Below are 115,343 nucleotides of genomic sequence, written 5' to 3' on the forward strand. Positions count from 1 at the left end.
CCTCCAGGCAGCCGCGCGCGCCGCACCGGCAGCGGCGTCCGCCGACGTGCACCTTGGTGTGGCCCCACTCGCCCGCACTGCTGGTGGCGCCCCGGAAGCGGGCGCCGTCGGCGATCACGCAGGCGCCGACGCCGGAGCCGAACAGGGCGACCACCGCGTGCCGGGCGCCGCGCCCCGCGCCGAACCACATCTCCGCCTGGCCGAGGGTCTTGGCGCCGTTGTCGACGAACAGCGGCAGGTCGGTGCCGGCCCGCAGCATCCGGCCGAGCGGGACCGCGTCCCAGCCGACGGTCTGGCCGTGCACCACGGCGCCCGCCCCACCGCCGAGGTCCGGCCCGATGCCCCGCCCGACGGCCCCTCCCCCGACGACCCCCTGCTCGACGATGCCGGGCACGCCGACGCCCACGCCGAGCACCGTGCCCGGGTCGGTCCCGGTGCGCTCCAGCACCTCGGCCAGCCCGGCCAGGATCAGCTCCGCGACATGGCCCGCGTCGTGGCCCCGGTCGTCCAGCGGCCGGTCGCTGGCGGCCAGTTCGGTCCTGGCCAGGTCGAACAGCGCGACCCTGACCTGGGTCTCGCCGACGTCCACCCCGACCAGGTGGGCCCGGCCGGCGGCGACCCGGAGCAGGATCCGGGGCCGCCCGCCGTCCGACTCCACCGAGCCGCACTCCTCGATCAGGCCGTCGGCGAGCAGCTCGCCGGTCACATTGCTGATCGATCCGCCGCTCAGCCCGGTGATCGAACCGAGCTCCTGGCGGCTGAGCGGCCCGTCGAAGTACAGCCGCCGCAGCAGCGTGGACCGACTGCCTCTGCGCAGGTCACGCACCGTCTTCTTGCCTCGCGCGGTCATGGGATCTCCCTCCTGCCCCGAATCTATCGCTGTCCGAACCCTTGACGGAAGCTTTTCTCACACGTTAAATCACGCCTCGAATTAAGTATCGCAGCATCGGACTTCACCCGAAGAGGGGATCCCTCCATGCCCATCGTCCGCACCGCCGCCGCCGGCGTGCTGGCCACCGCGCTCGTTCTCACCGCCACCGCCTGCGGCGGGGGCTCCGCCTCCGGAGGCGGGGGCGACAGCAGCCCCGGCACCCTCACCTACTGGGCCTCCAACCAGGGCACCAGCCTGGAGAACGACCGCCAGGTGCTGGAACCCGAGCTGCGGAAGTTCGAGCAGCAGACCGGCATCAAGGTGAAGCTGGAGGTCGTCCCCTGGTCGGACCTGCTGAACCGGATCCTCGCCGCCGCCGGCTCCGGCCAGGGGCCCGACGTGCTCAACATCGGCAACACCTGGTCCGCCTCGCTCCAGGCCACCGGCGCCCTGCGGCCCTTCGACGCCGCCACCCTCGCGAAGACCGGCGGCAAGGAGCGCTTCCTGCCCGCCGCCCTCGCCTCGGCCGGCGCCGCCGGCCAGGACCCGGCCGCCGTCCCGCTCTACTCGATGGCCTACGGCCTGTACTGGAACAAGAAGCTCTTCGCCGAGGCCGGGATCGACCGCGCGCCGGCCACCTGGGAGGAGCTGGTCGCCGACGGCAAGAAGCTCACCACCGGCGGCCGCTACGGCCTCGCCGTCGAGGGCGGCAACATCAGCGAGAACGTCCACCACGCCTTCACCCTCGCCAAGCAGCACGGCGCCGACTTCTTCGACCCGTCCGGACGCCCCGCCTTCGACAGCCCGGGCGCCGTCGCCGCGGTCAAGCAGTACGTCGACCTGCTCGGCACCGACCGGATCGCCGCCGCGGGCAACGCCGAGTACGCCAACAACCAGTCCGTCACCGACTTCGCCACCGGCAAGGCCGCCATGCTGCTGTGGCAGGCCGCCGGGGCCAACCTCAAGTCCCACGGCATGGCCGCCGAGGACTACGGCGTCGCCCCCGTCCCGATCCCCGCCGGCGCCACCGGCGAACGCGCCACCACCTCGATGGTCGCCGGGATCAACCTCGCCGTCTTCCGCGCCACCAAGAACACCGAAGGGGCGCTGAAGTTCGTGTCGTTCATGACCGGCACCGAGGAGCAGACCGTGCTCAACAAGGCCTACGGCACCATCCCCCCGGTCGTCGAGGCCCAGCGCGACACCGCCTTCGCCACCCCCGAACTCGGCACCCTGGCCGCCGTCCTGGGCCAGAGCGCCCGCCCACTGCCGCAGGTGCCCGCCGAGAGCCAGTTCGAGACCCTGGTCGGCACCGCCGTGAAGAACCTGCTCGCCTCGGCCGCCGCCGGCAAGGCCGTCACCGAGGACGGCGTCCGCTCCGAACTCACCCGGGCCCAGCAGCAGATGCCGGCCAACTGACGTGATCCGAGGCCGAATCGACCGACTGCGCCGACGCGCAGGAACCACCGCCCTCCCCTATCTGCTGCTGCTCCCCGCCCTGCTGCTCGAACTCGCCGTCCACCTGGTGCCGATGGTGCTCGGCACCGTGATGAGCTTCAAGCGGCTCACCCAGTTCTTCATCCGCGACTGGACCGCCGCCCCCTGGGCCGGACTCGCCAACTTCCGCACCGCGGTGGACTTCGACGCCCCCGTCGGCCGCGCCCTGCTGCACTCCTTCTGGGTCACCTGCGCCTTCACCGTGCTGGCCGTCGGCCTCTCCTGGCTGATCGGCACCACCGCCGCCGTGCTGATGCAGGACACCTTCCGCGGCCGCGGCCTGCTGCGCGCCGTGTTCCTGCTGCCCTACGCGCTGCCGGTCTACGCGGCGGTCATCACCTGGTCGTTCATGTTCCAGCGGGACACCGGCCTGATCAACCACGTCCTGCACGACCAGCTCCACCTGGTCGACGACAAGCCGTTCTGGCTGCTCGGCGACAACAGCTTCGTCGCCCTGGTCACCGTCTCGGTGTGGCGCAGCTGGCCGTTCGCCTTCCTGACCCTCACCGCCGGGCTCCAGAACATCCCGCGCGACCTCTACGAGGCGGCCGCGCTGGACGGCGCCGGCGTGTGGCAGCAGATCCGCCGGATCACCCTGCCCTCGCTGCGGCCGGTCAACCAGGTACTGGTGCTGGTGCTCTTCCTCTGGACCTTCAACGACTTCAACACCCCCTACCTGCTGTTCGGCCGGTCGGCGCCCGCCGCGGCCGACCTGATCTCCGTGCACATCTACCAGTCCTCCTTCGTCACCTGGAACTTCGGCGCCGGCTCGGCGATGTCCGTGCTGCTGCTGCTGTTCCTGCTGGTGGTGACGGGCGGCTACCTGCTGCTCACCTCGCGCCGGAAGGACGCCACCGCGTGATCGACCCGCCCGCCTCGTTCCGGTGGCTGCGCCGCGTGCTGCTCGCCGCGCTCACCGTCTTCACGCTCGTCCCGGTCCTGGTGATGCTCGGCAGCTCGCTGAAGCCGCTCCAGGACGTCCAGGGACCGTTCCGCTGGATCCCCAGCACCGTCACCCTGCGCCCCTACGCGGACATCTGGCGCACCGTGCCGCTCGGCCGCTACCTGGTCAACTCCCTGATCGTGGCCGGTGGTTCGACGATCTGCTCGGTCCTGGTCGCGATCGTCGCGGCGTACGCGGTGAGCCGCTACCGTTTCCGTGGCCGGCGCTTCTTCACGGTGACGGTGCTGTCCACCCAGATGTTCCCCGGAATCCTGTTCCTGCTCCCGCTCTTCCTGCTCCTCGTCAACGTCGGCAACGCCACCGGGGTCGCCCTGTACGGCAGCCGCGGCGGTCTGATCCTCACCTACCTGACCTTCTCGCTGCCGTTCTCGATCTGGATGCTGGTCGGCTACTTCGACTCGATCCCGCGCGACCTGGACGAGGCCGCGCTGGTCGACGGCTGCGGGCCGGTCCGGGCCCTGGTGCGGATCATCGTCCCGGCGGCGGTGCCCGGCATCGTCGCGGTCGCGGTGTACGCCTTCATGACGGCCTGGGGCGAGGTGCTGTTCGCCTCGGTGCTCACCAACGAGGAGACCCGCACCCTGGCCGTCGGCCTCCAGGGCTACGCCACGCTCAACGACGTCTACTGGAACCAGGTGATGGCCGCCTCGCTGGTGGTCAGCGTCCCGGTGGTGGCCGGCTTCCTGCTGCTCCAGCGCTACCTGGTCGCCGGACTCACCGCCGGGGCCGTCAAATGACCGGCGCCCCGCACCCCGACGCCCGCCGCCACCTCCTCCACCACCACCCCGAGAGGCCCGCCATGACCGACCCCGGCACCCGCCTGGACGCCCTGCCCGACGACTTCCTCTGGGGAGCCGCCACCGCCGCCTACCAGATCGAGGGCGCGGCCGGCGCCGACGGACGCGCCCCGTCGATCTGGGACACCTTCGCGCACACCCCCGGCCGGGTGGCCGGCGGCGACACCGGCGACACCGCCTGCGACCACTACCACCGCTGGCCCGAGGACGTCGCGCTGATGAGCCGGCTCGGCCTCGGCGCCTACCGGTTCTCGATCGCCTGGCCGCGCGTGGTGCCGCTCGCCGACGACCGGGTCAACCAGGCCGGCCTGGACTTCTACGACCGGCTGGTGGACGGCCTGCTGGCGGCCGGGATCCGCCCGTTCCCGACCCTCTACCACTGGGACCTCCCGCAGGCCCAGCAGGACCGCGGCGGCTGGCCCGTACGGGACACCGCCGAGCGCTTCGCCGAGTACGCCGCCGCGGTCGCCGCCCGGCTCGGCGACCGGGTCACCGACTGGGCGACGCTCAACGAGCCGCTCTGCTCGGCCTGGATCGGCCACCTGGACGGCGCGATGGCCCCTGGACTGACCGACCTCACCGCCGCCGTCCGCGCCTCCTACCACCTGCACCTCGCCCACGGCCTGGCCGTCCAGGTGCTGCGCGAGAACGTCCGGGACGCCCGGATCGGCATCGTCAACAACCTCAGCCCGATCGAGCCGGCCACCGACTCGCCGGCCGACCTCGCCGCCGCCGTCCGCGCCGACGGCCACGTCAACCGCTGGTGGCTCGACCCGATCCACGGCCGGGGCTACCCCGAGGACATGCGGCGGGTCTACGGCGTCGACCTGCCGGAGCGGGCCGGGGACCTCGACCTGATCGCCGCGCCGCTGGACTGGCTGGGCCTCAACTACTACTTCCGCCAGATCGTCGCCGACGACCCCGCCGGACCGGCCCCGTACGCCCGCCAGCTGCCCGGCCCCAACCGGGAACACACCGCGATGCCCTGGGAGGTGCACGCGCCCGGCCTGGAGCAGCTGCTGCTCCGGCTCACCGAGGAGTACGACGCCGAACGGATCTACGTCACCGAGAACGGCTCGGCGTACACCGACTCGGTGGGCGCCGACGGCAGCGTCCACGACCCGGAGCGGACCGCCTTCCTGGCCGACCACCTCGCCGCCTGCGCCCGCGCCGTCGACCGGGGCGCGCCGCTGGCGGGGTACTTCGCCTGGTCGCTGCTCGACAACTTCGAGTGGGCGTACGGGTACGCGAAGCGCTTCGGGCTCGTCCACGTCGACTACCCGACCCAGCGCCGCACCATCAAGTCCAGCGGCCACCACTACGCGCGGCTGATCGCGGCGCACCGGGGGCGGTAGGGGCCCCGGGGCTCCCGGGGCGGGCGGGGCGCACGGGGGTGCCGGGAAGCTGCCGGTCGATCTGCCGCCACCCGCCGTTCCGACGGCCATAACCTGGGCGCCCGGCGCACGGGAACGAACTGATGCGCCGTCAGAACGATGGCCCCACCGGGCCGCCCCGCACGTCCGGAAGGATCCCGAACCCCGCCATGACCAGTCTCCGCACCAGAGCCGCGGCCCTCGCGGCCGTCGCCGCGATCGGCTTCGCCACCTTCGCCTCCGGCACGGCCACCGCCGCCCCGGCCCCGGCCGCCCCCTCGACGGCCGGGGCCCCCGCCCTCGCGACGGCCGCGCTCACCCCGCCCACCCGCATCCCCGGCAACACCTCGATCGGCCGCAACCAGGCCTGGTACTCGCCGAACGGCAAGGTCATGCTCGCCATGCAGGGCGACGGCAACGTCGTGCTGTACCGCGACGGCAAGGCGATCTGGGTCGCCCAGGGCGCCATGCCCCGCGGCGAGTTCCTGGTGATCCAGGGCGACGGCAACCTCGTCGTGTACGCCGCCGACAACACCCCGCTGTGGAACAGCCAGACCGGCGGCAAGTGGGGCGCCGAGCTGACCATCTACAACGAGGGCGCGATCGCGGTCGAGCTGAACGGCAAGGTCCTGTGGACCTCCGCGCCGCCCCAGCTGCCGCCGTGCCCGCCGTGGGGACCGCCCTACCCCGGCCAGATCATCCCGCCGTGGTGCCCGGTCTGGCCCTTCCCCTCCTGACCGTCCCCGGCCGTCCGTCTCCCGCCCGCGTCGTGCGGACGGGAGACGGACGGCCGCGGCGCCCGGCTCACTCCACCGGCTCCAGCACCTGCCCGGCCTCCTCCTCGGCCCCGACCCGCCGGAACGCCGCCGCGGCCGCCTCCCGCGTCTGTGCGACCTCCCCCGGGTCACGTCCCAGCGCGGCCAGGCAGGCCGCCAGCTCCTTGAGCGCCTCGCCCTCCCGGTACGGGTCCGCCATCCCCCGGAACACCTCCACCGCCCGCTCGACGGCGGTCGTCCCGGCCGCCGGGTCGCCCTGGGCCCGTAGCGCCGACCCGAGGTTCATCAGGGCGATCGCCGCGCGGTGCCGGTCGCCGATCTCCTCGTGCAGGGCGAGGGACCTCCGCTGCGCCTCCACCGCCTCGTCGAAACGGCCCGCCTCCCGCAGGATTCCGCCCAGGCTGTTCCAGGCGACGCCCTCGTCACGCCGGGCACCGGTCTCCTGGAAGATCGTCACCGCGACTCGTTCCATCTCCTCCGCCTCGTCGAGCCGGCCTGCCTTGTGGAGCGTCTGGCCCAGATTGTTCCTGACCATGCCCTCACGGTGCCGGTCTCCGATCTCCGGGACGATCGCCAGGGCGGCCCGCTGTTCCTGCTCCGCCTCCTCGAACCGCCGCAGTCGGTGCAGGACGGCGCCGAGGTTGTGGCGTGCCGTGAGCTCGCGGTACCGGTCGCCGATCTCCCGGACGATCGCCAGGGCGGCCCGCTGTTCCACCTCCGCCTCGTCGAACCGCCGCAGCTCCAGCAGGGCCTGCCCGTGGTTGCTCCTGGCCATCGCTTCGTTGCGCGGATCGTCGTCGTCCTCGCAGAGGCCCACGGCGGCCCGGTGCAGTTCCTCCGCCTCCTCGAACCGCCGCTGTTCGTGCAGGACGACACCGAGATTGCTCCCCGCCGTGGCCTCGCCGCACCGGTCGCCGAGGTCCCGGAGCATCTCCAGCGCGGTCCGCTGCGCCTCCTCCGCCTCCTCGTACCGCCCCAGCTCACCGAGCACCCGGCCGAGATTGCTCCAGGCGGTGCCCTCACGCTGTTTGTCGCCGACCTCCCGCAGAACGGTCAGCGCCGTGCGCGCGGCCTCCTCCGCCTCGACGAAACGCCGTTGCAGGACGAGGGTGCCGCCCAGGTTGCTCCGGGCCGTGCCCTCGTAGAACCGGTCACCGAGCCCCTCGAAGATCTCCAGGCAGGCCCGCTGCGCCTGTTCCGCCTCCTCCAGTCGCCACCGGTCCTGAAGGAATTGGCCGAGGTTGTTCCAGGCGGTGCCTTCGCGCGGGCCGTCGCCGATCTCCTGGGCGATCCTCAGCGCGGTCCGCTCCGCCTCCTCCGCCTCGGGGAAGCGCCGCTGGTCGTGCAGGACAACCCCGAGGTTGGTCCAGACGGTGGCCCCCTGACGGGAGTTGCCCGGTGGAGGCATCACGGCGAGGGCTGTTCGCAGTGCCTCCTCCGCCTCCCCGAGTCGCCGCACCTTCTGCAGGCTCTGGCCCAGGTTGTTCCAGACCGTGGACTCGGCGCTCGGGTTCCCGACCTCCCGGAGCAGGTCGAGCGCCGTCCGCAGTGCCTCCTCGCCCTCCTCGAACCGCCGCTGCTCACCGAGCGCCTGGCCGAGTACGGCCCAGGCGGCGGCCCGCGCCTCCCGGTCGTCGGAGTCCAGCAGGTCCAGCGCGGTCCGCTGCGCCTCCTCCGCCTCCTCGAAGCGCCGCAGCTCGACCAGGACGCGGGCCAGCCCGGTCCCGGCCGCAGCCTCGTTGCGGCGGTCCCCCTGGGCGCGGGCGCTCTCCAGGCCGGCCGAGGCGACCGCCAGCCAGTCCGTCAGGTGCCGGCGCAGATTGAAGTACTCGCCCAGGGTCGCGGCCAGCAGCTGGGCGAGGTCGTACTGCTTGCCGCCGTGGGCCAGCTGGACGGCGCTGACGAGGTTCATCCGCTCGGTGTCCAGCCACTCCAGTGCCTGCGCGCGGCTTCCGAACAGCCCCTCGCCCGAGGGCTCCTCCGGGACCAGGAACTCGGCCGCGGCCTCGGCGTGGTCGGCGTAGTACCGGAGCAGGCGGGCGATCGCCATCCCGCCGTGGAGCCGGTGGAACCGGCGGGCACCGAGCTGCTCGACGGCGTAGAGGCGGACGAGGTCGTGCATGTGCCAGCGGTCCGTGGCGGGATCCTGCCTGATCAGGCTGGCCCTGGCCAGCGCGAGCAGCCGAGCGCGGACGTCCCTCGGTCTCCCGGTCCCGGAGAGCGCCATGGCGACGGCCGTGGACATGTCCGGGCCCGGGTTGAGCGTCAGCAGCCGGAACAGCTCGGCCTGCGGCGGTGTCAGGCGCCGGCACGAGGCCTCCAGAACGGTCCGCACCGCGCGGCGGCCGTCGTCCAGGGCGTCCAACCGGCTCTCCTCGGCCTCCAGTCCGGCCACCAGGCCGGCGACTTTGAGGGCCCGGTCGGTCGCCAGCTGCGCGGCGGCCAGCCGCAGTGCCAACGGCAGGTACCCGCACAGCTCCGCGACCCGCGCGACCCCCTCGGGATCGGCGGCGATCCGGCCGTCGTCGGGAAGCACGGCCCGGACCGCGCCGCCGAGGAGCTCCTCGGCGGCGGCGGGGGTGAGGACGTCGAGGTCGAACAGCCGGGCGCCGAGCGCCGAGAGGTCGTCGCGGCTGGTGATCAGCAGCCGGTTCGGCCCCGCGCCGGGCACCAGATGCTCGACCTGTTCGGCCGAGGCGGCGTTGTCCGCGACGACCAGCACCCGCTCGCCCGCCCGGGTGCGGGCGGCCAGTTGCGCCCGGTAGAGGCCGGCCCGGTCGTGCTGCTCCGGCGGAATCTGCGCCGATTCCGTTCCCAGCGCGTGCAGCATGGCGACCAGCGCCTGGCTCGGATCGAGGGGCTTGTCGTCGTAGCCGCGCAGGTCGAGGAAGAGCACACCGGTGAACAGACCCCGGTCGAGGGCCGCGTGGGCGACGGCCAGGGCGAGCGTGGTCTTCCCGACCCCGCCCATCCCCTGCACCGAGGCCACCTCCGCCGTCGTCCCCGCCCGGGCGGTGCGCGCCGCCGGGTCGAGGAAGGCGATCAGTTCCTCGAAGTCCCTTTCCCGGCCGGTGAGATCGGCGGCGTCCAGGGGAGGCGGCGGCGGGAGCTCGGGCAGCCCGGCCCGCCCCGACCCGGCACCCTCGGGGGGCACGACGGTCTGCCGTTCGATGTAGGTGTGGTTGACCGTGACACTGGAATTGCTGCCGACGGCGTTGTACTTGAGGTCCCGTCCGGCTGCCACCGAGTCGTCGCCGACCTCCACCCGTACCGGGCCGCTCTCCGCCGCCGGGGGCGGAGACTGGTGCGGCAGGACGGGCCCGCCGTCCTCGCCGACGTCCGGAGCGGCGACGGCGCGCCGACCCGACGTGCCCGCCGAACGCTGCTTGGATCTGCCGGAGTTGCGTCGACGCCCCGACTTGCGGGTCACCCGACCTCGCTCTCGTCGCCGATCGCGTTGCCGATCATGTCCCTGCCCGCCGTCACCGACCCCTTGCCACCGCCCACGACCTGGGTCCCGCCAGCCGGCGCACCGGGCTGCGGCACACCGGGCTGCGGCCCGGGAGCCGGAACGACCGGGGCAGCGCTGACCTGGCTGCGCGCGCCGATCGCGTTGCCGATCATGTCCCGACCCGCCGTCACCGACCCCTTGCCACCCCCTACGACCTGGGTCCCGCCCGCCGGCACGCCGGGCTGCGGCACACCGGGCTGCGGCCCGGGGGCCGGAACGACCGGGGCACCGGTGGCCCGGCTGCCCTCGCCGATCGCGTTGCCGATCATGTCCCGGCCCGCCGTCACCGACCCCTTCCGGCCGCCACGCACCTTCGTCCGCGCGCCCGGGGAGGAGGAGCCCTGCAGCTGCCACAGGGCCAGGACGAGACCGATCAGCGCGACCACCGCCCCGACCACGCTGGCCACCCGGTCCGCCGTGTCCAGATCCACCAGCACGGCGACCAGGACCAGACCGGCAACACCTGCCGCGCACAGCCCCACCAGGCCGCGCAGCGCCCACACCCGCCCCGAAGCACCCATCCCGCAACTCCCTTGCCCGTACGCGGCGACCGCACCGTCACCGAACGCCGCCAGGATGCCACCCGACCACTGAGTTTGCATCAGTTTCCGTGCAGGGAGGACGAGGTACCGACCACTCGGTCAGGAGTACCGAAGCGCGGCGCCCCCGGCGCCCCCCGGCGCCGGGGTCGGTCAGCCGAGCTTCTTCGCACCCTGGACGGCCTTGGCCAGGTCCTCCAGCAGCGGGGCCGCGCCCAGCCAGGAGAACCTCGGCACCGCGTCCCACGGGGTGACCTGGCCGGCCTTGACCGCGGGCAGCGCGGACCAGGCGGGCTTGGCCGCGAGGTCGGCGGGCTGGAGGGCGGTGCTGCGGTTGTCGAGCAGGATCAGGTCGGCCCGGTACTTGCCGGCGTTCTCCCAGCTCAGACTCTCGAAGTAGCCCTGCGGGTCGAGCGCGTCCGGGACGACGAAGTCGACGCCCAGCTCGCGGAAGTACATCAGGTCGGTGCTGACCGCCGGGTTGGTGACGTAGAAGAGGTCGGCACTGCCGGAGGCGGCCATCACCTTGAGCCCGCCGGCGGCCTTCGCGGCCTGCCGCAGGGTCTCCGCGGCCGCCTCGAAACGGGCCTTGGCCTCGGCGACCCGCCGGGCGTTCAGGTCCGCGCCGAGCGACTCGGCCAGTGCGGCGTAGCGCTTGATCGGCTCGGGCAGCGGGACCCGGGCGGTGGTGACGGCGACGCCGGGGGCGAGGGCGAGGATCTTGTCCTTGCTCTCGTCCGGCACGTACCAGAGGGCGTCCGGGTCGTACATGTGGGTGACCAGGAGGTCGGGGCGCAGCGCCGCGTACTTCTCGATGCCGAACTCGCCCCAGGCGTTGCCGACGATGGTGACCTTGTCGATGTCGAGGTCGCCGGCGGCCGGGTCGGCCTTGCCGTCGGCGCGCCTGGTCTCGCCGAAGACACCGACGATCCGGTCGGCGAGTCCGAAGTCGTGCAGGGCGGCGGCGGTGCCGGTGAAGGCGACGATCCGGTGCGGGGTGCTCTTCGCGGTGACGGCCCGGCCCCGGTCGTCGGTGAAGGACCAGGCCCTGCCGTCGGCGCCCCCGCCGTCCGGGCCCTTCGTGCCGCTCCCGCCCCCGCTGCCGCAGGCGGCCAGTGCGGCGCCGAGGCCGACGGCGCCGGCGGCGGTGAGGAGGGTTCGGCGGGTGGGTCGCCCGGGGGTCGGGAAGCCGGGGTTGGGCATGGGGGTGCCTTTGTTCGGTGGTGGGAGTGGTGAGGGTTCCGGGGTGGGTCGCACCCCGGGTCGAGACTTAGGTTAGCCTAACCATAGTCACCGACCGTCGACCTTCCGTCGGCTCCCCGTCCCCCCACCGTTCCCACCCCGGTCCCCGGAGCACCCCACCATGCACGACGTCACCGCCCGCCCGGGACCGCCCGCTCCGGCCGTGCCCGCCGGCCGCCGCCGCAACCGGACCCGCGCCCTCGGGCTGCTGGCCGCGCTCGCACTGCTCACCGCCGCCGCGGTGCTCAGCATCGCCGTCGGCGCCAAGGCCCTCTCCCCCGCCGAGGTGTGGCACGGCCTCACCGACCCCGCCTCCCCGGCCTACCCGGTCGTCAACCGGATGCGGGTCCCGCGCACCCTCCTCGGACTGCTCGCCGGCACCGCCCTCGGCCTGGCCGGCGCCGTCATGCAGGCCGTCACCCGCAACCCGCTCGCCGACCCCGGCCTGCTCGGCATCAACGCGGGCGCCTCCGCCGCCATCGCCACCGCGATCGCCTTCCTCGGCGTCGGCGGCTTCACCGGCTACGTGTGGTTCGGCCTGGTCGGCGCCGGCGTCGTCTCCGCCCTCGTCTACGCGGTCGGCGGCGGACGCCGGGCCACCCCCGCCCGGCTCGCCCTGGCCGGCTCCGCCCTGAACGCCGCCCTCTACTCCTACGTCGGCGCCGTGATGCTGCTCGACTCCGCCTCACTGGACCGGATGCGGTTCTGGACCATCGGCTCGCTGGCCGCCGCCGCACCCGGCACCGTCGCCGCCGTCGCGCCGTTCGTCCTGGTCGGCGCGGTACTCGCGTTCGTCCTCGCCCGTCCGCTGAACGCGCTCGCCCTGGGCGAGGACTCCGCCAGGGCCCTCGGCGCCCGGCCCGCCCGGGTCCGGGCCGGCGCCGTGCTCACCGTCACCCTGCTCTGCGGCGCCGCCACCGCCGCCTGCGGACCGATCGTGTTCGTCGGCCTGACCGTGCCCCACCTGGTCCGCGCCCTCACCGGCCCCGACCTGCGGTGGATGCTGCCGTACTGCGCCGTGCTCGCGCCGCTGCTGCTGCTCGGCTCCGACGTGCTCGGCCGGATCCTCGGCCGCCCCGGCGAACTCCAGGTCGGCCTGGTGACCTCCGTGCTCGGCGGCCTCTTCTTCCTCCTCCTCGTCCGTCGCGCGAAGGCGGCCCGCACATGACCGACCTCACCCGCACCCGCACCCTGCGCACCCCCGGCGGACTCTCCGTCCGCTACCGCCCCCGCACCGTCCTCGCCGTCACCGCCTGCCTGTCCACCGCGATCGCCGTCGCCGTGGCCACCCTCGGCAGCGGCGACTACCCGCTCACCCCGGGCGAGGTGCTGAGCGCCCTCACCGGCGGCGGCGACCCCGCGGCCGACTTCGTCGTCAACGAACTGCGGCTCCCCCGGGTGGTCACCGCCCTGCTCACCGGCGCCGCCCTCGCCCTCTCCGGCGCCGTCCTCCAGGCCCTGGTCCGCAACCCGCTCGGCAGCCCCGACATCCTCGGCCTCACCCAGGGCGCCACCACCGGCGCGCTGCTGGTCGTCGCCACCGGCGGCAGCAGCCTCGCGCTGGCCGGCGGGGCCGTCGCCGGCGGCACCGCCGCGGGCGCGCTGATCCGCGCCCTCGCCCGGCGCGGCGGCACCGGCGGGCACCGGCTGGTCCTGGTCGGCATCGGCGTCGCCGCCGTGCTCGGCGGCGTCAACGGCTACCTGCTCACCCGGATCCAGCTGATGGAGGCCGCCCGCGCCCTGCTCTGGCTCACCGGCAGCCTCGACGGACGCGGCTGGGACGACGCCCTCCCCCTGCTCGCCGTGCTCGCCGTGCTGCTCCCGGTGGTCCTGCTCGCCTGCGGCCCCGGCCTGCGGATGCTGGAACTCGGCGACGACACCGCCCTCGCCCTCGGCGTGCCGGTCGAACGGATCCGGCCCGCCCTGCTGGCCTGCGCCGTCCTGCTCGCCTCGGTCGCGGCGGCCGCCGCCGGACCGGTCTCCTTCGTCGCCCTCACCGCCCCCCAACTGGCCCGGCGCCTCACCCGTGCCCCCGGCCCCAACCTGTTCGCCTCCACCGCGATGGGTGCGGCCCTGCTCGTCGCCGCCGACCTCGCCGCCCAACACGCCTTCGGCCAGCGGCAGTTGCCCGTCGGCGTGGTCACCGGCGTCCTCGGCGGCGGCTACCTGGTCTGGCTGCTGGCCGCCGAACGCCGGGCCGGCCGGCTGTGACCGCCACCGCGTCCGCCCACCCCTCCTCGCCCTCGCCCTCGCCCTCGCCCTCGCCCGAACGGGACCCCGCCATGCCCCTCGTCGCCGCCACCCCGCGCCTCACCGCCCGCGACCTCACCCTCTCCTACGACCGGCGGACCGTCGCCGAGGGCCTGGACGTCGAGATCCCCGACGGCTCCTTCACCGTGGTCATCGGCCCCAACGCCTGCGGCAAGTCCACCCTGCTGCGCGCCCTCGCCCGCGTCCTGCGCCCCACCCGCGGCACCGTCCTCCTCGACGGCGCCGACCTCGCCCGCCTCCCCGCCCGCCGGGTCGCCCGCACCCTCGGCCTGCTCCCCCAGTCCTCGGTGGCCCCCGACGGCATCACCGTCGCCGACCTCGTCGCCCGCGGCCGCCACCCCCACCAGGGCCTGCTGCGCCAGTGGTCCCGCGAGGACGAACGGATCACCGAGGAGTCGATGGCCGCCACCGGCGTCGCCGAACTCGCCGACCGCCCCGTCGACGAGCTCTCCGGCGGCCAGCGCCAGCGCGTCTGGATCGCCATGGCGCTCGCCCAGCAGACCCCGCTGCTGCTCCTCGACGAGCCCACCACCTACCTCGACATCAGCCACCAGATCGAGGTCCTGGACCTCTGCGACCGCCTCCACCGCACCCAGGGCCGCACCCTGGTCGCCGTCCTCCACGACCTCAACCAGGCGGCCCGCTACGCCACCCACCTGATCGTCATGCGCGAGGGCCGGGTGGTCGCCGCCGGCGACCCGGGCGAGATCCTCACCGCGGAGCTGGTGGAGGAGGTCTACCGCCTGCCGTGCCGGATCATCCCCGACCCGGAGACGGGAACACCGCTGGTCGTCCCGGCGGCCCCGAAGCGGAACTGACCGACCCCGACCGATCGTTTCGGACCGACCTTCGAAGGCGCCGGAGGCAGAGCAGGACAGCATCCGATCCGAACCGTCCGTCGGAACGGACCTCGAACTGCCCGCTCACGGTGGGCCGGTGTCGTCGTGCCCGTGTCTCCCAGCGGCCGGTTGTCCCGTGTGTTCCGCTGTCTCACTGGGCTCGGAGGAGGGCCGCGGCCGCGGTGGTGGGGTAGTGGCGGACGCGGTTGCCGTCACGTCGGCTGGTGACGAGTCCTGTCTCTCGGAGCACGGTGGCGTGTTCGGAGGCGGTGGCGAGGGCGACGTCGGTGCGGTGTGCGAGGTCGCTGGTGGTGAGTCCCGGAGCGGCGGCGATGGTCCGCAGGAGGGCGGCTCGGGTACCGCCGAGGAGCCGGCCGAGAGCTTCCCCGTTGCGGGTCCGCAGGTCGGGACCGCCTGCGGTGAGCGGGTGGGCGCTCTGGGGGTCGAAGGGCAGCGGGTACGCCAGGACGGTCGGGCTGCCGGTGTCGTCGCCGAGGCGCACCCGGGGCAGGGGGCCGCAGAACAGCATCGGGGCCAGGCGCAGGCCTCGTCCGGCCAGGTCGACGTCCGCGTCCGTCGGGGATCGCACGGTCAGGACGGGTGGTTGCCAGGCGACGGCGGGATGTACCTGGCGGAGCAGGGCGTCGACGCCGTGGTGGGTCAGGACAGTGCGCTTGTGGCCGATGTCGGCGTCCAGCGCGGCCTGGATGCGGAGCTCGTGCGGGGTGACGGCGATCCGGTTCCAGGCGGTCAGCGCGTCGGCGACGGCGGTCATGGTGTCGCTGTCGCCGTCCGCGAGGCCGCGCACCCAGCTGGGCAGGCGGGTGGTGGTGCCGAGGCGGACGAGGTCGGTGCGGAGCCGGCGCCTGGAGGTGGCGCGGACGGCCTCCACCGCGGCGGCGGCGTCGCCCGGGTCGCCCCGGAGGACCGGGGTGAGGAAGTCCGGGATCCAGCCGTGGGCCGGTACGAGGTCGCGGAGCGGGCGGACGGCGGCCGGTATCCGGCCTCGCAGGCCTTCCCGCCACGGTGCGAAGCGTACGTGCTGGTCGGTGCGGGAGAGCGCCTGCAGGGCCAGCACCGCCTCGCTCAACGGTGGTGGCGAGTCATTGAGCGTGATCTTGGACAGGTCCTCGAAAGTGAGGTGAAGCCTCAGCACCGCATCGCCCCCGTGTCGTGCCCATCGGCGTCCCTGATGCTACCGGCCGGTTTCGGGCCGCGCCGAAACTCCGTGCGACCCCGTGGGAGCGCTGCCAGGCTCGGTCCCACCGGTTCCGGTACCGGACCACCGACCGTCCACTCCTGTCAACGGAGACCTCATGCGCCCTCGTTCACGCACCGCGGTCACCGCGGTCACCGCGGTCCCGGCGGGCCCGGGTCACGGGACCGCGCGCGGATGAAGGACTTGAGTCGTTGGCGACAGGAACACCGTGCCAAGGAGCGCTCCCGGGAGCCGGGGCGCCGGAGAACTACGGAGGGAACAAGCATGGGCAACGACAGGAAGATCAGGTTCGGCCTCGCTGCCGCGTTCGGCACGGCCGCCGTCCTCGCCCTGGGCGCCAACCCGGCCTTCGCGCAGGAAGGCAACTTCACGGTGGGCAGCGGTTCCTGCGTGGCCCTCGAAGAGATCCAGCTCCAGTCGACCAGCACCGGGTGGCACGACTACATGGAGGCCAACCCGATCCAGGCCTCGGCGACCGACCCCTACTGGTGTCGCTTCAGCCTGATCGACAACGGCCAGGAGGTCTGGCACTCGACCGGTGCCGGCTCCGGCTGGTGGTACGACGGACCTGGGCACAGCATGCAGGTGTGCGTCGAACGCTGGTACAACGGCACCCGTCAGACCCACTCCTGCGGTCCGCTCAACTGAGTTCGCACGCCCGACCGTCGGGGCCCCATACCCGCCGGTCGGGCCGGGCGTCCCGTTGGTCGGACGCCCAACTGCCGGCGCACTCCATTGGGCATGCGACCAACCGGTCGGACACCCCGGTTGGTCGCATGCCCAACACTCCGGACACCCCGTTGGTCAAGCACCCAACCCGCCATCGGGCCCGCCCGGCACACCGGTCGGGCCCGATGGACCGTCAGTCGTTCTGTCCCGAGGGGGCGTTCGCGGCCCCTTCGGCCGGAGCGCCCGCCGGAGCGTTGGCAGGAGCCGTGGCCGGAGCGTTGGTCGGCGGGTGGGCCGGGGCCGAGGTCCGGCCACCACGGGTGCCGTTGGTCGGGGAACCGGTCGGCGAACCCGTGGGGCTGCCACTGGCGCTGCCGCTGTCCTTCGGGTCCTTCCGGGGGGCCGGGTCGGGGATGTCGGCCATCGGCATGGTCTGCTTGGGCGTCCCGCGCAGGGCCTCGTTCATCGCGTCCCGCCAGATCGGCCCGGGGCCGTCGGCGCCGAAGACCTCCTTGCGGTACTTGCCGTTGATGCTGATGTTGCGCATCTCCACACCGCCGTTGGGGCCGCCGATCCAGACCGAGGTGGCGAGCTGCGGGGTGTAGCCGCTGAACCAGGCGGCCCGCTTCTTGTCGGAGGTGCCGGTCTTGCCGGCGATCTGCCGGTCCCCCTCCAGACCGAGGTCGCGGCCGGTGCCGGTCTCGGTGACGCCGTTGAGAACGGCGTTCAGCACCTTGGCGGTCTCCGGGGAGAAGGCCTTCTCGCAGTGGGCGGGCGGCACCGGCACGTCCTTGCCGTCGACGGTGGTGATCGAGGTGACGGCGAGCGGGGCGCAGTAGGTGCCGTTGGCGGCGAAGGTCGCGTAGACGCCGGCCATGCTCAGCGGGCTCACCTCCTCGACGCCCAGGGCCATCGCGGGGACCTCCTCCAGCGGCTTGCCGCTGGCCTTGGTGGCGATGCCGAGCTTGTTGGCCATCTGCTTGATCGCGCAGAGGCCGATCTCCTGCTCCATCTGCACGAAGTAGGTGTTGACCGAGAGGGCCATCGCCTCCTTCAGCTGGTACGGCCCCTGCTCGTTCGCCGACTCGTTGGGCACCACCGCCTTGGGCTTGGAGTTGTTCTTCCAGGTGCCCTCGCAGGTCTTCACCGTCGGGTACTCGAGCTTGTTCGGCGAGGGGTACTCCTGGGTGGACGTCAGGCCCGCCTCCAGGGCCGCGGCCACCACGACCGGCTTGAAGGTGGAACCGGGCTGGAAGCCGTTGCCGCCGCCCATCGCCGCGTCGACGTTGAAGTTGACGACGGTCTGGTTCTTGGCCGAGGAGAGGCCGTACGGGCGGGTCTGGGCCATCGCCAGGATCTTGCCGGTGCCCGGCTCGACCATGGTGGCGGCGGCCGACACCGGGTCGGTGACCCGGACATTGGAGCTGACCGCGTTCTGGGCGGCCGCCTGCTTGTCCGGGTCGAGGGTGGTGCGGATGTTCAGACCGCCCTGGTCCCAGAGCTTCTTGCGGTCGGCGGCGGTGGCACCGAAGGCCGGGTCCTGCTTGACCACGTGCCGGACGTAGTCGCAGAAGAAGCCCATGCCCGCCTTGGCGGTGATGCAGCCGTTCTGCGGGTCCTTGTAGTTCAGGCCCAGCGGGGCGGCCTTGGCCTCCTTGGCCTGGTCGGCCGTGATGTGGCCGTTCTCCAGCATCTTGTCGAGCACCGTGTTGCGCCGGTTGAGCGAGGCCTGCGGGTGCGCCTTGGGGTCGTACTGGGACGGGTTCTGCACCAGGCCCGCCAGGGTCGCGGCCTCGGCGACGGTGAGGTCCTTGTTGCTCTTCCCGAAGTACCGCTGGGAGGCGGCCTCGACACCGTAGGCGCCGTTCCCGTAATAGGTGATGTTGAGGTAGTTGGTGAGGATCTGGTCCTTGGTCAGGTCCTCCTCCAACTTGATGGCGATCTTCAGCTCCTGGATCTTGCGGCCCAGGGTCTTGCGCTGCGCCTCCCGGACCGCCACCGGGTCGTCGCCGGCCTTCTCGACGTTCACGTTCTTCACGTACTGCTGGGTCAGCGTGGACGCGCCCTGCGCGGTGGTGCCGCTCTCCGCGTTCTTGCTGATCGCCCGGAGCACGCCCTTCGGGTCGACGGCGCCGTGCTCGTAGAAGCGGGCGTCCTCGATGTCGACCTGCGCCTGCCGCATCAGCGGGGACATCTGCTCGGCGGTGAGCACGGTGCGGTCGCGCTCGTAGACCTTGGCGATCAGCCCGCCCTTGGCGTCGAAGATCTGGGTCGCCTGGGTGAGCGGCGGCGTCCTGAAGTCGTCCGGGATGTCGTCGAACCCCTCCGCCGTGTTCTTGGCGGACAGCCCGAGCGCGCCGACGGCGGGCAGGGCCATGCCCGCCAGCAGCGCGCCGGACACCACACTGACGCCCAGGAAGGTCGCGCTGTGGCGGACCAGCCGCAGCGGCGAGTTCCGGGCCGGCTGCGGCGTCTCGTCCTCGGGCGAGCTCCAGATCGGGGGAGTGTTCGATTCCATGCCGGAATGCTAATCCTCGTCCGTGAGCGCTCGAACCGGTTTTCCCCCGGGATTGTCACAGCCGGGCAACAAATCCCCGAGAAGGATCCCGACGGAACAATCGGTGCACGAACTCTATTGCCGCGCCGGAACTTTCGCACCGGTACTGCCCGGGGCCGCGGGCAGGGCCCGGCACTGTATTGACGCCCCGGACGGGCGAAAAGGTTGCACACGCCCGCCGCCCGAACGGGCAGTCGGCCTGCCCGGGCGGGCGGCGGACGGGTGGCGGGCGTGGGTCCGGCCCGCTCAGTGGCGGTGGTGGTTGTCGGGCTGGGCCGGGTCGCCGGGGTGTTCCAGGCCGGGGACGAGGGTGAGGCGGGTGGCGCGGGCGTGGTCGAGCCAGCGGACGAAGGCGGCCCGGCGGGCGGCGGCGCGCACGACGGCCGACGGGTCGGTTTCCGGAACGGTGGCGAGGTCGGCGACGAGGCGGGTCGCGGTCCGGCCGGCGGCGGTGACCCACTCACCGGGGGCCGCGGCGCGCAGGGCGGCGGAGAGGGCGAGCGGGAGGGTGTCCGGGGCGGCGTCGAACACGGAGCCGTCCGGGAGGGCGAGCCGCCATTCGGCGACCGGCGGGCGCTCGGTGAGGGCGCGGTAGTGGGCGACCTCTGCGGCCGAGGGCTCGACGTCGGCGGTGACCTCGGCACAGACGGCCCGCACCGCCGCGTTGCCCTCGTACGCGGCGGCGGTGATCGAACCGAGTTCGACGGCGGCCTGCTGGTCGAGCCGGGCGGGCGCGGCGTCCGGGCGGACGGCCAGGCCGCGTTCGGCGGCGACCGCCTCGCAGAGCGCCTCGGTCAGCAGCACCTGGGCGACCCAGCAGGCGAGTTGCCGGTCCTCGCCGCTGCCCGGCACGGGCAGCGCGGCGGCGCGGGGCCCGGTGCGCAGGGCGGCGAGGCGGCGGTCGAGGCCGGTGCGGGGCAGCGGCCGGCCGTCGAGCAGGCCGAGGACCGGGGCTTCGGCGGGGGTGGTCGGGGCTTCGGCGGAGGCGGTCACGGTGCGACCACCACGGCGACGATGGGGGCGTACTGGCAGCGGCCGAACCACATCACCTTGGCCAGGGCCCAGTACGCGCCCGGGTCCGTCGCGGCCGGCGCGGCGAGTGCGAACTCCTCCACCGATTCGGCGCCCGCGGCGAGGGTGAAGCCCCGGACGGGGGCGGCGAGGGCCTCCCAGCTGCCCCAGGGCGAGACGAGTTGCAGTTCGCCGCGGATCTCGCCCCGGGTGCGGTTGGTCAGCCGCAGCGCCAGGACGCCCCGCTCCCCCGGGACGAGCCGGACGGTGTCGGCGAGCACGGCGACGCCGAGGCCGGTGTCGCGGCCCTCGGCCGCCGTGGTGCCCTGGGCCGCGGTCCAGTCCTCGGGCGCCCCGCCGGGGACGGGCAGGACGTCCGGCAGCTCGCCGACCGCCACCGTGACCACGTCCTCGATCTCCTGCCCGTCGTGGGCCACCCGGACGGCGGCGAAGTACAGGCCGGGTCCGGCGTCGGCGGGCGGGGTGAGGGTGACCGGGAAGCGGAGGTGGCCGCCGGGGACCAGCCGATAGGGGCGGGCGGTGGGCCCGGCCGTCCAGCCCTCGGGCGGGTGGACGGTGGCGGTGCCCTCCACGGCGGCGTCCTGGAGCTGGGAGGAGAGCGCGACCGACAGGGTGACGGGCTCCCCGGCGGTCCGCAGCAGGCCGGGCGAGGCGCCGACGGACACCGGCAGGTAGCCGAGCGGCGCCGGGCCCCGGTTGTGCAGCCAGTAGCGGGCGTGCACGGGCTGGGCGGGTTCGGCGGTCGCGCCGAGCACAGGTCCGGCCGGGTCGGCGACCACCCCGGGACGGGCCAGCAGGGTGGCGAACGCCGAGCCGGGGAGCGCGAGTTCGCCGTCGACCGGGCCGGTGGGCCGCTCCAGCAGGTCGGCGTGGCACAGGTCGACCAGGCCCAGCGCGCCGCCGAGGGCGACAGTACTGCCGAGCCCGGTCGACTCGACCAGGCGGACGGTGAGCAGTTGGGCGCTCGCGTCGGCGGCGGAGCCGTGGGCGATCGGGTTCCCGGCCGGTTTGAGGGCGCCGAGCAGCACCCGGCGGGCGGGTTCGACCCGCAGCCAGGAGAGCGTGGCGGGCAGCGGTCCCGACTGCCCGGCGGGCACCGCCCTCGCATACAGCGGGTGGTTGAACTCCTGGCCCTGGGAGGGGAGTTCCTGGTCCCGCCAGTCCCCGGGACCGCCGACCAGGGCGTAGTGGAAGTCGTGCGTCCAGTGCTGGAGCTGGAAGGACGCGCCGTCGGGCAGGGTGCGCCGGGGCGGGTCGATCCAGACGCCGGAGGGCCAGCCGGTGCAGGAGCGCAGCAGCGAGAGGTGGAGCGCGCCGGTGGTGTCGACGGCGAAGCCGGGCAGACCGTACGTCAGCAACGCCACGGTGTAATCGGTGAGTTGTTCGGCGGCGGGCGGGGCCGCCGGGCAGGGGGCGGTGATCCGGGCGTCCGCGAGGTCGGCGGCGAGCGCGGCCGGGTCGGTGACGACCAGCGCGGGCAGGGAGCGCAGGTCGCGCAGGTCGGCGCCGGGCCGCCAGACCTCGGTCAGCGGGGCGGCGGCGGGCACCCAGACGGCGCCGCGGGCCTTGAGCACGGCCGCGTACTCCTCGCCCGCGCTCTCCAGCAACTCCCGGGTAGCGGCGTTGGTCTCCGGTCCGCCGAGGAGGATCCGCAGGTCCGGCAGGTTGGAGTCGACGTCCAGCCAGCCGTAGCGGGCCCAGTCGGCGCCGGAGGTGGTGGCGGTGACGCCGACCCGGGCGAGCGCGACGACGAGCTCCCGGGCGTCGGCGGCGGCGTCCAGCTCGGGGACGACCACCTCCGCGACGCCGAAGGCCCGTTCACCGAGCGGTGCGCCGGTGGCCGGGTCGGTGAGCACGGCCCGCGCGGTGGAGCCGAGGCCGAACCAGGTGTTGGCGGGGTTGTCGAGTGTCCACGGCGCGTCGGCCGAGTCGACGTCCGGCATCGCGAAGCCCCGGCCGACGACGGCGCCCGCCACCTCGCTGACCGGCAGCGCGCCGGGCAGGTCGACGGGGAACCGCAGCCGCAGCAGCCGGTCGGCGCCCGCGTGGTCGACCACCCTGGTCCGGCAGTCGACCCGGTCGAGGCCGCGCCACAGGGTGACCGTCTGCTCGAACCGCAGGCCGTCCACCGTCCCGGTGACCACCAGCCGTTCGCCGAGTGGGCCGGTCTCCCGGCGGACCTCGGCCGGCAGTTCGGCGGATCCGGTCACCGGGCCCTTGGGGATCAGGTGCCAGGGGCCCTCGCCGAAGTCGGGGTGCTGGGGGTACTCCTCGTACACCCGCAGCTCGTTGCCGACCAGTCCCGGCCGGATCAACTCCCGTGCGTGGAGCAGGTCGTGGACGGAGCTCAGACAGCCGCCGCGGGCCGGGTCGGCGGTCGCCCGGTAGCGGGCGTTGGTGATGGTGAGGCCCTCGGCCGGGTGCCAGGGCGTCGGGTCCGGAACTCCGGGCAGCAGCCGCCAGGTCCGCCAGCCGAGCGCCGGCACGTCCTCGGCCAGGAAGCGCAGGGTGCCCCGGTCGAGCGCGCAGGGCACCGGCGCGCCGGTGTCGTCCAGCACCCGCACCCCGCCGGCCGCCGCCCCGGGAGGCAACGGGGGCAGCGGGACGGCCACCAGGTCGGTGCGGTCGAAGGAGAGCGTGTTGGTGACGACCACGCAGCCCCCCTCGCCCACCGGAGTGCCGATCCGGGCCGTCAGCGCGTCCAGGGCCCGGTCACGGACGTCGGACGCCAGGTCGTACGCCTCCCGCCAGCCGCCGAGCAGGTCCAGGTACACCTGGTCGGACTCGGAGCCGGTGATCGCGTCGTGGTGGGCGCCGTAGGCGAGGTGGCGCCACGCCTTGTCGAGCGCGGCCGCCGGGTAGCGGCCCAGGCCCTGCGCCTCGGCGAGCACCGCGAGCTTCTCGGCGTCGACGGCCGCGGTCTCCGCCGCCCGCTGGGCCTGCTTGGTGTCGATGTAGGAGACGTCCTTGCCGGTGTAGACGGGGTTCATGTCCCGGGTCTGCGGGCTCGGCCGGCGGCCGGTGGCGGCGAGTTCGGCGCGCACCGCGTCCAGGAAGTCGCGGGGGGTGGCGCAGACGAACCTCGGCCACAGGTACTTGGCGGCCCAGGAGCGGTGGATCGCGGTGACCCACTTGTTGGGCGGGGTGTAGTCGGTGCCGACCGGCAGCAGCAGGTTCCTGGTCGCGCCGACCGGCTTGAGCTTGCGGTAGAGCTCGTACACGGCCCGTTCGGCGGTGGCGAGATCGGCCGAGGAGTCCATCCACCAGCCGGCCGAGTAGTGGTGCGGCATGTAGTGGGTGAGCACGCCCTCGCCGCTCGGGGCGATCCATTCGAACTCGCTGGGGAACTGCATCACCCGGGCGTCGTCCTTGGCCTCCCGGAAGTTCTTCTGGATCGGTCCCCACTGGTGGAACGGGCCGCGCGCCCAGGCGCTGCCGGTGAGTCCGGCGGCGGCGAGGTGGCCGGGGAACTGCGGGTCGTGCCCGAACACGTCGAGCTGCCAGGCGGTCTGCGGGTCGCCGCCGAGGACGTCCCGCTGGTAGCCGATGCCGTAGGCGATGTTGCGGATCGTGGTCTCGGCGCCGGTGAGATTGGTGTTGGGCTCGTTGTAGGTGCCGCCGACGAGTTCCACCTGCCCCCGGTCGAGCAGCAGCCGCAGCGTCTCCCGGCGCTCCGGGTGCTGGTCGAAGTACGGCTTCAGGTAGTCGACTTCGGCGAGCACGAACTTGTACACCGGGTCGCGCAGCGCCAGGTCGAGATGGGCGTCGACGAGCGCGAAGCCGTTGCGCTCCCACAGCGGCCGGGTGGTGGCGTCGGCGGAGAGCAGCTCCCAGGGGGAGGTGTAGGCGGCCTGGGTGTTCCACCACACCGGGTCGTAGTGGAAGTGCGAGACGAGGAACATCGTCCAGCCGGGTTCGGCGACCTCGACGACGCCCCCGGCGCGGGCCCCGCCGGCCTCGACGGTGACCGGCAGCCGGTCACCGGGGGCGGCGCCGGTGATCTCCAGGGGGACTTCGACCTGCCCCGTGCCGGCCGCCCCGCCGCGCACGCCCGGGCCGGTGACGGTGATCCGGGTGGCGGGCGGGCCGTCGAGGGTGACCCGCAGCAGTTGCCGCGGGGCGTGCTCGGGGCCGGTGAACAGGTCCGTGCTCTCGACGGCGGTGAGGGTGACCGGCACGGGGAGGGTCCTTTCGGGAAGGAGCGGTCCGGGGAGCGCGACGGGGTGTCGGGTCCCCAGGGAGGTGTCAGGCACCCCAGGGGCGGGTCAGGCGCCCCAGGCCTCGAACTCGTAGATCCGGGCGGCCGGATCGGTGCCCTGGGTCGGTTTGGTCACCACCAGCCGGACGTACCGGGCCGTGGTGGTCACGGGGTGGGTGGTGGTGCCGGCGGTGTTGCCGGTGACGGTGGCCACGGTGGTCCACGGGTCGGTGGCGGCGGAGCGGACCTGCACCGAGAAGTCCCGGGTGTTGAACGAGGCGCTCTCCCCGCCCGCCTGGGCGTGCTTGACCACGAACTTCGTCAGCGGCTTCGCCGAACCGAGGTCCACCTCCAGCCACTTGCTGCTGGTGAGGGTGCACCACTTGTCGCCGTTCCCGCCGTTGACGGTGCCGTTGACGGCCTTGGCCGGGCCCTCGTCGGTGTTGCACTGACCGGAGGCGGTGGCCGGACGGCCCAGCGCCAGGTTGGTGCCGGTGGGCGGGGTGCCGGTCCAGGGGACGGTGGTGGTGGCGACGGTCGAGCGGCCGTACTCGGTGGAGACGGCCTCGACCTCGACGGTGGTGCTCGCCTCCGTCCCGGCGCGGTCCAGCCGGTTGACGAAGTACGCGTCGGACGGGGTGGCGCCCAGGTAGCTCCGGGTGCCGTCGGCGTTGCGCCGGTACAGCTCGTAGTGGTGCACGTTCCCGCCGGCGGACGGCGTCCAGGCGAGCCGCAGCGACTGGCTGCTCCCGGCCACCACGTCGGCCGCGCCGAGCACGGTCAGCCCGGACGGCGCCGCCGGGGCGTCCACCGCGCCGTCGTACACCGCGAGTTGGCCGATCCGCAGATCGTAGGCGGAGCCGGTGCCGGTGGTCCGCAGACCGATCTGGGCGATGGTGCGGCCGGCGTAGGCGGACAGGTCGAGGGTCCTGCGCTCCCAGCCGGTGCCGGTGGTGGCGCCGAGGTCGAGAGTGGTGAAGCTCGTCGGCGCGTCGGTGAAGGAGACCGCGGCGGCGAGCCGGGTGGCACCGGCGGCGGGGGTCTTCAGCACCACCGACAGCTTGGTGTCGGCCGCGACCGGCAGCCTGCTCTGGTACAGCCGCACGGTGTTGACGGCGCTCGGCGTCCCGGTGAGGCGCAGCGAGGAGCCGCCCTCGTAGGCGTCGGTGAAGTCGACGGACGGGGTCACCTTGCTGCCGGTGGACTCCACCAGCCAGTGGTAGGTGGGCGGGACGTCCTGGAGCGAGAGGTTGTTCCAGCCGCCGGTGGCGACCCTGGCGCCGGCCGCGTTGTAGAAGTCGCCCTCGCCGGAGGAGAAGTTGGTGACGAAGGGCTTGGCGGTGACCGGGGTGGACTCGGCGACGTAGCTCGCCAGGCCCTTCCAGGAGGAGGAGGTGGAGGTGTTGGAGGGGTCGTTGTTGGCGCCGACCCAGTACCGGGCGTCCTTGGCCAGGTAGTCGGCCCGGTCGGTCGCGGACTTCCAGGTCCACTCGGGGCGGTAGAGGCCGAGCGAGGTGGTGTGCGGCTTGCCGGCGGGGAAGAGCGTGTTCCAGTCGACGCCGGTGTTGTAGCCGTTGGACTCGGTGTCGATGCCGGAGTAGAGCTCGTACTCGCCCCGGCCGAGGCCCCGGGCCAGGGTGCGGGAGGAGTCCAGGCCGCCGGACGACCAGTTGAAGTTGAGGAACATCGAGTCGGAGGTGCGCCTGGCGCCGTCCTGGAGGAAGCTGTCGTTGGCGCCGGTCAGGGCGTTCTGCCAACTGACCGACCCGGACTCGGTCATGGCGTCGTACCACATGAACTCGGTCGCGCTCTGCGCCTTGGTGTACTGCATCAGGTCGCGGACCTGGCCGGCGAGGGCCGAATCGCCGCCGCCGGTCTCCTGGTTGATGAACCAGCCGTCGAAGCCGTAGTACTGGGCGGCCTGGACGAGCTTGTCGGCGACCGGGTAGCGGCTGCCGGACTTCTGCACGAAGTCGCGCACCCACTGGAGTTGGCCGCCGTACGCGGCGGGCGGGAAGAACACCGTGCCGTAGACCTTGACGCCGTTGCGGTGGGCGGCGTCGATCACGGTCGGGTTGGGGGCGAGGATGAGGCCCTCGCCGGCGGAGCCGCCCCAGAACACCAGCTTGTCGACGTACTGCCAGTAGCCGAAGGCGTAGTAGTTGGGGTCGGTGGAGCCCTGGGAGGGGTTGTTGGAGGTGGGGCCGAAGGAGACCAGCGAGGCGATCTTCCCCTCGTCCGCACGGGCGTTGGGGTTGGCCTTGAGCGCCGGGTCGGCGGTGCGGGGCTGGAGCGGGACGCGGGCGCGGTTGAACCGGGCGTCCGGGTCGGTCGCCGGGTCCCAGCCGAGGATGGTGTTCGGGTACCAGTAGGAGGCGTAGGGCTGGGTGCCGGTGGCCGCGTTCGCCGCGGCGGGGGCGGCCGGGGACGGGGCGGCGGGGGTGGGTGCGGCGGCGGCGACCGCGGGGGTGAGGCCCAGGACGGCCGCACCGAGGGCGGCGCCGAGCAGGCGGGGGATCCGTCGTCGTGACATGCGCTGGCTCCGTTCGCGCGGAAGGCGGAGGAGGGTGGGAGCGGGCCTCGCCCGGGGCGGGCACGGCCCGGCGGTGCATGTGCGGGTACGGCAGGTGCGGGTGCGAGGTGTGCGGGTACGGCGGGTGCTGGGTGCGGCGGGTGCGACGTGCGGGACGGAGCCGGGTGCGCGGTGCCGGTGCTGCGGGCTCCGGGCGGGGTGCGGCGCGCGGGCGCGGTGGAACCGGTGCGGGCCCGGGTGCGAACGGGCCGGCCGGACGGCCGCGGGCGCCTCGCCGGACTCCGGCCCCGCGGTGGTGCGCCGAGCGGGACCCGCTCGGCGCCAGCGAGGCTAAACCGGTTCAGAGGCGCTGTCAACGGTGCCGGTGGAGTTCACGCCCAGCGGTGAACCGCCGGCCGGCGGCGAGGTGGACTCGCGCACGGTCAGCCGCGGCGTCGGCATCTGCAGGTCACGGCCGGGCCCGGCGTCGTCGATCACCGCCAGCAGGCTGCGCGCCACCTGCTCGCCGAGCGCGAAGGTGTCCCGGCTCAGCGCGGTGAGCGGCGGGTGCACGATCCGGGCGAGCACCGAGTCGTCGAAGGAGACGATGGACAGCTCCCCCGGCACCGCGACGCCCATCTCGCCCGCCACGCCGAGGCCGGCCACCGCCATCACGTCGCTGTCGTAGACGATCGCGGTGGGCCGCCGGGGCCGGGAGAGCAGGGTGCGGGTGGCGGCGGCGCCCTCGGCGTCGCTGAAGTCGGTCGGCACCGAGAGCGCCTCCTCCAGGCCGAGCCGGCGGGAGGCGTCGCGCAGCGCGCGGATCCGCCGCTGGGTGTGCTGGAAGTGCGGCAGCCCGGCCAGGTGGGCGATCCGCCGGTGTCCGATGGCGGCCAGGTAGTCGACGATGGAGAGCATCGCCTCGCGGTCGTCGGCCCAGATCCGCAGCGGCCCGGCGCCCTTGCCCGGTCCGCCGAGCACGACGGCGGGCAGGCCGAGCGCGTCCAGGACGGCGAGCCTGGGGTCGCGCAGCTGGAGGTCGACCACGACGAAGCCGTCGACCCGGTGCTCGGAGGCCCAGCGGCGGTAGACCTCGATCTCGGCCGCGGTGTCCTCGACCACCATCAGCTGCAGGGCGACGGAGTGCGCGGACAGCACCGCCTGGAGGCCGGACAGCAGTTGGCTGAAGAACGGCTCGACGCCGATGGTCCTGGCCGGGCGGGCGATCACCAGTCCGACCGCGTCCGCCCTGGCCCCGCCGAGGGCGCGGGCGGCGCTGTGCGGCCGCCAGTTCATCTCCTCGGCGACCTGGAGGATCCGGGCCCTGGTCGCCTCGCTCACCCCCGGGCGGCCGTTGAGCGCGAAGGACACCGCGCCCTTGGAGACTCCCGCCCGACGGGCGATGTCGGCGATGGTCGGTCTGCCCACGGGTTCCGACTCCTCTCTTGACAGCCAAGTTTAGGCCGGAGCATAGTCCCTGCAACAGCTAGACCGGTTTAGTAAGACAGGTTCCGAAACCACGCGCAATCCCCGATGCATCCCCCTCCCCCACCCACCACGGGAGAACCCTCATGCGTAGAATCCGGGCGGCGGTCACGACGGCGGTCCTCACCGCGACCCTGGCCACAGGCTGCGGACTCGGCTCCGACGGCAGCTCCGGCAGCGGCGACAGTGCGGCGAGCGCCGCCGCCACCGGCGAGGTCAAGGGCAAGGTCTCGCTCCAGACCTGGGCGCTCAAGCCGAAGTTCACCGCCTATGTGCAGGGCGTGATCGACGGTTTCAAGCAGAAGTACCCGGGCGTCGAGGTCGACTGGCTGGACCAGCCCGGCGACGGCTACTCCGACAAGGTCCTCAGCCAGGCCGCCGCCGGCACCCTGCCCGACGTGGTCAACCTGCCACCGGACTTCGCCCTCCCGCTGGCGAAGCAGGGCCTGCTGCTGGACGTCGCCAAGGCCGATCCGAAGCTCGCCGAGGAGTACGTGGCCGGCGGCCTCGACGCCTACCGGTACGCGGGCCTGGGCGGCACCTTCGGCTACCCCTGGTACCTCAACACCGACGTCAACTACTGGAACGCCGAACTGCTCACCAAGTACGGCCTGGACCCGAAGAAGCTCCCCACCACCCTGGACGAACTCATCGCCCAGGCCAGGACCTTCAAGGAGAAGGCCGGCGGATCGGTCTACCTGATGAGCCGCAAGCCCGGCCTCGGCGACCTGGTCGACGCGGGCGTCAAGGTGATGGCGGAGGACGGCAGGTCGTTCACCTTCAACACCCCCGAGGCCGCCGCCGTACTGGACAAGTACCGCGCCGCGTTCAAGGAGGGGCTGCTGCCGAACGACGTCCTCACCGACACCTACGCCGGCAACTCCAAGCTCTTCACCGCCGGCACCGCCGCCTGGACCACCGCCGGGGCCAACTTCGTCACCACCGTCGCCACCGACAACCCCACCCTCGCCCCGAAGATCGTGTCCTCCCCGTCGATGGGCACCCCGCCGCTCTACGTCCAGGGCGTGTCCGTGCCGAAGGGCACCAAGAACCCGGCCGCCGCGGTGGCCCTGGCCCGCTGGGTCACCAGCCCGGAGAACCAGGCCGCCTTCTCCAAGCTGACCAGCATCTTCCCCTCCACCAAGGCCTCCGCGAACGACCCGCTGTTCAGCACGTCCGACGGCAGCAACGCCGGCGACGCCAAGGTCGTCGCCTTCACCTCGCTGGCGAAGGCGAAGATGCTCCAGCCGGTCCAGGTGGACGACGCGATGAGCACCATCGTCAAGCAGCAGTTCACCCTCGCGATCAGCGGCGACACCAGCTCCAAGCAGGCCCTGGACACCGCCGTCGAGCGGTGCAACCAGCTCCTCAAGGGCTGACCGCCCGCGCGCCGGTGGGCGGCGGCCCCGCCCCCGGGGAGCCGCCGCCCACCGGGAACGACCCGCGACCCCCGCCCCAGGAAGGCACGGCATGACCCACCGGCGCTGGTTCACCCCCTGGCTGCTCGCCGGGCCCGCACTGATCTGGCTGGCCGTCTTCAACCTCTGGCCCGCCGCCAACACGGTGATCCTGTCGTTCACCAACGCCAAGCCGCTGGGCGGCGGGCGGTTCACCGGCCTCGACAACTACCAACGCGCCCTCAGCGACGACCAGTTGGCCGACGCCCTGCTCAACTCCGTGATCTACCTGCTGATCTGCCTGCCGCTGCTGACCGTGCTGCCGCTGCTGCTGGCCCTGCTGGTCCAGCGCCGGCTGCCCGGCATCACCTTCTTCCGCACCGCCTTCTACACCCCCGTCGTCGCCTCCGCCGTCGTGGTCGCCCTGATCTGGGGCTGGGCCCTGAACGACCGGGGGCTGATCAACGGCGTGCTGCGGCAGACCGGCCTCGCCGACTCACCGGTCCCCTTCCTCACCGACCGCTGGCTGCTGCTGCTCAGCGCGATCGCCCTGACCACCTGGAAGGGCCTCGGCTACTACATGGTCATCTACCTGTCGGCGCTGGCCAACGTCGGCCGGGAGCTGCACGAGGCCGCCGCGGTCGACGGCGCGGGCGCGCTGCGCCGCTTCCTGCACGTCACCCTGCCGGGGGTGCGGCCCACCATGGTGCTGGTCTCGGTGCTGATCTCGGTCTCCTCGCTGCGGGTGTTCTCCGAGCTGTACGTGCTCTCCAACGGCACCGGCGGCCCCGGCGGCCGGGACATGTCGGTGGTGATGCTGATCCAGATGTACAGCCGGGGCTTCAACGGCCACCTCGGTTACGCCTCGGCGCTCAGCCTGCTGCTGTTCCTCATCACCCTCGGCCCGATGCTGCTGCTGACGCGCCTCAACCGGAAGGCGGCCTGACCCGTGAGGCGCTCCCGCAGCTCCGACTCCCCGCGTTCCCGCGGCTCCGACACCTCGCGCTCCCGCAGCTTCAACACCCCCTCCCCCGCCGAGACCGCGCTGCGCTACCTGCTGCTCCTGTTCGTCCTGCTGCTGGTCGTCGGGCCGTTCCTGTGGCAGCTCTCCACCTCCCTCAAGGGCCCGACCGAGGACGTCTGGTCCGCCACCCCGCACTTCCTCCCGGACCACCCCACCGTCGACAACTACCTCAAGGTCGCCGACACCATCCCGGTCTGGACGTACGCCGCCAACTCGCTGGTCGTCGCCGGCATCGCGATCTTCGGCAACGTGGTCGGCTGCACCCTGGCCGGCTACGCGCTCGCCAAGCTGCGCTTCCGGGGCGTCCGCCTGGTGTTCGGCCTGCTGCTGGCCACCCTGGTGCTGCCCGGCGAGGCCACCGTCGTCTCCCAGTACGTCACCGTGCGCAGCCTCGGCCTGGCCGACACCCTGACCGGGGTGGCCCTGCCCGGCGCGCTCTCCATGCTCAACGTGCTGCTGATGCGCACCGCCTTCGCCGCCGTCCCGCCCGAGCTGGAGCAGGCGGCACTGGTGGACGGTGCCAACGTCCGCCAGCGGCTCTGGCACATCGGGCTGCCGAACGTGCGCGGCATGCTCAGCGTGATCGTGATCTTCACCTTCATCGGCGCCTGGGACGACTTCCTCTGGCCGCTGATCGTGCTCAACGACCCGCAGAAGTACACCCTCACGGTGGGCCTCCAGTACCTCAACGGCACCTTCAGCGCCAACCCCCGGCTGATCGCGGCCGGCACCATGATCGCCTTCCTGCCGATCGTGGTGGTGTTCGCGGTGTGCCAGCGCTTCTTCTTCAAGGGAGTGGAGGAGGGTGCCGTGAAGGGCTGACCCCCGCACCGGACGACCGCACCGGACGACCGCACCCGGACGACCGCACCCGGACCGCACCGGACGCACCGCCGTTCCTCCTCCCAGGGAGCCACCGACCATGACCACCGCTCCGCGGACCACCGCCCCGCGCTTCGGCGTCAACTACACGCCCACCGCCGGCTGGTTCCACCACTGGCTCGACTTCGACCTCGACGCCGTCCGCGCCGACCTCGACTCGATCGCCGCGCTCGGCCTGGACCACGTCCGGGTGTTCCCGCTCTGGCCGCTGTTCCAGCCCAATCGCACCCTGATCCGCCCGCGCGCCGTCGAGCAGCTGGTGGCCCTGGTGGACGCGGCCGGGGAGCGCGGGCTCGACGTCGCCGTGGACGGCCTCCAGGGCCATCTGTCCAGCTTCGACTTCGAACCGGCCTGGATCCGCACCTGGCACCGCCGGAACATGTTCACCGACCCGGACGTGGTCGACGGCCAGGCCGCCTATCTGCGCACCCTCGCCGCCGCGCTCGCCGAACGGCCCAACTTCCTCGGCATGACGGTCGGCAACGAGGTCAACCAGTTCTCCGGCGAGCCGCACCCCGACCCGCACCGGGCCACCCCCGAGCAGGCCGGGGCCTGGCTGCGCCGGATGGTCGACGCCTGCGAGCGCGGCGCCCCCGGCCGACTGCACCTGCACGCCTCCTACGACGCCGCCTGGTACCTGGACGGGCACCCGTTCACGCCCTGGCACTCGGCCCGGATCGGCGCGGCCACCGCCGTGCACTCCTGGGTGTTCAACGGCACCGCGCAGCGCTACGGCGCCCGCTCCACCGCGAGCGACCAGCACGCCGCCTACCTGGTGGAGCTGTCCAAGGCCTGGGCCGGGGACCCGCACCGCCCGGTCTGGCTCCAGGAGGTCGGCGCCCCGGCCCCGCACATCACCGCCGCGGACGCCGCCCGGTTCACCGGCGCGACCGTCGCCGCGGTGCTGGACTGCCCCGACCTGTGGGGCGTCACCTGGTGGTGCTCGCACGACGTGGACCGCTCGCTGGCGGACTTCCCGGAGCTGGAGTACAGCCTCGGCCTGCTGACCAACGACCGGCGGGTCAAGCCGGCCGGGGAGCGGCTGGCGGAGGCGGTCGCCGCCGCGCGCGCCGACTGGCGGGCGCCCGCGCCGCGCCGCACCGCCGTGGTGGTCGCCGCCGGGGACGAGGTGACCGCGCCGGGCCGCTCGGTCTGCGGTCCCGGCGGCGCCGTGTTCGAGACCTTCATGCGGCTGGCCGCGGACGGCGCCCGGCCGACCGCGGTGCTGGCCGAGCGCGCCGGGGACGCCGCCCACCTCGCCGCCCGGGGCATCACCGAACTCGTCCACCCGGACGAACTCCGCCGACCCTCCCTCCCCCTCGCCCAGTCGCCCAACGGAGTCCGCTGACATGCACGATGACCGCAGCCTCGTCGAAGCCCGCCTCAAGCGCGTCCTGGAGGAGCGCATCCGCCCGGCGGTGTACCCCGAGTCCGTCCCGCTGACCGTCTCGGTCTGGACCGCGCCCGGCGAGCCCGTCCCGGTCGCCGAGGGCCTGGCCGCGCCGCGCTCGCCGATCGCGGTCGGGGACGCCTGGGGCGCGCCGTGGAGCACCAGTTGGCTCACCGTGGCCGGGACGGTGCCCGCGGCCTGGGCCGGGCGGACCGTCGAGGCGCTGATCGACCTCGGCTTCGACGCCAACATGCCCGGCTTCCAGTGCGAGGGCCTGGTGTACCGCCCCGACGGGACCCCGGTGAAGGGCCTCAACCCGCAGAACCAGTGGGTGCGGATCGCCGCCCCGGCGGCCGGCGGCGAGCCGGTGCTGCTGCACGTCGAGGCCGCCGCCAACCCGGTGATCCTGGACTACCACCCCTTCCTGCCGACCGAGTTGGGCGACAAGGAGACCGCCGGGGACGAGCCCCAGTACCGGCTGGCGCGGATGGACCTCGCGGTCTTCGACGAGACGGTCTGGCAGCTGGTGCTGGACCTGGAGGTGCTCGGCGAGCTGATGGCCGAGCTGCCGGCCGACGGCGCCCGCCGCTGGGAACTGCTGCGCGCGGTCGAGCGGGCCCTCGACGCGATCGACCTCCAGGACGTCAACGGCACGGCGGCGGCGGCCCGTTCCCGCCTGGTCGAGGTACTGGCCGCGCCCGCCGCGCCGTCCGCGCACCGGATCGGCGCGATCGGCCACGCCCACATCGACTCGGCCTGGCTGTGGCCGCTGCGGGAGACCGTCCGCAAGGTCGCCCGGACCGCCGCCAACATGACCGCGCTGCTGGAGGACGAGCCGGACTTCCTCTACACCATGTCCCAGGCGCAGCAGTTCGCCTGGATCAAGGAGCACCGCCCGGAGGTGTACGCCCGGGTGAAGAAGGCGGTGGCGGACGGCCGCTTCGTCCCGGCCGGGGGCATGTGGGTGGAGTCGGACACCAATATGCCCTCCTCGGAGGCGATGGCCCGTCAGTTCGTGCACGGCAAGCGGTTTTTCCTGGCCGAGTTCGGGATCGAGAACGAGGAGGCCTGGCTGCCGGACACCTTCGGCTTCACCGGCGGCCTGCCGCAGATCATCCGCAACGCGGGTTCCAAGTGGCTGCTGACCCAGAAGATCTCCTGGAGCCAGATCAACAAGTTCCCGCACCACACCTTCCTCTGGGAGGGCATCGACGGCACCCGGATCTTCACCCACTTCCCGCCCGTGGACACCTACAACTGCTCCATGAAGGGCTCCGAGATCGCCCACGCGGCGCGGAACTTCAAGGACAAGGGGGTGGCCCGGCACTCGCTGGCGCCGACCGGCTGGGGCGACGGCGGTGGCGGCACCACCCGCGAGATGGTCGGCAAGGCGGCCCGGCTGCGCGACCTGGAGGGCTCGGCCACGGTGCGCTGGCAGCGGCCGGCCGAGTTCTTCGCCGAGGCCGAGGCCGAGTACCCGAAGCCGCCGGTCTGGGTGGGCGAGCTGTACCTGGAGCTGCACCGGGCCACCCTGACCAGCCAGGCCCGCACCAAGCAGGGCAACCGGCGCAGCGAGAACCTGCTGCGGGAGGCCGAACTCTGGTGCGCCACAGCCGCGTTGCGCACCGGACTGGCCTACCCGTACGAGCGGCTGGACCGGATCTGGAAGACCGTGCTGCTGCACCAGTTCCACGACATCCTGCCGGGCTCCTCGATCGCCTGGGTGCACCGGGAGGCGGAGGCGACGTACGCGGGCCTGGCGGCCGAGCTGGAGGAGCTGATCGACGCCGCCCAGCGGGCCCTGGCGGGCGATCCGGCGGGCGGGCGCGCACTGGTGTTCAACGGCGCCCCGCACGGGCGCTCGGCGGTCCCGGCGGGCGGCGCGGCGGTGGCGGTGGCCGGCCCGGGCGACTGCTCGGTGGCCGCGCGCGAGGGCGGCGGCTTCGTGCTCGACAACGGGCTGCTGCGGGTCGTGGTGGACGGCGACGGCCTGGTGCTGTCGGCGGTGGACGCGGCGAGCGGCCGGGAGGCCGTCGCCCCGGGCGGCCGGGCGAACCTGCTCCAGCTGCACCCCGACTTCCCGAACATGTGGGACGCCTGGGACGTCGACCAGTTCTACCGGAACACGGTCACCGACCTGGTCGCGGCCGAGGAGGTCGCGGTGCACGCCGAGGGCCCGGCGGAGGTCGCGGTGCGGGTCGTCCGCTCGTTCGGCTCCTCCGCGGTGACCCAGACGCTGACCCTGCGCGCGGGCTCGGGCCGGCTGGACATCGACACGGAGGTGGACTGGCACGAGGCGGAGAAGTTCCTGAAGCTGGCGTTCCCGCTGGACGTGCACACCGAGCGGTACGCGGCCGAGACCCAGTTCGGCCACCAGTTCCGGCCCACCCACACCAACACCAGCTGGGACGCGGCCAAGTTCGAGGCCTGCAACCACCGCTTCGTGCACCTGGCCGAGCCGGGCTGGGGCGTCGCGCTGGTCACCCCCTCGACCTACGGGCACGACGTGACCCGGGCGGTGCGCGCGGACGACGGCGGCACCACCACCACGGTCCGCTTCTCGCTGCTGCGCGCGCCGCGCTTCCCCGACCCGCGCACCGACCAGGGCCGGCACCGGTTCCGGCACGCACTGGTGCCGGGCGCGGAGATCGGCGACGCGGTCCGCGAGGGCTACGCGGTGGGCCTGCCCGAGCGCCGGGTGACCGGTTCGGCGGAGTCGGTGCGGCCGCTGGTCGAGCTGGACCAGGACGCGCTGGTGGTGAGCGCCGTCAAGCTGGCCGACGACGGCAGCGGGGACCTCGTGGTGCGGGTCTACGAGTCGGGCGGCGGCCGGGCCCGGGGGCGGCTGGCGACCTCGTTCGCGCTGGCCGCCGCGGTGCCCTGCGACCTGCTGGAGCGGCCGTGGGACGGCACCCGCGGCGAGGTCGTGGCGGACGGCGACGGGGTGCGGCTGGCGCTGCGGCCGTTCGAACTGGTGACCCTGCGGCTGACTCCGGCGCGCTGATCCTGTTTGCTGTTCCTGTCGTGCTGCTCGACCTGCGAGTCCTGCTCGACCTGCTCGACCTGTCCGGCCCGCCGCCCCGGTCCTCCGGGGGCGGCGGGCCGGAGGCCCGTCCGTCCGTACGTCCACCCCACCGGAGCCCTCCGTCATGACCGCGCCCTCGCCGTCCACCGCCCCGCTGCTCTCCGGCCCCCTCTACGCGGCCGTCGACATCGGCGGCACCAAGATCGCCGGGGCACTCGTCGACTCCGCCGGGACGCTGGCCCACCGCGTCCAGCTGCCGACCCCGGCGAAGGAGTCCGGCGCCGAGGTGCTGGCCGTGGTGCACCGGGTGCTGGACCACCTCGCCGCCGCCCCCGACTGGGCGGCGGTCACCGCCGTCGGCATCGGCAGCGCCGGACCGGTGGACCTCGTCGGCGGCACGGTCAGCCCGGTCAACATCCCCGGCTGGCGCGAGTTCCCGCTCACCGCCGAGGTCGCCGCCCACCCCGCCGTGGCCGGCCGCCCGGTGGCGCTGGCCGGGGACGGGGTCGCGATGGCCGCCGCGGAGCACTGGCGCGGCGCCGCCCGGGGCGCCGGGAACGCGCTCTGCCTGGTGGTCTCCACCGGCGTCGGCGCGGGACTGGTGCTGAACGGCGCGGTGCACCCCGGGCCCAGCGGCAACGCCGGCCACCTCGGCCACATCAGCGTGGACCTGGACGGCGAGCGCTGCCCGTGCGGCTCGTACGGCTGCCTGGAGAACATCGCCAGCGGCACCGCCATCGCCCGGCGGGCGCTCGCCGGGGGCTGGGAGCCCCGGGGCGGGGACCGCTCGGCGCGCGCGGTGGCCGAGGACGCGCTGGCCGGGCACCCGGTGGCGCTGGCCGCCTACGACCGGGCGGCGCGGGCGCTGGCGGCCGGGATCGCCGCCACCGCCACCCTGGTCGACCTGCGGCGGGTGGTGGTCGGCGGCGGGGTCGCGGCGGCCGGTCCGGTGCTGTTCGAACCGCTCGCCCGGCACCTGGACCGCTACGCGGCGCTGCCGTACGTGCGCGGGCTGGACGTGCGCCGGGCCGAACTGGGCAACGACGCCGGGCTGATCGGCGCCGCCGCGCTCTGCCGCTGAGCCCCGAAGCCCCTGTCCCTCGCCCCCGCCCGCGCCCCCACGCCCCGCGTCGCCAGCTCCGGGAGACCGCCGTCATGCCGCTGTTCGCCCCGCTCACCAACCCGGTGCGCCCGTACGCCTGGGGCTCCGTCACCGCGATCCCCGCGCTGACCGGAACCGCGCCCACCGGCGGGCCGCAGGCCGAACTGTGGCTGGGCGCCCACCCGTCCGCGCCGTCGCTGCTCGACGACGGGCACGGCCCGCGCCCGCTGGACCGGCTGATCGCCGAGGCCCCGGAGGAACTGCTCGGCGCGGCCACCGTCGAGCGGTTCGGCCCCCGGCTGCCGTTCCTGTTCAAGGTGCTGGCCGCCGAACGGGCGCTGTCCCTCCAGGTCCACCCGACCCGGGCGCAGGCGGAGGCCGGGTTCGCCGCCGAGGAGGCGCTCGGGGTGCCGCCGGACGCCCCGGAGCGGGTCTACAAGGACCGCGACCACAAACCGGAACTCCTCTGCGCGCTGGGCGACTTCGAGGCGCTGTGCGGCTTCCGCCCGGCCGACGCCACAGCCGCGCTGCTGGACCGGATGGCGGTCCCGGCGCTGGCCGGCTGGGCCTCGGCGCTGCGCGCGCGACCCGCCGCGGAGGTGCTGCCCGACCTGCTCCGGCAGGCCCTCGACGACGGTGGCGACGACGGTACAGGCGGTCCGGGCGGTGCCGCCGTGCTCACGGAGGTCACCGCCGCGCTGGACCGCGTCGCGGCCTCCGGCGGCCCCGGCGCCGCCGCCTGCGCGGCCTACGCCCGCGCCGCCCGCGACTACCCCGGCGACCCTGGTCTGCTCGCCGCGCTGCTGCTGAACCACGTCCGGCTGCGGGCCGGCCAGGCACTGCACCTGGACGCCGGCGTGCCGCACGCCTACCTCCGCGGCCTGGGCGTCGAGCTGATGGCCAACTCGGACAACGTGCTGCGCTGCGGTCTGACCGCCAAGCACATCGACGTCCCGGGCCTGCTCGCGGTGACCGTCTTCGAGGCCGTCGAACCGGCCGTGCTGACCGCCGCGCCGACGGCCGGCGGCGATCCCTCGGAAGCCTGCTTCCCCTCCCTCGCGGCCGAGTTCCGCCTCTCGCGGCTCCGCCTCGCCGACACCGGCGTGCGGATCGACCGCGCGGACTCCCCGCAGATCCTGCTGTGCACCTCCGGCGAGGCCCGGCTGTCCGCCCCCGACGGCCCGTCCCTGCGTCTCGCCCGGGGCGGCTCCGCCTACCTGCCGCCCACCACCGTCCCGGTCCGGCTCGACGGCCCGGGCGCGGAACTCCACCGCGCGACCGTCGGCTGACGCGCCGCCCGGTCCTTCCGGCCTGCCTCCCCGCCGTCCTCCCCCGGCCCTCGTCGGGTCCGTCCGCCCGTCCGCCCCCGCACAGGAAGAAGCCCCAGTCGACTTCCTGTGCCGGGCGTCGGCCGGCCCGGCCTCCCGAGGGGTCAGCGCGCGCGGTGCCGGTACGACCCCACGGGGACGCCCCTGGTCAGCACGCTCAGGCCGGGCAGGCGCCGGCGGGGCTGGTGGTGTCCGGCGGAGGCGGCGACCAGGGCCCCGCGCGGGGACTTCACTCCCGGCCGGGACGGCACCGCGACAGCCGCCTCGTCGGCCAGGAAGCCGGAGAGGAACCGCCGCTCCGACGGGCTGAGCGTACGGGAACGGCCGGAGGCCTGGTCCCGGGCGACCACCACGGTCCGTGCCCGCATAAACGTGTGCGGGTCACGGCACACATTCACCACGACATGCGCGGAACTGCGTCCCAGCCGTTCCACCGTCAGCCGTACCAGCAATGGCTCCGGCCGGTGGTACAGCTGTTCCAGATAATCGATCTCGTGCCGGGCGATCAGGAATCCCGACGGAAACAGGGATTCCCTTACTGCGGTCGAGTGGTGGCAGAAGAGGTCGTAAATTCCCTCCTGCACGTAGGAGACCAGCCGGGCGTTGTTGATGTGCCCGTTCTCATCGACGTCGCTCCACCGGGTGGGGCAGGCCAGGACGTGCGCGTTGGCGTCCGCCTCGCGGTTCCGTGCCGCGCTCACCGGTGTTCGGCCGCGACACCGGTGGGCAGCAGTGCCCGCTGCAACCGGGCGTAGTAGACGGCGTGCTCGGAGGCCATCCGAGCGGCGGTCCAGCCCTCTTCGGCCGCTTCGGCGGCGGCCCGGACGACCAGGCTGTCGAGCACGCCGTCGACCGCCCGGCACAGCTCGGCCACCGCCGCCAGGCGCTCGGGGACGTCCGACCCGCCGACCGTGCCGCCGGCCGGGAAGGCCGCGAGCGAGTCGACCGCGAGCCGCAGTTCGTCGACGTTCTCGGACCTGGATTCGGAAACGAAATTGCGCACAGTTCTCTCCCTAAACGTTTACGGCATTTCTGGATGCGCGTTTCTGGATGTGCGGACCCCGTGATCGGGTTCGCGTTCCCCCCGGCGCCATGGACGCTATCCCAGCCCGGGGCGCTACCGGGAGGTATTCGGAACAGGAGCGGAAACTGACCACCATTGGAGTAGTTTGACGTTGCATAAAATCAGCCGCATCCTCCGAATGCCACCCCGTTCGGCCCCTCCGCCCGGACCGGCCCACGGCCGGCCGGTCATGCCCCGCTCCCCCAACTGGTCCACCAGCGCGCCTTGTAGAGCTGGGCGCCGGGCAGGTACCGGACACCGTCCGGGCGGTGCAGGGTGAGCACCGAGGTGCACCAGACGCACGGGCCCGCGTGGTCCGGGGCGGCCGTGAGCAGCCGCCCGGTACCGGGCTCGTCGCCCACGCTCTTGATGTCCCGCTCGGCCCCTTCGTCCGCCAGCCGGATCCGGGTGAAGCGGTCCGCCGCCGGGTCGAACCGCCACAGGTGCGCCGTCGTGCTCACCCAGAACCGGCCCGGCGAGGCGAGCACCGGGGCCAGGTCGTGGCCGCCGCGCTCGGGCAGCGGCACCGAGCGTGCGACGGTGAGCGTCGGCGCGGCCGAGGTGCCGCCCACCCGCAGCGCCGTCAGGGTGTCGTCGCCGAGCGCCCAGAGCAGCCGGGTGCGCGCGTCCCACTGGACGCCGTGCGCGCCCGGCAGCCGGTACTCGGCGTGCGCGGTGCAACGCGGCCCCAGCGAGGCCGCGTACAGCCGGACCCAGCCGCCGCCCGAGGCGGCGACGGCGACGTTGCCGTCCGGGAGCAGTTCGGCGCTGTGCGGGTTGGCCGACCCGGTGTCGACGGCCCAGGCGGTGGCGCCGGTCGTGGTGTCGACCACGGCCGCCAGACCGCCGGAGGCGGTGGTGAGCAGATAGCGACGGCCCTGCCGGACCCGGCTCTTGGCCTCGTCCGGCATCGACCAGGTCCGGCCCGGGTCGAGGTCGGCCAGGTCGGGGGCGGCGTCCGCGGACCACGACCAGAGCACCGGCCGCTCCGGCCCACCGGGCGGGGACAGCGCGGCCGGCCGATCCGCGCCGAGCACCAGCACCCGCCGGGAGGCCTGGTCGACCACGGCCACCGTCCAGGTGGGCCGCAGCCCGGCGGCCGCGGCCGGCGCCGCGCCGATCCCCAGCACGAGGGCGGCCGCACCCGCCGCCGCCCGCCACACCCGCCGTACCCGCCTCGCCCGCACCTGGCCGCCTCCCGCTGTCCTGCTCCCGCTGCGCTGCCCCCGCCACCACCGTGCGACGCGCCCCCGCCCCCCGCCAGCGCACGGGCGCCGACCGGCCCAGTGACCGTCCCCTCGACGGGGCGGTCCCCGGACACCGTTTGTCGTACCCGGGTGGTTGGATCGGAACCGAGGGCACCGCCAGAGGAACCGGAGACACGATGAGCACGGCCAGGAGCACCGGCGCGCAGGCATCCGAGCCGCACGCCGCCGACAGCCACGACCTGATCCGCGTGCACGGGGCGCGGGAGAACAACCTCAAGGACGTCAGTATCGAGATCCCGAAGCGCCGGCTCACGGTGTTCACGGGCGTCTCCGGTTCGGGCAAGAGCTCGCTGGTGTTCGACACCGTCGCCGCCGAGTCGCAGCGGCTGATCAACGAGACCTACAGCGCCTTCGTCCAGGGCTTCATGCCGTCCGTGGCCCGGCCCGACGTGGACGTGCTGGACGGCCTGACCACCGCGATCATCGTCGACCAGCAGCGGATGGGCGCCGATCCGCGCTCCACCGTCGGCACCGCCACCGACACCAACGCGATGCTGCGGATCCTGTTCAGCCGGCTGGGGCAGCCGCACCTCGGCTCGGCCAAGGCCTTCTCCTTCAACGTCGCCTCGATCAGCGGGGCCGGCGCGGTCACCGTCGAGCGCGCCGGGAAGACCGTCAAGGAGAAGCGCAGCTTCAGCATCACCGGCGGCATGTGCCCGCGCTGCGAGGGCCGGGGCTCGGTCTCGGACATCGACCTCACCCAGCTCTACGACGACTCCAAGTCGCTCTCGGAGGGCGCGATCACCGTGCCCGGCTTCACCGGTGACGGCTGGATGACGCGGATCTACGCCGGTTCCGGCTTCCTCGACCCGGACAAGCCGATCCGCGACTACAGCGAGCAGGAGCTGCGGGACTTCCTGCACCGCGAGCCGACCAAGGTGAAGGTCAACGGCATCAACCTCACCTACGAGGGCCTGATCCCCAAGGTCCAGAAGTCCATGCTGGCCAAGGACCGGGAGGCGATGCAGCCGCACGTCCGGGCGTTCGTGGACCGCGCGGTCACCTTCACCGCCTGTCCCGACTGCGGGGGCACCCGGCTCACGGCGGCCGCCCGCTCCTCGAAGATCGGCGGCATCAGCATCGCCGACGCCTGCGCGATGCAGATCAGCGACCTCGCGGAGTGGGTGCGCGGTCTGGACGAGCCCTCGGTGGCGCCGCTGCTGGCCGCGCTCCGGCAGACCCTGGACTCCTTCGTGGAGATCGGCCTCGGCTACCTCTCGCTGGAGCGGCCGGCCGGCACCCTCTCGGGCGGCGAGGCGCAGCGGGTGAAGATGATCCGCCACCTCGGCTCCTCGCTGACCGACGTCACCTACGTCTTCGACGAGCCCAGCACCGGTCTGCACCCGCACGACATCCAGCGGATGAACGGCCTGCTGCTCCAGCTGCGGGACAAGGGCAACACGGTGCTGGTGGTGGAGCACAAGCCCGAGGTGATCGCGATCGCCGACCACGTGGTGGACCTCGGCCCGGGCGCGGGCTCGGCGGGCGGCACGGTCTGCTACGAGGGCCCGCTGGCGGGCCTGCGCGCGGCCGGCACGGTGACCGGCCGTCATCTGGACGACCGGGCGGCGGTGAAGAAGGCCGTCCGCGCGGCGACGGGCAAGCTGCCGATCCGCGGCGCCAGCGCACACAACCTGCGCGACGTCGACGTGGACGTCCCGCTCGGCGTCCTGGTCGTCGTCACCGGCGTGGCCGGCTCCGGCAAGAGCTCCCTGGTGCACGGCTCGGTCCCGCCCGGGGAGGACGTGGTGTCGGTCGACCAGAGCCCGATCCGCGGCTCCCGGCGCAGCAACCCGGCCACCTACACCGGCCTGCTGGAGCCGATCCGGAAGGCCTTCGCGAAGGCCAACGGGGTGAAGCCGGCCCTGTTCAGCCCGAACTCCGAGGGCGCCTGCCCGACGTGCAACGGCGCCGGCGTGGTCTACACCGACCTCGCGATGATGGCCGGTGTGGCCACCACCTGCGAGGACTGCGAGGGTCGGCGCTTCGACGCCTCGGTGCTGGAGTACCGCTTCGGCGGCAAGGACATCAGCGAGGTCCTGGCGATGCCGGTGACGGAGGCGGAGGCCTTCTTCTCCGCCGGCGAGGCCCGCACCCCCGCCGCCCACCGCATCCTCACCCGCCTGGCCGACGTCGGCCTCGGCTACATCAGCCTCGGCCAGCCCCTCACCACCCTCTCCGGCGGCGAGCGGCAGCGGCTCAAGCTGGCCACCCACATGGGCGACAAGGGCGGCATCTACGTGCTCGACGAGCCGACCACCGGCCTGCACCTCGCCGACGTCGAGCAGCTGCTCGGCCTGCTGGACCGCCTGGTCGACTCCGGCAAGTCCGTCATCGTGGTCGAGCACCACCAGGCCGTCATGGCCCACGCGGACTGGATCATCGACCTCGGCCCCGGTGCCGGCCACGACGGCGGCCGCATCGTCTTCGAGGGCACCCCGGCGGAGCTGGTCGCCGCCCGCTCCACCCTCACCGCCGAACACCTGGCGGCCTACGTGGGCGCCTGAGCCGAGGCGTCGGGCCCCGGACGCTCCCGGGGCCCGACGCCCGCCCCGCCACCTCCCGCTACCGGCCGCTACCGGCCGGCGATGGTGTCGGCGAGGCGGGCGAGGGGGGAGGTGGTGGGGCGGCGGCGGGTGGCTTCCTGCCGGTCGGCGAGGTGGTAGGCGGCGTAGAGGGCGTGGACGCCGAGCCAGCGGAAGGGCTCGGGCTCCCAGCGGCGGACGCTGTGGCCGACCCAGGGCAGCCGGGTGAGTTCGGTGTCGTGGCCGAGCACGAGGTCGCGCAGGGTGCGGCCGGCCAGGTTGGTGGTGGTGACGCCGCTGCCGACGTAGCCGCCGGCCCAGCCGAGGCCGCTGCGACGGTCCAGGTCGACGGTGGCGCACCAGTCGCGGGGCACGCCGAGCACCCCGGCCCAGGCGTGCTCGATCCTGGCGGTGCGGGCGGCGGGGAAGAACTCGTGCAGGATCTCGCGCAGTTGGCGGACGGTCGCGGGCTGGGTGGCGCCGTCGGTGTCGGTGCGGGAGCCGAAGCGGTAGGGGACGCCGCGCCCGCCGAGGGCGATCCGGTCGTCCGCGGTGCGCTGCGCGTACATGTAGGCGTGGGCGAAGTCGCCGAGCACCTCGCGGCCCTCCCAGCCGGTCTCCTCCCAGAAGGAGGCAGGGAGCGGCTCGGTGGCGATCATCGCCGAGTTCATCGGCAGCCAGGTGCGGCGTTCGCCCGCGAGGCCGGAGGTGAAGCCCTCGGTGGCGCGCAGCACGTACCGGGCGGTGACGGTGCCGTGCGGGGTGACGGCGCGGGGTTTGCGGCCGCCGCGGATCTCCGTCACCCGGGTGCCCTCGTAGAGGTCGACACCGAGCCGTTCGACCACCTCGGCGAGGCCGGCGGCGAGCTTGGCCGGCTGGAGGCGGGCACCGTGCGGGCTCCAGACGGCGCCGAGGGTGCCGGCGACGTTCAGCCGGCGAGCGGCCTCGCCGGCGTCGAGTTCCTGGACGCGGTCGGCGCCGTAGGCGCGTTCGGCCTCGGTGAAGGTGCGCAGCCGGGCCAGTTGGGCGGGGGTGCGGGCGACCTCCAGGACGCCGCCGCGCACCAGGTCGGCGTCGATGTTCTCGGCGGCGAGGGTGTCGGCGACCTCGCCGACCGCCCGGTCCATCACCCGCTGCATCGCGGCGGCCCGCTCCTGCCCGTAGCGGCGGGCGAAGGCGCCTCGGCCGGCGAAGCCGTTGTACAGCCAGCCGCCGTTGCGGCCGGAAGCGCCGTAGCCGCAGAAGCGCTGTTCCAGGACGGCGATCCGCAGGCCCGGATCGGCCTTCTTGAGGTAGTAGGCCGTCCACAGGCCGGTGTAACCGCCGCCGACCACGCAGACGTCGACCTCCCGGTTGCCGGGCAGTGCGGGCCGGGCCTCGGGCATCCCGAGCCGGTTCCACCAGAAGGACACTCCGCCGTTCACACCCGTGCCGTTCACACCCGTGCCACCGGACCCCACGGAACCCGACCTCGCTCTCACGCCGACAGTTTCCCGGACGCTACGCCTGCCGCCCGGGCGCGAACCACCGCCAGCTTGGAAGAATCCGGTGCCCGCTCGCTGCACCCTGTCAGGTGCGCGGCAGGGGTGGGAGCGGGTCCGGAGCCGCGGGGCAGGACGAGGGTCAGGCCGCGAGGAGGCGTTCGAGCAGCCCCGCGGTCGGCTCCTCCTCCCCCGGCTCGGGGACGGCGCAGCGCACGTCGAAGGCGGCGTCGCGGGCGCGGGCGAGTTCGGCGGCGTCGCGGGCCGGGTCGAGGAAAGCGGAGCGGCGCGGTGCCAGGAGCATCCGCACGGTGCCCGCGGTCCAGTCGGGGGTGAGTTCGACGAGTCCGCCGTCGCCCTCGGCCATCGCCCCGGCGAGGCCGCGCAGGACGGTGAACGCCCAGATCATGCCGGGGAGTTCGAAGTCGACCCGGGTGTCGAGGTCGAGCGTGAGGGCGCCGGTGGCCTCGTCGTGGCGGAGGGTGAGGTCGTCGTGCTCGGCCAGTTCGAGGAGGTGGTCGGCGTGGTCGCCGTCGAGCCAGCTGTCGCACTCGGCGACGGCCGCCGGGAGTTCGGCGAGGTACTGGTCGCGCAGGGCCCGTTCGGTCCAGGGGGTGCAGAGGCCGGTCCAGTCGGACTCCGGCCAGGCGGAGGCCGGGGCCAGCGGCGAGCGCAGATAGGCCCGTAGGCGGGGTTCGGTGATGGTGACCGCCGCCGTGACCGTGATGTACCGCGCCATGTCCGCCGCTCCTCCGTCGTCGTGCCGGTCCCGCCGGTCGCGCCGGCCGCCCGGCTGTGGACGGTGTCGATTGTGCCCGCCCCCGCCGACGGTGGGGGCCGCGGCGGGAGCGGGCCGCCGGGGTGCCGGCTCAGCCGATGGTCGAGCCGGTGATCGGCTCGGAGAGCGGGATGCTCTCACCGGCGAATCCGGCCTTGACGAACTGCCAGGTCAGGCCATTGATCACGCCCTGGCCGAGCGGGGCGAACCGGGCGAAGGCCGGCTGGCTGAGGTCGATGTGGGTGGAGTCGCAGGACGGACACTTGTCCCTGACCGGCACGGTGACGGTCTTGCCCTGGTAACTGACCTTGACCGAGATGCCCTTGCAGAGCGGGTCGTTGTTGGGGTTGGCGCTGGTCCACCAGGTGTGCGAGACGGCGACCAACATCTGGTTGCCGGCGTTGATCTGGGTGCCGCAGGCGCCGTAGCCGGCGTCGTTGTAGTAGGTGGCCTTGCCGTTCATGGGCTTGTTGATCGGTATCGCGGCGCTCGCGGTGCCCGCGGTGAGCGCGACCAGCGCGGCGGCGGCCAGCGGGACGCCGGCCAGGATCCGGAGGTTCGGGACAACTCGCATGTGTGCCCTCCCAGTTCGGTGGTTGGAAAGGACAGTAGGCAGAGCATCCGCGACTGGTACAGACATCTGACATGTTGTCATGAACACAAGTAAGGAGGCTTTACTCGCTCGGCCGACGGGGGGACGATGCGTGACCGCACGACTCCCCCGCGCGTTCAGCAGGACGCCCGTTCCCGCGCCCCCGGAGGCCCCGTTGCGCACCTTCGCCCTGCTCGCCACCCTCGCCGCCGTACTCACCGGCGCCCTCGCCGGACCGGCCGCCGCCGCACCGGAGCCCCGGGAGGTCAACCAGGGCTACAGCATCCCGGTCGGCGCGGTCACCGACCTCGGCGCGCTCCCGGTTCTCGGCAGCCTCGGACTGGACTTCGCCCGACTGCTGGGGGCCTAGGCCCTCTCTTGGCGCCGACGGCGACCGCCTGTCAGGTGCCGGACAGTGCAAGAACTGTCCGGAAGATGATCGTCAGCCTGTCAGGCGAGCCCGTGACCTGCATCGTCACAGAAACACCACATCGATTCCGGACGCAATTGGTCTCTACCATTGCCCCGCGTTCACATTCGGAGGAGGCTCCTCGGCGAAGCGCAGGGGCACGGACCCCGGCGCTCCCTAGAGGGAGGAAGACCACTCATGTCGCTTCGCAAGGCCTTCTCCAGCGTCGCCGTGGCCGGAATCATGGCGGGCAGCGCCCTGATCGCGGCCCCGAGCGCCCAGGCGGCCACCTACACCTACATCGGCATCTACCCGACCGCCGCCTCCTGCCACGCGGCGGGCCAGGGGTACGTGAACAGCCACCAGGCCGTCGTCTACTTCTGCGACACCACCACCGAGACGGGCCCGGCGCGCCTCTCGGTCGTCTTCTACTGAGCCACCGCAACGCACTGAATCGGGGCCCGTCCGGACACTGTCCGGGCGGGCCCTTCGACTGCCCACGGTTATTTCCGCTGCGAAAGTTAGTCCTCCCGACACGCCCGCGACAGGCGGGAACACGCCCTCGCAGCAGCCGCGTCATCACCCGAACGCCTCCCGCAACGCGGCGTCATACGGCCGCAACACCCGTTCCCAGCAGGCGGAACGGATGATTGACAGGGATGCGCGGGCTTCAGCACGATGAGCGCCGAGCCCGGACGCAGCACCCCGAGACAGCGGAAGGAGGGCCGATGATCACCCGCACCGTTCACCGTGTCGCCCCGGCCCGCCGCCGCTGTTGTTGTCGCGGGACGCTCGCCCGCTGACTCCCGGCCGCACTGCGGCCGTTCCTCCCCGCCGCGGCACCCGTGCGCCCCGCGTCGCACCCCGCCCCGTCGCACCCTGCCGTGCCGGGTCCTGCCGTGCCCTGCCCGGGTCCGCGCCGTCGTCCGCGGCGGCCGGGCCCTGCCGGCGCACCCGCCCTCCCCGCATCCGCCCTCCCCGCGTCCACCTCCGTACGAGAGTCGAGGATCCGCCATGTCCACCGCCACCACCACCGCCACCACCGCCACCACCACCGCACTCCGCCTCACCCCGGCCGCCGGCCGGATCGGCGCGATCGTCCACGACGTCCGCCTCGGCGGCGAGCTGCCCGCCGGGACCGTCGCCGCGATCGAGGCCGCCCTCTACGAGCACAAGGTGCTGTTCTTCCGCGGCCAGCAGCACCTGGACGACGTCGAGCACGAGGCCTTCGCCCGCCTGCTGGGCCACCCCGTCGGCCACCCCACCGTCCCCAGCGCGGACGGCCGCTACGTCTTCGAGCTGGACGCCACCAAGGGTGTGCGCGCCAACAACTGGCACACCGACGTCACCTTCGTCCCCTCCTACCCCAAGGCCTCGATCCTCCGCGCGCTGGAGCTGCCGCCGGCCGGCGGCTCGACCGTGTGGGCCAACACCGCCGCCGCGTACCAGGACCTGCCGGAGCCGCTGAAGGTGCTGGCCGAGTCGCTGCGCGCCGTGCACACCAACGACTACGACTACGCGGCGAGCCTCGCCCTGCGCCCCGAGCTGGCGGACAACGCCGAGATCGCCGACCTGTTCCGGCAGGTCTTCGTCTCCACCGCGTTCAAGACCGAGCACCCGGTGGTCCGGGTCCACCCGGTGACCGGCGAGAAGAACCTGCTGCTCGGCGCCTTCGCCCAGCGGATCCAGGGCGTCTCGGGTGCCGACAGCCGGGCCCTGCTGGCGCTCTTCCAGCGCTACGTGGAGCGGCTGGAGAACACCGTGCGCTGGGACTGGCAGGTCGGTGACGTCGCGATCTGGGACAACCGCGCCACCCAGCACTACGCCGTCAACGACTACGGCGACGAGCCGCGCCTGGTCCGCCGGATCACCCTGGACGGCGACCTGCCGGTGGGCGCGGACGGCGCGCCGAGCCGGCTGCTGGAGCCCGCCGAGCCGCCGCGGGTGGCCGGGCTGGTGCCGGCCGAGGAGCTGGAGACCGCGGCCGCCGAGGCCGCGAAGGTGGCCGCTGCCGAGGCCGCCGGGGCCGGGGCCGCGGTGGCCCCGGGCGCCGACCGGGGCTGAGCGGAACCAGTACCGGAACCGGAACCGAGGAAGGCGAAGCATGACCACGGACACCGCCCCCGTCACGCCCGTCGGCGGGCCGCGCACCGGGGACGCCCGGCGGGACGTCAACGCCGCCGCCGTCCTGCGGGCGGTGCTGGACCACGGGCCGGTGGCCCGGGGCCGGGTGGCCGCGCTCACCGGCCTGAGCCCGGCCGCGGTCTCCCGCCAGGTGGTCGACCTGGTCCGGCTCGGACTGCTGCGCGAGCGGCCCGAGTTGACCGCCCCGGCGGCCGGTGCGGTGGGCCGGCCGCAGCTCCCGGTCGACGTCGACACCGGCCGGATCGCCGTGGCCGGGCTGCACATCGGCCTGCCGTACACCACCTTCGCCTTCCTCGATCCGCGCGGGAACGTCCTGCACCGGCGGGAGTTGAGCAATCGCGGCCGCACCGGCCGGGCCGTGCTGCGGCCGCTGCTGGAGCGGCTGCCCCGGCTGCTGGCCGCCGCGCCGGACGGCCGGACCGTGGTCGGCCTGGGCGCGGTCACCGGCGGTTCGGTCGACCGGGAGCGCGGGCTGATCCTCCGTCACAACCCGTTGCGGTGGCGGGACCTGCCGCTCGCCGCACTGCTCGCGGACGCCTCCGGGCTGCCCGTCCAGGTCGACAACCACGCCCGGGCGCTGACCCAGGCGGAGATCCTGTTCGGACACCCGGCGGCCCGGCGCTCGATGGTGCACCTGTTCGTCGGCCACGTGGTGGACGCGGCCCTGGCGGTCGCCGGAACCGTGCACGTCGGCCCGGCCTCGCCGACCGGGGACGTCGCCCATCTGCCGGTGCCGGACAGCGACCTGCTCTGCCACTGCGGCCGGACCGGCTGTCTGGCGGTCGCCGCCTCCGACACCACGCTCTTCGAGGCGGCGGCCGCCGAGGGGATCACCGAACAGCCGGACCGGGCCGCCTTCCTGGCCGCCGTCCAGGCCGGCGACCCGCGCGCCGACCGGCTGGTGCGGCGGCGCGCGGAGGTCATCGGCCGCGCGCTCGCCCTGCTGGCCGACGTGGTCAACCCCGACCTGCTCGTCCTGACCGAGACCTTCGCCCTGCTCGACCCGGCCTACCTGGACGTGGTGCGCGCCGAGTTCGCCCGCCGCTCGCACCTGCGGCGGGACGCCGATCTGCTGATCGCCCAGCAGCGCGGCGCCGATGTGCTCGCCGTGGCCGCCGGAGCCGCCGCGCTCACCGCCCTGCACGCCCGCCCGGTGCACGCCCTGACCGCCGCCCCCCGGCCGCACCGGCCGACCCCGCACCCGCCGATCCCGAACCCGCCGCCGCCCCCTAACCCGTCGACCCCGCAGGCCCCTTCCCGCAGAGGACCCCACTCGTGACCAGCTTCCCCACCGCCCCCGCCCTGTCCCGCCGGACACTGCTGCGCGGCGGCCTCGCCGGCGCCGGCCTGCTCTCCCTGGCCGCCTGCCGCTCGGCCGCCGACACCGCCGCGGGGCAGGCCACCGGCGACGCGGCGGGCCCGCGCCGCGGCGGCGTCCTCACGGTCGGCACCGGCGTCGACTTCACCCCCGCCCTGCTGTTCGCGCAGAGCGCCAACACCCTGGTCCAGCGCCTGGTCTTCAACACCCTGACCCGCTACGACGACAAGCTCCAGCCGCAGCCCGAGCTCGCCACCTCCTGGCAGGTCGCCGCGGACGGCGCGAGCGTCACGCTCAGGCTGCGCGAGGACGTGACCTTCCACAGCGGCCGCCGGTTCACCGCCGACGACGTGGTGTTCGCGGTCAAGAACCTCCAGAACCCGGCCCGTTCGGCCCAGTTGAGGTCGACCGCGGCCGCCGTCACCGACTTCCGCAAGAACGGCGACTTCGAGCTCACCCTCGTCCTCGCCCATCCGGTGAGCAATCTCTTCGACCTCTTCGAGTTCATGATCGTCCCGGACTCGGAGAGCGTCGAGGAGGCCTTCGCCGGCACGAAGCTGATCGGCACCGGCCCCTACACCTTCACCGAGCGCAAGCCCGGCAGCTCGATCACCTTCGCCCGCAACGAGAAGTACTGGAACCCGGGCCGCCCCTACCTGGACGGCGTCGAGATCCGGGTGGTCCCGCAGGCGGAGTCGCTGCTCTCCTCCCTCAGGACCGGTCAGACCCACCTCTCCTACAGCATCCGCGGCAAGGACATCGCCACCCTCCGCAGCGACCCGCAGTTCCGCATCACGCCCTACGACACCGGTTCCGGCGCCTACTACATCGGCGCCAACCTCACCGCCGAGCACGTCTCCGACAAGCGGGTGCGGCAGGCCATCGCCTGGGCGGTCGACCGCGAGCGGCTGGTCGAGCAGGCGCTCGGCGGCTACGGCACCGTCTCCGCCACCCCGTGGCCCAAGTCCTCCCCCGCGTACAGCGCGGACGCCGCCGGCCACTACCGCCACGACCCGGAGCGGGCCAGGCAGTTGCTCAAGGACGCCGGACTCACCGGCATCAGCCTGCCGTTCGCCCACAGCAACGACCCCGGCAACACCGCCGTCGCCCAGATCCTCCAGTACGACCTGAAGCAGGTCGGCATCGAGACCGTGCTCCAGCCCACCGACTCGCCGACCATGCAGAAGCAGCTGATCGCGCAGAGCATGCCCGCGCTGTGGACGCTCAGCCACGGCTTCGCCCAACTCCACCCCGCCACGCTGGCGGTGAGCGCCTACCCGTTCAACGAGGCGAAGAACAGCTCGCGCTTCAGCTCGCCCGCCTACACCGACATCGTCCAGCGGGCGTGGCAGCGGCCGGACAGCGACAGCCCCGAGGCCAAGGCACTCTACGGCCGGATCACCGACGTCCTGCTGGACGAGCAGTTCGTGATCGACCTCGCCATCGCGGGCCTCACCGAGGTCGCCGTCGGCAAGGCCCGCGGCGCCACCCTCAACAAGTTCGGCTACCTCAACCTCGACGACGCCTACCTCACGGCCTGACCGGAGGGCCCGGACCCCGATGCGCACCTTCCTCCTCAAGCGGCTCCCCTCCGCCCTGCTCGTCCTCCTCCTCGCCTCCTTCCTGGTCTTCCTCATCCTCCGCCTCATCCCCGGCGACCCCGCCACCTCACTGGCCGGGCCCGACGCCGGACCGGCGGCCGTGGCCGCGATCCGGGCCCGACTCGGCCTGGACCAGCCACTGTTCGGCCAGTACCTGCACTGGCTCGGCCAACTGCTGACCGGGGACCTCGGCCCCAGCTACGCGATCGGCGGCCAGGTCGCCGACCTGATCACCGACGGTCTCGGCGCGACCGCCCAACTCACCGCCGCCGCCCTGCTGCTGGTCGTCCTGATCGCCCTGCCGCTCGGCGTCCTCGGCGCCACCGCCCGGCGCCGGCCGGTCGGCGCCGCCGTCCGCGCCTTCACCACCGCCGTGCTCGCCGTGCCGCCGTTCGTCACCGGCGTGCTGCTGGTCCTGCTGTTCGCGGTCACCCTCGGCCTGCTGCCGGCCGGCGGCCACGAGTCCCTTCTCGACGCCCCCGACCTCGCCCTGCAGTACCTGCTGCTGCCCGCCGTCTGCCTCGCCCTGCCCAGCGCCGCCGTCCTCGCCCGCTACCTCACCGACGGCATCGAACGCGCCCTCGCCGAGGACTACGTGCGCACCGCCACCGCCGTCGGCGTCTCCCGCCGCCGGATCGTCTGGCGGCACGCCCTGCCGAACGCGCTGCCCTCCGCCGTCACCGTGCTCGGCCTGCAGATCGGCCACCTGGTGGCCGGGGCCGTGCTGGTCGAGCGGATCTTCGCCTGGCCCGGACTCGGCCAGCTCGTCGAGCAGGGCGTGCTGCGCCGCGACTACCCCGTGGTGCAGGACCTCCTGCTGCTGATCGTCGCCGTCTACGTCACCGTCCAGCTGCTCACCGACCTGGTGTACGCCTGGCTGGACCCCCGGATCCGGTGGGAGTAACCATGACCGCCCTCGCCGCCCCCGCGCGCGCCCTCCCGGCCCGCGCCCGCAACCGCTACCTCGCCGGGCTGCTCACCGGACGCGGACTGACCGGGCTCGCCCTGGTCGGCACCGTCGCCCTGGCCGGACTGCTCGCCCCGCTGCTCACCGGCCAGGACCCGGACGCCCAGGGCCCGCTGGCGCTGGCCGGGCCGAGCACCGCGCACCCGTTCGGCACCGACGACCTCGGCCGGGACCTCTTCAGCCGGGTCCTGCACGGCATCACCACCGACCTCGCGCTGATCCTCTCCGCCGTGCCCGTCGGCGCGCTGGCCGGCTGCTCGCTCGCCCTGCTCGCGGCCACCCACCGCTGGGCCGACACCGCCGTCCAGCGGGCCTTCGACCTGGTGCTCGCCTTCCCCGGGCTGATCCTGGCGCTGGCCGTCACGGCCGTGCTCGGGCCGGGCCGCTGGCCGGTGTTCATCGTCATCGCGCTCGCCGAAATACCCCTGTTCGGGCGGCAGTTGCGGTCCGGGATCCTGGTCCAGCGGGAGCGCGAGTACGCGCTCGCGGCCCGGGTCGGCGGCGCCTCCCGGCGCCGGGTGCTGCTGCGGCACGTGCTGCCGAACGCGGTCGATCCGCTGATCGTGCAGGCGGCGGTGGCGCTGTCCGTCGGCGTCTTCATCGAGGGCGCGATGAGCTTCCTCGGGCTCGGCGTCCGGCCCCCGGAGCCGACCCTCGGGTCGATCCTCAGCCAGTCCGTCGGCTACCTCGCCACCCGTCCGACCTTCGCGGCCGCCCCGCTGGCCGCCACCACCGCGCTGGTGCTCGGCTTCACGCTGATCGCCGAGGCCCTGAACCGGGGGATCCGCCGATGACCGCCAGCACCCCGCCCCGCACCACCGACACGACGACGCCGGTCGAGGACACCCCGCCGCTGCCCGCCGCCGGGCAGCGCAGCACCGACACCCCGCACCGCACCGTCCTGAAGGTCACCGGCCTCACCGTCGCGTTCGACGGCACCACCGCCGTCGACGGCGTCGACTTCGAGCTCGCCGCCGGCGACACCCTCGGCCTGGTCGGCGAGTCCGGCTCCGGCAAGTCCACCACCGCCCTGGCCCTGCTCCGGATGCTCCCGCCCGGCGGCCGGATCACCGGCGGCTCGGTGGAACTGGACGGCCAGGACCTCGCCGCCCTGCCCGAACCGGCCCTGCGCGCCCTGCGCGGCCGCCGGATCGCCATGGTCTTCCAGGACCCGATGTCCTCGCTCAACCCGGTGCTCACCGTCGGCCGCCAGCTCGACGAGGCCCTGCGCGCCCACGGCTCCCACCCCGACCGCCGCGAACGCGCCGCCCGCGCCGTCGAGCTGCTCGACCTGGTGGGCATCCCGGACGCCGCCGGGCGGCTGCGCGACCACCCGCACCGGTTCTCCGGCGGGCAGCGCCAGCGGATCATGATCGCCCTCGCGCTCGCCAACGACACCGAGGTCCTGGTCGCCGACGAACCCACCACCGCCCTCGACCCGACCGTCCAGCGGCAGATCCTGGACCTGCTCACCCGGATCAACCGGCGGACCGGCACCGCGCTCGTGGTGATCAGCCACGACCTCGGGGTGATCGCCCGGACCTGCCGCCGGCTGCTGGTGATGCGCCACGGCAAGGTGGTCGAGTCCGGCACCACCGCCGAACTCCTCGGCGCACCCCAACACCCCTACACCCGGCAGCTGCTGGCCGCCGTCCCCCGGCTGGAGACCCCCTCCGGGGCCGCCGCCAACAGCCGCCCCGGACCGGAACCGCTGCTCACCGTCACCGGCCTGCGGAAGACCTACGGCTCGCGCCGGCGGGCCGTCACCGCGCTGGACGGCGTCGACCTGGAGCTGCACCCCGGCGAGACCCTCGGCCTGGTCGGCGAGTCCGGCTCCGGCAAGTCCACCCTGGCCCGCGCCCTGGTCCAGGTCCACGCCCCCAGCGGCGGCGCGATCCGCTTCCGGGGCGAGGAGTTCGGCCGCGGCGGCGAACGCACCGCCCGGCGCGAGGTGCAACTCGTCTTCCAGGACCCGTACTCCTCGCTCAACCCCCGGATGACCGCCGGGCAGATCGTCGCCGAACCGCTGATCGCCCACGGCCTGGGCGACCGGGCCGCGCGGGCGGAGCGGGTCGCCGAACTCCTGGAGCAGGTCGGCCTCGACCCGGCCGGCGCCGACCGGCACCCGCGCGCCTTCTCCGGCGGGCAGCGCCAACGCATCGGCATCGCCCGGGCGCTGGCCCCCGGACCGAGCGTGCTGATCTGCGACGAACCGGTCTCCGCGCTCGACGTCTCGGTGCAGGCCCAGGTGCTCGACCTGCTGGCCCGGCTCCAGCGCGAGCTCGGCCTCGCCATCCTCTTCATCGCCCACGACCTCGCGGTGGTCCGGCAGGTGAGCCACCGGATCGCCGTGCTGCACGGCGGCAGGATCGTCGAGACCGGCCCCGCCGACCGGGTCGTCACCGCCCCCGAGCACCCGTACACCGCCGAACTCCTCGCCGCCGTCCCCCACCTGGACCCGGCACCGGTCCCCGTCCTCACCTCCCGGAGCACCCCATGAGCAGCGCCCCCCAGGATCCGCGGCAGGCCACCCGCCGCGACCCCTACGAAGGCTTCCCCGGCACCGTCGGCCGCACCTTCGCCGAGTCCACGCCCGCCTGGCCCGACCGGGTCCGCCCGCGCGAGGGCGCGCCCAACGTCGTCGTCGTCCTGGTCGACGACCTCGGCTACAGCGACATCGGCCCGTTCGGCGCCGAAGTCCCCACCCCCGTCCTGGACGGACTGGCCGAGCGCGGCGTCAAGCTCGCCAACTACCACACCATGCCGCTCTGCTCGCCCGCCCGGGCGGCCCTGCTCACCGGCCTCAACCCGCACCGGGTCGGCTACTCCTTCGTCGCCAACGCCGACCCCGGCTTCCCCGGCTACGGCATGGAGGTCGCCGGGGACATCCCCACCCTCGCCGAACTGCTGCACGACGCCGGTTACGCCACCTGGGCCGTCGGCAAGTGGCACCTCACCCGCGACTCCGCCTCCAACGCCGCCGACAACCGCGCCAACTGGCCGCTGCAGAAGGGCTTCGACCAGTACTACGGCGTCCTGGAGGGCCTGACCAGCCTCTTCCACCCGCACCAACTCGTCCGCGACAACAGCCCGCTGGACATCGACGAGTTCCCCGAGGACTACTACTACACCGACGACATCACCGATCGCGCCATCGACATGGTCAAGTCGCTGCGCGCCCACGACGCCGACAAGCCGTTCTTCCTCTACCTCGCCCACAACGCCGTGCACGGCCCGCTGCAGGCCAAGCCCGCCGACCTCGCCCGCCACCGCGGCCGCTACGACGGCGGCTGGGACGAACTGCGCGCCGCCCGCTTCGCCCGCCAGCTCGCCGCCGGCCACTTCCCGCCCGGCACCGAACTGCCCGACCGCAACGCCGAGGCCGGCCACGAGGTCGGCCCCTGGAGCGAACTCACCGAACCCGAGCGGCGGTTGTACGCGCGGTACATGGAGGTCTACGCGGCCATGGTCGACAACGTCGACCAGAACCTCGGGCGGCTCCTCGACACCCTCACCGAGCTGGGCGAACTGGACAACACCATCGTGGTGTTCACCTCCGACAACGGCGGCACCGGCGAGGGCGGCGCCGAGGGCACCCGCAGCTACTTCAGCCGCTTCGTCCACCACCCGAACCTGCCCGCCGACTGGAACCCCGACGTCGAGCGCGAGGTCGAACTCATCGGCGGCCCCCGCTCACTGGTCCACTACCCGCGCGGCTGGGGGATGGCCTCCAACACGCCGTTCCGCCTCTACAAGGGCCAGACCCACGCCGGCGGGGTGCGGGTCCCGTTCGTGCTGTCCTGGCCGGCCGGCCTCCCGCGCGCCGAGGGCGACCCCGGCGTCCGCACCCAGTACCAGTACGTCACCGACCTGCTGCCCACCCTGCTCGACCTGGCCGGCGTCGAACGCCCCGCCCACCGCGCCGGACAGCCCATGCAGTCCCTCGACGGCTTCCCCTTCACCGACGTCCTGCGCGACCCGGCCGCCGGATCCACCCACCACGAGCAGTACTGCGAGATGACCGGCAACCGCAGCTACTACCGCGACGGCTGGAAGCTGGTCACCCTGCACCGCCCCGGCACCCCGTACGAGGACGGCGAGTGGGCCCTGCACGACCTGCGCACCGACCCCACCGAGATCCACGACCTCGCCGCCGAACACCCGGAACTGGTCAAGGAGTTGTCCGAGGCCTGGGAGCTCGCCGCCCGGGACAACGGAGTGTTCCCGCTCGCCGACGGCAGCGGCGCGCTCGCCCGCCGCCACCCGGACGACGCCCGGCTGCGCCGCCCGGTGCGCCTGCTGGCCGGCACCCCCGAGCTCGAACGCTACCGCTCGTCCCGGCTGATCTCCTTCCGCTCCTTCACCGTCGAGGTCGAACTCGCCCACCACGGCGCCGGGGACGCCGGCGTCCTGGTCTCGCACGGCGACCAGGGCGGCGGCTACAGCCTCTACGTCGAGGACGGCCGGCTGCGCCTCGCCTACAACCAGTACGGCGAACTCTTCGAGGCCGACGCCGGACCGCTCGCCCCCGGCCCCCGCCTGGTCACCGTCGAGGCCACCGCCGTGCCGGGCCTGCGCTGGGAGTTCCGGGTGCTGGTCGACGGCGCGGAGACCGGGCGGCTGGGCCCCGTCCACCAGCTCATCGGGATGGCCCCGTTCCAGGGCATCAGCGTCGGCGTCGACCGCAAGTCCCCGGTCTCCTGGCCGGTGTACGAGCGCCACCGCTCGTTCCGCTACGGCGGTGGCCTGCGCGCCGTCACCTACCGGCCGGGCGACCCCGCCCCCGACGACCCGGAGACCGTCGCCCGGGCTCTGCGGGAGGCCGCCGCCGCGTTCGAATAGCCTGTCCCCGCAGAACCTCGTCGTCCGTCCTGTCCCGGGGGAACAGTGATCAGCGCACTCCTGCCCGCGTCCGTCGTCGTCGAGACCGCCTACTCCGACCCGCCCCAGGCCCGCCTGGAGCCCGAGGAGGAGGCCGTCATCGCCCGCGCCGTCGAGTCCCGCCGCCGCGAGTTCACCACCGTGCGCCACTGCGCCCGCCTCGCCCTCGGCCGCCTCGGCGTCCCCTACCGCCCGCTGGTCCCGGGCCTGCGGGGCGCCCCGGGCTGGCCCGAGGGCGTGGTCGGCTCCCTCACCCACTGCGCCGGCTTCCGCGCCGCCGCCGTGGCCCGCTCCGAGGACGTGCTCTCCCTCGGCATCGACGCCGAGCCCGCCCTCCCGCTGCCCGAGGGCGTCCTCGACGCCATCGCGCTCCCCGCCGAGCAGCAGCGCAACACCGCCCTCTCCGCCGCCCACCCCGGCACGCCCTGGGACCGCATCCTCTTCAGCGCCAAGGAGTCCGTCTACAAGAGCTGGTTCCCGCTCACTCACACCTTCCTCGACTTCTCCGAGGCCGACCTCACCCTCCGCCCGGACGGCACCTTCACCGCCGTCCTCCTCGTCCCCTCCCCGCTGCCCACCCTGGACGGCCGCTGGCGCGTCCACGAGGACCACCTCGCCACCGCGATCACCGTCCTGCGGTAGTCGGGGCCCGGGTGGGGCCGGGGACTCATGTTCCCGGGACAGCCGCGGGAGGAGGGTGGGAGTACAGCGCCCGCCGGAACAGGAGCGGGCCAGGACGGTTACGAGGTGCAACCATGACCGGCAATTCCGTCACCGCAGCGCCCGCCCTGCTCGTCACCGTGCACCACCAGGTACGGGACGGAGTGCCCGGCACGCTGCTGGCCCACGGCTTCATGACCAGCGGCTCGACCGTGCTGGTCCCGGATCCGCCCCGGGAGCTCGCGAGCCCGTGGAGCAGATACATCCTCCGGATATCCCGGTCACCGGGGCACGACGGCACCGCCGAGGTGCTCCCCGTCGCCGGCATCGCCCTGGCGGCGGTCCACGGGGACGGGATCAGCACCGCGGCGGCCCTGCTGTCGCTGATCTGGCCGACCCGGTTCGAGGTCCCCACCGTGACCTCCACACCGGAGCAGGTCGCCGAGCTCCTGGTCCGCCACCACGGCGACCAGTGGGCGGTCTACGCCGAACTCGGCCTCCGGGTGGTGCGCCCGGCCCGGAAGCCCGGCCCGACCGACGAGTGGTGGCTCGGCCCGGCGTTCGAGCAGTACGTCCACTCCAGCGCCCAGGACTTCAGCTGCGGCACCTGCGGCAGCAGCCCCAACTGCTGCCGGCGCCCCGGCCCGGAGTCCGCGGTCCCGGCCACCGAAGCGGCCTGACCGGGCCGCGGGGTGATCCCGATGATCACGGCGACAGCGCCGCAACGGCGGGGAGGCCCGGGACACCGGACCGGGCCTCCCCCGCCGGTCTGCTGGCAGGACGTCGCGCTGGCGCTCGCGGCGGTCGTTCCGGAGCTGTTCTACTTCGGCACGATGCTCGCGCCCTGGACGACCCGGGACCAGCAGGTGTGGATGGTCCTGCTCGCCCTGGGCGAGGCCGCCGCCCTGGTGGTGCGCCGCCGGTGGCCGGTGGCGGTCTTCGGCGTCGTCTGGGTGCTCTCGGCCGGCTCCGACCTGCTCTCGTGGGCGAACGCCCTCGACTACGTGCCCTGCTTCGGGCTGATGATCGCCCTCTACACCGTCGCCGCGCAGTGCCGACGGCCGGTCGCGTACGCGGCCCTGTTCCTCACCCTGGTGCCGCTGGGGCTGGCGATCGCCGAGACCATCGGCAACTACCAGGGCCCGCGGCTCGCCTCCGTACTCGTCGCGAACCTCGCCTTCTACGTCCCGGTGACGCTGGTGGTCTGGGGCTTCGCCCGGTGGAGCCGGGCCGCCGAGGAGACCGCCGAACGGCACCGCCAGGAGGTCGCCGAGGCCCGGCTGCGGGTCACCCAGGAGCGGGTGCGGATCGCGCGGGAGCTGCACGACATCGTCGCGAACGCCGTCGCGGTGATCGTCATGCGGGCGGAGACGGCCCGGGTCACGGCCCTGGAGGATCCGGCGCGCGGGGAGGCGTTCGGGCACATCGAGGACCTCGGCCGCTCGACGATGGCCGAGCTGCGGCACATGCTGCGGCTGCTCCGCAGTTCCGAGGCCGCGGTCGAGGACGGCTACAGCCACGGCCTGGGCGATCTGGACCGGCTGCTCGCGGACGTCCGGAAGGCCGGGGTCCGGATCTCGGTGGAGACCCGGGGCGCCCCGCTGCGGATCGACGACAGCGTCAGCCGGACCGCGTACCGGCTGGTCCAGGAGGCCGCCACCAACATCACCAAGCACGCCGGTCCCGGGACCAGGGCGGTGGTGCGGATCACCTGGGACCGGGCGCTGCTGATCGAGGTGGTCGACGACGGCGCCGGGCGACCGCCGGACGACCGGCGGGCGCTGTCGACCGGGCACGGCCTGCTCGGGCTGCGCGAACGGGTGGCGCTGTACGGCGGGCTGCTGAGCGCGGCCCCGTACGGACCCGGGTACCGGGTGGCGGCGGCGCTGCCGGTGTCCGCGGCCGGCGGGGCCCGGACCGCCGAGGGAGGCGGCGGCGAGCGGCCGACGGAGGGGGTCAGCGGAAGGCGTCGGAGAGGCGGGTGAAGGTCCGGCCGGCGGCGAGGAGGGTGGGGAGGGCGGCGGCCAGGCCGGGAGCGGTGCCGCCGTTGGGGTGGTTCATGTGGGCGATCACGACGGCCCCGGGGTCGGCGTCCAGGAGTTCCCGGCGGACCTGGGCGGCGGGGAGGGTGGCGCCGCCGTCGGCGTTGGTGCTGAAGCCGGCGATCCGCTGGCCGAGGTCGGCGGCGATCCGGGTGGCGACGTCGTCGTAGTGGGCGGTCCCGGAGCGGAAGAAGGCCGGGGGGCGGCCGAGCAGATCGGTGAGCTTGGCGAGGTTGCCCGCGATCTCGTCGTGGACCTCGCCGGGGTCGCGGGTGCCGGCGATGCCGTAGGCCGAGCGACCGGTGACGGAGAGGGGGCGGTGGGCCGTGCCGTGGTTGGCGATCTCGAAGAGCGGGTCGGCGGCGAGGCTCTCGAAGGTCGCGGGGTTGGCGTCGATCCAGCGGGCGTTCAGGAAGAGGGTGGCGGGGACGCCGTGGGTGCGGAGGGTGTCGACGAGGGCGGCGTCGTAGCCGGAGCCGCCGGGGCCGCCGCAGGCGTCGAAGGTGAGGGCGACGGCGGGGGCGGCGGCCCTGGGGAGGGTGGTGAGCACTCCGGGGACGTCGAGGCCCCAGGCGCCGGGGACGGCGTCGGCGTAGCGGGCGGTGACGAACGCGCGGGTGGGGAACGCGGCGGGAACGGCGGGGGCGGGCGCCGGAGCCGGGACCTCGGGCGCCGGGGCCTCGGGAGTGGGAGCAGCGGTCGGGGTCGGGGCGGGCGCCACCGGCGCCGCGGTCGCCGCCGGCTCCGCGGTCGGGACGGGTGGCGCGGGGCTCGTCGTCGGCGCGCAGGCGGCGAGGGTGGTGCCGGCCGCGGCCACCAGGAGGGTCCGCCGACTGAGTGACATGAATGCGCTCCGAATCTGCCTGACTGTCAGATGATCTGACTACCTCCTATTCAGGGCCCGCCCCACCCCCCGGCGCAACCCGAGTCCGCCTTCACGGGGCCACCACCCGGTGGTGGGGTCCGGCTCACCGGGGGTTCACCCCCGCGAGCGGGCAGCGGGTAGGTACCGGCCGCGAGCATCCCCGGCGAGAGCGGAGACACCCGATGGCGGACGACGTGCACGAGGAGAAGGCCCGACCGGGCCGGCGCGGGCTACTGGCCGCGGGCGCGGCGGGCGCGCTCGGCGCCGTGGTGGCGGGCGCCGGCACCGCCCGCGCCGAAGGGGCCGCCGCCCCGGCCGCGCCGCAGGACCGCACGATCACCCTGACCGGGAAGCTGCCGACCGGTGCCCCCGACTTCGTGTACCTGCCCTTCGACGTCCCGTCCGGCGTCCGCGAACTCGCCGTCTCCTACCGGTACGACCGGCCCACCGTGCCGCCCGGCACCCCGGGCAACTCCTGCGACATCGGGCTGTTCGACGAGCGCGGCACCGAGCTCGGCGGCAGGGGCTTCCGCGGCTGGTCGGGCGGCTTCCGGACCGAGTTCGCGGTGAGCCGGGAGCGGGCCACCCCCGGCTACCTGCCGGGACCGGTCCGCCCCGGCCGCTGGAACGTCGTCCTCGGCCCGTACCAGATCGCGCCGCAGGGGCTGGAGTACCGGGTCGACGTCACGCTGCGGTTCGGCGCTCCCGGCGGGCAGTTCACCCCCGCCTACCCGCCGGAGCGCGCCCGGGGGCGCGGCCGCGCCTGGTACCGGGGCGACTGCCACCTGCACACCGTGCACTCCGACGGGCGCCGCGAGCCCGCCGAGGTGGCCGCCGGGGCGCGCGCGGCCGGGCTGGACTTCATCGTGTCCACCGACCACAACACCTCGTCCGCCCACGGCGTCTGGGGACCGCTGGCCGGCCCGGACCTGCTGATCCTGCCCGGCGAGGAGGTCACCACCCGCAACGGCCACTGGCTGGCGCTGGGCCTGCGCCCGGGCGAGTTCGTCGACTGGCGCTACCGCTCCCGCGACGAGGCCCTCCCCCGGTTCGCCCGCCAGGTGAAGCGGCAGGGCGGCCTGGTGGTCCCGGCCCACCCGTTCTGCCCCTACGTCGCCTGCCAGTGGAAGTTCGGGTACGAGTACGCCGACGCCGTCGAGGTGTGGAACGGCCCGTGGACGTACGACGACGAGTCGGCCGTGGACGGCTGGGACGCCCAACTGGCGGTGGCGCTGCGCGACGGGCGCTCCTGGCTGCCCGCGATCGGCAACAGCGACGCGCACAGCGCCCCGCAGGTGATCGGCTCGCCGCACACCGTGGTGCTCGCCGAGGACCTCTCCCGCGACGACATCCTCGACGGACTGCGGTCCGGCCGCAGCTGGCTGGCCGAATCGGCGGCCGTCCGGCTGGAGTTCACGGCGACCGGGAACGGCCGGCAGGCCGGGATCGGCGAGGAGCTGGCCGTGCCCGCGGACGCGCCGGTGGACGTCCGGCTGGACGTCTCCGGGGTGCCGAACGGCACGGTGCGGTTCCTGACCGACGAGGGCCAGCTGCACCAGGAGTCGCTGCCCGCCGAGGGCGCGGGCACGGTGGTCTGGCGGACGACGGCCTCGCTCGCCGCGTTCGTCCGGGCCGAGGTGCGGCACCCGAGGGCCGACGGGACCCCGGGCCGGGGCAACGCGATGGGCCCGGACCTCCCCTGGGGCCCGATGGCCGCGCTCACCAACCCGATCGTGCTGCGGGCCCGGGCATAGGAGTCCGCGCGGCGGGAAGGCGAACGGACGGCGGCGGGCCTGCGGAGGGACGGCGGGAGGTCCGGGGAGGGGAGGACTCCGGGGCGCGCCGTGGACTAGGTTGATCCTCGACAGCAGTCACTCGTAGGGACGAGGCGGTCGGCTGTCCGCCTTGCCGGATTCGGTCGGTTCGTGTGCCGACTCCGGCCGGCCCCCGTGCGTTCCGCCCGTCCCGCCCCGGCCCCGTCCGTCCCAGGCCCGCGAAGGGATCAGCAGCTGTGAACCGTACGACCGTAGGTGGGCCGGAGCTCGGAGGCGGACGGGGGGCGGGCAGCGTGGTCGTCCTCTCCGACCCGGCCGCCGGCGCCGGGAGCGGCGCGGTGGCCCCCCTGGTCGCGGACGCGCTCTTCCCCAGCGTCCACCTGCGCGCGGAGGACTTCCGGCGGGCGGTCCGGCAGGGCTATGTCGCCCCGGACCGGCCGGAGGCGCGGCGGCAGAACCTGACCGCGCTGGCGGCCACCGCCCAGGCGGCGTTCGCCTTCGCCTCGGGCGGCTACCAGGTGGTGGTGGAGGGCTCGGTCGCCCCGACCGCGCTGGACGCCTTCCGGCGGGAGAGCCGGGCCACGGGCGCGGCGCTGCACTACGTGGTGCTCAACGGCGGCACGGCCGGGGGTGCCGCGGCCGGGGGTGCTGGGGCCGACGGCGCGCCGCAGACCGGGGGCCCGGCGGCGGACGCGGCCGAGGCCACGGCGGACACGGTGCTGGCGGGGCTGCGCCGAGGGGCGTACCTGCTCGGCTGGTGAGCATGCCGCCGCCCCGGGGGGAGACCGGGGCGGCGGCGGAACGGAACGGCGGCGGAACGACGGCCGCGAACGGAGGAGGGGCGGTCGGTCGGTTCTGGGGGACCCGACCGGCCGCCCGCGGCACGGCGTCGCGAGCGACGACGCCCCGGCGCCCGCTCTCCCACAAGAGCGAACGCCGGGGCGGCCGCGGACCCGGCGCCCGAACGGGGGTACGGGCGCCGGTGGCGGTGCCGCCACAATGGTCAACGGACGGCGGCTCGGAAGCGGTTCACGGCCTTCCGGTTCGGGTCCGCCCGGACCGGCCGGGATTTCCCGAAAGGGCAGCGATCCCGGCCGGTCGTCCGGTCACGTCAGCCGGCCCAGGCCATCCCGCGGGCCTCCAGGATCGGCCGCAGCGCGCGGACCGCGTAGAAGCTGCGGGACTTCACCGTGCCGACCGGCACTCCCAGCACCTGCGCCACCTCGACCATCGACCGGCCCTTCATGTGCAACTGGACCAGGACGTCCCGGTGGTGCGGCTGGAGCTCGGCCATCGCCACCGCCACGTCCTGGGCGACGAGCACCTCGTCGTAGGGGTCGTGGGCACCGGCGTGGTCCTCCGGGGTCTCGTCGGCGACCTCCTGGGCGCGGGCGGCCTGCATCCGGTAGTGGTCGATGGCGATCCGGCGCGCCACCGTGAACAGCCAGGGACGGCTGTGCTCGGGGCCGCGCTGCACGGCCGCCGGGTTCTGCCAGGCACGCAGCAGGGTCTCCTGGACGATGTCCTCCGCCTTGCCCCGGTCGCCGCTGGTCACCCGGAGCATCGCGCGCAGCAGGTAGCCGCCGTGCAGGCGGTACAGCTCGGCGAGGACGTCCTGGTCCAGGGTGGGCCGGGCGGCGGGCGCGGCGGGCGCGGCCGGCGGGGCGGGCACGGCGGGTACCGGGGCGTCCCCGGAGGTCGTCCCGGCCAGGGCGGTTGCGTCGATGGCCACGGCTGTTGAGCCCCTCACACCATTCATCGGTACGTCGGTCGGTCGGTACCGGGGTCGATCGCTGTCTCGGTGCACCGGGGCAGGCCACCGCGATCGGACGGCTCCCCGGGCGGTGCCACGCTGGCAGCCCCCGCCAACGCGCGGCCAACGCGGCCGCGACCGCCCGCGTTGGCGGGACGTTGGCGGCCCGCCCGCGGGGTCGGTCCACTGCGGGGTCGGTCCACCGGCGGGTCACTCCGCCGCCGGCGTCCCCGCTCCGTCCTGCCCGTCCCGCCCGTCCCGCCCGGCCGCCCGCTTGCGGCCGATCCTGGCGGCGGCCGCCGCCAGGCCGAGCAGCGCCGCGCCGCCCAGGCTCACCCCGGTGACCGCCGAGGCCAGCCGCACCGGCCTCCCGTCCGGCGGCGGCGGGACGACCACGGGGTCGGCGGCGGCCACCGGGGTCGACCCCGCGGCCGCCGCCGCGCCGGCGGCGGCCTGGGCGCCGACCGCCGTCACCGGGTCCACCGCGCCCCAGCCGACGGCCGGATCGGGCAGCGCCGTGCCGGGCCGGTAGGCGGTCGACCGCAGCCGGTCGGCGAGCTGCTCGACCGTCAGCGACGGCGACCGGCCGAGCACCAGGGCCGCCGTCCCCGCCACCAGCGCGGCGGCGTAGCTCGGCCCGGTGGCCGTGAAGGTGCCGCCGCCGGGGCCGGCGGCCAGCAGGCCCTCGCCCGGCGCGGTCACGTCCACCCGGGAGATCCGTCCGGGGCCGAGCGCGGCGGCCGCGCCACCGGCCTGGCCCGCCGAGCCGCCGCCGGAGTCGGAGCCCCCGGCACCGGCCGGGGCGCCGTCCGAGCCGATCGCGGCCACCGCGAGCACCCCGGGGTACCCGGCGGGGTAGACCGGCGCGTTCACCGCCTGGTTGTCCGGCCCGACCGGGGCGACCAGCAGCATGCCCTTCGCCGTCGCGTAGCCGACCGCGTCGGCCAGCGCGGGCGCGGGCTCCGCGATCGGCGCCGCGACCAGGCCGATCCGGGCACCGCCGTCGGCGGCCGCGCGGATGCCCCGGGCGAGCAGGTCGGCGTTGGTGCTGCCGGCGTCGTCGGTGGCGGCCACGGCCAGCACCCTCGCGGCGGGGGCGACACCGGACGGGCCGCCGTCGGCGGGCCGTCGGCCGGCCACCAGGGTCGCGAGCGCGGTGCCGTGGCCGACGCAGTCCCGGCCCGCGTCGCCGTCCCCGTGCAGCCGGGGCCCGAGGGTGAGCCTCCCGGTCAGCGCGCCGGAGCCCGAACCGGCCCCGGCGTCCACCCCGGAGCCGATCACCGCCACCGTCACCCCGGCGCCCCGGCTCAACGGCCAGACGGCCTCCGGCCGCAGGAAGACCTGCGACCAGCTGGGCCGGTCCGCGGCGCGGGCGGCCGGCTTGCGGCACCCGTTCTGCCGGACGTCGGAGAGCGTCTGCGCCACCGGAGGGAACTCCGCCGCCTGCGTGCCCGCACCACCACCGGCGGCGGCACCGGCGCCACCGCCCCCGGCACCCGGGGTCGCACCCGGCACCGCGTTCCCGACCGCCGGCGCCGAGGTGCCCGCCGCGGGACCGGCCGCCAGCGGCCCGGAACCGGACGCACCGGCCACCGCCGCCGCACCCGACGCGGCCTCCGGGGCGAGAGCGGCGAGCGCGGCCAGGCCGCAGGCCACCGCGGCGGCGGGACGGGCGAGCCGCACCCGGCCCCGGCCGGTGCTCACACCGGGCTGCCGGAGCGGTCCGCGGCGAGGTCCTCGGGCAGCAGCAGGCTCAGCTCCGAGAGGTCGGCGACGTCCAGTCGGCTGAGCCGGCCGGCCTGGCGGGTGATCATGCCCTCCAGGGTCTGCCGGGCGAAGCGGCCGTTGCCGAAGGTGCGGTCGCGCGCGACCCCCGAGAACAGCTGCTCCAGCGCGGCCAGCGTGTGCGGCGCCAACTCGTACCCGGCCTTGACCGCGTGGTTGCGCACGATGGTGACCATCTCCGCGTCGGAGTAGTGGCCGAAGTCGATCTGGCGGGAGAAGCGGGAGGCCAGACCCGGGTTGGAGGACAGGAAGTGCCGCATCTCGTCCTCGTAGCCGGCCACGATCACCACCACCTCGTCCCGGTGGTCCTCCATCAGCTTCATCAGGGTGTCCACGGCCTCCTGGCCGAAGTCCCCGCCGCCGCCGTGCCGGGGCGTCAGGGTGTACGCCTCGTCGACGAACAGCACGCCGCCCCGGGCCCGGTCGAAGGCCTCCTTGGTGAGCTGCGCGGTGTGGCCGACGTAGCGGCCGACCAGGTCGGAGCGGGCGGTCTCGATCAGCTGGCCGCCGGGCAGCACGCCCAGCTCGGACAGCAGCCGCCCGTAGAGCCGCGCGACCGTGGTCTTGCCGGTACCGGGCGGACCGGCGAAGACCAGGTGGTGGCTGATGGTGGCGGTGGCCAGCCCGGCCTCCTCCCGGCGGCGGACCTGCCGGATCAGGTTCACCAGGTCCTCGACCTGCTCCTTGGCGGCGGGCAGGCCCACCAGGGCCTGGAGCTCGGCCAGCGGCTCGGTGCCGTCGGCCTCCTTGGCCGGCGGTTCGAGTTCGACGCCGACGTCCCCGGGGACGAGCAGGGCGAGGTCCTGGTCGCTGATCTCGGCCTGCTCCGCCAGCCGGGTCGCCTGCCGGTCGACCATCTCCTCGAAGACCTTGCGGGCCGCGCGGCCGTTGCCGAAGTCCTCGCCGCGCGGCATCCGCTCGAAGAGCAGCGTCAGCGCGTCGCCGGTGCCCGCGGCGAGCTCGTAGCCGTGGCTCGTGGCGGCCCGCTCGACGATGGTGACCAGCTCGTCGACCTCGTAGTTGGCGAACTCGACGGTCCGGCTGAACCGGGAGGCGAGGCCCGGGTTGGAGGCCAGGAACTCGGTGATCTCGGCGGAGTAGCCGGCCACGATCACCACCACGTCCTCGCGGTGGTCCTCCATCAGCTTGACCAGGGTGTCGATCGCCTCCCGCCCGAAGTCCGGGCCGGAGCCGCCGGAACCGGCCGACAGGGTGTACGCCTCGTCGATGAACAGCACGCCGCCGAGCGCCTGCTGGAACACCTCGGTGGTCTTGATCGCGGTGCCGCCGATGATCGAGGCGACCAGGTCGGCCCGGGCCACCTCGGTCAGGTGCCCGCTGCGCAGCACGCCCAGCTCGGCCAGGATGGCGCCGTAGAGCCGGGCGACGGTGGTCTTGCCGGTGCCGGGCGGGCCGGCGAAGACCAGGTGCCGGCTCATCGGCAGGGCCGGCATGCCGGCCAGTTCCCGGCGGCGGGCCAGCTTGTTGAGGTTGACCAGGGTGGCGACCTGCTCCTTGACGCCGGCCAGGCCGACCAGCGACTCCAGCACCTCCAGCGGTCCCGGCGGAGCGGCCGGGGCGGGAGCGCGGCCGGGCTCCCCGCCCGGCTCGGGGGCGCCGGTCCCGGCGGCGGCCGGGCCGGAGGCGGCGGAGCCCTCGGCGCGCGGGCTGCCGGTGGCGGCCGCGGCGGTGCCGTGGGCGTCCGGCAGACCGTTCTCCTCGCTGGTCAGCTGCTCCACCGCGAACCGCTCACTGGGCGCCGTCTGCCGCAGGCCGGAGCCCCGGTTGCGGGACAGCTTGCAGCCCGTCAGCCGGACCGCCTCCACCGAGTCGAGGCGCACCCCGTCGCCGATGTTCTCCACCGCGTCGACCTGGGCCAGGGCGGCCCGACCGCCGGCGCCGATCCGCACGCCGTGGCGGCGGTTGCCGTGGCTGCGGACCCTGGTGCAGGTCAGGTCGCCGCCGTCCTCGACGGACAGGCCGTCCTCGCCCGAGCCGCTCACCTCGCAGTCCCGCAGCGCGGCCCGGCCGACCTTGCCGACCACCACGCCGGAGCCCTTGGCGCCGCGCACCACCCCGGCGCCGACGAAGGTGTCCGCGCCGTCGGTGATCCGCAGTCCGGCCCGCCCGGGGTCGGTCACCTCGACGCCCTCCAGCCGGCCCCGGCCGTCCCGCAGCACCTCGACGCCGTCGGCGCCCGCGCCGGTGACGGTCAGGTGGCGCACCCGGGGGTTGGCGCCGCCGCCGATCGACAGGCCGGGGCCGGTGACGTCCCGGATCTCCAGCCGGTCGATGTCGGCGGCGCTCTCCTCGGCCAGTTCGACGCCGGCCCCGCCGCAACCGCGCACCACGGTGCCCTTGAGCACCGGACCGGAGTGCTCGCCGACCCAGATGCCGGTGCCCTCGGCGTCGGCGACCTCGCAGTTCTCGAAGTGGCCGCGCGAACGGCCGGTGATGTGGATGCCGTGCCCGGCGGTGCGGGCGGTGGAGCAGCGGCGCAGCTCCGGGTCGGTGCCGGCGGCCAGCGCGATGCCGTGGCCGGTGGTGGCGCTGACCACGCAGTCCTCCAGCACCACCCGGGCCTCGGAGCTGATGTACACGCCGATCGCGGTGTCCCGGACGGCGGTGCGCACCAGCCGGGTCGTGGAGCGCTCCTCCAGGGCCACGGCGGGCTTGTCGGTGACGGAGATCTCGCAGTCCTCGAAGGTGCCGCGGGCCTCGCCGTTGGCGCAGATGCCGTTGCCCCGGGCGTCGCGCAGGACGCAGTTGCGCAGCAGCGGATTGGCGCGTTCGCCGACCACCACGGCGGAGGTGCCGAGGTGCTCGATGACACAGTCCTCGATCACGCTGGTGCCGGTGGAGGTCTCGACGATGCCGGCGCCGGCCGGGTTGGTGACCCGGCAGTCGCGCATCGCGAGCGAGCCCTGCTGGCGGGTGAGGACGGCCGTCCAGGAGGCGCCGACCACCTCGCAGTCGGACAGCGCGGCCTGCCCCCGGGGCACGTCGACGGCGGGGAGTTCCTCGTCCTGGCCCTGCACGACCAGGCCGGTGAGCTGGACGGCCTCGGCCACCACCTGGACCACGCAGCCCCGCCGGGCGGTGATCCGGACGCTGCCGCGCGGCTCCTCGGCGGTGATGGTGACCATCTTGGTGATGACCAGGTTCTCCTCGTAGCGGCCGGGGCGGACGGAGATCACCGCTCCGCTGCGGGCCGCCGCGAGCGCGTCGCCGATCGTGCGGTACGGGCCGCCCCGCTGTTCCGGGCACACCGTCAGCACATGGCGCGACATGGCCGTCCTCTCCTGGGTCTTCATCAGTACGTCGTCGGGCGGGTCGGGCAGGGCGGACGGGGTCGGTCGGGTCGGACGGGTGGAGCCGGGGCGGCGGCCGGGGGCGGTCGGAGGAGGTCCGGACCGCCCCCGCGCGGTCAGGAGGCCGTGCAGTCGGCCCTGACGGCGGAGGCCGCGATGTGCGCCTTGTCGGTGGCGGTACCGGCCCAGTCGAGGCCGCGGGAGTGCAGCATCACCGAGATCTTGCCGCCGGAGACCGTGAACGCCTTGCTGGTCACCCAGTTCCCCCGGCTGCTGGTCTGGTTGACCGAGAAGTCGCCGATGACGCCGGAGCTCGGGGTGTTCTGGACGGTGTAGTACGCGGGCTTGCCGCCGACCAGCTTGTAGTCGCTGTTGTTCGGCACGTAGACGGAGATCGTGCAACTGCCGGACGTGACCGGAGCGGTGGAGAACGTCCAGACCACCGAGTTGTCGTTGTCGTCCTTGCTGTCCGAGCCGGACATCGGCATCGACACGTACTTGCCGTTGCAGCCCGAACCGGTGTAGCCGCCGGTCGAGCTGCTGAGCCAGCCGGTGGAGCCCTGTTCCCAGTAACCGTGCTGGGCGTAGGCGACCGAGGCGGTGCTGCAGTTGCCACCGCCGATGGCGCTGTAGGTGGCCTTCGCGGCGGCGGGCGGCTGGACGGGGGGCTGGGTGGCGGGGGGCTGCTGCGGCGCCGGCTGCTGGGGCGCGGGCTGCTGCGGCGCCGGCTGCTGGGGGGCCGGTTGCTGCGGCGCCGGCTGCTGGGGCGCGGGCTGCTGCGGAGCGGGCTGGCCCGGGGCCGGCTGCTGGGCCGCGGGCTGGCCGGCGGCGGGCTGCTGCGCGACGGGCTGACCCGCGGCGGGCTGGGTCGTCTTTCCGTTGCCGCCGCCGGTGCTGCCGGTGCCACCGGTGCTGCCGCTCTGTGTCCCGCTCTGCGGTGCCTTGCCCGCCGGGACGTTCGTGCCGGCGGGCTGGCCGGCCGGCACCGCCGGGGTGCCGACGGTGCCACCGCCGAGGGCGAGCCCGGGCACGGTGCCCGAGCCGTCGGCGGGCGGCGCGGTGAGCGCGCCGGGGTCACCGGTGGCGGGCGGGTCGACGGGCGCCGGGAGCGGGAGGCCGGTCGTCGGCGGGTCGGTCGGCGCGGGCGGCTGGACGTCGTCGATCTCCGGCCCGTCGACCAGCTGGGGGTCCGCCCGGTTCACGCCCCGGTTGTCGCCCTGCTTGTCCGCGCCGTCGGTGATCAGGAACGGCAGGCCCATCAGCACCACGCCCGCCGTGGCGGCGGCGACCAGCGCGGGCCGCCGGAACCGGGGACGACGGGACGTCTCCTCCGGCTCCTCGCCGTCCGCGCCCTCGGCCCCGACGGGGACCGGCGCCCCGGGCTCCTCGCCCGGGCCGAACCCGGCCGCGGCCGACGGGACGACCGCGACCGGCGGCACCGCGGCGGCGGTCACCACCGGCGTGACCGGCCCGTACTGCGGCACGGCGACCTGCTCGGTCGGCGCCTCCGCCGTCGCCGGGGCGGCCACCGCGGCAGCGGCGGCCGCTCCTCCGGCCGAGGCGGCGGCACCCGCCGGTGCCACGGCCGGCTCCTCCTCCATCTCCCAGTCCATCGACGGCAGCTGGATCCCCGCCGCCCCGCCCCGAGCCCCGTTCCCGCCCGTACTCGTGCTCACCGCAGCTCCTCCGGCCTCGCATGCAGTCCCAGTCGACAGGACCACCCCGCCGACTGGACTTCGGGTGCTCCTACTCCGTTCCTACGGCCGGACCCGGCCCGACGGTTCACGGCTGCCCACCACCACCGCCCAACAGCTGGGTCAGGGCGCTGAAGACGCTGTCCTCCAGGCTCTCCATGGGCTCCGGCTCCTCGATCCGCGGCGGCCCGTCGGCCGCGTTCGGCGGCAGCGGCGGGTTCGGGCCCGGCGGCGGCACCGGCTGCTGGACCGGCGGGACCGGCTGCTGGACCGGCGGAACCGGCGGCGGGACGTGCACCCAGGAGTCCTCGGACACCTCGCTCCCGGAGTCCAGCAGGTCCGAGTCGACCGAGAGGTTGTCCGAGTCGTTCCCCACCCGGGTGTTCGGGTGCCGATAGAACTCCTCCGGCCCCTCGTACGGCCGAGCCGTCTGCCAGGTACCGCTGGTCGTCTCCCGCTCGTGCGCCGGCTCCAGCAGGTCCGAGTCGACCGAGTCGTTGTCCGAGTCGTTCCCCACCCGGGTGTTCGGGTGCAGATAGAACTCTTCCGCGCCCACGTCGGACCGAGCCGTCTGCCAGGTGTCGGTGGTCGCCTCCCGCTCGTGCGCCGGCGCCGACAGGTCCGAGTCGACCGAGAGGTTGTCCGAGTCGTTCCCCACCCGGGTGTTCGGGTGCAGGTAGAACTCCCCTGCACCCTCGTAGGGCCGAGCCGTGTACCAGGTGTCGGTGGTCGCCTCCCGCTCGTGCGTCAGACCCTCCGGGACGGCGACCTGCAGGTTGTCGAACGGCCGCGACTCGTCCGCCCCGAGGTTCCGCGGCGGCTCCGCCGACTGGTTCGAAGGCCGGGGAAGGTTGCGCAACGCCGATGCCCCGAAGCCGGGCATCCACTCGTCGGCGACCGGTCCCAGGTCCGGCGTGTCGTCGTTCGAACCGTTCAGCGACGACGTGTCGGACTCCGACTCCGAGGTCAGGTGCTCGTCCTCCGAGGTGTGCGGCAACTCCTCTGCCGACGCGCGACGCGGCGGGGGCGGGGGCGGGGTCTGCCGCAGCGGAACCTGCCCGGACGGGACCTGGACGACCGGCGGAATCTGCTCCACCTGTGTCTGCTCCTGCTGCACGTGCTCCTGTTGCACCTGCCCCTGCTCAACCTGCTGCACCTGTACCTGCTGCACCTGCCCCTGCTGAACCTCTACCTGCTCTACCTGCTGCACCTGCTCGTGCTGTACCTGTACCTGCTGCACCTGCTCGTGCTGAACCTGTACCTGCTCCTGCTGCACCTGCTCCCCCGCGTCCCGCGACGGCGGGCCGACGCGGAAGCTCCGGACGCCGCCCACGGGCCGGGCCTCGGCCTCCGGCCCGATCGGCTCCGCACGCCGCACCTGGGCGGTGGTGGTCACGATGACCACCTCCACCTCGCGCGGCGTCGTCCGGAGCACCCCGCGCAGCCGCCGCTCCAGGCGGTCGGCCTCCCTGGTGGCCCGGTCGGCCGGGACGTTCAGGGTGACCTCCATCCGCTGCGGCGCGTCGCCCTCGGCACCGAGGACCCGCTGCCGGACGTTCTCCAGCAGCCTGTTCATCTCGCCGGTACTGCGGGCGTCGGCGGCCAGCCGGATCGTCGGATCCGGGCCGGCCGACGGCTCCCGCAGGCTCAGGTCCCCGGGCCGGTGCGTGCCTTCGGCGTTCCAGCGGCCGTTGAGGTCCGCCGCCGACAGGTCGGGGTTCTCGCCGGACTGCTCGGCCAGGCCCTGGAGCCGGCGCCGGTCCTCCGCCGCGACCGGCAGGCCGTCCCGCACCCGGCGGAGGTGCTCGAAGGCCCCGCCGTTGGACTCGTCCCCGGCGAGGACGAGCATCCGGTCCAGGCCCCTGAGCCACCGCACGGCCCGGTCGCCCTCGGTGGTGAGGGAGCCGGCGAGCAGTTCCCGGGCGACGTGGCCGACGCCCAGGATCCGGGCGCGGTCGGCCGGGGCGGCCGGGTCCAGCCCCAGCGCGTCCGCGACCGACCGCACCGCCGTGGTCGGCGCGCCGTGCAGCAGGAGTTCACCGTCGGGCGTGCCCTCGTCGAACCGCAGGTAGCCGCCGGACGGAACGTCGGTGCTCCCCTTGACCTTGTCGACGGGGATGTCGATCTCGATCGCCATGAGCTCCTTGCGCGGAAGCACCTTCCCGTCCTTGTGGTAGACCACCTCCACCTCGGCGAAGCCCCGGTACCGCGCGGTGTCGGTCTTGATCTTGGCGTTGTTCACGACCTGTCCGCCCTCGCCGGTCGCGAGGTCGGTGCGGTACTGGTAGGCGCCGTCGGCGTAGCCGCCGCCGCGGCCGCCGACATGCTCGTTGATCTCGCCCTTGGCGCCGCCGGTGAAGCGCAGCGCCGCCTGGACCGTGCGCTGGGTGTTGGCGCCGTCGGTGACCGAGGTGGTGTTGGTCGGGTTGGACTCCGACTCCGCGTCGGTCCGGACGAACTCCAGCTGCTTGACCTTCACCCGCACCTCCACCCGGACGCCGCCGGCCAGGTCGGGCGGGCCGATCAGCAGAGTGGAGTTCCCCGGGCCGTCGGTGAGCGTCGGTTCCGGCTTCGCGGCGGCCTGGCCGGCGTTCTCCCCCGGAGCGCGCGGGGTGGGCGGGGTGTGCGGGGTGAGCGGGGTGCTGAGGCGGCTCGCCAGCGCCACCGGGTCGATCATCCGGTCCACCATGCCCCGGATCCGGTCCCAGGCGTCCGCGCCGAGGAACTCCTTCGCCCCGGCGGTCAGTTGCTGCCGCGCGTCCGGCCCCATGTCGGCCGTCCGCACCACGTCCGTGTCGACCAGCCCGTGCGTCCACACCCGGTCCGGCGGGATCCGGACGGTGTTGTCCGGCGCCGTGCGGTCGGTGAGTCCGCGCAGCTCGGCGCCGCGCGGCGCGGTCGCGGAGTCGAAGACGTTGCCCGGGTTGGGCGTGGCGCCGACCGGCGCCTGCGCCCTCGTCTCGGCGATGTCGATGACCGTCTCCATGCCGAGCGGCCGCCGGAAGTAGGCGTGCTTGGTGGCCATCACGAACGGGGGCGTGGTGCCGACCGCCTCCTTCCACTCCACCCGGAAGTGCAGGTCGGCCTCACCGCTGAAGATGCTCGCGTTCTTGGGCTTCACCTTGGTGGTGTTGCCGGAGCCCGCGCGGTTGGACCAGGTCTCCTGGGTGTCGTGGCCGGTGGAGCCGGTCAGCGCCCCGCCCGCGTACCAGGCACCGCCGTTGACGCCCAGCGTGGCGCGCAGCTGGTGGCCGGAGCCCGCCCCGCCGCCGGTCGCACCGTCGGCGGCCGAGTGGGTGTGCTCGGTCTGCGTGCCGGTGTTGAACTCGGTGGTCGTGGTGCTGCCGGTGTGGGTCAGCGTGCGGACGGACGCGCCGATCCGGACGGTCACACCACCGTCGGAGACCACCAGTTCGCGGCCCGACATCATGGCCTTGAGCTGGTCGTGCAGGGTGTTCGGGGTGAGGGTGTCGTAGAGCTTCTGCCGGAGGCCGGACCTGCCGAGGCCGTCCAGCCACTTGGTGATGTTCCGTCCGCCGAACTCCCCCGGGTCGCCCGGTGAGCGCAGTAGGGCCTCGGCGAAGTCGCGGGTCCCGGTGCCCGTGTTCCCGTTGACGCTGTTCCCACCGGCGCTGTTCGCGTGGGCGCTGTTGGCGACGATGGTGTTCGTGCTGGTGTTGTTCGTGGCGAGGCTGTCCACGCCGAGGCTGTTCCCGCCGGTGCTGTTCTCGTTGGCGTGCCCCGCGCCGGAGTTCCGGTCGGAGGACACCGATCCGGTGCTCCCGTGGGACGACGCCGCGCCGTTGCCGCGGGCCTCCGGCACGAACACGTTGGTGACGACGTCGGAGGACCCGAGCCGGTGCGTCTGCCAGATGCGGTCCGGGACGGCGCGGGGCGCCTCCACCGGGCTGTACTGCGGGGTGATGACCTCCGCCTCCGCCCGGATCTCGCGGAGCTTCGTCGTGCTGGGGATCAGGCCGCCCGTCCAGCCCCGGATCTCCACCTCGAACCTGACATCGGCGTCGGACACAGCGGCCCTCGACACGTTCTTCGCCCGGTTGACGGTACTGCCTGCGGTCTCCAGGGCGATGCCCGTCGCCGAGTCGTGCCGGTAGGAGTAGTCGACCGTCAGCACGCTCTTGCCGTCCGAACCGGGCTTGCCGGTCAGGCCGACGGTGCCGGTGATGCGCTCCCGCTCGTCGTACGAGACGCCGTGGCCGGTCCGGTTCTGCGTACCGACCTCGATCTCGGCGTCGTTCACCTCGCGGCGCAGCACGGGGGCTTCCCTCAGCCGGGCCCGGACGATCACCTCGGCCGACCAGCCGGGGCCCCCGACCGGCACCTTGAGCACCCCGCCCCGGGTGAGCTGGGACAGGTTGGCCTGGAGTGTCCTCGGCCCGAGCTCCTCGGCGAGGACGCGCTCCAGTTGCCGGGAGACGCCCCCGCGCGCGGCGAAGCGCTTCTTCAGGGCGGCGCGGACGTCGGTGAGCACCTGGGTGCCCCCGCTCCGCCCGTCGGGCAGGTCCTTGAACGAGACCACCGAGGAGGCGCTGAGCTGGTTGCGCGGCAGGACGGTGTGGGTCCGCAGGTGCGGCTCCTGCGACAGCTCGGCCTTCGGGGCGCGCACGCTGAACTCGGTGCTGAAGTCCCCTGCGACGGGGCGTGGGGCGCCCCTGCCCTCCAGGGTCACGGTCAGCGTCACCCGTCCGCCGAAGATGTCCTGCGCGTCGCGGATCTTGCTGTTCGCGTAGAGCTTGTCCCCGGCGGAGTCGCGGGTGCCGACCCGGGTCCGCTCCTGCGAGCCGAGGTCCGTGTTGCCGTAGGGCTGGTCGGCGACCACGGGGAAGGCGACGCCGCCCTGCTTGACCTTGTGCTTCCCGCTCTGCCGGCGCTCCGAGCTGAAGGTGCTGGTCTCGTTCTGCCGGCTGAGGTCGGCGCTGGCGCTCTGCCTGAGGTACTGCGGATCCGCGAGCGTCGCGGTGACGGTCACCTTGAGGTTGCGTCCCAGCACGGTGTCCTTGAGGACGCCCGCCTTGCTCTGGTCGAAGGAGTTCAGCTCGAACTGCTCCCCGCGGGTCATGGCGCTGAGCCGGGACGCCAGCGCGGGCTGGGTGACGAGCTGCATCACCTCGTCCCGGACGGTCGGCCAGAGGCTCCCGTAGTACTCCTTGCCGGCCGTCTCCAGGTTGGTCCGCAAGTCGTCGACGGAGCCGATGTCGCGGACGACCGTGGACTCCGGCAGGCGGTTCTCGACGAGCCTGGCCACCGCGGCGGCGGCCGTGGCCTCATCGTGCTGCGGCCGCGTCACGAGGTCCGACTGCGGCATCACCGTGCGGAACCCGACCGGGATCTCGACGGGGTCGCCGAGCCGCCGGTCGCCCTTGTGGACCACGACCTCCAGGTAGCCGTGGCCGTCGAGGATCGCGCCGGGCTCCTTGGTCTTGGTGGTGACCGCGGTCTCCAGCGTCCGGCCGGAGATGTGGATCGAGTCCGAGCCCTTCCGGCCGCCGTAGGAAGCGCTGACATTGCGGTCGTCGAGGCCGAGCCGGCCGCCGCCCTGGAGCTGCCGGAGCCCGCTCACGACCTTCCGCCGGATCCTGGTGACCACATCGCCCGCGCCGGTGTTGAACTCGGTCTCCTTGGTGAGGGCCAGGACGTTCAGTTCGCGGTTGGCGGCCTTCACCTCGATCCGGACATCGCTGCCGGGGATCCGGAGGACGACGGACTCGCCGTTGGTCATGCCCTTGAAGTCCTGCTGGAGGCGCTGGTAGCCGAACTCCGCCACGAGCCGGTCGGACAGCGACCTGCGGTTGCTCCCGAGCGCGTCCCTGACCTCGTCGTTCCCGGCGAGGAGGTCGACCACGCCCGCCATGACCTGCCGCGGCAGCGGCCGGCCGGGCGGGGTGTTCACGGGCTGCATCTCCACGTTGCCGTCCGCGTCCTCGCGCGGCGTGACGCGCAGCCGCGGCGGGCCCTCGGCGTGGACGTCCAGCATGACGTGGGACAGGTGCAGCCGCGGCTGGGTCCGGCGGGCCTGGTCGAAGGTGTCCGGCCAGGCGAGGTGCGCGGGGTCGAGGTCGTCGGCGGAGGCCCGGGTCTCGCGCTGCGGGATGCCGACCTCGATCGGCGTCGTGACGACGTTCGCGGCCGCCGGGTCCAGTCGGAGCGACAGGTCCTCGGTCCCCCGCCGGCCGGCCGGCTGGTAGCCGACCTCCAGGCGCAGGTGGCCGTCGAACATCTCGGTCCGCTCGGTGGTCTTGGAGCGCGAGAAGAACCGCGCCCGGGTGGTCAGGCCCTCCCAGGACATCAGGTCGCCCTGGACGCCGCCGGAGCCCTGGACCCGGAACAGCTTGAAGAAGTCGAGCCGCCCCTGCAGCCCGAGCCCGAGCCGCTTGCGGCCGCCCGTGGTGGTGCCGAGCGTCACGACGCGGTCGCTGCCGCCCTCGTACTCGAACTTCTCCTTCGCCTTGTCCTTCGCCCGGTGCACCAGGTCCGCGACCTCGCCGCGGACGGTGACGGTGCCCTGCCGGGCGTCGGTCCCGACCGGGATGTGCACGACCTCTCCCCGGGAGAGGGCGGACACCTGGGCGCGCAGGGCGGAGTCGCTGAAGAGGGTCTCCGCGAGCGTCCTGGCCAGGGCCTGCCGGTTGGCGGTCCCCTCGGGGAGGACCTCGGCGATCCGCGCGGCGACGTTCACGACCAGCACGCTGCTGGGCTCGCCGATGCCGGTCACCATGTGCGAGCCGGAGAGCACGCCGGACTCGGTGACGGTCCGCGGCGGCTGCCGCGGCGCCGGCTCGTCGGTCCTGGACGAGGACGCCACCACGGTGGGCTCGACCTTCGGCGGGAGCGGGGGCAGCTCCTCGATCTCGCTCTTGGACTGGGCTTTCGGCTCCTCCTCCTTCTTGGGCAGGACCGCGGGCTCCTCCTCGATCTCGCTCTTGGACGCGACCTTCGACTCCTCCTCCGTCTTGGGCGGGGGCGGGGGCTCCTCCTGGTCCTTGACCGGGGGCTTCGACGGCTTGCTGCCCGAGCTCTCCCCCTTCGTCTCCGCCTCCTTCGCGGCCTCGGCGTCCTCCATCGCCTTGATCCGCCGGCGGATCTCGGGCATGTCGTCGTCGTCGGCCGCCCGCTTGCCGTGGACGGGGTTCTCCTGCACAGCGCTACTGGCGGCGCCGTCGCTCTCGTCGACCGTCGTGGGGGCCTTGGCCTTGCCCGCGGCGTTCGTGCGGATCCGCTGCAGGTCCTCCTCGGTCAGCTCCTGCTCGGCTTCCCGCCGCTGCCGCTCCAGCTCCTCCTCGGCGTCCCGCCGCTGCCGGTCGAGCCGCTCCTGCTCGTGCCGCCGCTCGGCGGCGGCGACGGTCGAGTAGCCGTCCTGCTCGGTGTGGTCGAGCACGGTCCGGCGGCCGTTCGCGGGACCGAACTCGGCCAGCGAGGCCCGGTTGTCGCCGACGTCCACGAGCACGACCCGGAGGTCCAGCGCGGTGGCGGTGAGCACGGCGAAGGCGTCGCGGACGGCGCGCGGATCGATCGCGCCGCCCCCGTCCTGCTCGTGCCAGGCGGTGATCTCCCGCTGGAGGTCCTCGACGAAGGGCTGCCAGTCCGCCGGCTCGTTCCCCAGCCGGCGGGCCCAGACGGTGTAGAGCTCGTGCGCCTCCCGCGCCAGCTCCGGGTTCTCCCGGAACCGCTGCTGGACCAGCTGGCGCAGCGCCCGCTCGGCGGAGGCCGGGTCGGCGGCGAGCCGCCCGCCCTCCTCCTCGCCGAACAGCTGCCGCAGCAGCCGCGGGTCGTCCTCGACGAGCGCGCGCAGCAGCTGCGAGCCGCCCGGCTCCTGGTCCGGCCGGACGGTGTTGAGCGGGACGGTGACGCCCTCGCCGACCGGGGTGGAGTGCTGTCGCGAGTGCTCCTGGCCCGGCTCGCCCCAGACCTCGGCGATCCGGCCGCCCTCGCGCCGGACGTGCACGGTCACGCCGCCGGCGGTGCCGGTCACGACGCCGTCGGCCGGCGGCTGCTGCCCGGTGGTCCGCCGGGTGTGGTCGAGCACCGTGCCGGCCGCGGAGCGGATGTCGTCGGCCGACCACTCGCGCGGCAGGTTGCGGCCGCGCGGGTCCCGCCAGGCGTCCTCGGTGAACTCCGGTCGGAGCGTGCGGACCTCGAACTGCGGGACGGCGGGCGAGAACTGCTCCCCCGGCCGGCGCGGGCCGGGCTCGCGCAGCGCCTCGGGGCCGCCGGTCGGCAGGACCCGGTCGGAGAAGGTGCTGACCGGACCGGCCAGGTCGAACAGCTGCCGCAGCGGGCTGCCGGCCCCGTTCCAGCCGTACCCGGGCAGCAGGCCGCCCAGCAGCGCCGGGGCGGAGATGCCGGCGGCCTCCTGCGCGCCGATGCTGCGGAAGGCTCCCGCGGGCCCGGCCGTCGGCACCACGGTGACGTTGACCAGCCACGGCTGCCGGCCCGCGTTGGCCTGGCCCCAGACCTGCTGGGCCTGCTGGGTCACCTGGTCGGTGAAGGCGCGGACCTGCTGTTCCGTCACCCCGCCGGTCAGACCGACATGGAGCGGGACGACGATGTCGACGCCTTGCTGTCCGGAGTTGAAGAGCACCCGCTGGACCTGGATCTGCCCCGTGCCGGCGGCGACCGGCCGGGTGGGGCCGGTGGCGATCACCTGCTGCCGGTTCCAGACCTCGGTGTGGGCGCCGGGCTGGATCCCGGTGGGCCGGTACGCGAGGTGCTGGCCGTTGCGGCTGAGACCCTCGATCCGGACGCCGTTGACCTCGCCGATCCAGCGGTAGGTCCGCTCGTCGATCCGGACCTGGTGCAACGGCCGGGCGTGCGCGGCCTCGACCGCCTGCAGGACGTCCGTCCGGCTCCACGCGCGCGGGAACATCGTCCGGACGGAGGTGCCCCGGGGTTCGAACCAGTGGTTGCGGAACTCCGCGAGCGGCGCGTCGGGGGCGACGGTCGCGTCCAGGAACCGCACCCGGGCGGGGTAGGTGCCGTTGGGGTGGACGGTGCCGCGCTCGATCACCTCGACGCCGCGCTGCCGCTGCCAGGTGGCGAGGTCCACGTCCTCCCCGGTGGGGGTGAACTCCTGGTGCAGTCCGGTGAGGGACTGCCGGTCGCCGTAGCGGGAGACGTCCTGCGCCCGCTGCCCGTAGCGGAGCAGGCCGGTGGGCCGCGAGGGCGCGTGGTCGAGGTCCTCGCCGCGCGGCGGCAGCGGGCCGAGGTCGGACAGGCCGTCCCAGGGGGCGGCCCGGCGGGGGCCGGCCGACGGGTCGGCCCGGTGGGCCGGGGCCGGCAGCCCCTGCGGGTCCGGCTGGGTGTCGGCGGGCCGGAAGGACGCGAACCGGTCGCCCTGGACCTCGCCGTGGATCTCGCCCTCGATCCGCACCCCGGCGTACTCGCCGGTCCAGCGGTACCGGCCGGGGCCGGCCGGGGTGACGGCGCTGTGGCGCAGCGCGTCGAGGTAGGCCTGCTCGGCGGCGTAGACCGCTTCGTCCTCGGTCCAGTTGCGCGGGAACAGCCGCCGTCGGGTGGGCCCGGCGGCGGGCGCGGGCCCGCTGGTGAGCAGGTCCCCGGCGGAGGCGCTGGTGCGGACCTCGGTGACGGTGCGGCGCGGGCCGTCCGGTGCCGCACCGTACTCGACGTGCAGGACGCCGTTGGGGTGCTGCTCGACGATGCCGGTGGGCCGGCGGCGGTCGGAGCCGGGTGCCGGGAGCAGGTGGCCGCCCTCGGTGCGGCGGTCGCCGAACAGGGAGGTCTGCCGGGAGTCCAGGTCGAACGCGGCCCGGGGCGGCAGCGGGTGGCCGTCGGGGGCCCGGAGGGTGGGGGTGAGCCGGGACGGCTGGGTGCCGAACACCTCGTCGATGGCGGCGCCCAGTTCGCGCAGGTTGCGCGCGGCCAGGGTCGGCACGCCCTCGACCCGCTGCGGGCCGATGCCGGCGAGCTGGTCGGCGGAGATCCGGCCGTGCTCGACGCGGTAGGAGCCCATCATCCCGGCGTCGGTGTAGACGGCCTGCCGCTGCTGCTGGCGGCGGTACTCGTCGGTGAGGCCGAGCAGGTGGCCGATCTCGTGGGCGAGGGTGTCCGGGGTGGATTCGAGGGACCAGGTCTCGTTGTTCTCGTGCAGCGGGCGGCTGAAGAGGTCGACGATGTGGACGTGGTGGTTGACGTCGGCCGAGTGCTCGACGAACTCGGGCCGGACCCGCAGCAGGTCGCCGTTGGGGAGCCGGTGGCCGGTGTTGTAGGCCGCGTTGACGCCCTCCCAGGTCCGTTCGATCACCTCCCCGATCTGCTCGTCGGTGAACTGCTCCACGGGGGCGTCGTAGAGGTAGCCGTCCTCGCTGTCGAGGTCGCTGTCCATCTCGCCCTGCTCGCGGCGGATGTGGATGCGCACCACGATCTCGGTGGCGGGCTCGCCGTCCTCCAGGAAGCCGCGCCGCGCCTCGTACCCGCGCAGGCGGGCGGCCGAGACGGACCGGCCGAAGGCGTCGGCGGGGGCCCGGACCTCGCGGGCCCCGGTGATGTGGGCGAGCTCGGTCTCGGCGGGGTCGACCAGCATGGTGAGGTCGTCGCCGTGGTCGGTCCCGGCCGGGGAGGACTCCCGCTGGGACTGCATCTCGGTGTCCTGGCCCTCGGTGTCCCGGTCCGGGTGCTCGTCGGTGATCCGGACGACGGTCTCGCTGTCGGGGCCGTGGAGCGAGGTGTTCCCCTGCTGGTCGGTCACCTCCAGCCGGATGTGCAGGGCGTGGGCCAGCAGCGGGGCGAGCGCTCCGCCGAGCCCGGCGTCGTGGGTGCCGTCGGAGGCCGCCAGGTCGTGCCGCAGGGCGTGCAGCTCCAGGGCGGTGTCCATGCTCGGCGCCAGGTGGGGGCGGAAGGCGGCCAGGGCCTCCACGGGCAGGTCCGCGGGCCGGGTCCGCTGGAGGAACTCGGCCACCTCGGTGGTCATCAGTCGGCGCAACTCGGGCCGCCCGGTGGCCGGGGGGAGGCCGTGGTGCCCCAGCAGGGCGCCGACGAGTTCGGGCGAGGCGTCCGCGACGGCGTCCAGCAGGGGGTGGCCGTCCGGCGGCGCGAGGTGCGGCAGGGCGGCGGGAGCGGTGGGGACGGGAGCGGAGGTGTGGGAGGGGGCCTGCTCGCCGAGCGCCGGGACGTGCAGCTGCGGCAGTTCCCGCTGGTCGCCGATGCCCCGGTAGCCGGTGATCCGGCCGTTCACGACGGAGACCTCCAGCAGGACGCCGCGGAAGTCGCCGATGACGACGCTGGTCTCCCGCGGGCCGACCTGGTGCTGCTCGACGAGCCGGGTGACGGCCCAGCGCGCGTCGCGGGCGGTCCACTCGCGGGGCAGGCTCCGGTCGGCGGGGAAGGTGTGCGGGTCGAGGTCGACCGCCCGCCGGGTGAACCGGAAGTCCATCGCCTCCACGGCCCGTTGCGTTTCCCGGTCGGCGCCGGCGGTCACGGCGGGCCGCTGCTCGCCCGGCCGCAGCGGGCCGGGTTCGCGCAGGTCGGCGGGGACGCGGGGGGTGCCCTCGGTGGCACGCAGGTCGGTGAGGAGGTCGACCCGGGTGGGTGCCCGCTCCTCCAGCCGGACGGCCGTGTCGTGGAACACGTCCGCGCCGTCGAAGTGGGCCAGCGGGCCGAGGAGGTGCTGGAGGTTCTCGGCGGTGTCGACCAGCGCCAGGTCCTCCGGGTCGGGCAGCGAGTCGCGGTCGACGATCACCCGGGCGTAGGGGTCCCGGTGCTCGTCGGCGAAGTCGAGACGGACGGCGACCAGCGTCTCCGGCAGGCCGTCCGGGTCCGCGGTGTCGCGGACCCGCTCGCGGACGTAGGCGTCCACCCGGCGCTGGAGTTCGCCCTCGGCGGCCTGCTGCTCACGGCGGGTCAGTCCGCCCTCGGTGGACACCTGGACGCGGAGGGTGACCTCCAGGCCGAGCTGGCCGGAGTCGAACAGCACCCGGGAGACGGTGAGGGTGCGACCGTCGAGCTCGACGTCCTCGCCGCGGACGGTGTGGCGCACCCGGCGGTCGTCCCAGGCCCGGAGCGGCGCGGTCGGCTGGTCCTCGGTCGGGCGGTGGGCCAGGTGGGCGCCGTCGCGGGAGAGTCCCTCGATCCGGACGCCGTCGGCCTCGCCGGTCCAGTAGTACGTCCGGCCGTCGTCCAGGTAGACCCGGCGCTCGGCCGGGACGCCGTCGTGCGCCTCGTCGACGCGGGTCAGCAGGTCCGACGAGGACCAGGTCCGCGGGTACATGGTGCGCAGGCCGTCGTCGGAGTCCCGGACCCGCCAGCGGGTCGGGAAGTCGGCGAGCGGGGAGTTCGGGGCGACGGTCGGGTCGAGGAAGGCGACCCGGGCCCGGTAGGTGCCGTTGTGGGCCGGGGCCGTGGTCTCGACGACCCGGGCGCCGTGGGCCCGGAGCGCGTTCTCGCGGCCGGACAGGTCCGGGGCGAGTTCGTGGTGCAGGCCGGTGAGGTGCTGCCGGTCGCCGTAGCGGGCGATGTCCTCGGCGCGCTGGCCGAAAGCGCCGAAGCCCTGGGCCGGGTTCTGGCTCCGGGCCGGGTCGTGGCCGGTGAGGGCCGGCGGGTCGGGCCGGTGCGGGGCGTTCAGGGGCGGGTCGGTGTCGGGCTGGCTGTCGGCGGGGCGGAAGGACAGGAAACGGTCGCCCCGGACCTCGCCCTCGATCCGCACGCCCGCGTACTCGCCGGTCCAGCGGCGGCGGGCGCCGCCCAGCGGGACCACCTGATCGGCGCCCAGCGCGTGCAGGTACGCCTGCTCGGCCGCGTACACCGCGTCCTCACTGGTCCAGTTGCGCGGGAACATCCGGCGCTGCGCCGGGCCGGCGGTGGTCAGCGGGTCGCCGGCTCCCAGCAGGTCACCGGCGGAGGTCGCCACCCGCCGGGACGGCGGCAGCGCCGCGTCCGAGGAGAACTCGGCGACGACGACGCCGTTGCGCTCCACCCGCACGACGCGCTCCGGCGCCGGGCGGTCCGAACCGGCCGGCGGCAGCAGGTGCCCGCCCGGGTTCCGCGTCCCGCCGAACAGCGAGGTCTGCCGGGCGTCCAGGTCGAACGACGCCCGACGCGGCAGCTCGTGCACGTTCGGCAGCGCCCGCACCGGACCGAGCGCCTGCTCGATCACCGCCCCCAGCTCCCGCAGATTGCGCGGCTGGAGGGCGAAGCGGATGTCGGTGCCGTCGGTGAGGATCCCGGCGTCCTGGTCGAAGCGGACCCGGTTGTTGCCGGCGTGGGTGCCGCCCATCAGTCCGGCGTCGGTGTACGAGGGCCGGGGCCGGATCCCCTGCTCCACGACCTCGCGGTTGCCGTCCTGGTCGACGGTCGCCTCGTGCAGGCGCCGCTCGCGGTACTCGTCGGGCAGGCCGAGCAGGTGGCCCAGCTCGTGGGCCAGGACGGTGCCGTTCGTGTCCAGACCCCAGAGGCCGGAGTGCTCGCGGATCGGCGTCCCCGGCTCCGGGGCCAGGACCTCGACCCGGTGGTGCGCCGCGTCGGGGTCGTCGGTGAACTCCAGCCGCACCACCATGAGATCGCCGTCGGGCAGTCGGTGGCCGGTGTTGTAGTAGTCGTCGACGCTGCGCCGGGCGCGGGCGCGCAGGTCCGCCAGCGGCTCGGTGTGGTCCTGGCCGGCCGGCAGCCCCGTGGTGTCGAGGTGGACCCGCACCAGGACCTCGACCGCCGGCGAGCCGTCCACCAGGACGGCGCGGCCGGCCCGGAAGCCGCGCAGGTGGGTGGCGGTGCTGCTGTGCAGGGCCCGGTCGGCGGGTGCCTCGACCTCGGCCGTCCGGAGGACCTGGGCGATCCGCAGGTCCGGTGCCGGGGCCCGGTGCGCGGGGCGGACCCGGTCGGCGCCGCCGTCGGTGTCGGTGTCGGTGCCCCGGCGCGAGTCCGTGTCCATGGAGCGGCGGTCGGAGTCGGAGCCGTGGACCGACTCCATGTCGTGGTCGGACAGGAAGTCGAGCGTGGAGTCGGTGTAGTAGCCCATCTCCTCGTCGGAGTCCCGGTACAGGTCCTGGTCCAGGTCCATGTCCTCGGGCCGGCCCGGGGTGGTGGGCAGGCCGGACTCGTCCCGGCCCGGCGTGCTGGGCCCACCCGGGGTGGTGGGCCAACCCGGCGTCCTGGGAAGGGCGTTGCCGTCGTCGCCCGGGGTGGTGGGCCGGGAGTCCCCGTCGTGGCCGGGCGTCCTGGGCAGGGCGTTGCCGTCGCCGCCCGGAGTGGTGGGCAGGGAACCGCCGTCCGAACCGGCGGAGCGCGGCGCGAACAACAGCGGCGGTGCCGCGTCGCCCGGGCCGGCCGGACGGACCGGGCCGCGCTCGGGCACCGCGGGGGAGGTCTGGCGCGGCGGGGTGTGGCCGTCGGCGACCGAGAAGTCGACGATCCGGTAGTCCACGTCGCGCAGCACCGTGATCTCGACCCCGGCGAACCGCACCAGGCTCCGGAAGCCGTCCGCGACCGGCTCCTCGGTCCCGATCGGGCGCCCGTGGTGGGCCGCGTAGAGGCGTTCCGCCGCCGTCCACTCCCGGGGCAGGCCCCGGCCGGCGGTGCCGCTCAGGTTCGGGGAGACCCGGTCGGCGGACACCGCGACGGGCGCCGTCGGGTCGGTGGTGGCCGGGCGGCGGCCGGTGGCGGGAGCCGCGGGCTCGGTGAGCGGGGCGGAGCGGTACGCGTCCGGCGGCAGGACGACGCCGGGCTGCTCGTCCGCCGGGCGGTGCACGAGGTGCCGGCCGTCCCGGGTGATGCCCTCGATCCGGACGCCGTCGGCCTCGCCGGTCCAGTGCTGGGCGCCGTTCACCAGGTGGGTGTCGGTCCGGTTCTCGTACGCCGTCCGGACCGCCTCCAGGACCGTGACGACCGGCCAGTCCCTGGGGTAGAAGGTGTTGGTCGGGTGGTCCGCCCGCATGTGCCAACGGGAGGGGAAGTCCGTCATCCAGGCGTCCGGCGACACCAGGGGGTCGAGGAACCACACGGGAGCCCGGTAGGTCCCGTTGGGGTGGTCGGCGAAGGGGGCGCCGATCCGGATCCCCCGGCGCTGGCCGGCCCGCTCCACGGCGGACGGCTCGCCCGGCCGGTGCTCGGGCGGCTCCGGCGGCTGGTGGTGGACGCCGGTCATGGCGTGCCGGTCGCCGTAGCGCACCAGGTCCTCGACCCGCTGGCCGAAGCCGTCCGGGAAGGGGTGCCAGGGCAGGTGCGCGGCGGCGCCGAGGCCGCTCTGGTCCTCGGACGGGCGGAAGGAGACGATCTCCGCCACCTCGACCGGGCCGCCGGGCCGCTGCTCGGTCCGGACGTCGACCCGGCCCTCGACCCGCACGCCGCCGTACTCGCCGGTGAACGCCCAGGAGACCGGGCCGAGTTCGGTGATCGCGTCGCCGCCGCGCCGCAGCGCGTGCTGGTACGCCTGCTCCGCCGCGTACACCGCGTCGTCGCCGGTCCAGTGCTCCGGGAACACGGTGCGGCCCCGGTCGCGCCCGGCCGGGGCGGCCGCGAGGTCGCCGGCCAGCCGGTGCTGGCCGGTCGCGGCGCCGTCGGCCGGGCCGCCGTAGACCCGGAAGGTGCCGTTGCGGTTCTCGGAGTCCGGGATCCGGGTCGGCCGCGGCCGGTCCGAACCGGGCGGCGGGACGAGGTGGCCTCCGCCGTCGCGGCCGCCGCTCGACAGTCGCCGGCCGCCGGTCCCGTCCAGGTCGCCGTACAGCGCGGTGCGCCGGGCGTCCTCGTTCACCCGGGGCCGCGGCGGGTGGACGCCGTCGGGGCTCGGTCCCCGGTCGGCGCCGAAGGCGAGGTCGATCACGGCGCCGAGCTGCCGCAGGTTGCGCGCCTTCAGGACGGGCTGCCGGTCGCTGCGGCCCAGCGGGTCGGGCAGGTTGTCGTTGTCGACCATGGGCCGGTGGAAGCGGTCGCGCGAGAAGGAGCCCATCAGTCCGCCGTCCTCGTGGACCGGGCGGACCCGGCCCTCGTAGGACCCCTCGCGGTACTCGTCCGGCAGTCCGAGCGTGTGGCCCATCTCGTGGACGATCACCTCGACCCGGGTGTCCAGGCCCCAGTTGTGGTGGTCCTCCCGGTCCTGGACCGGGTGGACGGCCACGGTGTGGTGCGCGGCACCGGGGTCGTTCACGAACTCGACCCTGACCCGCAGCCGGTCGCCGCCGGGCAACCGCTGGGTGCCGCCGTAGGTGGCCGCCATCCCGGCGCGGGCCCGGTCGACCAGGTCGCCGAGGCCGCGCGCGGTGGCGGGGTCGGCCAGGTCCAGCGCGCTGGTGTCCAGGTGCACCCGGACGGTCACCAGCGATTCGGTGTCACCGTCGGCGAACCGGATCCGGCTCACCGCGAACCGCTGCGCGTCCCGGGCCTCCATCGACAGTTCGAGCCGGTCCGTCGGAGGGTGGACCTCGCGGCTCCCGAGCACCTGGATCCGCTCGGGGCCGCGCCTGGTCAGCTGGTCGGGCATCCGCTGGTCCGGCTGGCCCCAGAAGTCGCTGATCCGGCCGTTCTCCACCCGCACCGTCAGCCGGACCCCGGCGAAGCTGCCGTGGACCAGTTCGGGCGCGGTGGTACCGCCGGGCGGCACCGGGCCGGCCGGGACACGGTGCGCCGCGCCGGCGACCACGCTGGCGGCGTAGCGGGCCTCGTCGGGGGTCCACTCGCGGGGCAGGTTGCGGCCCTCGGTCGGGCGGTCCCACACGGCGGCCGTGAAGAGCCGCCGCCGGCCGTCGAGCATCGTCTCGCCGGAGACCGTGTCCGGGGCCGACGGCGCCTGCGGCTGCCGCTCCGAGGCCAGCACCTCGGCCAGCCGGTCGGTGCCGGCCGCCCGGTGCAGCCTCGGCAGGGCCTGTTCGATCGTGGGGTCCTGGCCGGGGACGAGCCGGACCTCGGTGGCGTCGCGGTCCCGGGTGAACTCCAGCCGGAGGTCCAACGGGGTGCCACTGGCGGGCTGGTGGCCCTCCAGGTACTCCGCGGCGGCCTGCCGCAGCGTCGTCTCGGCCTGCCGCAGGTCGGCGGGAGTGGCGTGCTCGCCGCCGACCAGCCGGACCCGGGCGGTGACCCGGAGGACCTCGGAGCCGTCGAACATGAGGTCGCGGCGGACCCGGACCGGCCCGAGGCCGGTCGGCCGCACCTCGGTGCCCCGGTGGGCCGTCGTCGAGGCGGGGTCCTGGTAGTCCGGGTTGTCGAAGCTCTGGTGCGGGGCGGGGCGGTGGTAGTAGAGCTCGCCGTCCGGTCCGAACCGGCCCTCGATCCACACCCCGTCGGCCCGGCCGAGCACGACCCGGGAGCCGTCGGCCTCCTGGCGGGTGAGGAGCGGGTGGTCGAGCGCGGTGGTGACGTGCGCGGTGAGCTGCGCCTCGCTCCAGTGCTCCGGGTAGTACACCGTCCCGGGGTCGAGCGCGGAGCGGTGCCAGCGGGAGGGGAACTGCGTGGCCGGGGCGCCGTGGGCGACCGCGGGGTCGAGGTGGGCCGCGAAGACCCGGACGGTGCCGTTGGGCAGGGTCACCCGCATCTCACCGGGGGCGGCGGCCGGGGGGCGGCGCGGGGTGCCGGTCACCGTCCCGTCCAGGTCGGCCGACTGCCAGGCGGAGACGGCCCGGCGCTGCGCGACGGGGGCGGGAGCGGGCTGGACCGCGGCGTCCGCGCCGAGCGGCGGGACGTGCAGCTGCGGCAGGTCCCGCTGGTCGCCGACACCGGTGACCAGGACGATCTGCCCGTCCTCGACGTGGACCGCGAGGCGGACGTCGCCGTAGGAGCCGTGGAGGACGTCGGTCACGGTCGAGCCGAACCGGCTGTCGTGCGCGTTCAGGATCTGGACGGCGATCCACCGCGCGTCGAGGGCCGTCCACTCCCGGGGCAGGCTGTGGGTGACGGGCAGGTTCCGCGGCTCGGCGGCCAGCGCCTCCTGGCTGAACCGGGCGTCCAGGTTGCGCAGTTGCCGCGCGGTCTGCTGGTCCCAGCCGGCCACCTCGGCGGGCCGGTGCTCGCCGGGCCGCAGCGGGCCGGGCTCGCGCAGGTCGGCCGGGACGCGGGGGGCGCCCTGCTGGGCGACCAGGTCGGCGTGCGGGGCGGCGAGGCCGTCCAGGGCGGCGACGATCGCGTTGAACACCTGGTCCTGGCCCTGGAAGGCGAGCGGGCCCAGGACGTCCGACACGTCCGACGCCGAGCCGGGGCGCACCAGCACGCCGGAGAACACGTCCGGACGTCCGGGGGTGAAGTCGAGGACGACGGCGACCAGCCGCGGCGGCACCCCGTCCGGGCCCGCCGTCTCCAGCGTCCGGTCCCGGACGTAGTCGTTCACCCGCTGCTGGACCTGCTCCTCGGCGAACGCCCGGTACTCGGGCGTCACCGGGCCCTCGACGACGGTGCGCACGGGCACGGTGATCCGCAGGCCCTCCTGCCCGGAGTCGAACAGCACCCGGGCGACGGACAGCGGGCGGTCGCCCATCCAGGTCCCGGTGTCCTCGGAGGTGCGCAGCACCCGTCGCTGGTTCCAGTCGGTCATCGGCTGGGTGTCGGTCGGGCGGTGGGCCAGGTGGGCGCCGTCGCGGGAGAGTCCCTCGATCCGGACGCCGTCGGCCTCGCCGGTCCAGTAGTACGTCCGGCCGTCGTCGAGATGGACCCGGCGCTCGGCCGGGACACTGTCGTGCGCCTCGTCGACCCGGGTCAGCAGGTCCGACGACGACCAGGTCCGCGGGTACATGGTGCGCCCGCTGCCGCCGTCGGCGCTGTCGCGGAAGCGCCAGCGGGTCGGGAAGTCGGCGAGCGGGGAGTTCGGGGCGACGGTCGGGTCGAGGAAGGCGACCCGGGCCCGGTAGGTGCCGTTGTGGATCGGCGCGCTGGTCTCGACGACCCGGACGCCGTGGGCCCGGAGGGTGTTGGCCGGATCGGTGACGTGTCCGGGGTTCAGTTCGTGGTGCAGGCCGGTGAGGTGCTGCCGGTCGCCGTAGCGGGCGATGTCCTCGGCGCGCTGGCCGAAGGCGCCGAAGCCCTGGGTCGGCTCGTCGGGGGTGAGTCGGTGCGGGGCGTTCCGGGGCGGGTCGGTGTCGGGCTGGGCGTCGGCGGGACGGAAGGACAGGAAACGGTCGCCGTGGACCTCGCCCTCGATCCGGACCCCGGCGTACTCGCCGGTCCAGCGGCGGCGGGCGCCGCCCAGCGGGACCACCTGGTCGGTGCCCAGCGCGTGCAGGTAGGCCTGCTCGGCCGCGTACACCGCGTCCTCACTGGTCCAGTTGCGCGGGAACATCCGGCGGTACACCGACCCGACGCCCAGCAGGTCGCCGGAGTTCGACAGGTCGCCGGCGGCGGAGGAGGTCGCCACCCGCCGGGACGGCGGCAGCGCCGCGTCGGAGGGGAAGTCGGCGACGACGACGCCGTTGCGCTCCACCCGCACCACCCGCTCGGGCGCCGGGCGGTCCGAACCGGCCGGCGGCAGCAGGTGCCCGCCCGGGTTCCGCGTCCCGCCGAACAGCGAGGTCTGCCGGGCGTCCAGGTCGAACGTCGCCCGACGCGGCAGGTCGTGCGCGTTCGGCTCCTGGACCACCGGACCGAGCGCCTGCTCGATCACCGCCCCCAGCTCCCGCAGGTTGCGCGGCTGGACGGCGAAGCCCATCGGGGTGTCGTCGGTGTGGATGCCGGCGTCCTGGTCGACCCGGGCCCGGCCCTGGCCGGCCAGGGAGCCGGCCATCAGTCCGGCGTCGGTGTACACCGCGCGGGGGCGGATCTCCTGGGAGGCCACCACGGGGTTGCCGTTCCCGTCCAGCGACACCTCGCGGAGGCGCCGCTCGCGGTACTCGTCGGGCAGGCCGAAGAGGTGGCCGACCTCGTGGGCGAGGACGGCGCCGCCCGTGTGCAGGCTCCAGAGGCCGGAGTGCTCGCGGACGTCCCCGTCCTCGACCCGGACCCGGTGGTGCGCCGTGGCGGGGTCGTCGGTGAACTCCAGCCGGACCACCAGGGCGTCGCCCTCGGGCAGCCGGTGGCCGGTGTTGTAGTACTCGTCGACGCCGCGCCGGGCGCGGTCGCGCAGGCCGTCGAGCGCCCCGGTGTGGTCCTGGCCGGCCGGCAGCGCCGTGGTGTCGAGGTGGATCCGCACCACGACCTCGACCGCCGGCGAGCCGTCCAGCAGGAAGCCGCGGGCGGCCTGGAAGCGGCGCAGCGGGGTGACGGTGCTGGTGTGGCGCGCCGGGTCGGCGGGCGCGGTGACCTCGACCGGGTCGAGGAGGGCGGCGAAGCCGAGGTCCGGCAGGGGCGCCTCGTGCGCCGGTCGGACGGGCCGCACCGCGAGGACCTCGTCCAGGTCCATCAGCAGGTCGGCGTACTCGTCCGCGTCCATGTCCTCGGAGCGGCGGCCGGAACCGGCGTCGGAGCCGTCGTCGGAGCCGTCCTCCCAGTCCATCGACTCGTCGTCGGAGATCAGGTCCAGGGTGTCGGCCCGGGAGGAGGTCTCGTCGTCCGTGTCCGGGGACGACTCCATGTCCTCGTCCTCGTCGGAGCGGCGGTGGCCGCCCGGCGAGCCGAGGTCCTGCTCGGAGCCCTCGTCGGAGCCGGGGAAGTGCGGCAGCGGCTCGGCCTCGACGGGCCGCGCGGCCGACTGCCGGGTGCCGCGCTCGGGGACCGGCACGGCCCGCTGGGGCGGCGGGGTGTGGCCGTCCGCGACCGTGAAGTCGACGATCCGGCTGCTCGCGTCGCGCACCACGGTGATCTCGACGCCGGCGAACCGCACCCGGACGCTGGAGCCGCCGTCGTCGAGCGCGGTCGCGGGCTCCAGCTGCCGTCCCGCGTAGGCGGCGTAGAGCCGCTCCGGCGCCGTCCACTCCTCGGGCAGGCCGCGGCCGGCACCGGCCCGCAGTTCGTCGGCCGCGCCGGCGGGCAGCTCGATCGCGGTCACGTCGGCGACGACGGCCGGGCGGCGGCCGGTGCCGGGTGCCGCGGGCTCGGTGAGCGGGGCGGACCTGCCCCGCACCTTGGCGTCGGGCTGGACGTCCGCCGGGCGGTGGGTGAGGTGGCGGCCGTCCCGGGTGATGCCCTCGATCCGGACGCCGTTTCCGGTGCCGGTCCAGTGGGTGGCGCCGTCGACGACGCGGTCGTGGGCGACGTTCCGGTTCTCGTACGCGTGCTGGACGGCCTCCAGGACGTGGCCGGCCTGCCAGTGCGCCGGGTAGAACATCCGCCCCGGGTGGTCGGCGGGCCGGAACCAGCGGGAGGGGAACTGCGCCAGGTTCGCCTTCGGGGCGATGAGCGGGTCGAGGAACCAGGCGGTGGCCCGGTAGGTCCCGTTGGGGTTGGAGTTGAAGGAGCGCATCCCGATCTTGACGCCCCGCCGGAAGCCGGCCACCTCGACCTTGGAGAACTGCCCGTCCTGGGGGCGGTCCTGGGCCGGCTGGTGGTGGAAGCCGGCGAGAGTCTGCCGGTCGCCGTAGCGGACCAGGTCCACGACCCGCTGCCCGAAGGCGTCCGGGAAGGGGTGCCAGGGCAGGTGCGGGGCCGGGCCGAGCCCGCCCTGGTCGTCGGACGGGCGGAAGGAGAGGATCTCCGCCACCTCGACCGGGCCGCCGGGCCGGTTCTCCTCCGGGTTCGCCGTCCGGATCTCGGTCCGGTTCTCGACCCGCCCCTCGATCCGCACGCCGCCGTACTCGCCGGTGAACGTCCGGACGCCGCCGGCGAGGTCGGTGAACGCCTCCGGGCCGCGGCGCAGCGCGTGCTGGTACGCCTGCTCGGCCGCGTACACGGCGTCGTCGGACGACCAGTGCTCGGGGAACATGGTGCGGTGGCGGTCGGCGGGCCGGGGGGCCGGCGTGGTGGCGAGGTCGCCGGCCAGCCGGTGCTGACCGGTCGTCGGCCCGGCGGCCGGGCCGTCGTCGCGCACCCGGAAGGTGCCGTTGCGGTGCTCGGAGCCGGGGACCCGGGTCGGCCGCGGCCGGTCGGAGCCGGGCGGCGGGAACAGGTGGCCGCCGTCGCGGCCGTCGCCGAACAGCGCGGTGCGCCGGACGTCCTCGCTCACCCGGGGCCGGGGCGGGCGGGTGCCGTCGCGGCCCGGGCCGCGGTCGGTGCCGAAGGCGCTGTCGATGACGCCGCCCAGCTGCCGCAGGTTGCGCGCCTTCAGGACGGGCCGCGGGTCCTCGTCGACCCGGGTGCCCGGCCGGTTGTCCATGTCGAGCGTGACCCGGTCGAAGCGGTCGCGGACGGGGGCGCCCATCAGCCCGCCGTCCTCGTGGACGGGGCGGACCCGGCCGGGGCGGGAGAGTTCGCGGTACTCGTCCGGCAGCCCGAGCAGGTGGCCGAGTTCGTGGACGACGGTCTTGCCCGGGGTGTCGAGGCCCCAGTTGAGGGCGTTCGGCCGGGGCTGGGTGGGGTGGACCTCCACGATGTGGTGGGCGGCGCCGGGGTTCTTCACGAACTCCATCCGCACCCGCAGCCGGTCTCCGCCCGGCAGCCGCTGGCCGAGGTCGTACATCTCCGCCGTCCTGGCGCGGACGTTCCTGGACAGCACCCGGAGGCTCTCCTTGGTGGCCCGCTTCGTCATGTCCAGGTCAGACGTGTCCAGATACACCTTGACCGTCACCAGTGACTCGGTGTCACCGTCGGCGAGCCTGATCCGGCTCACCGAGAACCGCTGGAGCCGCCGCTCCTCCAGCGAGCGCTCGAAGAGGTCCACCGGCGGGACGACCTCACGGGTCCCGAGCACCCGGCGCCGCTCGGCCGTGGGCGTGGCCAGCTGGTCCGGGACCCGCTGGTCCGGCTGACCCCAGAAGTCGGTGATCCGGTCGTTCTCCACCCGCACCGTCAGCCGCACCCCGGCGAACTCGCCGTGACGCAGCGTGGGCGCGGTGGTGCCGCCGGGCGGCACCGGACCGGCCTGGGCCCGGAACGCGGAGCGCGCGACCACGCTCGCGGCGTAGCGGGCCTCGTCGGGCGTCCACTCGCGGGGCAGGTTGCGGCCCTCGGTCGGGCGCTCCCACGCGACCCGGTCGAAGAGCTGCCGCGCCCCGTCCAGCATCGTCTCGCCGGACACGGTGTGCGGCGGCGGCGGTGCCTGCTCCCGCGCGGCGGCCAGCACCGGGGCCGGTCCGGCGCCGGTCGCCACCTCGTGCAGCCGGGGCACGGCCTCCCGGAGCGCGAAGCCCTCGCCGGGGACGAACCGGATCTCGGTGGCGTCGGCGTCCCGGGTGAACCGCAGCCCGAGCTCGATCCGGGCGCCGCCGTCCTGGTGGCCCGCCAGCAGCCGGCCGGCCGCCCGGTGCAGCGCCGTCTGGGCGCGCACGACGTCGGGCTGGGCGACGCCCTCGGTGCCGGTGATCCGGACCCGGGCGGTGAGCCGGACGACCTCGGAGCCGTCGGCCGTCAGCTCGCGGCGGACCCGGACCGGCCCGAAGCCGGCCAGGTCGACCTCCTCGCCCCGGCCGACGGTCGCCGCCGGGCCGAGGTCGTACCTCGGGTCCCGGGACGACTGGTGCGGGGACGGGCGGTGGCCCATGAGGCTGCCGTCCGCGAGGTACATGCCCTCGATCCACACGTCGTCGGCGCGGCCCAGCTTGAACGTGAGGCCGTTCTCCACCCGGGTGAACTGCGTGTTCCCGAGCGCCTCGGTGACCTGCTCGCGGAGGTGCGCCTCGGTCCAGGCCTTCGGGTAGTACACGGTGCCGGGGTCGAGCAGCGAGCGGCTCCAGCGCGAGGGGAAGGCCGCCACCGGCGCGCCCGGCCCGACCGCGGGGTCCAGCCGCGCCTCGAACACGCGGACGGTGCCGTTGGGCAGGGTCTCCTGCCGCTCGCCGTCCTGGAGGGCCGGCGGGCGGCGCGGGCCGTCCCGCAGACTGCCGTCCGTCGCGGTGGGGTGCCAGGGGTTGCTCCGGGCCGGGCCGGCCTGCGCGGTCAGCACGGCCTGCGCCGCGGCGACGGGAGCGGCGGCCGGCGCGGGGACGTCGGAGTTCGGGTGCGCCTGCGGGAGGACCGGGGCGTCCGCGCCACCGGCGTGCGGCGCGTGCAGCAGCGGGACCTCGCCGTCCGTGGCGGGCAGCGCCCCGGAACCGCGCGGGGGCAGCGGACGGGAGCCCTGGGGCGGCGGGGTGTGCCCGTCCGCGGCCCGGAAGTCGATGATCCGGTAGTTGTCCCAGTCCCGTGTCACGGTGATCAGGACGTCGCCGTAGCGCACCTGCTGGACCAGCTCGGCCCCGACCCGCCGCTCGGATCCGATCTGCTGGCCGCGGGCGGCCGCGTGGATCATCTCCTCCCGCGTCCACTGCGGCGGCAGGCCCCGGCCCGCGTCGGGCCGCAGGGACGGGCTGACCGCGTCGCCCTCCACCGGGTTCGCGGTCGGCCGGGCCACCGTCGCCGGGCGGGTGGCGGTGCCGGGCGAGGCCGGTTCGGCGAGCGGGTAGGAGCGGTACCCGTCCGCCGCCGGAGCGCCGGGCTGGTCGTCCGCCGGACGGTGGATCAGATGGCGGCCGTCCCGGGTGACGCCCTCGATCCGGACGCCGTCGGCCACTCCGGTCCAGTGAACGGCGCCGTCCACCGTGCGCCGGTCGGTCGAGCGACGGTAGGCGGAGTCGACGGCGTCGAGGACCCGCAGCGGGTCCCAGCTCCGGGGGTAGAACATGTTCTCCGGGGAGTCCGCGCGCCGGTGCCAGCGGGAGTCGAACTCCGCCAGCCTGGAGCCCGGGGAGGCGACCGGGTCGAGGAACCAGACCGGGGCGCGGTAGGTCCCGTTGGGGTTGGTGTGCACCGGTTGCCCGATGTCGATCCCGTGCACCGCGTTGGCCGCGTCCACCGGCTGGTGGTGCAGGCCGGTGAGGGTGTTCCGGTCGCCGTAGCGCACCAGGTCCTCGACCCGCCGGCCGAAGGCCCCCTCGGAGGGGCGCCACGGCAGGTGGGCGGCCGCGCCCAGACCGCTCTGGTCGTCGGACGGGCGGAAGGAGACGATCTCCGCGACCTCGACCCGGCCGCCGCGCCGGTTCTCGGCCGGGTTCTCCGGCCGGAACTCGGTCCGGTTCTCGACCCGGCCCTCGATCCGGACGCCGCCGTACTCGCCGGTGAACGTCCGGACGCCCGGGGCGACCTCGGTGAACGCCCCGTCGCCGCGGCGCAGCGCGTGCTGGTACGCCTGCTCCGCCGCGTACACCGCGTCGTCGGACGACCAGTGCTCCGGGAACATGGTGCGGTGGCCGTCACCGGCCCGGGGAACGGGAGCGGGGGCGGGGACCGTCGCGGGGGTGCCGGGGCGGGGCGGCAGCTCGGCGGTGAAGTCGGCGGTCCGGGGGGCCCGGCCGGTCGCGAGGTCCCCGGCCTGCCGCTCGTTCACCGTCGCCCGACGGTCCGTCGTCGGCCCGGTGGCCGGGGCGTCGAGCACCCGGAAGGTGCCGTTGCTGTTCTCGGAGCCCGGGACCCTGGCCGGCCGCGGCCGGTCGGAACCCGGCGGCGGGAACAGGTGACCGCCGTCGCGCCCGTCACCGTACAGCGCGGTGCGCCGGGCGTCCTCGTTCACCTGCGGCCGCGGCGGGTGGGTGGCGTCCGGGGCGGGTCCGCGGTCGGCGCCGAAGGCGAGGTCGATCACCGCGCCCAGCTGCCGGAGGTTGCGCGCGGGCAGGACCTGGTGCGGGTCGAGGGAGTAGGAGCCGTCGGACCAGTGGTCCTGGTCGGCCGCGTTCACGCCGTGGTCGTCCCGGTACCGGGACGCCATCAGCCCGCCGTCGAGGTAGACCGGACGGCTGCCCCTCGACGCCTCGCGGTACTCGTCCGGCAGGCCGAACAGGTGGCCGACCTCGTGGGCGACGACGTCGGCCCCGGTGTCGAGACTCCAGGTGCGGTGGTTGTCCCGCCCCGGGGTCGGGTTGATCTTCACGGTGTGGTGGGCGGCGGCGGGGTCGGTGACGAAGTCGATCCGCGCCCGCAGCCGGTCACCGTTGGGCAGCCGCTGGCCGACGTCGTAGGTCGCCGCCATCCCGGCCCGGGCCCGGTCGAGCAACTGTCCGAGCCGCTCGGCGGTGCGCCGCTCCACCAGGGGCAGGTCCGCGGTGTCCAGGTGCACCCGGACGGTGACCACGGACTCGGTGTCCCCGTCGGGCAGCCGGACCCGGGTCACCTCGAACCCCTGGGTCCACCGCGCCTCCATGCCGCGGTCGAAGGCGTCCGCCGGGGGCACCACCTCGTGGGTCCCGATCACCTGGCGCCGCTCGGCCACCGGCGCGGTCAGCTGGTGCGGCACGCGCTGGTCCGGCTGGCCCCAGAAGTCGGTGATCCGGCCGTCCTGCACCCGGACGGTGAGCTGCACCCCGGCGAACTCGCCGTGGTGCAGCACCGGCCGGTCCATGCCGCCCGGCGGCACCGGGCCGGCGTCGACGGTCCGCCCCACGGCCCGGATCCGGTGCGCGGCGTAGCGGGCCTCCTCGGGGGTCCACTCGCCCGGCAGGTTGCGGCCCGCCGTCGGGCGCTCCCACGCCGCGTCGGTGAAGTGCTGCCGCGGCACGTCCACCAGCGCCGCGCCCGACACCGTCCACGGCGCCTCCGGCGGCTGCTCGGCCGCCCGCTCCAGGACCATGGCCAGGTCGTAGGTGCCCGCCGCCTCGTTCAGCCGGGGCAGGGCGCCCCGGACGGTGAGGTCCGCACCGGGGCCGATCCGGACCTCGGTGGCGTCCTGGTCGGTGGTGAACTCCAGCCGGAGGTCGAGCCTGGTGTCGCTGAAGTCCTGATGCCCGGCCAGATAGCCGGCGACGTCGTCCTCCAGGGCCGTCCGGGCCGTCCAGAGGTCGGCCGGGCCGGTCCGCTCGTCGCCCACCAGGCGGACCCGGGCGGTGATCCGCAGGACCTCCGCGCCGTCGGCCGTCCGGTCCCGGCGCATCCGGACGTGTCCGAGCTCGGGCACCCGGACGTCGACGCCCTCGGTGTGCTGGGCGTCCGTCTGCCACGGGGACGGACGGTGGGCCAGCAGGCTGCCGTCCGGGTGCGTCACGGCCTCGATCCGGACGCCGCCCGACTCGCCGACCACCAGGAGGGTGCCGTCGGGCTGCGGGTACCGCTGCCCCGAGGTACGCACCGCCGTGTCCAGGTGGGCCGCCAGGTCGGCGCCGCTCCAGGAGGTCGGGTAGTACACCGTGCCGGTGTCCCTGAGGTCGCGGTGCCAGCGCGAGGGGAAGGCCTCGATCGGTGCGCCCGGCTCGACGCCCGGCGACCGCTGCCCGGAGAAGACCCGCACCGCGTCGTTGGACAGCACCGACTGCCGCAGGTCGCCCGACACCCGGGGCGGGCGGAGCGGATCGGTGGTGCCGCCGCCCGGGCCGGCGGCCTGCCAGGCGGAGAGCGGGTACTGCGCGGGGCCCGTGTCGTGCGTCGGGCCCGTCGTGGTGTCGTGCTCCGCGGCGCCGTCCGTCGCCGGCCGCAGGACCGTCGGCAGGTCGTCCCCGCCGGGACGCCCCGGTGCCGACAGCAGGAGCGGCCCGGTGCCGTCGAGCAGCGTGTCGCGGAGGGGCGGGAGGTCGCCCGGGTGCGGCGGCAGCGGCCGCTGCGGGGCGTACGGCGGCGGCGGCGCGTCGGCCTGCTCGTGGTGCGGCCGGAAGCCGGTGATCGCCCCGTCCCGCTGGGTGCCGGTGATGGTCACACCGGCGTACTCGCCCGTCCACACCGGCGAGGAGTCGTCGGTGCCGCGGCGCCGGGCGTCCAGGTGCGCCTGCTCGGCGGCGTACACGATCTCGTCGACGGTCCAGTGCCTCGGGAAGAACGTCCGGGGCTGCGCGCCGGAGCCCTCCGGGGCCGGCAGCCGGACGGTGTCGTTGGCGTTCGTGCGGAGCTGTCCGGCGTGCGCGGCGTCCACGGAGGGGCGCAGCAGCGAGCCGCCGGTGCCGGTACCGCCGTCCTCGCCGAACAGCGCGGTGTCGCGGACCCGGCCCGTGATCCGCGGCGCCGGGGCGGGGGTGAGGTCGGCGGAGGCGTGCTCGGGGGCGAAGGCCTCGTCGACGGTGTCGCCGACGGTGCGCAGCCGGCGCGGCCAGTCGACGGCGGTGCCGTCGGCGCCCGGGGCGCGGTGGAGTCCGCGCGGGCCCTCGACCAGGCCGAGGACGCGCCCCAGCTCGTGCCCGATCACCTCCCGGCCCGCCCGCAGGCCCCAGTTGGCCTCGTCCTGGCGGACGGTGCCCCGGTGCACCCGCACCGTGTGGTCGGCCTTGGCGGCCGAGTCGGCGAACTCGACCCGCACCTGGAGCCGGCTGCCGTCGGGCAGCCGGTGCCCGCCGTTGTAGGCGGCGTTCACGGCCAGGCCGACGCGCTCGCGCAGCACGGTGACCCAGCCGGCCTGGCCCGGCGGCACGTCGGTGTGGTCGAGGTGCAGCCGCAGGACGAGTTCGGTGACCGGGTCGCCGTTCAGCGAGCGGCCGCGCCGCACCTCGTACGGACGCAGCGGCGGCGGCTCGGGCGCGCCCTCGATCCGGAGGTAGGCGAGCGGCTCGACCCGTCGGGTGTCCGCGTTCGGGCGGAGCTCGGTGAGGGAGTCGAGGGAGTCGAGCGAGTCGAGGGAGTCGAGGCGCGGCACGGGGACCGTCGGCGCGAGCGGCGGGTCGGTCTCGTCCCGGCCGGGCGTACGGGGCTGGTCGCTCTCGTCCCGGCCGAGGGTGCGGGGCGGCGCGGGGAGGTCGAAGGCCCCGGTCCGGGGCGGCGGCGCCGGTGCCTCGGACCGGTCGGAGTCGCGGGTGACGGTGGAGTCCTGGCCCAGCAGCGTCGGGGCGGCGCTCGTGGTCTGCCGCGGGGCGACGGGAGGCTTCGGGTCCTGCTCGGGGACGTGGTTCGGGGTGTGGTTCGGGGCAGCGTGGTCGCCGCCGGACGTGGTGCTGGTGCTCGAACGGCCCGCGCCACCAACGGCGTTGGCGGTCGCGGCCGCGCCGGGGGCGACGGTCTCGCTCCCGGCTCCGGTCCGGTTCCGGGGGGCCGTCAGCCCGTCGCCCGAGGACTCGGTCGACACCGGGGGCACCGGCCGCTGCCGGCCCGGGGTGCTCTTCCTCGGCGGCTCCTGGCCGGGCGCCTCCCCGGGCTTGCGCTCGGGCGCCTTGGGCTCGGTCGCCTTCTGTTCCCCCGTCTTCTGCTCCCCGGCCTTCTGCTCCGGAGTGCGCTGCTCGGAGGCCCGCTGCTCGACGTCCGGCGTCCGCGGCTTCGGCGCGACGGCCGGGGCGTCCTCCGACTGGACCTTGACCGGTGTCGCGGGGGCGTGCTCCTCGCCGGACTTCTCCGCACCCGCCCTGGGCGGGGCCGAGGACTCGTCGTGGCCCACCAGGGTGTCGGTGCTGCCGCCGACGGTCCGGGTCAGCGTCTCCAGCAGCGACGGCGCGTGGTCGCCCCGCTCCTCCGCCAGGAAGTCGACGTAGGGCAGCAGTTGCTGCATCCACTCGGCCACCTCGTGGTCGGCCGGCGGGGTCTTGATGTCCATGCCCGAGGCGTGCGACATACCCTTCGCGACGTCGTCCAGCGAGTTGATCCGGAAGCTCTTGGCGAACTCGAAGGCCTCCGGGTGGCCCATCCTGGGCACCGGGAAGGGCACGATCTTGCCGGACGCCATACTGGCGAGCGCGGCGAAGCTGATCGGGTGCCAGAGCGGGAAGTTCTTGCTCGCCCCGTGCTCGACCGCCTTGAACTGGGTCTGCTGGACCCAGTCGGCGTAGCGGTGCATCAGCGGCGCCGAGCCGAGGTGCATGACATGGCCCATCATCGCGGTCATCATGCCGCCGACGAAGCTGCCCGCGGTCACGGTGAACTCGTGGTTCTCGCCGAAGATGAGGTTGTAGAAGCCCTCGCTGAGCACGTTCTGGGTGCCGGACTGGACGTAGTTGCCGAGCGCCAGGCCGAGCTGGAACATCTTGTTGCCCTGGGTCAGACCGTCGGCCAGGTCCGGCAAGTGCTTGCCCAGCGCGCTGACCTGATGCGCCGTCAGTCCCTTTCCGGCGTCCTGCTTGAGGACGGTGTCCAGCGCGTCCTTGAGGCCCTCGCTGGCCGCGCCCCGGGCCGCGACCGACTGCTGGGCCTTGCCCACCCACTTCTCGGCGAACTTCTCGCCCAGCTCGCGGCCGAGGGCCGCGGCCTCCTTCTTCCCGACCTGCTCGCCGAGGTGCTTGACGAAGGTCTTCTCCATCTCCTTGACGAAGGTCGAGGAGAGCGAGCCCTTGGTGGTCTTCCCGAAGCCCGCCTGGAGCTGCTCGGCGGACGCCTCGATCAGGCTGCCGAGGTCCCGGGCGAACGCCCTGGCCTCCGCCTTCTTCAGGGCCTGCTCGGCGAGCCCCTTGGAGGTCTCCTTGCCGATCACGCCGAGCGAGCCCTTCTCGCCGGCCTTCGCGGCGGCCTCGGCGGCGGTCTTCAGCGTGCCCTTGAGGCTCTTGAGCTCGCCGTCGACCAGGTAGTCGCTGAGCTTGTCGGCGAGCAGCCGGCCGCCGCTCTTGCCGAGCAGCCGGCCCAGCAGCTTGCCCAGGCCCAGGCCGAGCAGGTCGAGCGGGCCGCCGAGGACGCCACCGATGACACCGAAGAGCACCGCCTGCTTCTGGAGCTCCTTGTCGATCTCCTTGCGGTTGCCCTGGCCGATCTGGAGGTTCTGGATGATGCCGTCCATCAGCAGACCGCCGACGATGCCCGAGAAGGTGTGCATCGCGATCGTCTTGAGCAGGTACTTCATCAGGGCCGTGAGCGCGGCCTTGGTGAGCAGCTTCTTGAGCACCAGTCCGGACAGGCTGGTGCCGAAGCTGAACGGCGCCCAGAAGATCGCCAGCGCGATCTCGACCATCAGCTGCACCAGCTGGGCGATGGCCATCCACTTGGTGTACTCGACCGTGTTGGCCACGTCGCCGGCGCAGTTCGCCAACGCCTTGGCGGTCTTGGCCGCCGCCGAGACGTAGTCCTCGCCGGCCTTCCCGCCGGTCTTGGACCGGCCGATGAACGAGTTCATCTGGTACTCGAAGGTGATGGCGGCCTGGCCCTTGAACTGTCGGCCGCAGGAGTCCGCCACCTTCGCGATCAGCGCCCGCAGCTCCGGCAGTTCCGTGGCCAACTGCTCGTAGGCGTCCCGGACCTCGCGCAGGTCCCCCTCACGGATCTCCGGCCAGGGCATGCCGGTGATGATCGTGAAGAACCGCGCGGTCGACGCGTTGACCTCGATCGAGGAGTGGGCCACGGGGACTGCCTGCCGTTTCCGGTTGTGCGGGGTGTCGGGCCGTCGGCGACGGGTGGGTCAGAAGCCGTTGGCGAGGTCGTTGGCGTGGTCGCCGGCCCGGTCGAGGGTGGCGGCGAGCAGTTCGCCGTTCTCGCCGACCGAGCCCACCGTGGAGCCGATCCTCAGGAGCAGCTCGTAGAGGTTCTTGGTGCCGTCGTCGACCTGGGCGTGGTACTGCTTGCCGATCTCGTCGTTCCCGCCCACCTGCAGGTTGATCGCGTTGATGTGCTCGGCCTCGGTGGTGAGCTTGGCGACGTAGTCCTTGAGCTCGAAGAACTCGGCGAAGCTCTTCTTGAGCATCGCCGTCTTGGAGGTGGTGTTCGGGCTAACCACGGAACTCCTCCTGCCGGCCGGCCTTCTTCTTCTTCTCGTCGGCGTCGAAGCCCGGACGCATCGCCCAGAGCGGTTCGAGGATCTCGTCCAGCTCGCTGCCGCCGGACATCGAGAGCCGCAGCGTCTCGCCGATCCCGTCGAAGCGGGAGATCCGCTCGGCGACCTGCTTGCCGACGTCGGCCCGGGCCTCGTTGAGCACATCGGTGAGGATCTTGGCGAGCTCGGCGGGGGCCATGTCGCGGTAGTCGTTGGTGTGGAAGGTGAGCGAGACGACCTGGCCCTGCGAACCGACCTTGGCGGTGACCATCCGGTCCTTGGAGGTGACCGAGCCGGTGAGCTCGTTCATCTCCTGCTGCATCTCCTCGGCCCTGGCCAGCTCGGTCTGCATCTCGGCCATCGCCTGGGCGATCTGCTCCGCGAACGGGTTGCTCATGTGCTCTTTCCTCGTTTTCCTCGTGGTCGGGTGCGGGCGGCGTCCCGGACGCCGAGGACGTCCTGAACGTCCTCGGCGTCCGGGACGTCCTCAGCGTCCGATGACGCCGCTCACGGCACCGGAGTCGGTGCCCCAGACCTCTTCGTCCTCCGCCAGCCAGGTGGTGCGGCGGCGGTCCTTCTCGTTGCCGGGCCCGCCCGCGCCGCCGCCCATGCCGCCGCCGGGCGGCATCATCGGCATCCCGCCGGAGGAGGTCGCGGTCCGCTGGCCGGTCAGGGCGGCCTGCTCCTGGGCCGCGGCGCGGGCGGCCCGCTCGGCCGCGACGCGCTCGGCGTTGGCCTGGTCGACCGCGGCCTTGGTGACGGACGGGTCGCCGCCGGCGGCCAGCGCCCGGTTGCTGACGCCGCCGCCCATGCCCGCGATCATCGGGCCGCCGCCGAGGCCGAGCGAGCTCCCGCCGCCCGAGCCGCCGGCGCCGAGGCCCATCGTGTTGTAGGAGAAGCCGCCGGCGCCGAAGCTGTTGGGCGACAGCAGGTTGGGGCCGCTGTCGTCGCCCGCCGCGGAGTAGCGGTCGGCGAGCAGCTGCCGGTTCTGCGAGACGGTGTTGCCCTGGCCGTCGCGCAGGACGCCGTCCGGACCGATGGTGTAGCCCGGGCCGGCCACCATCGGGTTGCCGGCCGAGTCCAGGACGGGGTTGCCGCTCTCGTCGACGATCCGCCCGTCCTTGGTGATGACGGAGGTCGGGGGGACCACCACGGGCCGGTTCGAGCTGGAGCCTCCGGGGAGGAGGTAGTCGGGCAGCGGGCCGGAGTTGAGGTCGGGGAACGGATTGCCGATGAGGTTGGGGCCGCTGCCGGAGTTGCTTCCGGAGTTGCCCGAGCCGCCGTTGCCGAGGTTGAGGTTCGGCAGATTGCCGCTGCCTCCGCCGAGGTTCAGGTTCGGGTTGTTGCTGCCGCTGTTGCCCCCGATGTCACCGAGGTTGAGGTTCGGCTTGTTGCTTCCGCCACCGCCGAGGTCCCCGGTGCCACCTCCGCCACCGCCGGCGCCCTTGATGTCCTTGATGTCGGGACCGCCGCCGAGGTCCTTGGTGTCCGGCCCCCCGCCGAGGTTCTTGGTGTCCGGCCCGCCGCCGATGTCCTTGATGTCGGGAGGGCCGTCCTTCGTCGGGTCCTTGTCCTTGGTCGGGTCGTCCGGCGACGGGGTCTTCGCATCGGGCATGATCAGCGGGAACGGCTTCAGGGGCGTGGCGGCGTTGGTGGCGTTGCCGTAGGCCGTGCCGATGGCGGTCAGCGCGTCGTCGGCCGCCTTGTCGAGGATCTTGACGACGTTGGCGACCCAGATCTCCCGGGCCCGCTTGTCGACCTTCTTCCAGAAGTCGACCGTGCCGGGGTCGCCGAACGGCGCCCCGGTGAGGGTGAACTTCAGCTTGCTGAGCTGGTCAGCCCTGCCGTAGGCGTCACCCGTACCGTCACCCACATCCTGGCGGCTGTGCCAGGTCGGCGTCCGCTCGCTGGAGTCGATCTTCAGCGTCGCGCCCTTGACCCCCTCCATCAGTGCGGCGGTGACCGTGTTCGTCGGCCAGGCCAGGGGCGTGTTCCACCACTCCTGGAAACCCTTCCACAGCGCCGCGAGCTGTGTGTCGAGGATGCCCTTGACCGGCGTCAGGAAGGAACCGACGTCGGCCAGCCGGATCATCCGGTTGTCCGCGTCGATCTCGTTGCGGAACGCCAGCAGCAGGGCCCGCAGGGCGTTCGCCGAGCTGCCCTGCCAGTCGCCGTCCTCCTCCCCGATCCCCTTCACCCAGTCCGTCCCGATCTTGGTGATCCAGCCGTCGAGGAAGTAGGTGAAGTCCCGGAGGTTGTTCGCCGCCTTGGTGAAGCCGGCCGGGTCGAGCCGGTCGTTCGCCTTCGTCGTGCCGTCGATGAAACGCTCCAGCGGCGCCCTGCTGGCCGTCCAGGCCGCGAACTTGGCGCCCGCGCCGTCGAGGTTCGCGTAGTTCACATTGGTGCCGATGACATAACTGGCGTGCCACTCCTTGGTGGCGGCGCCCACGGTGTAGGTGAAGTACCAGGCCACCCAGCTGTCGAGGGGGATGTCCTTGTAGCCCGCCTCCTCGATGCCCTGCCAACCGTTGTGGACCTCCACCTTGCGGACGTCGGTGTTGACCCACGGCTTCTCGTCGTCGCGCACCGACTCACGGGTGGCCGGCTTCGCGTCGGCCGTCGACCCGAGGAAGGTCAGCGCGTCCTCCCAGATGTGCCCCATGGCATCCCCTCTCGCGGCCGAGCCCGACCGGACGTGTCGCGGGGCCGGCCCGTGCCCGGGCCGGCTCCGCCGTGGTGGCGGGGGATCCCCCGCCGGATCTACTTACCGGGGTTCAGGGTCCGCCCGGCCAGCTTCATGAACTGCGCGTAGTCCAGGGACTCGTCCAGCGCGTTGTTGAGCCAGCGGTCGGCGAGCTGGAGGTCGATGACCAGGGTCCCGAACTGGTCGACGACGGCCTGCAGCAGCTTGGCGACCGAGTCGTCGTACGCCTTCAGCGTGGTGGCCAGCGTGCCCGGCGCGGTGAAGTTCCCCGAGTTGTTGCCGGTCAGGAACGGCGTGCTGCCGTCGGCGTAGGCCCTGAGCTCCCGCACCGGCTGCGACACCTTGACGTCGTCGAGGAACTTCTTGATGGCCGTCTCGGAGAAGTTCTTCAGGAAGTTGTCGGTGACCTTGACGGTTCCGCCGTCGCCCTTGTCCTCCTCGTCCGCCATGCCGGTCAGCCCTGGACGTGGTCGAAGTGCGTGCTGGCCCGCATGTCCGCGTCCCTGATGGCGGTGCGGATCTCGGTGAGCGCGTTGTGGGCGTTGACGATCTTGCCGCGCATCGCCGTGTCCGCGTTCTCCAGCGTGGTCGCCAGGGTGCCGGCGGCCACCGAGAAGTCACCGATCAGCTCAACGTTGATCTTGCTGTTGAGGTAGGTCTTGAGCTCCTCCATCTGGCTGTGCATGGTCGCGGAATGCGCCTCCAGATCGCTGATCGCGGTGTCGACACCGGCGTAGTGGAGTGACATGTGGCCGTCGGTCATGATGGTTCCCTTCGGGTCGAGCGGTCGGTGCGGAGGTCAGTCGGTCACTTCGGCGGGTTCAGGACGCCCTCGATGTAGCCGGCACGGCCGGGGTCGCCGCCCAGGCTGTTGTTCGCGAGCGTCTGGGTGTGGTCGCCGGTCGCGGCGAAGATCTGGCTGGTGTCGCCGAACTTGCCGTGGAAGGCGTCGTAGTCCCGGCTGACCGCCGCGTACTGCGTCAGCCAGTCGTTGATGTTGTTCTGGAAGGTCGTGCTGGCCGCGCCCTCGAAGCTGTCCCGGATGGCCGAGTTGATGTCCTCGATGTACATCGCGGTCTGCCTCATCGCCGCGTACTTCGCCTCGACCTGGGTCCTGATGTCGTTCAGGACCTGCTGACTGACCGTCGTCTGCTGCGCCACGTACGTACCTCCTCCGGTGCCGCCGACCGCTCCCGGCCGGCGGGATTCGCCGCGGGCCGGTCGGACCGGCCCGTCAGGGTGAACGGGAGCACCCGGCCCGGCGGTTCAACACCGGCGGCCGACGCCGCGGCTCAGCGCGTGCAGCGCCCCTCGCCGCCCACCGCGGGCTGGACGATGCCGCCCGCGAGCGGCCCCGGGTCGAGGCTGGGGCCGGTGGGCAGCAGGGACAGCACCCGCCCCGGCACCGCCGTCGGCGCGGCCTTCGCGTAACCGAGCCGCTCGGCCACCGCCGGCGAGGCCAGCGGGTACTTCACGCCGGTGTCCGTGACCAGGTACAGGGTGCCGCCGAAGCCCGCCCCCGACACCGCCCGGACCAGCGCGCCGCCGCCGGGGCGCACCGCGATCCGGTCCGCCGGGGTGCAGCTGGGCAGCACCCCGGGCTGGAGCACCGGCGGCAGGCCGAGCACCGGCGAGGCGTCCAGCACGGCCACGTCCAGGTCCCCGCCGTCGGCGGCCGGCCGAAGCGCCGCGCACAGGGCCTGCTCGGCCCGGGGCGGCAGCAGCGCCGGGGGGCGGCCCGGCAGGCCCTCGGGGGCGAAGGCCGCCGCGGCGGAGGCGGGCGCGGTGTGCGCGACGAGGTCGGCGGCCCCGGCCGGGGCGGGCGCCACCTGGCCGTTGCCGTACGCCTCCTGCTGGGTCCGGGGTTCGCCCTGCAGCAGGGCGAACTGGGTGGCGGTGACGGCCACCAGGCCCTGTTCGGCCAGCACGTAGCGCTCCTCGCCGGTACCGGTGAACAGCTGCCCGACCTTGGTGGGGCGGCCGGAGAGCGCCGGGCCGTCCTTGCCCCGGCCGGGCACCTCCGGGGCCCGCAGCTCCGGACCGGCCGGGAACGCGGCCAGGAAGGAGGCGGTGACCGGGACGGGCACGGCGGCGGACCAGCCGAGCGCCCGGGCGGCGCCGCCCGCCGCGTCCACCGCGAACCGGCGGCCGTGCCAGAGCAGGTGCGCGGCGCCGTCCGGACCGGCGACGAGGACGCCCTGCTCACCGGCCGGGCGGCCGGTCTGCCGGGTGCCGATCGCGACCGAGAGCTGCGGGGCGGCCTTGGCGGCCGCCGTCCCGGCGGTCGCGGTGCGCATCGTGCAGAGCAGCCAGTCGGCGCCGGCCGCGGCGGCCGGCGCCGGCAGGCCGTCCGGCGCGCCGACGATGCCGACCGGGGTGCCGCGCGGGGCGCCGTCCAGCGAACGGGCCGACACCTGGTCGACCTTCAGCTGGTCACCGGCGAGCAGCCGCGCGCTGGCCTCGTTGAGCACCGGGTGGAGCAGGCCGCCCGCGAAGACGTAGCGGGCGCCGGACTCCTTGACCACCACCAGGGTGCCGGGCTGCTTCCAGCCGGTCGCGCCACCGGGTTTGACCAGGCCGTAGACGCCGGCCCCGGCCCCGATCAGCAGCGCGACGGCCAGCCCGATCGCGGCGCCCCGGTTGGTCCGGCCCACGGGGGTGTCGGGGGCGTCCGGCTCGGCACGCAGGACGCCGGCGGCGACCCGGCTCATCACGAACAGGTGGGCCTGCACCTGGTCCCGTCGGGACTGCATGCGGTGGTCCTCCTCGGTGCGGCGGGCGCGGGGTGTGGCGGGCGGTGGCGTACGGGCGGGTGGTCGGCGTCGGCGGGCGGTGCCGGGCGGGTGCGGCCTCGGCGGGTCAGCCCGCCAGGCCGCGCATCGCCCCGTAGAAGCCGAACACCTGGAGCGCGAGCGGCAGCAGCGCGAGCGCCGCGAGCGAGTGCAGCAGGTCCCCGGCCCGGCCCCAGTAGGGCAGCAGCCGGCGGCCCGGCACCGTCCACGCCGTCGCGCACAGGCCGGTCGCGACGAGCAGCAGCACGACGAACACGACCAGCCGCGCGCCCGGCGCCGCGTCCCAGCCCGTGCGGGCGGCCAGCAGCCCGAGGCCCAGCGCGCCCGGCAGCAGCAGGGCGAGCCGCTGGCGCAGCCCGCCGATGTCGCGGGCGTGCAGCAGGAGCAGCACCGCCAGGTCGGCCGCCATCGCGGTCGGGCCCCAGCCGCCGTCCCGGGCCAGCGCCAGCACCGAGACGGTGACCGCGCAGACGGTGCCGACCGCGACGAAGAACCCGGCCAGGTAGCTGTCCGCGACCAGGCTGCGGGCGAGCACGTCCTCGGCCGGGAACGGCTCGATCTCCTCCTGGAGTTCGTCGGCGTTGCGGGGCAGCGCGGGCAGCCGCAGCCCGCCCAGCTTGAACGCCAGACCGGGGACGAACGCGCCGAACAGCACGGCGACGGCGGCGAGCGCCGAGGCGATGTGGGTGGTGGGCGCGCCGGACACGGCGAGCGCCCCGGCGGCGAGCACCAGCGAGGCCGCCACCAGCAGTCCGGCGAAGAACGGCCCGGACCGGACCAGCGCCAGCGCCAGCACGGTGGCGCCGACCGCCGCCGAACCGCCCGCCAGCAGCCGGGCCGGGCCGGTGACACCGGGCACCAGGGCAGCGGCCGCCGCGGCGTGGGCGATCCCGGCGGCGGCCAGCGCCGTACCGGCCGCGGAGTCCCCGATCAGCCGGGTCGCCGCCGCGCCCCCGGCCAGCAGCAGCAGCGCCACCACCGCGGCGGCGGCGCAGCGGGGCGCCTCCGGTCCGGGCAGGGCCAGCAGCAGCAGCCCGCCGGCCAGGGCGACCAGGGCGAGCACGAGCGCGAGCCGGCGGGTGACGGCGGGCCGCCAGGAGTCGCCGCGGGCGGCGGTGCCGGTGCGGACGCCGTCCACCAGGTCGTCGAAGTGCACCTCGGGCAGCGCGTCCTGGCCCGGGCGCAGGAAGAGCTCCTCGCCGTCGGCGAGTCCGAGCTCCTCCAGGGTCCGCTCCTCGTCGAGGGGCGCGCCGCCGAGGCGCTGGAGGACCCAGCCGGAGTGCTCGGTGCCGCTCTCCGTGACGTCGGTACCGGCGTAGCCGAGCACCGCCGGCAGCAGGTCGGCGAGGACGACGTCGCCGGGGAGGGCGAGTTCGAAGGCGGTCCCGGGGGCGCGGAACCTCAGCCGGACCAGCCCCGTCGCCACCGTGCTGCTGCTCACCTGTCGCGTCCTCCCGTGGAATCTGCCTGCCCGCTCTCCCGTCACAGGTACGGACGGCGGTGGCCGGACGGTTCACCGGGCAGGTCACGGGGCCGGCCCGATGGACCCCCGGCCGGGTGGGCGCGGTGAACCGGCGGGGCCCCGCGGGCCGTAGGCCCGAGTGCGGCGTGGTCCGCGGGCGGCACGGCCCGGGCCGCCGGACCCCCCGTCACCGGCGGCGCCCCGGGCGCCGCGAGAGGAGAGCCCCGTTGAGCGTGGTCCTGGTCGATCGTCCGCCCCGGCGCCCCGGACCGGCGATGCCGGACGGCGAGCTCCAGTTGCAGGAGCCGCCGGTCCTTCCGGAGCAGCAGAGCGGCATGTCCAACATGATCGCCATGGCGCCGATGGCGCTCAGCTCGCTCTCGATGGTGATGATCTTCCTCAACCCGCAGTCCGGCGGCGGGCCGCTCACCTACGTGGCGATGGGCATGATGGGCCTGTCCGCCGTCGGCATGCTGGTGACCCAGCTGATCCGCGGCGCCAGCGACCGCAAGCGCCAGCTGCGCGGCGAGCGCCGCGACTACCTGCGCTACCTCTCCCAGGTGCGCCGCCAGGTCCGCCGCCACATCGTCAACCAGCGCCTCGCCCTGGCCTGGCGCCACCCCGACCCGGCCGCGCTCGCCTCCCTGGTGCGCACCTCGCGGCTGTGGGAGCGGCGCGCCGCCCACCCCGACTTCGGCGACGTGCGGATCGCCACCGGCTCCCAGCGGCTGGCGGTCAAGCTCGCCCCGCTGGCCACCCAGCCGGTGGAGGACCTCGAACCGCTCTGCGCGCACGCGCTGCGCCGCTTCATCCACGCCTACGGCTCGATCGCCGACCAGCCGATCGCCGTCCACGTGCGCGGCTACGCCCATGTCCTGCTGCGCTGCGAGCACCCGGCGCCGGAACCGGACACCGACCCGGCGGACGGCGAGGAGCCCGTCCTCCCCGCGCCGGCCTCCCCCGAGCCCGGCGAGGCCGCCGACCCCGGCCCGGCCCGCGCGCTGGCCCGGGCGATGATCGCCCAGCTCGCGTTCTTCCACGCCCCGGACGAACTGCGGGTCGCCGCCGCCGTCTCCCCCGCGCTGCGCGCGGAGTGGGCCTGGCTGAAGTGGCTGCCGCACTCCCTGCACCCCACCGAGACGGACGGTGCCGGGCCGGTGCGCCTGGTCGCCGACTCGCTGCTGGAGCTGGAGCAGCTGCTGGGCCCGGAGTTCGCCGACCGGCCGCCGTTCGAGCCGGAGACCCAGCCCGGCCGGGACGAGCCGTTCACCCTGATCGTCCTGGACGGGGTGAAGCTGCCCAGCGGCAGCCGCGCCCTGCTGGCCGGCTACCGCAACGCCGTGCTGCTGGACGTCTCCGGGGCGGTGGAGTGGAAGCACGCGCCGTTCCGGATGCGGCTGCGGATCACCGGGGACCGGCTGGACCTCGTCACCGCCGACCGCAACCGGCGCGACGAGGTCACCGCGCTCGGCCGCCCGGACGCCCTGGGCGCCGCGGCCGCCCGCCGCTACGCCACCACGATCGCCCCGTACCGGCTGGGCGACGCGATGGACGTCTCCGAGCCGCTCAGCACCGACTTCGACCTCACCTCGCTGCTCGGCATCAACGACCTGTACCAGCACGACATCGCCCGCAGCTGGGCGGAGCGCACGCGCGGCAAGCGGCTGCGGGTGCCGATCGGCGTCGGCGCGGACGGCAAGCCGGTGGAGCTCGACATCAAGGAGTCCGCGCAGGGCGGGATGGGCCCGCACGGCATGCTGATCGGCGCCACCGGCTCCGGCAAGTCCGAGCTGCTGCGCACCCTGGTGCTGGCCCTCGCGCTCACCCACTCCTCCGAGACGCTGAACTTCGTCCTCGTCGACTTCAAGGGCGGCGCCACATTCCTCGGCCTGGACCAGCTGCCGCACACCTCCGCGGTGATCACCAACCTCGCCGACGAGGCCGCCCTGGTCGACCGGATGCGCGACGCCCTGCACGGCGAGATGAACCGCCGCCAGGAGCTGCTGCGCGCCGCCGGCAACTACAGCTCGCTGCTCGACTACGAGACCGCGCGGGCCGCCGGCACCCAGCTCGACCCGCTGCCGACGCTCTTCGTCGTGGTCGACGAGTTCAGCGAACTGCTCTCCGCGCACCGCGACTTCATGGACCTGTTCATCATGATCGGCCGGCTCGGCCGCTCCCTCGGCGTCCATCTGCTGCTCGCCTCGCAGCGGCTCGACGAGGGCCGGATGCACGCGCTGGAGTCCCACCTGTCCTACCGGGTCGGCCTGCGCACCTTCTCCGCCATGGAGAGCCGCGGCGTGCTCGGCGTGCCCGACGCCTACCAGCTGCCCTCCCAGCCCGGCAACGGCATCCTGCGCAGCGACATCGCCACCCTCACCCGGTTCAAGGCGGCGTACGTCTCCGGGCCCTACCGGCGTCGGCGCGGCGCCGTCCAGCAGGCCGCCGTGGCCGGCCAGATCGTGGCCTACGGCACCGAGTACGTCGCCCCGCGCGACCCCGACCCGGAGGTGCTGGCCGCCGAGGAGGCCCGGGAGGCCGCCGAGGAGGACGCCCCGAACCTGCTCGACCTGGCGGCCGCGCGGATGCTCGACGCCGGCCCGCCCGCCCACCAGGTCTGGCTGCCGCCGCTGGACACCCCGCCCACCCTGGACGAGCTGCTGCCGCCGCTCACCCCCAGCACCCGGCACGGACTGGCCCCCGACGGCCGCCCCGCCGTGGGCACCCTGACCGTGCCGGTGGGCGTGGTGGACCGCCCGTTCCAGCAGATGCGCGAGCTGCTCACCGCCGACCTGTCGGCCGCCGGCGGGCACGTCGGCGTCGCCGGCGGCCCGCAGAGCGGCAAGAGCACCCTGCTGCGCACCCTGATCGCCGGACTGGCGCTCACCCACACCCCGCAGGAGGTCCAGTTCTACTGCCTGGACTTCGGCGGCGGCACGCTCTCCTCGCTCCGCGGCCTGCCGCACGTCGGCGGCGTCACCGGACGCCACGACCCGGAGCGGGTCGGCCGCACCGTCGCCGAGGTCAACGCCGTCATCGCGCGCCGCGAACTGCGCTTCGCCCAGCTGGGCATCGACTCCATGGCGACCTACCGCCGCCGCCGGGCCGCCGGCGACCCGGAGCTCGCCGACGACCGGCACGGCGACGTGTTCCTGATCGTCGACGGCTGGGGCACCCTGCGCCAGGAGTTCGCGGACCTGGTGCCCGCCCTGGCCCCGATCGCCGCCCGCGGCCTCAACTACGGCGTGCACCTCGTCGTCGCGGCCTCCCGCTGGGGCGAGATCACCACCGGCGTGCGGGACCAGTTCGGCACCCGGTTCGAGCTGCGGCTCGGCGACCCCATCGACTCCATGATCAACATGCGGGCCGCCGAGACCGTCCCGCACAGCCCCGGCCGGGGCCTCACCAAGGAGCGGCTGCACTTCCTCGGCGCCCTCCCCCGGATCGACGGCCGGGGCAGCTCCGACGACCTCTCCGACGGCATCGCGGACCTCGTCGACGCCCTCAACGAGCACTGGAGCGGCCCCCGCGCGCCCGAGGTGCGGATGCTGCCGCTGCTGCTGGACGCCTCCTCGCTGCCCGCGCCCGAGGGCCGGCTGCGGATCGCCCTCGGCCTGGAGGACACCGCGATCTCGCCGCTCTGGCACGACTTCGAGGAGGCGCCGCACCTGCTGGTGGTCGGCGACAGCGAGAGCGGCAAGACCAACCTGCTGCGCCTGCTGGTGGACGGCATCACCTCCGCCTACACCCCGGCCGAGGCCCGGATCATGCTGGTCGACTTCCGGCGCGGGCTCTACGAGAGCGTCCCGGAGGAGTACCGGCTCGGCTACGCCGTCTCGGTGGACATCCTCAAGCAGGTCGTCACCGGCGCGGCCCGGGCCATGGAGGCCCGGCTGCCCGGCGAGGAGATCAGCCCGGCCCGGATGCGGCTGCGCGACTGGTGGACCGGACCGGAGCTGTTCGTGATCGTCGACGACTACGACCTGATCCCCGGCCAGATGGGCGCCGGCCCGTTCGGCCCGCTCCTCGAACACCTGGCGCAGGGCACCGAACTCGGCCTGCACCTGATCGTCGCCCGCTCCGCGAACGGCATCGGCCGCGCCTACAGCGACCAGCTGCTGCGCCGGCTCCAGGACGTCAACACGCCCGTCACCCTGCTCTCCTGCCCGCCCAGCGAGGGCACGCTGTTCGGCAGCATCAAGCCTCGGGTGCTGCCGCCCGGCCGGGGCCTGCACATCACCCGGCGCCGGACCGTCCAGGTGCAGACCGGTCTGATGCCCGATCCGGAGCCGGAGCCGGACGGGGCCGCGACCTGAGGTCGGCCCTGTAGGCCCTCGGGCCCCCGGTGAACCGGGGGCCCGGCCGGGGCCGTAGTCCTGGACGATGAGCCTCTCCCGCACCGGTGCGCGCTCCGGCGACCCCGCACCCCCGGCCGAGCCCCGCCGCCGCTTCGGACTGCGGCGCGGGGCGCAGCGCGCGCTGCCCGCCGGGGACACCCCCGCCGCGCCCGGCCCCGCCGCGTCCCTCCCGGTGCCCGCGCCCGCCCGCACCGCCGAGCCGGGCCCGTCGGTGCTCCGCGAGGTCGGCCCGCACTTCGTGATCGCCTCCGCCACCGCCCACCCGAGCGAGCTGAAGGCCGCGATCGGCGCCCTGCGGCCCGTCCCCGACGCCGTCGTGGTGATCGCCTCCGCGCCGGACTCGGCCAAGGTCCTGCGCGACCGGATGACCGACCTCGGCGTGATCACCCGCGCCCGGGGCGCCACCCATCTGGTGCTCGCCGCCTCCGGACTGGCCGCCCTCGCGCCCAACGGCCGCCGCCCGGCCGAGGTCGTCGCCGAACGCTCCGGCGTGCCGGTGGTCGCCCCGGACGGCCTGGTGGAGATCACCCCGGCCGGCCACCTCACCGTCAACGACCCCGAGGGCGCGACCGCCCGCTCCTCGTGGTGGCGGTGCGAACCCGGCGAGCAGCCCCGGCGGGTGGCGGGCACGATCGGCGCCGTCTCCCCCGTGGAGTCCCGGCGCACCCGGCCGACCGCCTTCGTCGAACCGCCCGCCGTTCCGGCCCCCGCCGCCGCCCGGGGCCGGGCGAACGCCGTCCGCGTCCTGCGGCTGCCGGCCGGCTTCTGGCTCACCGACCCGACCGACCCCGCCACCACCCCGCTGCCCGACCTGCGGCTGGCAGCCGCCCCGCCCGGCACCGTCGTCATCGTGATCGGCACCCCGACCCGGCCCGTCCTGCTGCCCGAGGACGTCGCCGAGGCCGTGCTCTCGCTGCCGCTCGGCTCCGACCGCCCCCTGATCAGTGCCCCGTGGGCGGCCCCCGACGAACTCTCCGCGCTCACCGGCGCGCTGACCGCCCGTACCGCCCGGCCGGTGCAGGCCGCGATCGGCCTGCCCGTCCTCGGCCACGGCGGCCCCACCTCGCGGGTGCTGGACCGCGAGGGCCGGATCGGGTGGGA

At 74.5% G+C, this 115,343-nt stretch carries 63 protein-coding genes (2 of these 63 only partly in view); 33 read left to right on the plus strand and 30 right to left on the minus strand.

Translation table 11 applies throughout. From position 1 onward, the window contains the following. Positions 1-850, minus strand: the 5' portion of a protein-coding gene (locus ACW14Y_RS07685; RefSeq protein WP_456986323.1) for an ROK family protein. It extends 467 nt beyond the left edge of the window; only the first 850 of its 1,317 coding nucleotides appear in the window; its start codon is at positions 848-850; its stop codon lies beyond the left edge, outside the window. Positions 851-976: 126 nt separating this feature from the next. Between ACW14Y_RS07685 and ACW14Y_RS07690 the strand changes: the two genes are divergently transcribed. From ACW14Y_RS07690 to ACW14Y_RS07710, 5 genes are all read left to right on the plus strand, one after another. Continuing rightward, positions 977-2,290 carry an ABC transporter substrate-binding protein gene (locus ACW14Y_RS07690; RefSeq protein WP_380306147.1) on the plus strand — a complete coding sequence of 438 codons (1,314 nt, stop codon included), beginning with the start codon at positions 977-979 and terminating at the stop codon, positions 2,288-2,290. 1 nt (position 2,291) lies between these two features. Next, on the plus strand, positions 2,292-3,230 hold the full coding sequence (locus ACW14Y_RS07695; RefSeq protein ID WP_380306149.1) for a carbohydrate ABC transporter permease: 939 nt from the start codon (positions 2,292-2,294) through the stop codon (positions 3,228-3,230). Further along, positions 3,227-4,069 (plus strand): carbohydrate ABC transporter permease, encoded by an 843-nt coding sequence (locus tag ACW14Y_RS07700; protein WP_030396936.1) that lies wholly within the window; start codon positions 3,227-3,229, stop codon positions 4,067-4,069. The genes ACW14Y_RS07695 and ACW14Y_RS07700 overlap by 4 nt, the downstream gene beginning before the upstream one ends. 62 nt (positions 4,070-4,131) lie before the next feature. After that, the gene (locus tag ACW14Y_RS07705) at positions 4,132-5,484 is read left to right on the plus strand and encodes a GH1 family beta-glucosidase (protein WP_456988101.1); all 1,353 of its coding nucleotides are present in this window, start codon (positions 4,132-4,134) and stop codon (positions 5,482-5,484) included. A gap of 188 nt (positions 5,485-5,672) precedes the next feature. Continuing rightward, complete coding sequence (locus ACW14Y_RS07710; protein WP_266276467.1) at positions 5,673-6,239, plus strand: hypothetical protein; 567 nt, start codon at positions 5,673-5,675, stop codon at positions 6,237-6,239. 67 nt (positions 6,240-6,306) lie between these two features. Here the strand turns inward: ACW14Y_RS07710 and ACW14Y_RS07715 are convergent, their stop codons facing one another. From ACW14Y_RS07715 to ACW14Y_RS07725, 3 genes are all read right to left on the minus strand, one after another. Next, complete coding sequence (locus ACW14Y_RS07715) at positions 6,307-9,708, minus strand: tetratricopeptide repeat protein (protein WP_456986324.1); 3,402 nt, start codon at positions 9,706-9,708, stop codon at positions 6,307-6,309. Then, positions 9,705-10,310 (minus strand): hypothetical protein, encoded by a 606-nt coding sequence (locus ACW14Y_RS07720; RefSeq protein ID WP_456986325.1) that lies wholly within the window; start codon positions 10,308-10,310, stop codon positions 9,705-9,707. The genes ACW14Y_RS07715 and ACW14Y_RS07720 overlap by 4 nt, the downstream gene beginning before the upstream one ends. A 171-nt stretch (positions 10,311-10,481) precedes the next feature. Continuing rightward, positions 10,482-11,531 (minus strand): ABC transporter substrate-binding protein, encoded by a 1,050-nt coding sequence (locus ACW14Y_RS07725; RefSeq protein ID WP_456986326.1) that lies wholly within the window; start codon positions 11,529-11,531, stop codon positions 10,482-10,484. A 160-nt stretch (positions 11,532-11,691) separates the two neighbouring features. Here ACW14Y_RS07725 and ACW14Y_RS07730 point away from each other — a divergent pair, with 160 nt between their 5' ends. The 3 genes from ACW14Y_RS07730 (at position 11,692) to ACW14Y_RS07740 (ending at position 14,659) form a co-directional block, all read left to right on the plus strand. After that, complete coding sequence (locus ACW14Y_RS07730) at positions 11,692-12,738, plus strand: FecCD family ABC transporter permease (RefSeq protein ID WP_456986327.1); 1,047 nt, start codon at positions 11,692-11,694, stop codon at positions 12,736-12,738. Next, a complete protein-coding gene (locus tag ACW14Y_RS07735) occupies positions 12,735-13,781 on the plus strand; it encodes a FecCD family ABC transporter permease (RefSeq protein ID WP_380440115.1) in 1,047 nt (348 codons plus the stop codon). Before ACW14Y_RS07730 ends, ACW14Y_RS07735 begins: the two co-directional genes overlap by 4 nt. A 71-nt stretch (positions 13,782-13,852) precedes the next feature. Then, entirely contained in the window at positions 13,853-14,659 is an 807-nt protein-coding gene (locus ACW14Y_RS07740) for an ABC transporter ATP-binding protein (protein WP_380311388.1), read from the plus strand. A gap of 172 nt (positions 14,660-14,831) precedes the next feature. Here the strand turns inward: ACW14Y_RS07740 and ACW14Y_RS07745 are convergent, their stop codons facing one another. Continuing rightward, complete coding sequence (locus ACW14Y_RS07745) at positions 14,832-15,836, minus strand: helix-turn-helix domain-containing protein (RefSeq protein ID WP_456986329.1); 1,005 nt, start codon at positions 15,834-15,836, stop codon at positions 14,832-14,834. A gap of 327 nt (positions 15,837-16,163) precedes the next feature. On the opposite strand from ACW14Y_RS07745, the gene ACW14Y_RS07750 reads away from it, so the two are divergent. Continuing rightward, positions 16,164-16,547, plus strand: coding sequence for a hypothetical protein (locus tag ACW14Y_RS07750; RefSeq protein WP_380394226.1), 384 nt, complete (start codon positions 16,164-16,166; stop codon positions 16,545-16,547). Positions 16,548-16,761: 214 nt separating this feature from the next. On the opposite strand, the gene ACW14Y_RS07755 is transcribed toward ACW14Y_RS07750, so the two are convergent. The 5 genes from ACW14Y_RS07755 to ACW14Y_RS07775 form a co-directional block, all read right to left on the minus strand. Beyond that, a complete protein-coding gene (locus ACW14Y_RS07755; RefSeq protein WP_402722133.1) occupies positions 16,762-19,086 on the minus strand; it encodes a transglycosylase domain-containing protein in 2,325 nt (774 codons plus the stop codon). Positions 19,087-19,371: 285 nt separating this feature from the next. Beyond that, on the minus strand, positions 19,372-20,118 hold the full coding sequence (locus ACW14Y_RS07760; protein ID WP_456986330.1) for a DUF7158 domain-containing protein: 747 nt from the start codon (positions 20,116-20,118) through the stop codon (positions 19,372-19,374). Then, entirely contained in the window at positions 20,115-24,335 is a 4,221-nt protein-coding gene (locus ACW14Y_RS07765; protein WP_456986331.1) for a glycoside hydrolase family 38 N-terminal domain-containing protein, read from the minus strand. Before ACW14Y_RS07765 ends, ACW14Y_RS07760 begins: the two co-directional genes overlap by 4 nt. A gap of 87 nt (positions 24,336-24,422) precedes the next feature. Next, complete coding sequence (locus tag ACW14Y_RS07770; protein ID WP_456986332.1) at positions 24,423-26,888, minus strand: endo-beta-N-acetylglucosaminidase; 2,466 nt, start codon at positions 26,886-26,888, stop codon at positions 24,423-24,425. 330 nt (positions 26,889-27,218) lie between these two features. Continuing rightward, a complete protein-coding gene (locus ACW14Y_RS07775; RefSeq protein ID WP_380307302.1) occupies positions 27,219-28,295 on the minus strand; it encodes a LacI family DNA-binding transcriptional regulator in 1,077 nt (358 codons plus the stop codon). 143 nt (positions 28,296-28,438) lie between these two features. Here ACW14Y_RS07775 and ACW14Y_RS07780 point away from each other — a divergent pair, with 143 nt between their 5' ends. From ACW14Y_RS07780 to manA, 7 genes are all read left to right on the plus strand, one after another. Further along, positions 28,439-29,731: an ABC transporter substrate-binding protein gene (locus ACW14Y_RS07780; protein WP_380307304.1), complete on the plus strand. Its 1,293-nt coding sequence runs from the start codon at positions 28,439-28,441 to the stop codon at positions 29,729-29,731. Positions 29,732-29,822: 91 nt separating this feature from the next. Continuing rightward, positions 29,823-30,695, plus strand: a complete 873-nt coding sequence (locus ACW14Y_RS07785; RefSeq protein ID WP_380307306.1) for a carbohydrate ABC transporter permease — start codon at positions 29,823-29,825, stop codon at positions 30,693-30,695. 3 nt (positions 30,696-30,698) lie between these two features. Beyond that, positions 30,699-31,595: a carbohydrate ABC transporter permease gene (locus ACW14Y_RS07790; RefSeq protein ID WP_456986333.1), complete on the plus strand. Its 897-nt coding sequence runs from the start codon at positions 30,699-30,701 to the stop codon at positions 31,593-31,595. 100 nt (positions 31,596-31,695) lie between these two features. Then, a complete protein-coding gene (locus tag ACW14Y_RS07795) occupies positions 31,696-33,003 on the plus strand; it encodes a glycoside hydrolase 5 family protein (protein ID WP_380307310.1) in 1,308 nt (435 codons plus the stop codon). A 1-nt stretch (position 33,004) separates the two neighbouring features. Then, positions 33,005-36,049, plus strand: coding sequence for an alpha-mannosidase (locus ACW14Y_RS07800; protein ID WP_456986334.1), 3,045 nt, complete (start codon positions 33,005-33,007; stop codon positions 36,047-36,049). Between the two features lie 145 nt (positions 36,050-36,194). After that, a complete protein-coding gene (locus ACW14Y_RS07805; RefSeq protein ID WP_456986335.1) occupies positions 36,195-37,151 on the plus strand; it encodes an ROK family protein in 957 nt (318 codons plus the stop codon). A 74-nt stretch (positions 37,152-37,225) separates the two neighbouring features. Then, entirely contained in the window at positions 37,226-38,461 is a 1,236-nt protein-coding gene (manA, locus tag ACW14Y_RS07810; protein ID WP_456986336.1) for a mannose-6-phosphate isomerase, class I, read from the plus strand. Between the two features lie 143 nt (positions 38,462-38,604). On the opposite strand, the gene ACW14Y_RS07815 is transcribed toward manA, so the two are convergent. From ACW14Y_RS07815 to ACW14Y_RS07825, 3 genes are all read right to left on the minus strand, one after another. Then, positions 38,605-39,201, minus strand: coding sequence for an acyl-CoA thioesterase (locus ACW14Y_RS07815; protein ID WP_380307318.1), 597 nt, complete (start codon positions 39,199-39,201; stop codon positions 38,605-38,607). After that, positions 39,198-39,503 carry a hypothetical protein gene (locus ACW14Y_RS07820; protein ID WP_266309969.1) on the minus strand — a complete coding sequence of 102 codons (306 nt, stop codon included), beginning with the start codon at positions 39,501-39,503 and terminating at the stop codon, positions 39,198-39,200. Before ACW14Y_RS07820 ends, ACW14Y_RS07815 begins: the two co-directional genes overlap by 4 nt. A 248-nt stretch (positions 39,504-39,751) precedes the next feature. Then, entirely contained in the window at positions 39,752-40,750 is a 999-nt protein-coding gene (locus tag ACW14Y_RS07825; RefSeq protein WP_456986337.1) for a DUF6528 family protein, read from the minus strand. Between the two features lie 197 nt (positions 40,751-40,947). Between ACW14Y_RS07825 and ACW14Y_RS07830 the strand changes: the two genes are divergently transcribed. Further along, on the plus strand, positions 40,948-43,338 hold the full coding sequence (locus ACW14Y_RS07830) for an ATP-binding cassette domain-containing protein (RefSeq protein WP_380443067.1): 2,391 nt from the start codon (positions 40,948-40,950) through the stop codon (positions 43,336-43,338). A 68-nt stretch (positions 43,339-43,406) separates the two neighbouring features. Here ACW14Y_RS07830 and ACW14Y_RS07835 read toward each other — a convergent pair whose 3' ends face one another. The 3 genes from ACW14Y_RS07835 to ACW14Y_RS07845 all read right to left on the minus strand — a co-directional run bounded on the left by ACW14Y_RS07835 (position 43,407) and on the right by ACW14Y_RS07845 (position 46,189). Beyond that, complete coding sequence (locus ACW14Y_RS07835) at positions 43,407-44,741, minus strand: NAD(P)/FAD-dependent oxidoreductase (protein ID WP_456988103.1); 1,335 nt, start codon at positions 44,739-44,741, stop codon at positions 43,407-43,409. Positions 44,742-44,979: 238 nt separating this feature from the next. Further along, positions 44,980-45,576 (minus strand): hypothetical protein, encoded by a 597-nt coding sequence (locus ACW14Y_RS07840; protein ID WP_380308972.1) that lies wholly within the window; start codon positions 45,574-45,576, stop codon positions 44,980-44,982. A gap of 130 nt (positions 45,577-45,706) precedes the next feature. Further along, the gene (locus ACW14Y_RS07845) at positions 45,707-46,189 is read right to left on the minus strand and encodes a cysteine/serine endopeptidase inhibitor (RefSeq protein ID WP_380308974.1); all 483 of its coding nucleotides are present in this window, start codon (positions 46,187-46,189) and stop codon (positions 45,707-45,709) included. 130 nt (positions 46,190-46,319) lie between these two features. Here ACW14Y_RS07845 and ACW14Y_RS07850 point away from each other — a divergent pair, with 130 nt between their 5' ends. The 12 genes from ACW14Y_RS07850 to ACW14Y_RS07905 all read left to right on the plus strand — a co-directional run bounded on the left by ACW14Y_RS07850 (position 46,320) and on the right by ACW14Y_RS07905 (position 60,173). Then, the gene (locus ACW14Y_RS07850) at positions 46,320-46,577 is read left to right on the plus strand and encodes a hypothetical protein (protein WP_380308976.1); all 258 of its coding nucleotides are present in this window, start codon (positions 46,320-46,322) and stop codon (positions 46,575-46,577) included. A gap of 237 nt (positions 46,578-46,814) precedes the next feature. Continuing rightward, on the plus strand, positions 46,815-47,051 hold the full coding sequence (locus ACW14Y_RS07855) for a hypothetical protein (protein WP_340632785.1): 237 nt from the start codon (positions 46,815-46,817) through the stop codon (positions 47,049-47,051). Between the two features lie 579 nt (positions 47,052-47,630). After that, entirely contained in the window at positions 47,631-48,680 is a 1,050-nt protein-coding gene (locus ACW14Y_RS07860) for a TauD/TfdA dioxygenase family protein (RefSeq protein WP_456986338.1), read from the plus strand. A 40-nt stretch (positions 48,681-48,720) separates the two neighbouring features. Then, the gene (locus ACW14Y_RS07865; RefSeq protein WP_456986339.1) at positions 48,721-50,040 is read left to right on the plus strand and encodes an ROK family protein; all 1,320 of its coding nucleotides are present in this window, start codon (positions 48,721-48,723) and stop codon (positions 50,038-50,040) included. After that, positions 50,037-51,620 (plus strand): ABC transporter substrate-binding protein, encoded by a 1,584-nt coding sequence (locus ACW14Y_RS07870; RefSeq protein ID WP_456986340.1) that lies wholly within the window; start codon positions 50,037-50,039, stop codon positions 51,618-51,620. Before ACW14Y_RS07865 ends, ACW14Y_RS07870 begins: the two co-directional genes overlap by 4 nt. Before the next feature lie 19 nt (positions 51,621-51,639). Beyond that, on the plus strand, positions 51,640-52,584 hold the full coding sequence (locus ACW14Y_RS07875) for an ABC transporter permease (RefSeq protein WP_380308984.1): 945 nt from the start codon (positions 51,640-51,642) through the stop codon (positions 52,582-52,584). A 2-nt stretch (positions 52,585-52,586) separates the two neighbouring features. After that, on the plus strand, positions 52,587-53,441 hold the full coding sequence (locus ACW14Y_RS07880; protein WP_380308986.1) for an ABC transporter permease: 855 nt from the start codon (positions 52,587-52,589) through the stop codon (positions 53,439-53,441). Beyond that, positions 53,438-55,147 carry an ABC transporter ATP-binding protein gene (locus ACW14Y_RS07885; RefSeq protein WP_456986341.1) on the plus strand — a complete coding sequence of 570 codons (1,710 nt, stop codon included), beginning with the start codon at positions 53,438-53,440 and terminating at the stop codon, positions 55,145-55,147. Before ACW14Y_RS07880 ends, ACW14Y_RS07885 begins: the two co-directional genes overlap by 4 nt. Beyond that, positions 55,144-57,489 carry an arylsulfatase gene (locus ACW14Y_RS07890; RefSeq protein ID WP_456986342.1) on the plus strand — a complete coding sequence of 782 codons (2,346 nt, stop codon included), beginning with the start codon at positions 55,144-55,146 and terminating at the stop codon, positions 57,487-57,489. The genes ACW14Y_RS07885 and ACW14Y_RS07890 overlap by 4 nt, the downstream gene beginning before the upstream one ends. A gap of 45 nt (positions 57,490-57,534) precedes the next feature. Next, complete coding sequence (locus ACW14Y_RS07895; protein ID WP_456986343.1) at positions 57,535-58,170, plus strand: 4'-phosphopantetheinyl transferase family protein; 636 nt, start codon at positions 57,535-57,537, stop codon at positions 58,168-58,170. Positions 58,171-58,283: 113 nt separating this feature from the next. Continuing rightward, on the plus strand, positions 58,284-58,868 hold the full coding sequence (locus tag ACW14Y_RS07900; protein WP_380389857.1) for a hypothetical protein: 585 nt from the start codon (positions 58,284-58,286) through the stop codon (positions 58,866-58,868). Positions 58,869-58,889: 21 nt separating this feature from the next. After that, positions 58,890-60,173, plus strand: a complete 1,284-nt coding sequence (locus tag ACW14Y_RS07905) for a sensor histidine kinase (protein WP_456986344.1) — start codon at positions 58,890-58,892, stop codon at positions 60,171-60,173. Here the strand turns inward: ACW14Y_RS07905 and ACW14Y_RS07910 are convergent. Then, positions 60,145-61,074: a polysaccharide deacetylase family protein gene (locus ACW14Y_RS07910; RefSeq protein WP_456986345.1), complete on the minus strand. Its 930-nt coding sequence runs from the start codon at positions 61,072-61,074 to the stop codon at positions 60,145-60,147. The two genes, ACW14Y_RS07905 and ACW14Y_RS07910, sit on opposite strands and share 29 nt — an antisense overlap. Positions 61,075-61,277: 203 nt before the next feature. Here ACW14Y_RS07910 and ACW14Y_RS07915 point away from each other — a divergent pair, with 203 nt between their 5' ends. After that, the gene (locus ACW14Y_RS07915) at positions 61,278-62,849 is read left to right on the plus strand and encodes a CehA/McbA family metallohydrolase (RefSeq protein WP_380442577.1); all 1,572 of its coding nucleotides are present in this window, start codon (positions 61,278-61,280) and stop codon (positions 62,847-62,849) included. Between the two features lie 257 nt (positions 62,850-63,106). Beyond that, positions 63,107-63,631 carry an ATP-binding protein gene (locus tag ACW14Y_RS07920; protein WP_456986346.1) on the plus strand — a complete coding sequence of 175 codons (525 nt, stop codon included), beginning with the start codon at positions 63,107-63,109 and terminating at the stop codon, positions 63,629-63,631. Between the two features lie 350 nt (positions 63,632-63,981). On the opposite strand, the gene ACW14Y_RS07925 is transcribed toward ACW14Y_RS07920, so the two are convergent. From ACW14Y_RS07925 to eccD, 13 genes are all read right to left on the minus strand, one after another. After that, positions 63,982-64,602 (minus strand): sigma-70 family RNA polymerase sigma factor, encoded by a 621-nt coding sequence (locus ACW14Y_RS07925; RefSeq protein WP_380304678.1) that lies wholly within the window; start codon positions 64,600-64,602, stop codon positions 63,982-63,984. A gap of 231 nt (positions 64,603-64,833) precedes the next feature. Continuing rightward, positions 64,834-66,327 carry a S8 family serine peptidase gene (locus ACW14Y_RS07930; RefSeq protein WP_456986347.1) on the minus strand — a complete coding sequence of 498 codons (1,494 nt, stop codon included), beginning with the start codon at positions 66,325-66,327 and terminating at the stop codon, positions 64,834-64,836. Further along, positions 66,324-69,698: a right-handed parallel beta-helix repeat-containing protein gene (locus ACW14Y_RS07935; protein ID WP_380304680.1), complete on the minus strand. Its 3,375-nt coding sequence runs from the start codon at positions 69,696-69,698 to the stop codon at positions 66,324-66,326. Before ACW14Y_RS07935 ends, ACW14Y_RS07930 begins: the two co-directional genes overlap by 4 nt. A gap of 137 nt (positions 69,699-69,835) precedes the next feature. Continuing rightward, positions 69,836-71,395 carry a carbohydrate-binding protein gene (locus tag ACW14Y_RS07940; RefSeq protein ID WP_380304674.1) on the minus strand — a complete coding sequence of 520 codons (1,560 nt, stop codon included), beginning with the start codon at positions 71,393-71,395 and terminating at the stop codon, positions 69,836-69,838. 106 nt (positions 71,396-71,501) lie between these two features. Then, positions 71,502-102,518 (minus strand): EndoU domain-containing protein, encoded by a 31,017-nt coding sequence (locus ACW14Y_RS07945; protein ID WP_456986348.1) that lies wholly within the window; start codon positions 102,516-102,518, stop codon positions 71,502-71,504. Between the two features lie 57 nt (positions 102,519-102,575). After that, complete coding sequence (locus ACW14Y_RS07950; protein ID WP_328958068.1) at positions 102,576-102,890, minus strand: hypothetical protein; 315 nt, start codon at positions 102,888-102,890, stop codon at positions 102,576-102,578. Further along, on the minus strand, positions 102,883-103,323 hold the full coding sequence (locus tag ACW14Y_RS07955; protein WP_380392454.1) for a YbaB/EbfC family nucleoid-associated protein: 441 nt from the start codon (positions 103,321-103,323) through the stop codon (positions 102,883-102,885). Before ACW14Y_RS07955 ends, ACW14Y_RS07950 begins: the two co-directional genes overlap by 8 nt. 90 nt (positions 103,324-103,413) lie before the next feature. Then, a complete protein-coding gene (locus ACW14Y_RS07960; RefSeq protein ID WP_456986349.1) occupies positions 103,414-105,588 on the minus strand; it encodes a hypothetical protein in 2,175 nt (724 codons plus the stop codon). Between the two features lie 98 nt (positions 105,589-105,686). After that, positions 105,687-106,079, minus strand: coding sequence for a hypothetical protein (locus ACW14Y_RS07965; RefSeq protein ID WP_030396986.1), 393 nt, complete (start codon positions 106,077-106,079; stop codon positions 105,687-105,689). A gap of 5 nt (positions 106,080-106,084) precedes the next feature. Beyond that, the gene (locus ACW14Y_RS07970) at positions 106,085-106,393 is read right to left on the minus strand and encodes a hypothetical protein (protein ID WP_380311070.1); all 309 of its coding nucleotides are present in this window, start codon (positions 106,391-106,393) and stop codon (positions 106,085-106,087) included. A 44-nt stretch (positions 106,394-106,437) separates the two neighbouring features. After that, positions 106,438-106,791, minus strand: a complete 354-nt coding sequence (locus ACW14Y_RS07975) for a hypothetical protein (protein ID WP_380311072.1) — start codon at positions 106,789-106,791, stop codon at positions 106,438-106,440. Positions 106,792-106,922: 131 nt separating this feature from the next. Then, positions 106,923-108,383, minus strand: a complete 1,461-nt coding sequence (gene eccB, locus ACW14Y_RS07980) for a type VII secretion protein EccB (protein ID WP_380311073.1) — start codon at positions 108,381-108,383, stop codon at positions 106,923-106,925. A gap of 106 nt (positions 108,384-108,489) precedes the next feature. Next, positions 108,490-109,863 (minus strand): type VII secretion integral membrane protein EccD, encoded by a 1,374-nt coding sequence (gene eccD / locus ACW14Y_RS07985; protein WP_456986350.1) that lies wholly within the window; start codon positions 109,861-109,863, stop codon positions 108,490-108,492. Positions 109,864-110,159: 296 nt separating this feature from the next. On the opposite strand from eccD, the gene eccCa reads away from it, so the two are divergent. Beyond that, on the plus strand, positions 110,160-114,200 hold the full coding sequence (eccCa, locus tag ACW14Y_RS07990; protein ID WP_380311079.1) for a type VII secretion protein EccCa: 4,041 nt from the start codon (positions 110,160-110,162) through the stop codon (positions 114,198-114,200). A 67-nt stretch (positions 114,201-114,267) separates the two neighbouring features. After that, on the plus strand, positions 114,268-115,343 hold the start of the coding sequence (locus ACW14Y_RS07995) for a hypothetical protein (RefSeq protein ID WP_456986351.1). 2,344 nt of this gene lie beyond the right edge of the window; only the first 1,076 of its 3,420 coding nucleotides appear in the window; its start codon is at positions 114,268-114,270; the stop codon falls past the right edge of the window.

It is taken from the genome of Kitasatospora sp. cg17-2 (assembly GCF_054031055.1).

Excerpts from the sequence above, each read along its gene's own strand:
- ACW14Y_RS07690 (WP_380306147.1), top strand. The coding sequence starts at position 977 with ATGCCCATCGTCCGCACCGCCGCCGCCGGCGTGCTGGCCACCGCGCTC.
- ACW14Y_RS07705 (WP_456988101.1), top strand. The coding sequence starts at position 4,132 with ATGACCGACCCCGGCACCCGCCTGGACGCCCTGCCCGACGACTTCCTC.
- ACW14Y_RS07710 (WP_266276467.1), top strand. The coding sequence starts at position 5,673 with ATGACCAGTCTCCGCACCAGAGCCGCGGCCCTCGCGGCCGTCGCCGCG.
- ACW14Y_RS07720 (WP_456986325.1), bottom strand. The coding sequence starts at position 10,310 with ATGGGTGCTTCGGGGCGGGTGTGGGCGCTGCGCGGCCTGGTGGGGCTG.
- ACW14Y_RS07725 (WP_456986326.1), bottom strand. The coding sequence starts at position 11,531 with ATGCCCAACCCCGGCTTCCCGACCCCCGGGCGACCCACCCGCCGAACC.
- ACW14Y_RS07730 (WP_456986327.1), top strand. The coding sequence starts at position 11,692 with ATGCACGACGTCACCGCCCGCCCGGGACCGCCCGCTCCGGCCGTGCCC.
- ACW14Y_RS07735 (WP_380440115.1), top strand. The coding sequence starts at position 12,735 with ATGACCGACCTCACCCGCACCCGCACCCTGCGCACCCCCGGCGGACTC.
- ACW14Y_RS07740 (WP_380311388.1), top strand. The coding sequence starts at position 13,853 with ATGCCCCTCGTCGCCGCCACCCCGCGCCTCACCGCCCGCGACCTCACC.
- ACW14Y_RS07750 (WP_380394226.1), top strand. The coding sequence starts at position 16,164 with ATGGGCAACGACAGGAAGATCAGGTTCGGCCTCGCTGCCGCGTTCGGC.
- ACW14Y_RS07755 (WP_402722133.1), bottom strand. The coding sequence starts at position 19,086 with ATGGAATCGAACACTCCCCCGATCTGGAGCTCGCCCGAGGACGAGACG.
- ACW14Y_RS07770 (WP_456986332.1), bottom strand. The coding sequence starts at position 26,888 with ATGTCACGACGACGGATCCCCCGCCTGCTCGGCGCCGCCCTCGGTGCG.
- ACW14Y_RS07780 (WP_380307304.1), top strand. The coding sequence starts at position 28,439 with ATGCGTAGAATCCGGGCGGCGGTCACGACGGCGGTCCTCACCGCGACC.
- ACW14Y_RS07785 (WP_380307306.1), top strand. The coding sequence starts at position 29,823 with ATGACCCACCGGCGCTGGTTCACCCCCTGGCTGCTCGCCGGGCCCGCA.
- ACW14Y_RS07795 (WP_380307310.1), top strand. The coding sequence starts at position 31,696 with ATGACCACCGCTCCGCGGACCACCGCCCCGCGCTTCGGCGTCAACTAC.
- ACW14Y_RS07800 (WP_456986334.1), top strand. The coding sequence starts at position 33,005 with ATGCACGATGACCGCAGCCTCGTCGAAGCCCGCCTCAAGCGCGTCCTG.
- ACW14Y_RS07805 (WP_456986335.1), top strand. The coding sequence starts at position 36,195 with ATGACCGCGCCCTCGCCGTCCACCGCCCCGCTGCTCTCCGGCCCCCTC.
- manA (WP_456986336.1), top strand. The coding sequence starts at position 37,226 with ATGCCGCTGTTCGCCCCGCTCACCAACCCGGTGCGCCCGTACGCCTGG.
- ACW14Y_RS07830 (WP_380443067.1), top strand. The coding sequence starts at position 40,948 with ATGAGCACGGCCAGGAGCACCGGCGCGCAGGCATCCGAGCCGCACGCC.
- ACW14Y_RS07835 (WP_456988103.1), bottom strand. The coding sequence starts at position 44,741 with ATGCCCGAGGCCCGGCCCGCACTGCCCGGCAACCGGGAGGTCGACGTC.
- ACW14Y_RS07840 (WP_380308972.1), bottom strand. The coding sequence starts at position 45,576 with ATGGCGCGGTACATCACGGTCACGGCGGCGGTCACCATCACCGAACCC.
- ACW14Y_RS07845 (WP_380308974.1), bottom strand. The coding sequence starts at position 46,189 with ATGCGAGTTGTCCCGAACCTCCGGATCCTGGCCGGCGTCCCGCTGGCC.
- ACW14Y_RS07855 (WP_340632785.1), top strand. The coding sequence starts at position 46,815 with ATGTCGCTTCGCAAGGCCTTCTCCAGCGTCGCCGTGGCCGGAATCATG.
- ACW14Y_RS07860 (WP_456986338.1), top strand. The coding sequence starts at position 47,631 with ATGTCCACCGCCACCACCACCGCCACCACCGCCACCACCACCGCACTC.
- ACW14Y_RS07865 (WP_456986339.1), top strand. The coding sequence starts at position 48,721 with ATGACCACGGACACCGCCCCCGTCACGCCCGTCGGCGGGCCGCGCACC.
- ACW14Y_RS07875 (WP_380308984.1), top strand. The coding sequence starts at position 51,640 with ATGCGCACCTTCCTCCTCAAGCGGCTCCCCTCCGCCCTGCTCGTCCTC.
- ACW14Y_RS07880 (WP_380308986.1), top strand. The coding sequence starts at position 52,587 with ATGACCGCCCTCGCCGCCCCCGCGCGCGCCCTCCCGGCCCGCGCCCGC.
- ACW14Y_RS07885 (WP_456986341.1), top strand. The coding sequence starts at position 53,438 with ATGACCGCCAGCACCCCGCCCCGCACCACCGACACGACGACGCCGGTC.
- ACW14Y_RS07890 (WP_456986342.1), top strand. The coding sequence starts at position 55,144 with ATGAGCAGCGCCCCCCAGGATCCGCGGCAGGCCACCCGCCGCGACCCC.
- ACW14Y_RS07900 (WP_380389857.1), top strand. The coding sequence starts at position 58,284 with ATGACCGGCAATTCCGTCACCGCAGCGCCCGCCCTGCTCGTCACCGTG.
- ACW14Y_RS07905 (WP_456986344.1), top strand. The coding sequence starts at position 58,890 with ATGATCACGGCGACAGCGCCGCAACGGCGGGGAGGCCCGGGACACCGG.
- ACW14Y_RS07910 (WP_456986345.1), bottom strand. The coding sequence starts at position 61,074 with ATGTCACTCAGTCGGCGGACCCTCCTGGTGGCCGCGGCCGGCACCACC.
- ACW14Y_RS07915 (WP_380442577.1), top strand. The coding sequence starts at position 61,278 with ATGGCGGACGACGTGCACGAGGAGAAGGCCCGACCGGGCCGGCGCGGG.
- ACW14Y_RS07935 (WP_380304680.1), bottom strand. The coding sequence starts at position 69,698 with ATGTCGCGCCATGTGCTGACGGTGTGCCCGGAACAGCGGGGCGGCCCG.
- ACW14Y_RS07955 (WP_380392454.1), bottom strand. The coding sequence starts at position 103,323 with ATGAGCAACCCGTTCGCGGAGCAGATCGCCCAGGCGATGGCCGAGATG.
- ACW14Y_RS07960 (WP_456986349.1), bottom strand. The coding sequence starts at position 105,588 with ATGGGGCACATCTGGGAGGACGCGCTGACCTTCCTCGGGTCGACGGCC.
- ACW14Y_RS07965 (WP_030396986.1), bottom strand. The coding sequence starts at position 106,079 with ATGGCGGACGAGGAGGACAAGGGCGACGGCGGAACCGTCAAGGTCACC.
- ACW14Y_RS07970 (WP_380311070.1), bottom strand. The coding sequence starts at position 106,393 with ATGACCGACGGCCACATGTCACTCCACTACGCCGGTGTCGACACCGCG.
- eccB (WP_380311073.1), bottom strand. The coding sequence starts at position 108,383 with ATGCAGTCCCGACGGGACCAGGTGCAGGCCCACCTGTTCGTGATGAGC.
- eccCa (WP_380311079.1), top strand. The coding sequence starts at position 110,160 with ATGCCGGACGGCGAGCTCCAGTTGCAGGAGCCGCCGGTCCTTCCGGAG.